At 66.6% G+C, this 114,592-nt stretch carries 100 protein-coding genes, 1 tRNA gene and 1 pseudogene (2 of these 102 only partly in view); 47 read left to right on the forward strand and 55 right to left on the reverse strand.

The window, feature by feature from the left end; genetic code table 11:
- Both ACW4E8_RS05505 and ACW4E8_RS05510 read left to right on the forward strand, forming a co-directional pair.
- Window positions 1-361, forward strand: partial view of a Bug family tripartite tricarboxylate transporter substrate binding protein gene (locus ACW4E8_RS05505; protein ID WP_456803590.1) — the final stretch only. 620 nt of this gene lie to the left of the window's left edge; 361 of the gene's 981 nt are visible here — the last part of the coding sequence; the start codon falls outside the window, past its left edge; its stop codon occupies window positions 359-361.
- A 3-nt stretch (window positions 362-364) separates the two neighbouring features.
- A complete protein-coding gene (locus ACW4E8_RS05510; protein ID WP_456803591.1) occupies window positions 365-1,819 on the forward strand; it encodes an NAD-dependent succinate-semialdehyde dehydrogenase in 1,455 nt (484 codons plus the stop codon).
- A gap of 36 nt (window positions 1,820-1,855) precedes the next feature.
- Here the strand turns inward: ACW4E8_RS05510 and ACW4E8_RS05515 are convergent, their stop codons facing one another.
- Window positions 1,856-2,485, reverse strand: a complete 630-nt coding sequence (locus ACW4E8_RS05515; RefSeq protein ID WP_456803592.1) for a TetR/AcrR family transcriptional regulator — start codon at window positions 2,483-2,485, stop codon at window positions 1,856-1,858.
- A gap of 167 nt (window positions 2,486-2,652) precedes the next feature.
- Here ACW4E8_RS05515 and ACW4E8_RS05520 point away from each other — a divergent pair, with 167 nt between their 5' ends.
- The 7 genes from ACW4E8_RS05520 to ACW4E8_RS05550 all read left to right on the forward strand — a co-directional run bounded on the left by ACW4E8_RS05520 (window position 2,653) and on the right by ACW4E8_RS05550 (window position 9,835).
- Window positions 2,653-4,233, forward strand: a complete 1,581-nt coding sequence (locus tag ACW4E8_RS05520) for a linalool dehydratase/isomerase domain-containing protein (RefSeq protein WP_456803593.1) — start codon at window positions 2,653-2,655, stop codon at window positions 4,231-4,233.
- Window positions 4,224-4,742, forward strand: coding sequence for an SCO family protein (locus ACW4E8_RS05525; protein ID WP_456803594.1), 519 nt, complete (start codon window positions 4,224-4,226; stop codon window positions 4,740-4,742). The genes ACW4E8_RS05520 and ACW4E8_RS05525 overlap by 10 nt, the downstream gene beginning before the upstream one ends.
- Before the next feature lie 92 nt (window positions 4,743-4,834).
- Complete coding sequence (locus tag ACW4E8_RS05530) at window positions 4,835-6,343, forward strand: class I adenylate-forming enzyme family protein (protein WP_456803595.1); 1,509 nt, start codon at window positions 4,835-4,837, stop codon at window positions 6,341-6,343.
- A gap of 185 nt (window positions 6,344-6,528) precedes the next feature.
- Entirely contained in the window at window positions 6,529-6,753 is a 225-nt protein-coding gene (locus ACW4E8_RS05535; protein ID WP_456803596.1) for a hypothetical protein, read from the forward strand.
- A complete protein-coding gene (locus ACW4E8_RS05540; protein WP_456803597.1) occupies window positions 6,750-8,192 on the forward strand; it encodes an aldehyde dehydrogenase family protein in 1,443 nt (480 codons plus the stop codon). Before ACW4E8_RS05535 ends, ACW4E8_RS05540 begins: the two co-directional genes overlap by 4 nt.
- 58 nt (window positions 8,193-8,250) lie before the next feature.
- Window positions 8,251-9,369, forward strand: a complete 1,119-nt coding sequence (locus ACW4E8_RS05545; RefSeq protein WP_456803598.1) for an NAD(P)-dependent alcohol dehydrogenase — start codon at window positions 8,251-8,253, stop codon at window positions 9,367-9,369.
- 19 nt (window positions 9,370-9,388) lie between these two features.
- Window positions 9,389-9,835 carry a nuclear transport factor 2 family protein gene (locus ACW4E8_RS05550; protein ID WP_456803599.1) on the forward strand — a complete coding sequence of 149 codons (447 nt, stop codon included), beginning with the start codon at window positions 9,389-9,391 and terminating at the stop codon, window positions 9,833-9,835.
- A gap of 218 nt (window positions 9,836-10,053) precedes the next feature.
- Here ACW4E8_RS05550 and ACW4E8_RS05555 read toward each other — a convergent pair whose 3' ends face one another.
- Window positions 10,054-11,085 carry an AraC-like ligand-binding domain-containing protein gene (locus ACW4E8_RS05555; protein WP_456803600.1) on the reverse strand — a complete coding sequence of 344 codons (1,032 nt, stop codon included), beginning with the start codon at window positions 11,083-11,085 and terminating at the stop codon, window positions 10,054-10,056.
- A gap of 363 nt (window positions 11,086-11,448) precedes the next feature.
- Here ACW4E8_RS05555 and ACW4E8_RS05560 point away from each other — a divergent pair, with 363 nt between their 5' ends.
- The gene (locus tag ACW4E8_RS05560; RefSeq protein WP_456803601.1) at window positions 11,449-12,459 is read left to right on the forward strand and encodes a carbon-nitrogen hydrolase family protein; all 1,011 of its coding nucleotides are present in this window, start codon (window positions 11,449-11,451) and stop codon (window positions 12,457-12,459) included.
- 64 nt (window positions 12,460-12,523) lie between these two features.
- On the opposite strand, the gene ACW4E8_RS05565 is transcribed toward ACW4E8_RS05560, so the two are convergent.
- From ACW4E8_RS05565 to ACW4E8_RS05585, 5 genes are all read right to left on the reverse strand, one after another.
- Entirely contained in the window at window positions 12,524-13,216 is a 693-nt protein-coding gene (locus tag ACW4E8_RS05565) for an IS6 family transposase (protein WP_456803602.1), read from the reverse strand.
- Between the two features lie 156 nt (window positions 13,217-13,372).
- On the reverse strand, window positions 13,373-14,401 hold the full coding sequence (locus ACW4E8_RS05570) for a tripartite tricarboxylate transporter substrate binding protein (protein ID WP_456803603.1): 1,029 nt from the start codon (window positions 14,399-14,401) through the stop codon (window positions 13,373-13,375).
- Between the two features lie 45 nt (window positions 14,402-14,446).
- Window positions 14,447-16,927, reverse strand: coding sequence for a CoA transferase (locus ACW4E8_RS05575; protein ID WP_456803604.1), 2,481 nt, complete (start codon window positions 16,925-16,927; stop codon window positions 14,447-14,449).
- A gap of 43 nt (window positions 16,928-16,970) precedes the next feature.
- Entirely contained in the window at window positions 16,971-20,288 is a 3,318-nt protein-coding gene (locus tag ACW4E8_RS05580; RefSeq protein WP_456803605.1) for a carboxyl transferase domain-containing protein, read from the reverse strand.
- Between the two features lie 65 nt (window positions 20,289-20,353).
- Entirely contained in the window at window positions 20,354-21,904 is a 1,551-nt protein-coding gene (locus ACW4E8_RS05585) for an acyl-CoA carboxylase subunit beta (protein ID WP_456803606.1), read from the reverse strand.
- A gap of 186 nt (window positions 21,905-22,090) precedes the next feature.
- Between ACW4E8_RS05585 and ACW4E8_RS05590 the strand changes: the two genes are divergently transcribed.
- Window positions 22,091-23,839, forward strand: coding sequence for a sigma-54 interaction domain-containing protein (locus ACW4E8_RS05590; RefSeq protein WP_456803607.1), 1,749 nt, complete (start codon window positions 22,091-22,093; stop codon window positions 23,837-23,839).
- An 840-nt stretch (window positions 23,840-24,679) separates the two neighbouring features.
- Here ACW4E8_RS05590 and ACW4E8_RS05595 read toward each other — a convergent pair.
- Window positions 24,680-24,931: a hypothetical protein gene (locus ACW4E8_RS05595; protein ID WP_456803608.1), complete on the reverse strand. Its 252-nt coding sequence runs from the start codon at window positions 24,929-24,931 to the stop codon at window positions 24,680-24,682.
- 446 nt (window positions 24,932-25,377) lie between these two features.
- Here ACW4E8_RS05595 and ACW4E8_RS05600 point away from each other — a divergent pair, with 446 nt between their 5' ends.
- The gene (locus ACW4E8_RS05600; RefSeq protein WP_456803781.1) at window positions 25,378-25,752 is read left to right on the forward strand and encodes a helix-turn-helix transcriptional regulator; all 375 of its coding nucleotides are present in this window, start codon (window positions 25,378-25,380) and stop codon (window positions 25,750-25,752) included.
- 79 nt (window positions 25,753-25,831) lie between these two features.
- Here ACW4E8_RS05600 and ACW4E8_RS05605 read toward each other — a convergent pair whose 3' ends face one another.
- From ACW4E8_RS05605 to guaB, 6 genes and pseudogenes are all read right to left on the reverse strand, one after another.
- A complete protein-coding gene (locus ACW4E8_RS05605) occupies window positions 25,832-26,275 on the reverse strand; it encodes a nucleotidyl transferase AbiEii/AbiGii toxin family protein (protein ID WP_456803609.1) in 444 nt (147 codons plus the stop codon).
- A 23-nt stretch (window positions 26,276-26,298) separates the two neighbouring features.
- A complete protein-coding gene (locus ACW4E8_RS05610) occupies window positions 26,299-26,514 on the reverse strand; it encodes a hypothetical protein (RefSeq protein ID WP_456803610.1) in 216 nt (71 codons plus the stop codon).
- A gap of 30 nt (window positions 26,515-26,544) precedes the next feature.
- Window positions 26,545-27,543 (reverse strand): annotated as a pseudogene (locus ACW4E8_RS05615) (tyrosine-type recombinase/integrase); the annotation flags it as partial.
- A 263-nt stretch (window positions 27,544-27,806) separates the two neighbouring features.
- The gene (gene guaA, locus ACW4E8_RS05620) at window positions 27,807-29,426 is read right to left on the reverse strand and encodes a glutamine-hydrolyzing GMP synthase (RefSeq protein WP_456803611.1); all 1,620 of its coding nucleotides are present in this window, start codon (window positions 29,424-29,426) and stop codon (window positions 27,807-27,809) included.
- Complete coding sequence (locus ACW4E8_RS05625) at window positions 29,401-30,024, reverse strand: hypothetical protein (RefSeq protein WP_456803612.1); 624 nt, start codon at window positions 30,022-30,024, stop codon at window positions 29,401-29,403. The genes guaA and ACW4E8_RS05625 overlap by 26 nt, the downstream gene beginning before the upstream one ends.
- 193 nt (window positions 30,025-30,217) lie before the next feature.
- Complete coding sequence (gene guaB / locus ACW4E8_RS05630) at window positions 30,218-31,681, reverse strand: IMP dehydrogenase (protein ID WP_456803613.1); 1,464 nt, start codon at window positions 31,679-31,681, stop codon at window positions 30,218-30,220.
- A 388-nt stretch (window positions 31,682-32,069) separates the two neighbouring features.
- Here guaB and ACW4E8_RS05635 point away from each other — a divergent pair, with 388 nt between their 5' ends.
- Window positions 32,070-33,029: a DMT family transporter gene (locus ACW4E8_RS05635; protein ID WP_456803614.1), complete on the forward strand. Its 960-nt coding sequence runs from the start codon at window positions 32,070-32,072 to the stop codon at window positions 33,027-33,029.
- 197 nt (window positions 33,030-33,226) lie between these two features.
- On the forward strand, window positions 33,227-33,748 hold the full coding sequence (locus tag ACW4E8_RS05640) for a DUF4124 domain-containing protein (RefSeq protein WP_456803615.1): 522 nt from the start codon (window positions 33,227-33,229) through the stop codon (window positions 33,746-33,748).
- Window positions 33,749-33,802: 54 nt separating this feature from the next.
- Here ACW4E8_RS05640 and ACW4E8_RS05645 read toward each other — a convergent pair whose 3' ends face one another.
- Together ACW4E8_RS05645 and ACW4E8_RS05650 are read right to left on the reverse strand one after the other, a co-directional pair.
- Window positions 33,803-34,150 (reverse strand): RnfH family protein, encoded by a 348-nt coding sequence (locus tag ACW4E8_RS05645; protein WP_456803616.1) that lies wholly within the window; start codon window positions 34,148-34,150, stop codon window positions 33,803-33,805.
- Entirely contained in the window at window positions 34,137-34,574 is a 438-nt protein-coding gene (locus tag ACW4E8_RS05650; RefSeq protein WP_456803617.1) for a type II toxin-antitoxin system RatA family toxin, read from the reverse strand. The genes ACW4E8_RS05645 and ACW4E8_RS05650 overlap by 14 nt, the downstream gene beginning before the upstream one ends.
- 178 nt (window positions 34,575-34,752) lie before the next feature.
- Between ACW4E8_RS05650 and smpB the strand changes: the two genes are divergently transcribed.
- Window positions 34,753-35,205: an SsrA-binding protein SmpB gene (smpB, locus tag ACW4E8_RS05655; protein ID WP_010809581.1), complete on the forward strand. Its 453-nt coding sequence runs from the start codon at window positions 34,753-34,755 to the stop codon at window positions 35,203-35,205.
- 40 nt (window positions 35,206-35,245) lie between these two features.
- On the opposite strand, the gene ACW4E8_RS05660 is transcribed toward smpB, so the two are convergent.
- The 3 genes from ACW4E8_RS05660 to ppsA all read right to left on the reverse strand — a co-directional run bounded on the left by ACW4E8_RS05660 (window position 35,246) and on the right by ppsA (window position 39,239).
- The gene (locus ACW4E8_RS05660; protein WP_456803618.1) at window positions 35,246-36,178 is read right to left on the reverse strand and encodes an SPFH domain-containing protein; all 933 of its coding nucleotides are present in this window, start codon (window positions 36,176-36,178) and stop codon (window positions 35,246-35,248) included.
- Between the two features lie 100 nt (window positions 36,179-36,278).
- Complete coding sequence (locus tag ACW4E8_RS05665) at window positions 36,279-36,701, reverse strand: NfeD family protein (RefSeq protein ID WP_456803619.1); 423 nt, start codon at window positions 36,699-36,701, stop codon at window positions 36,279-36,281.
- Between the two features lie 153 nt (window positions 36,702-36,854).
- A complete protein-coding gene (gene ppsA / locus ACW4E8_RS05670; protein WP_456803620.1) occupies window positions 36,855-39,239 on the reverse strand; it encodes a phosphoenolpyruvate synthase in 2,385 nt (794 codons plus the stop codon).
- A 387-nt stretch (window positions 39,240-39,626) separates the two neighbouring features.
- Between ppsA and ppsR the strand changes: the two genes are divergently transcribed.
- Window positions 39,627-40,430: a posphoenolpyruvate synthetase regulatory kinase/phosphorylase PpsR gene (ppsR, locus tag ACW4E8_RS05675; RefSeq protein WP_010809585.1), complete on the forward strand. Its 804-nt coding sequence runs from the start codon at window positions 39,627-39,629 to the stop codon at window positions 40,428-40,430.
- A 50-nt stretch (window positions 40,431-40,480) separates the two neighbouring features.
- Here ppsR and ACW4E8_RS05680 read toward each other — a convergent pair whose 3' ends face one another.
- The 16 genes from ACW4E8_RS05680 to rpsB form a co-directional block, all read right to left on the reverse strand.
- The gene (locus tag ACW4E8_RS05680) at window positions 40,481-41,263 is read right to left on the reverse strand and encodes a TrmH family RNA methyltransferase (protein WP_456803621.1); all 783 of its coding nucleotides are present in this window, start codon (window positions 41,261-41,263) and stop codon (window positions 40,481-40,483) included.
- 25 nt (window positions 41,264-41,288) lie between these two features.
- Window positions 41,289-42,005, reverse strand: coding sequence for a ribonuclease HII (gene rnhB / locus ACW4E8_RS05685; protein WP_456803622.1), 717 nt, complete (start codon window positions 42,003-42,005; stop codon window positions 41,289-41,291).
- Complete coding sequence (lpxB, locus tag ACW4E8_RS05690) at window positions 42,005-43,213, reverse strand: lipid-A-disaccharide synthase (protein ID WP_456803623.1); 1,209 nt, start codon at window positions 43,211-43,213, stop codon at window positions 42,005-42,007. Before lpxB ends, rnhB begins: the two co-directional genes overlap by 1 nt.
- Window positions 43,214-43,225: 12 nt before the next feature.
- A complete protein-coding gene (gene lpxA, locus ACW4E8_RS05695) occupies window positions 43,226-44,029 on the reverse strand; it encodes an acyl-ACP--UDP-N-acetylglucosamine O-acyltransferase (RefSeq protein WP_456803624.1) in 804 nt (267 codons plus the stop codon).
- A 134-nt stretch (window positions 44,030-44,163) separates the two neighbouring features.
- Complete coding sequence (gene fabZ / locus ACW4E8_RS05700) at window positions 44,164-44,613, reverse strand: 3-hydroxyacyl-ACP dehydratase FabZ (RefSeq protein ID WP_013956950.1); 450 nt, start codon at window positions 44,611-44,613, stop codon at window positions 44,164-44,166.
- A gap of 11 nt (window positions 44,614-44,624) precedes the next feature.
- Entirely contained in the window at window positions 44,625-45,716 is a 1,092-nt protein-coding gene (gene lpxD / locus ACW4E8_RS05705) for a UDP-3-O-(3-hydroxymyristoyl)glucosamine N-acyltransferase (RefSeq protein WP_456803625.1), read from the reverse strand.
- Between the two features lie 48 nt (window positions 45,717-45,764).
- A complete protein-coding gene (locus ACW4E8_RS05710; protein ID WP_456803626.1) occupies window positions 45,765-46,292 on the reverse strand; it encodes an OmpH family outer membrane protein in 528 nt (175 codons plus the stop codon).
- Between the two features lie 23 nt (window positions 46,293-46,315).
- On the reverse strand, window positions 46,316-48,649 hold the full coding sequence (gene bamA, locus ACW4E8_RS05715; protein ID WP_235205634.1) for an outer membrane protein assembly factor BamA: 2,334 nt from the start codon (window positions 48,647-48,649) through the stop codon (window positions 46,316-46,318).
- A 100-nt stretch (window positions 48,650-48,749) separates the two neighbouring features.
- Window positions 48,750-50,153, reverse strand: a complete 1,404-nt coding sequence (gene rseP, locus ACW4E8_RS05720) for an RIP metalloprotease RseP (RefSeq protein WP_456803627.1) — start codon at window positions 50,151-50,153, stop codon at window positions 48,750-48,752.
- A gap of 107 nt (window positions 50,154-50,260) precedes the next feature.
- Window positions 50,261-51,442 (reverse strand): 1-deoxy-D-xylulose-5-phosphate reductoisomerase, encoded by a 1,182-nt coding sequence (gene ispC, locus ACW4E8_RS05725; RefSeq protein WP_456803628.1) that lies wholly within the window; start codon window positions 51,440-51,442, stop codon window positions 50,261-50,263.
- 11 nt (window positions 51,443-51,453) lie between these two features.
- Window positions 51,454-52,275: a phosphatidate cytidylyltransferase gene (locus tag ACW4E8_RS05730; RefSeq protein ID WP_456803629.1), complete on the reverse strand. Its 822-nt coding sequence runs from the start codon at window positions 52,273-52,275 to the stop codon at window positions 51,454-51,456.
- A 36-nt stretch (window positions 52,276-52,311) separates the two neighbouring features.
- Window positions 52,312-53,082 carry an isoprenyl transferase gene (locus tag ACW4E8_RS05735; protein ID WP_456803630.1) on the reverse strand — a complete coding sequence of 257 codons (771 nt, stop codon included), beginning with the start codon at window positions 53,080-53,082 and terminating at the stop codon, window positions 52,312-52,314.
- Window positions 53,083-53,126: 44 nt separating this feature from the next.
- Window positions 53,127-53,687 (reverse strand): ribosome recycling factor, encoded by a 561-nt coding sequence (gene frr / locus ACW4E8_RS05740; RefSeq protein ID WP_035815509.1) that lies wholly within the window; start codon window positions 53,685-53,687, stop codon window positions 53,127-53,129.
- Between the two features lie 114 nt (window positions 53,688-53,801).
- The gene (pyrH, locus tag ACW4E8_RS05745) at window positions 53,802-54,512 is read right to left on the reverse strand and encodes a UMP kinase (RefSeq protein WP_456803631.1); all 711 of its coding nucleotides are present in this window, start codon (window positions 54,510-54,512) and stop codon (window positions 53,802-53,804) included.
- Between the two features lie 273 nt (window positions 54,513-54,785).
- Window positions 54,786-55,664 (reverse strand): translation elongation factor Ts, encoded by an 879-nt coding sequence (gene tsf / locus ACW4E8_RS05750; RefSeq protein WP_035815508.1) that lies wholly within the window; start codon window positions 55,662-55,664, stop codon window positions 54,786-54,788.
- A 297-nt stretch (window positions 55,665-55,961) separates the two neighbouring features.
- A complete protein-coding gene (gene rpsB, locus ACW4E8_RS05755; RefSeq protein ID WP_013956961.1) occupies window positions 55,962-56,708 on the reverse strand; it encodes a 30S ribosomal protein S2 in 747 nt (248 codons plus the stop codon).
- A gap of 336 nt (window positions 56,709-57,044) precedes the next feature.
- On the opposite strand from rpsB, the gene map reads away from it, so the two are divergent.
- The 3 genes from map to ACW4E8_RS05770 all read left to right on the forward strand — a co-directional run bounded on the left by map (window position 57,045) and on the right by ACW4E8_RS05770 (window position 62,403).
- A complete protein-coding gene (gene map, locus ACW4E8_RS05760; protein WP_456803632.1) occupies window positions 57,045-57,863 on the forward strand; it encodes a type I methionyl aminopeptidase in 819 nt (272 codons plus the stop codon).
- Window positions 57,864-57,950: 87 nt separating this feature from the next.
- The gene (locus ACW4E8_RS05765; protein ID WP_456803633.1) at window positions 57,951-60,533 is read left to right on the forward strand and encodes a [protein-PII] uridylyltransferase; all 2,583 of its coding nucleotides are present in this window, start codon (window positions 57,951-57,953) and stop codon (window positions 60,531-60,533) included.
- A gap of 22 nt (window positions 60,534-60,555) precedes the next feature.
- Complete coding sequence (locus tag ACW4E8_RS05770) at window positions 60,556-62,403, forward strand: pseudouridine synthase (protein ID WP_456803634.1); 1,848 nt, start codon at window positions 60,556-60,558, stop codon at window positions 62,401-62,403.
- A gap of 88 nt (window positions 62,404-62,491) precedes the next feature.
- On the opposite strand, the gene def is transcribed toward ACW4E8_RS05770, so the two are convergent.
- The 4 genes from def to smc are packed head-to-tail and all read right to left on the reverse strand — an operon-like array spanning window position 62,492 to window position 70,010.
- On the reverse strand, window positions 62,492-63,025 hold the full coding sequence (gene def, locus ACW4E8_RS05775; protein WP_456803635.1) for a peptide deformylase: 534 nt from the start codon (window positions 63,023-63,025) through the stop codon (window positions 62,492-62,494).
- Between the two features lie 14 nt (window positions 63,026-63,039).
- The gene (gene ligA / locus ACW4E8_RS05780; protein WP_456803636.1) at window positions 63,040-65,169 is read right to left on the reverse strand and encodes an NAD-dependent DNA ligase LigA; all 2,130 of its coding nucleotides are present in this window, start codon (window positions 65,167-65,169) and stop codon (window positions 63,040-63,042) included.
- 12 nt (window positions 65,170-65,181) lie between these two features.
- A complete protein-coding gene (locus ACW4E8_RS05785; RefSeq protein WP_456803637.1) occupies window positions 65,182-66,498 on the reverse strand; it encodes a cell division protein ZipA C-terminal FtsZ-binding domain-containing protein in 1,317 nt (438 codons plus the stop codon).
- Entirely contained in the window at window positions 66,495-70,010 is a 3,516-nt protein-coding gene (gene smc, locus ACW4E8_RS05790; RefSeq protein WP_456803638.1) for a chromosome segregation protein SMC, read from the reverse strand. Before smc ends, ACW4E8_RS05785 begins: the two co-directional genes overlap by 4 nt.
- Window positions 70,011-70,443: 433 nt before the next feature.
- Here smc and ACW4E8_RS05795 point away from each other — a divergent pair, with 433 nt between their 5' ends.
- The 11 genes from ACW4E8_RS05795 to ACW4E8_RS05845 all read left to right on the forward strand — a co-directional run bounded on the left by ACW4E8_RS05795 (window position 70,444) and on the right by ACW4E8_RS05845 (window position 81,292).
- Window positions 70,444-71,271 carry a ferritin-like domain-containing protein gene (locus tag ACW4E8_RS05795; RefSeq protein ID WP_456803639.1) on the forward strand — a complete coding sequence of 276 codons (828 nt, stop codon included), beginning with the start codon at window positions 70,444-70,446 and terminating at the stop codon, window positions 71,269-71,271.
- Between the two features lie 269 nt (window positions 71,272-71,540).
- Complete coding sequence (locus tag ACW4E8_RS05800) at window positions 71,541-72,260, forward strand: carboxypeptidase regulatory-like domain-containing protein (protein ID WP_456803640.1); 720 nt, start codon at window positions 71,541-71,543, stop codon at window positions 72,258-72,260.
- A 58-nt stretch (window positions 72,261-72,318) separates the two neighbouring features.
- Entirely contained in the window at window positions 72,319-73,446 is a 1,128-nt protein-coding gene (locus ACW4E8_RS05805; protein ID WP_456803641.1) for a metallophosphoesterase family protein, read from the forward strand.
- Window positions 73,447-73,494: 48 nt separating this feature from the next.
- A complete protein-coding gene (locus ACW4E8_RS05810) occupies window positions 73,495-73,953 on the forward strand; it encodes a hypothetical protein (RefSeq protein ID WP_456803642.1) in 459 nt (152 codons plus the stop codon).
- Window positions 73,954-73,995: 42 nt separating this feature from the next.
- On the forward strand, window positions 73,996-75,426 hold the full coding sequence (locus tag ACW4E8_RS05815; RefSeq protein WP_456803643.1) for a cbb3-type cytochrome c oxidase subunit I: 1,431 nt from the start codon (window positions 73,996-73,998) through the stop codon (window positions 75,424-75,426).
- Entirely contained in the window at window positions 75,423-77,129 is a 1,707-nt protein-coding gene (locus ACW4E8_RS05820; protein ID WP_456803644.1) for a cbb3-type cytochrome c oxidase subunit II, read from the forward strand. Before ACW4E8_RS05815 ends, ACW4E8_RS05820 begins: the two co-directional genes overlap by 4 nt.
- 17 nt (window positions 77,130-77,146) lie before the next feature.
- Complete coding sequence (gene ccoS, locus ACW4E8_RS05825; protein WP_456803645.1) at window positions 77,147-77,323, forward strand: cbb3-type cytochrome oxidase assembly protein CcoS; 177 nt, start codon at window positions 77,147-77,149, stop codon at window positions 77,321-77,323.
- Window positions 77,316-77,525, forward strand: coding sequence for a hypothetical protein (locus tag ACW4E8_RS05830; protein ID WP_456803646.1), 210 nt, complete (start codon window positions 77,316-77,318; stop codon window positions 77,523-77,525). The genes ccoS and ACW4E8_RS05830 overlap by 8 nt, the downstream gene beginning before the upstream one ends.
- A 244-nt stretch (window positions 77,526-77,769) precedes the next feature.
- Window positions 77,770-78,525: a sulfite exporter TauE/SafE family protein gene (locus ACW4E8_RS05835; protein ID WP_456803647.1), complete on the forward strand. Its 756-nt coding sequence runs from the start codon at window positions 77,770-77,772 to the stop codon at window positions 78,523-78,525.
- An 11-nt stretch (window positions 78,526-78,536) separates the two neighbouring features.
- Complete coding sequence (locus ACW4E8_RS05840; RefSeq protein WP_456803648.1) at window positions 78,537-80,708, forward strand: heavy metal translocating P-type ATPase; 2,172 nt, start codon at window positions 78,537-78,539, stop codon at window positions 80,706-80,708.
- On the forward strand, window positions 80,705-81,292 hold the full coding sequence (locus ACW4E8_RS05845) for an SCO family protein (RefSeq protein ID WP_456803649.1): 588 nt from the start codon (window positions 80,705-80,707) through the stop codon (window positions 81,290-81,292). Before ACW4E8_RS05840 ends, ACW4E8_RS05845 begins: the two co-directional genes overlap by 4 nt.
- A gap of 24 nt (window positions 81,293-81,316) precedes the next feature.
- Here the strand turns inward: ACW4E8_RS05845 and ACW4E8_RS05850 are convergent, their stop codons facing one another.
- Window positions 81,317-82,282: a DMT family transporter gene (locus ACW4E8_RS05850; RefSeq protein WP_456803650.1), complete on the reverse strand. Its 966-nt coding sequence runs from the start codon at window positions 82,280-82,282 to the stop codon at window positions 81,317-81,319.
- 194 nt (window positions 82,283-82,476) lie between these two features.
- Here ACW4E8_RS05850 and dapC point away from each other — a divergent pair, with 194 nt between their 5' ends.
- From dapC to ACW4E8_RS05885, 7 genes are all read left to right on the forward strand, one after another.
- Entirely contained in the window at window positions 82,477-83,676 is a 1,200-nt protein-coding gene (gene dapC, locus ACW4E8_RS05855; protein ID WP_114130963.1) for a succinyldiaminopimelate transaminase, read from the forward strand.
- A gap of 69 nt (window positions 83,677-83,745) precedes the next feature.
- Window positions 83,746-84,573: a 2,3,4,5-tetrahydropyridine-2,6-dicarboxylate N-succinyltransferase gene (gene dapD / locus ACW4E8_RS05860; RefSeq protein WP_013956972.1), complete on the forward strand. Its 828-nt coding sequence runs from the start codon at window positions 83,746-83,748 to the stop codon at window positions 84,571-84,573.
- A gap of 97 nt (window positions 84,574-84,670) precedes the next feature.
- Window positions 84,671-85,054, forward strand: a complete 384-nt coding sequence (locus ACW4E8_RS05865) for a hypothetical protein (protein WP_011615476.1) — start codon at window positions 84,671-84,673, stop codon at window positions 85,052-85,054.
- 22 nt (window positions 85,055-85,076) lie between these two features.
- Window positions 85,077-85,424, forward strand: coding sequence for an ArsC family reductase (locus ACW4E8_RS05870; protein WP_456803651.1), 348 nt, complete (start codon window positions 85,077-85,079; stop codon window positions 85,422-85,424).
- 19 nt (window positions 85,425-85,443) lie between these two features.
- Window positions 85,444-86,595, forward strand: coding sequence for a succinyl-diaminopimelate desuccinylase (gene dapE, locus ACW4E8_RS05875; RefSeq protein WP_456803652.1), 1,152 nt, complete (start codon window positions 85,444-85,446; stop codon window positions 86,593-86,595).
- 26 nt (window positions 86,596-86,621) lie between these two features.
- On the forward strand, window positions 86,622-87,515 hold the full coding sequence (gene prmB / locus ACW4E8_RS05880; protein ID WP_456803653.1) for a 50S ribosomal protein L3 N(5)-glutamine methyltransferase: 894 nt from the start codon (window positions 86,622-86,624) through the stop codon (window positions 87,513-87,515).
- Between the two features lie 333 nt (window positions 87,516-87,848).
- Window positions 87,849-89,111: an MFS transporter gene (locus ACW4E8_RS05885; protein WP_456803654.1), complete on the forward strand. Its 1,263-nt coding sequence runs from the start codon at window positions 87,849-87,851 to the stop codon at window positions 89,109-89,111.
- 6 nt (window positions 89,112-89,117) lie between these two features.
- Here the strand turns inward: ACW4E8_RS05885 and ACW4E8_RS05890 are convergent, their stop codons facing one another.
- Window positions 89,118-90,440, reverse strand: a complete 1,323-nt coding sequence (locus ACW4E8_RS05890; protein WP_456803655.1) for a HipA domain-containing protein — start codon at window positions 90,438-90,440, stop codon at window positions 89,118-89,120.
- The gene (locus ACW4E8_RS05895) at window positions 90,433-90,753 is read right to left on the reverse strand and encodes a helix-turn-helix domain-containing protein (protein WP_456803656.1); all 321 of its coding nucleotides are present in this window, start codon (window positions 90,751-90,753) and stop codon (window positions 90,433-90,435) included. Before ACW4E8_RS05895 ends, ACW4E8_RS05890 begins: the two co-directional genes overlap by 8 nt.
- Window positions 90,754-91,079: 326 nt before the next feature.
- Between ACW4E8_RS05895 and ACW4E8_RS05900 the strand changes: the two genes are divergently transcribed.
- The 3 genes from ACW4E8_RS05900 to ACW4E8_RS05910 all read left to right on the forward strand — a co-directional run bounded on the left by ACW4E8_RS05900 (window position 91,080) and on the right by ACW4E8_RS05910 (window position 93,864).
- Entirely contained in the window at window positions 91,080-92,087 is a 1,008-nt protein-coding gene (locus tag ACW4E8_RS05900) for a Bug family tripartite tricarboxylate transporter substrate binding protein (protein WP_456803657.1), read from the forward strand.
- Window positions 92,088-92,152: 65 nt separating this feature from the next.
- The gene (locus tag ACW4E8_RS05905; protein WP_456803658.1) at window positions 92,153-93,703 is read left to right on the forward strand and encodes a class I adenylate-forming enzyme family protein; all 1,551 of its coding nucleotides are present in this window, start codon (window positions 92,153-92,155) and stop codon (window positions 93,701-93,703) included.
- An 84-nt stretch (window positions 93,704-93,787) separates the two neighbouring features.
- Window positions 93,788-93,864, forward strand: a tRNA-Val gene (locus tag ACW4E8_RS05910).
- A gap of 64 nt (window positions 93,865-93,928) precedes the next feature.
- On the opposite strand, the gene ACW4E8_RS05915 is transcribed toward ACW4E8_RS05910, so the two are convergent.
- The 3 genes from ACW4E8_RS05915 to ACW4E8_RS05925 are packed head-to-tail and all read right to left on the reverse strand — an operon-like array spanning window position 93,929 to window position 97,112.
- The gene (locus ACW4E8_RS05915) at window positions 93,929-95,077 is read right to left on the reverse strand and encodes a CaiB/BaiF CoA transferase family protein (protein WP_456803659.1); all 1,149 of its coding nucleotides are present in this window, start codon (window positions 95,075-95,077) and stop codon (window positions 93,929-93,931) included.
- A gap of 14 nt (window positions 95,078-95,091) precedes the next feature.
- The gene (locus tag ACW4E8_RS05920; protein WP_456803660.1) at window positions 95,092-96,105 is read right to left on the reverse strand and encodes an NADPH:quinone oxidoreductase family protein; all 1,014 of its coding nucleotides are present in this window, start codon (window positions 96,103-96,105) and stop codon (window positions 95,092-95,094) included.
- Between the two features lie 11 nt (window positions 96,106-96,116).
- Window positions 96,117-97,112 (reverse strand): Bug family tripartite tricarboxylate transporter substrate binding protein, encoded by a 996-nt coding sequence (locus tag ACW4E8_RS05925; protein ID WP_456803661.1) that lies wholly within the window; start codon window positions 97,110-97,112, stop codon window positions 96,117-96,119.
- A 241-nt stretch (window positions 97,113-97,353) separates the two neighbouring features.
- Between ACW4E8_RS05925 and ACW4E8_RS05930 the strand changes: the two genes are divergently transcribed.
- The 7 genes from ACW4E8_RS05930 to ACW4E8_RS05960 all read left to right on the forward strand — a co-directional run bounded on the left by ACW4E8_RS05930 (window position 97,354) and on the right by ACW4E8_RS05960 (window position 105,542).
- Complete coding sequence (locus tag ACW4E8_RS05930; protein WP_456803662.1) at window positions 97,354-97,854, forward strand: MarR family winged helix-turn-helix transcriptional regulator; 501 nt, start codon at window positions 97,354-97,356, stop codon at window positions 97,852-97,854.
- A gap of 45 nt (window positions 97,855-97,899) precedes the next feature.
- The gene (locus ACW4E8_RS05935; RefSeq protein ID WP_456803663.1) at window positions 97,900-99,483 is read left to right on the forward strand and encodes an ABC transporter substrate-binding protein; all 1,584 of its coding nucleotides are present in this window, start codon (window positions 97,900-97,902) and stop codon (window positions 99,481-99,483) included.
- A gap of 107 nt (window positions 99,484-99,590) precedes the next feature.
- Window positions 99,591-100,532 carry an ABC transporter permease gene (locus ACW4E8_RS05940; RefSeq protein ID WP_456803664.1) on the forward strand — a complete coding sequence of 314 codons (942 nt, stop codon included), beginning with the start codon at window positions 99,591-99,593 and terminating at the stop codon, window positions 100,530-100,532.
- Between the two features lie 24 nt (window positions 100,533-100,556).
- Window positions 100,557-101,486: an ABC transporter permease gene (locus ACW4E8_RS05945; RefSeq protein WP_456803665.1), complete on the forward strand. Its 930-nt coding sequence runs from the start codon at window positions 100,557-100,559 to the stop codon at window positions 101,484-101,486.
- Complete coding sequence (locus ACW4E8_RS05950; RefSeq protein ID WP_456803666.1) at window positions 101,486-103,135, forward strand: dipeptide ABC transporter ATP-binding protein; 1,650 nt, start codon at window positions 101,486-101,488, stop codon at window positions 103,133-103,135. The genes ACW4E8_RS05945 and ACW4E8_RS05950 overlap by 1 nt, the downstream gene beginning before the upstream one ends.
- Window positions 103,136-103,184: 49 nt before the next feature.
- On the forward strand, window positions 103,185-104,570 hold the full coding sequence (locus tag ACW4E8_RS05955) for an amidase (protein WP_456803667.1): 1,386 nt from the start codon (window positions 103,185-103,187) through the stop codon (window positions 104,568-104,570).
- Window positions 104,571-104,642: 72 nt separating this feature from the next.
- Window positions 104,643-105,542, forward strand: coding sequence for a LysR family transcriptional regulator (locus ACW4E8_RS05960; RefSeq protein ID WP_456803668.1), 900 nt, complete (start codon window positions 104,643-104,645; stop codon window positions 105,540-105,542).
- Between the two features lie 12 nt (window positions 105,543-105,554).
- On the opposite strand, the gene ACW4E8_RS05965 is transcribed toward ACW4E8_RS05960, so the two are convergent.
- The 10 genes from ACW4E8_RS05965 to ACW4E8_RS06010 form a co-directional block, all read right to left on the reverse strand.
- Window positions 105,555-106,517: a phosphatidate cytidylyltransferase gene (locus ACW4E8_RS05965; RefSeq protein ID WP_013956986.1), complete on the reverse strand. Its 963-nt coding sequence runs from the start codon at window positions 106,515-106,517 to the stop codon at window positions 105,555-105,557.
- Window positions 106,514-107,152, reverse strand: a complete 639-nt coding sequence (locus ACW4E8_RS05970; protein WP_456803669.1) for a lysophospholipid acyltransferase family protein — start codon at window positions 107,150-107,152, stop codon at window positions 106,514-106,516. Before ACW4E8_RS05970 ends, ACW4E8_RS05965 begins: the two co-directional genes overlap by 4 nt.
- 6 nt (window positions 107,153-107,158) lie before the next feature.
- Window positions 107,159-107,590, reverse strand: a complete 432-nt coding sequence (locus tag ACW4E8_RS05975) for a hypothetical protein (protein WP_456803670.1) — start codon at window positions 107,588-107,590, stop codon at window positions 107,159-107,161.
- Window positions 107,580-108,971 carry a phosphatase PAP2/dual specificity phosphatase family protein gene (locus tag ACW4E8_RS05980; RefSeq protein WP_456803671.1) on the reverse strand — a complete coding sequence of 464 codons (1,392 nt, stop codon included), beginning with the start codon at window positions 108,969-108,971 and terminating at the stop codon, window positions 107,580-107,582. The genes ACW4E8_RS05975 and ACW4E8_RS05980 overlap by 11 nt, the downstream gene beginning before the upstream one ends.
- Complete coding sequence (locus ACW4E8_RS05985; protein WP_456803672.1) at window positions 108,968-110,737, reverse strand: bifunctional alpha/beta hydrolase/class I SAM-dependent methyltransferase; 1,770 nt, start codon at window positions 110,735-110,737, stop codon at window positions 108,968-108,970. The genes ACW4E8_RS05980 and ACW4E8_RS05985 overlap by 4 nt, the downstream gene beginning before the upstream one ends.
- 4 nt (window positions 110,738-110,741) lie before the next feature.
- Window positions 110,742-111,368, reverse strand: a complete 627-nt coding sequence (locus ACW4E8_RS05990) for a CDP-alcohol phosphatidyltransferase family protein (protein ID WP_013956991.1) — start codon at window positions 111,366-111,368, stop codon at window positions 110,742-110,744.
- 234 nt (window positions 111,369-111,602) lie between these two features.
- The gene (locus ACW4E8_RS05995; RefSeq protein WP_456803673.1) at window positions 111,603-112,673 is read right to left on the reverse strand and encodes a M14 family metallopeptidase; all 1,071 of its coding nucleotides are present in this window, start codon (window positions 112,671-112,673) and stop codon (window positions 111,603-111,605) included.
- Window positions 112,674-112,736: 63 nt separating this feature from the next.
- Window positions 112,737-113,501 carry a hypothetical protein gene (locus ACW4E8_RS06000; RefSeq protein ID WP_456803674.1) on the reverse strand — a complete coding sequence of 255 codons (765 nt, stop codon included), beginning with the start codon at window positions 113,499-113,501 and terminating at the stop codon, window positions 112,737-112,739.
- 79 nt (window positions 113,502-113,580) lie between these two features.
- Window positions 113,581-114,399: a M55 family metallopeptidase gene (locus ACW4E8_RS06005; RefSeq protein WP_456803675.1), complete on the reverse strand. Its 819-nt coding sequence runs from the start codon at window positions 114,397-114,399 to the stop codon at window positions 113,581-113,583.
- Window positions 114,399-114,592, reverse strand: partial view of a DmpA family aminopeptidase gene (locus ACW4E8_RS06010; RefSeq protein WP_456803676.1) — the end only. It continues 853 nt past the right edge of the window; 194 of the gene's 1,047 nt are visible here — the last part of the coding sequence; its start codon lies beyond the right edge, outside the window — the gene reads right to left on this strand; the stop codon is at window positions 114,399-114,401. Before ACW4E8_RS06010 ends, ACW4E8_RS06005 begins: the two co-directional genes overlap by 1 nt.

Genomic DNA, 114,592 nt, shown 5'->3' on the forward strand with positions numbered 1-114,592 from the left:
CTCGGCCTCAACCGCGGCCACGCGCCACCGCGACAAGTCGCTGCGCATCCTCGCGGTGACCGGACCACGCCGCATCGGCACGATGGCAGACGTGCCGACGCTGGCCGAGCTTGGCTACAAGGGCTTCGAGGCAGTGGGCTGGTATGGGCTGTTCGCGCCCGCCGGCACGCCAAAGCCGGTGGTGGAGAAAATCGTTGCCGATACCCGGGCGGTACTGCAAAGCCCCGCCATCGTGGCACGCCTGCGCGACCAGGCCATCGAGCCCACCGGCACCTCGCCCGACGATTTCACCAGGCTGCTGCGCGCCGACTACGCCAAGTGGGACGGCCTGATCAAGACCTTCAAGATTGAACTGGAATAACCAATGAACCCACTCCAACAACCCTCCCTGCTGCAGCCGCTTTGCCTGATCGGCGGCGCGTGGCAAGGCGCGGACAGCGGCGAGACTTTCGACGTGCTGGACCCGGCCAGCGGCGCCCGCCTGGCCAGCGTACCGGCGGCCGGGCGCGCGGAGACCTGTCGTGCCATCGATGCCGCCGAGCACGCCCTCGCTTCGTGGCGCAAGCAGCCGGCACAGGAGCGCGCCGCGCTGCTGCGCCGCTGGCATGACCTGATCCTGGCCAACCAGGAAGATCTCGCGCAACTGCTCACTGCTGAGCAAGGCAAGCCGCTGGACGATGCCCGCGCTGAAGTCGCCTATGCCGCGTCCTTTGTCGACTGGTTTGCCGAAGAGGCCCGGCGCGTCTATGGCGATGTAATTCCGGCGCCGTCCGGCGACCGCCGGATCCTGACGCTGAAGGAACCGGTCGGCGTATGCGGCGCGATTACGCCGTGGAACTTCCCCTACGCGATGGTCACGCGCAAGGTCGCGCCTGCGCTGGCGGCCGGCTGCACCATGGTCCTCAAGCCGGCGGAGCAGACGCCATTGTGCGCGCTGGCGCTGGGCGTACTGGCGCAGCAGGCCGGCATTCCGGATGGGGTGCTCAATATCGTCACCGGCGACCCCGTCGCCATCGGCAGGGCGCTGACCGACAGTCCGGTGGTGCACAAGATCAGCTTTACCGGTTCCACCCAGGTGGGCCGCTTGCTGATGCGCCAGTCGGCCGACACCCTGAAGAAACTGTCGCTTGAACTGGGCGGCAACGCACCGTTCATCGTCTATGACGATGCCGACCTGGATGCCGCGGTGGCCGGACTGATGATCGCCAAGTTCCGCAACGCGGGCCAGGCGTGCATCGCGGCCAACCGCATCTATGTGCAGCGCGGCGTCTACGATGACTTCGCCGCCCGGCTCACGCGCGCCGTATCCGAACTCAGGGTAGGCAATGGCGCAGAACCGGGCGTGGAAATAGGACCGCTGATCGACGATGCGGCCATCGCCAAGGTCGAAGCCCACGTGCAGGACGCCTTGCGCCATGGCGCCAGGGTACTGTGCGGCGGCAGGCGCCACGCGCATGGGGGCACCTGGTTCGAGCCTACCGTGCTCGCCGATGCCTCGACCGCGATGCGGCTGGCCACCGAAGAGACCTTCGGGCCGGTCGCACCGCTGTTTCCGTTCGATGCCGATGACGAAGCCATTACCGCAGCAAATGCCGTGGAGTACGGCCTGGGCGCCTATGTCTACAGCCGCGACATCAACCGGATCTGGCGTGCGATCGATGCACTGGAAACCGGAATGGTGGGCATCAACAGCGGGCTGATCTCGACGGCGGTCGCCCCGTTCGGAGGCGTCAAACAATCCGGCTTGGGCCGTGAGGGCTCGAAGTACGGCCTCGACGAGTACCTCGTGCTCAAATACGTTTGCCTCGGCGGACTCTAGTCTGCCGCGCAGACCGGCTCGGGAGCCGGTCTGCCTTCAGCCTGCGTCAGTAGGCAGCGGCTGATCGACAATCGCCTGCGCACGGGCGGCGTCCACACCGAGCGCCCGCAGCAGGCAGACGCAAAAGGAGCGCACATAGCCCGGCGGGCGCGATTCGCTCAGCAACGCCCGCATTGCCATCCGCACGCTACCCACGACCAGGTCGCTGGCACTGGCAAGATCGCCGAACTCGAACTGGCCCGCATGTTTGCCGGCAATCAGCTCCGGGCGGGGATAGCTGAGTAGGTCCTCGTTGATGGACTGGCCATCCACCGACAACGCATACACGAGCCAGCCCCAGGCTGGCTTCTCGAACGTGCGCTGCAACACGAGGCGCGTCTGCGCCGCAAAGCGTTCGACCGGATCTGCAATGGTGTGGCAGCGTCGCTGGATCTCGTCGAACGGATCGTGGCCGATCTCCTTCCACAGATCCGCGAGCAACTCGTCGCGAGTCTCGTAATAGTTGTAGAAGGTGCCGCGCGCCACGCCGGCAGCCTGGATGAAATCGTCGATCGTCGCCTTCTTCTCGCCCAGATCCGCCACCACCCGGGCAGCCGCCTCCAGCAGCTTCTGCCGCATCCGGGTCCTGCGCTCTTGCCCGATCTCTACCCGTCTGACGTTGTTCATGTTTGCCCATTGTCCTGTCTGGTCATCATGATACCAAATAGACTGATATTGTTCATATTGACAAATACAGTCTAATAATTCATGATGAATCCACTGCCGGCCCAAGGCCGCGGCTACATCAAAAAAGTGCACCGCCGGTGGCGCGTGCGCCCGGAATGGAGACACGTATGGACCACTCCCATGCTCAAAGGGAATCAAGGATCTCTCCGCAATGGCTCGCGTCGACGCCGCTGATGGACGATGTCCAGGCCGGGAGCCTGCGGCATATCCTGAATCTCGCCGCCCGGCTCCCGGACGACTGGTCGGGCATGCAAGGCCGCACCACCTTGCAAGAGGACTTCGGCGCACTGCGCTTCCAGCTTGCCTACATGGCCTATGCACTAGGCCTCGCCCACGTACATCGCCTTCCCGCCGCCCCGGCCGTGTTCAGGCAGCCGTTCGACAGCCTGATCGGCAAGATCCTCTCCCCCGATGTCTGGACCTACTGGCACTACGTCGGCACCGGCAACGGCCCGTTCAACAAATCGCTGGGCGAGCTGCCCGCGCAGTGGGATCCGGTGGTCAGGGACAACATCATGTACAGCGCCTATGTGCAGAGCATGGCGTTGCTCTATCACTACCTGTTCCGCGACGACAAGTACGCTGCCAAGGGTGCACTGACCTTCTCGGTCAACCCGCTGTTCTGGGGTGAAGGCGGCAAGCATTTTGTGTACGACGAGCGGTCGCTCAACGAGCACCTTTACTGGAGCATGGTCGAGCGTGGCTATCTTGGCATCGCCTGCGAGCCCAATTGCGTATTCCAGATCTGCAACCAGCCTTCGATCCTGGGCTTTCGCTTCCATGACCTCGTCTACGGAGGATCCATCGCAGAGGAAGTGACCACCGGCTACCTGCAGGCCTGGTCCCAGTTCGGCGTGCTGAACGACGCCGGCCACTTCAATATGATGGTGCAGGAGCGCGAGCGCCAGGTGATCACTCCTACCAATCTGCCCTGGACGGATTTCTGGATGGCTTCGTTGATGCATGCGTGGAACCCGGATTTCGTGCAGCAACATTACCCGCGCTTCGTCGCGCAGTGGGTAAGCGACGGCCCGGATGGCAGCGCCTGGGTCAAGCCTGCGCCGACGCTCGCCCCCGGCGCTGCGGAACGATCCACGGCGTATGACTTCGGCTGGGCTGCGGTGTGCGCTTCCGAGGTTGGCGACGAAGCCTTGCTCAAGCGCCTGCATGCCTATGCCGACGCGCGCCTGGACCCGACCTGGCAACACGGCGGGCTCTACTATCCGCGTTGCGACCAACGGCTTGACGAAGACGGCCTGTTGCGTGCGATGGATCCGCATACCGGCAATGCCTTGCTTCCCTATTCAAGGCTGAACGTACCCGGCGGCCTGCGGGCCCTCTATGAAGGGCCATGGCAGGACGAGCATTTCGCGCAGCCTGGCCTGGCAGCCATGACGCCTTCGCTCGACGTCCGTCGGGCATGGTTCGATCCGCATATCAACGCCCTGGCATTGACGCTGGGCCCCGTGCGCGACACCAAGGCCAGGCCCGAGGCGCACCTTGAGCTGGCCAACGTGTGGAACCGCGGCGCCTGGCGGTTGGAGCGGGAGCAGGACCTGCTGGCTTACGGAGATGCCGACCGGGTCCTCTGGACCAGCCCCAACGTCAGGGTGGAACGGGCACATGAGCAGATGATCGTCGAGCTTGATGTCGTCAACAGAACCACGATGGTGCTGTCATGGAACTGAAGGCCGGCCCAGGCGGGGAATTCTCGCTGATCGATCATGACGGCCAAGCCGTGACGCAGAACAGCTATCGTGGCCACTACCGCCTGGTCTTTTTCGGCTTCACGCATTGCCGCTTGGTCTGCCCGCGCAATCTGGCGCGCTTGTCCCGCATCCTGGAGGCGCTGGGCCCGCGCGCCGAGGAAATCCGCTCCCTATATGTCAGCGTGGATCCCGAGCGCGATACGCCCGAGGTCATGAAGGACTTTCTTGCCAAGAACTATCCGCGCTTCACCGGCCTGACGGGAAGCCGAGCCCAGGTCGATCACGCCAAGCAATCATTCCGCGTCTTCGCCGAGCGCAAGGCCGATCCCGACGATCCGGACGGCTATGCCGTGCCGCATACCGCCATCACTTACCTGATGGACCGGAATGGCGGCTATCTCGCGCATTTTCCGGAGAGCCTGCCAGAGCAGGAAGTACTTCAGCGGATCTCGGCGCTGCTGGATTCGGCAAGCGCCGCACACCAGTAAAGACGACCTGAAGCAAGCTGAAGCGTTTTCCGGGAAGCCACCCCCACTATCAACGCGCCAACAAATCGAGAGCGCGACGCGGAGACCCCGACGTGGAAACATCCATTGGAGACCTCATCAGGCATTCGGCAGTCAAGTATTCCGATAAGACTGCGCTAATTGTCGATGGGAGGCGTTACTCGTTCACGGAAATCGACACCCTGTCGTCAAATGTGGCTGCCCATTTGATCAGACGCGGGCTTGAGCCAGGGACAAGGGTGTCGCTCTACTCGCCCAACTGCGCCGAGTGGATCATTGCCTATTATGGGATCCTGAAAGCGGGTTGCGTCGCCAACCCCCTCAACCTGATGCTGACCGCGTCCGAGGCACTGTATGCCATCCGCGACTGCCAAGCGGCCGCTGTGTTCGGCCAGCTGGACAAGCTTGCAGCGCTACGCGAGCAGTCCGACAGCGCAGTGCCAAGCCTGATCTCGTTTCAGGGTCGGTCCGGCGGGATTGAAGGTTTCGAGGCATGGATCGCCGCCCCGTCAGAGTCGATCGATGGCGAACGCCCGGTCGTCCCCGAGGCCATCAGCACGATCGCCTACACGTCCGGGACGACGGGCAATCCCAAAGGTGCCGTACTGTCACACCGCTCGATCTTGCTGAATACCGCGATGACGGCCATGTTCCATGTCCGCACCGCGGAGGACACTGTGGTCAGTGCGCTGCCACTCTCGCACGTCTACGGGAACATCGTCATGAACAGCGCCATCGCCTATGGCATGACGCTGGTGCTCCACAGCACCTTCAAGCCCAAGGACATACTGGGCAGTATCCAGCAGCATCGCGCCACCTTATTTGAAGGCGTGCCGACGATGTATATGTACCTGCTGGACTTCCCGCATCTGGCCGACTACGACCTGTCATCGCTGACGCGCTGCACGGTCGGCGGGCAAACCATGCCGCTGGCCAAAATGGAACAGGTGGAAGCATGGTTCGGGGTTCCCCTGCTCGAGCTGTGGGGCATGACGGAACTTGGCGGCCTGGGTACCACCCACTGCCTGCACGGACCGCGTCGCTTGGGATCGATCGGTATCCCACTGCCGTTCATGCAGGCTCGCGTCGTCGGCCCCGGCTCCGCTTTGCCGCTGACGACAAACGAGGTCGGCGAGCTCGTGCTGAAAGGGCCGCTGACGATGGAGGGCTACCTGAACGCCCCCGACGCCACCGCCGAAGCCATCGATGCAGAAGGCTGGCTGCACACCGGCGACCTGGCCTATATCGACGGTGACGGGTTCATCTATATCGTCGACCGCCTCAAGGACATGATCATCACCGGCGGCTACAACATCTATCCGGCCGAGCTGGAACGGGTGCTTTGCGCCCACCCGGCGGTGGCCATGGCGGCGGTGGTAGGCGTGCCCGATCCAACCAAGGGCGAACTGGCGAAAGCGTTCGTCGTGCTGGCCCGCGGCATGTCCGTTACCCCGGACGAGATCCTCGAGTTCTGCCGCACTCGCCTGGCGAACTACAAGCTTCCGAGAATGGTGCAGTTCGTCGATGACCTGCCAAAGACCGCGTCCGGAAAGATTTTGCGCCGGCACCTGAAACGCAGTTAACGCAATTCAAAACCTATCCAGGAGGGCCAGATATGGCTTGTTGCCTGTTGGCAATGGTGGCGCTCGGTCCGGGCATCGCCTTGCTGGGCTGGCTACGGCAAATGCTTGGCGGTGCGTCGCGCGAGCCGTGCTGTCCGGCCGGAACACCCCGGCGTCGGTCTTGTGCCGCGCTTGTCGTGGCTGCCATGGCGTTGATGGTCCCGGCCGGTGCCGCGCTGGCTGACTACGCATGGGATGCCTGGCTGGCGCATCAAAGCCACTTCAGTCAAGTCGTCGGCCAGCTTGAAGCCGAGCTTCAGGCGTCGCGCTGCAAAGCTTCTCCGGTATCAGGCGAGGTGCCGACCAGAGTTTCCCACGGCAGCGTAGCGCTGCTTTCCCATCTCCCCGTCAAGGAGCAACAAGACCAATGAACCAAGCAACGACTGAACCGGGACGCGTACCGTACGCGATGACGATCGATGGCAAGCGGATCGAGTCGGCGCAAACAGGGGTCGCGATCAACCCGGCCACCGAGCAGGGGATCTGCCCCTTCCCGCTGGCATCCAGGGACGACCTCGAGGCTGCCGTCGCAGCGGCCCGCGCGGCGTTCCCAGGGTGGGCTGCCACGGCGATAGAAGACAGGCAGCGCGCGGTCACGGCGCTTGGCGACATCATCGAGCGCAATTACGAAGCGTTCGTCCAGTTGCTGTGCACGGAGCAAGGCAAGAGCCGTGCCGCAGCCGAATGGGAAATCGGCGGATCGGTTCACTGGTGTCGGGAGATTGCGAAGCAGCGCCTTGATGACGAAGCCGTGGACGTGGACAGCGATGACGCGGTGGTCACGCGCTACACGCCGATCGGCGTGGTCGCAGGGATCACGCCGTGGAATTTCCCGCTGCTGCTGGCGATCTGGAAGATCGCGCCGGCGCTGGTCGCCGGCAATACGATGGTGCTCAAGCCCTCCCCTTACACGCCGCTGTGCACGCTCTGGTTCGGTGAACTGGCGCAAGACGTGCTGCCGCCTGGGGTGCTCAATATCATCTCCGGTGGCAATGAACTGGGGCAATGGCTGACGGAACATCCGCATATCGGCAAGATCGCATTCACCGGCTCCACCGCGACGGGCAGGAAGGTGATGCAGAGCGCGGCAAGCAACCTGAAACGCCTGACGCTGGAGCTGGGTGGCAACGACGCAGCCATCGTGTTGCCGGACGTTGATCCGCGCAAGATCGCCAAAGACCTGTTCTGGGCATCGTTCGCCAACAGCGCGCAGTTCTGCGTTGCCTGCAAACGTCTCTACATCCACGAAGAGATCTACGACGAGGTCGCCGAGGCACTGGTCGCTTATGCGAAGAGCGTGAAGATGGGCGAATGGACCGGTGCCAGCGTGGAACTAGGTCCGCTGCAGAACCGCATGCAATACGACAAGGTGCGGGATCTGCTGGATGACTCGCGGGCGCAGGGACACAAGTTCCTGCTTGGTGGCGATGTGCCTGAACAGCCTGGCTATTTCATCCCCGTCACGTTGATCGACAACCCGCCTGAAGATGCACGCTGCGTCACCGAGGAAGCGTTCGGACCGGTGTTGCCACTGCTGAAATGGCGCGACCTCGACGATGTCATCGACCGGGCAAACCGCAGCCACTATGGCCTTGCCGCCTCGGTATGGTCTCGCGACACGGACATGGCGCAGCGCATCGCAGCCCGACTGGAAACGGGAACGGTATGGATCAACCAGGTCCATGTGTTCTCTCCACACGTTGCCTTTGGCGGGCACAAGCAATCGGGCCTGGGCATCGAGAACTCGCTGCATGGCCTGGCCGAGTACTCCAACCTGCAAACCATCCGCAGCAAGCCATTGGCGGCCTGATGCGGTCCGCTTCATTCGGCAAACCACGATAAGCATTGGAACCTGGGAGTCAGAGCTAATGGAGAAGACAAAACTGCGGATCGTCAAGGCCGCTGTGGTACGGGAAAAGTCAGGCCCGTTCCTGCTCGAGGAGATCCGGCTGGAAGAACCCCGAGACAACGAGGTGCTCGTCAGGATCCTTGGCACCGGCGTCTGCCACACGGACATGGTGGTGCGCGACCAGTATTTCCCGACTCCATTGCCGGCCGTGCTGGGCCACGAGGGGGCCGGTGTCGTGGAACAGGTCGGCGCTGCCGTCACCAAGGTCGCGCCCGGCGACCATGTCGTGCTGACCTACGCGAGCTGCGGCGTCTGCGCCAACTGCCAGAAGGGACTGTATGGGTACTGCCCTGACCTGTATGCCAGGAACTTTTCGGGTGCGCGCCCGGATGGTTCCTCGCCGTGCTGCTCGGCGCATGGCGGGCGCCTAAGCGGATATTTTTTCGGCCAGTCGTCGTTTGCGGAATACGCGGTGGCGACGGAGCGCAACGTGGTGAAGGTGCGCAAGGACGTGCCGATCGAGTTGATGGGGCCGCTCGGCTGCGGCATCCAGACTGGTGCCGGTGCGGTGATTAATGCGCTGAAGCCTGGTGCGGGCTCAAGCATCGCCGTGTTCGGCGCTGGTTCGGTCGGACTGGCGGCAGTCATGGCCGCACGTGTGGTCGGCTGTACCATGATCATCGCGGTGGATGTGATGCCTGCGCGACTTGCGTTGGCCGAGGAGTTGGGCGCAACGCATGTGATCAATGGCGCCGAGTGTGATGCCACCGCGCAGATCGCGGCAATCAGCGGTGGCGAAGGTGTCCAGTACTCGCTGGAGTGCACGGGAATTCCGAGCGTGGTGCGCCAGGCTGTGGACTGTCTGCGGCTGACAGGGACCTGCGGTGTCATTGGCGTTGCACCGTTAGGTACGGAAGTCGCATTGGACCTGAATACGATCCTGTTCGGCCGCACGGTGCGGGGCATTATCGAAGGGGACAGCATCCCCGACATCTTTATTCCCCAACTGATCGAGCTCTGGGTCCAGGGGCGTTTCCCGTTTGACAAGCTGCTGCGCAAATTCCCGCTGTCTGAGATCAACCAGGCGGTGCAAGCGAGCGAACGCGGTGATGTCCTGAAGGCAATCGTCACTCCCTGAACCATCCTAAGGAAACATCATGAACGTCACCGACATCGCCACCCGATGGCTTGACCAGCTCCAGCAACCCGACTCGGTTGCGTTTGCCGACCTTTTCACAGAGGATGGCCTGTATGTCGATCCTTCCTGGGGGTTGGCGCGGCAGGGGCGCGAGTTCGTCCGGCTGCATCATCGCAAATGGCACGCTGCAGTCCCCGACTTCAAAGCCGAGCTCGAGCGGGTGCTTGTCGACGGCATGACGGCAATTCTTCTCTACAAAGGGACCGGGACATTCGATGGAGAGCCGCTGGGGGCAGGCGAGAACATGATGCAGCCAACAAATCGCCCATTCAAAGCCCGCGCCGTTATCGTTCTCGACCTTGACGAAAACGGGCTCGTCAAATGCTGCACCGAATATTATGACCGGTCCATCATGCCGATGGGCGTGAAGACACCTTATGCCGACGATCCACGCGGACTGCAATAGCTATCTTCATCGGACGCTGGCGTTTTCCCATTTGACGGCATGCTGCGCAAACACTCGTTGTCTGAAATCAACGAGGCGGTGCAAGCGAGCGAACGCGGCGACGTCCTGAAAAGCAATTGTCACTCCTTAAGCTGCGCCTGCCCGGGATGTGCCGGGCAGGCATGCGGGCGTGTTGCCGCTGGCGCGTCCGCACAGGTTCGCGATTCTTGATTAGTGCTTCACTGGGGGGCCTGCATTGCCTCGCGCCTGGCCGCACGCCAGTCCCTTGGCGACATGCCGGCGCGCTCGCGAAAGACCCGGCTAAAGTGCGCAACGTCACTGAACCCCCACGAGTACGCAATATCGCTAACGCTGCGCTCCGCTTGGCGCGGATCGACCAGGTCGTGCTGGCAGCCTTCCAGGCGCCATTGCCACATCAGCTTGCCCAGCGACTGCGGTTCGTTCTGGAACAGTCTGTACAGATGCGCCGGGGAGATCGACAGGGCTTTCGCGATGCTCCCTACCGTCATTCCCGGCTCGCGCAGATGCTCGCGCAGATATGCCTTGATGCGCGCGCGGTGATAGGCCTCCAGATTTGAAGCCTTGTGCAGATTGGCCCCGGGCAAGCCACGCAACCCAGCGGCGATGATGCTGGCCAGTCCCTCCGACACACTGTCTGCGGAAGACGGATGAAGGTTGTCGAGATCGACGTGCAGGGTCTCCAGCATTACCCGCAGCAGACTTGCCGCAGCGCTCTGCCGGGGGACGGTGGTGGCCGTGAGCTGGCCGAGGCCACTTACCGAAGTTTCCAGGCAAGTCCGCTGCAGCCGCAGCACGGTGACGTCGTGATGGTCGCCGTCGAAATGCAGCTCATAGGGGCGCGTACAGTCATACACGGCAAAGTCCCCTGCCCCCAACATCGCCTGGCGGCCGTCCTGGCAGACGACGCCGTGTCCCGCGCGTTGCAGCTGGACGAGGTAGTAGTCTTCCGCTTCCTTGCGAATGCAGGCGGGCGTTCGCCACACCCGCTTTGCATTGGAGGACAGGCACGTAAATCTCAGTGGACCGACGGTGCTGAGTTCGATATTTCCAAAAAAAGGCAATTCCCCAGGAGAAGCACAGTCAAGGTGCACATAGATTGTGCAGATCATGTCGAGCCAGTATTCGAAGCGCTGACTGGCCGGCACGGCTGAGGTCGAGAGCACTTGTCGAATGCCCTCCCCTGCCCTTATTGGTGGCGAGGAGCCATGCGATGCATCGAATTGTTTCATGAGCGGAGACCTCAGCATTTCTGGCATGCCATACGTTAAGCAACTTGCACGCCTGTCTCGCGCAAGGCGTTCTTCCTCACAAAGTCAGCATGGCCCTGAGAAGCGATCAAACCTAGCATGTCGCCCGATCGACGAGCCATTCGTATCGTCCCTAACCCGGCCGAACGGCCAACGCTGCACAGCTGCCGCTGCGCACGGTATTCCGGAAAGAGATTTCCAGACAAGATTCCCGAGCGATCCAGCAAAGCGGATCCGCTGGACGATTCCTACACTGCAGTTCCGTCCCCGCCACTGCAGGTGGAGGGCAGGTCCGAAACAGGGCGTGGCGCGCGGCGCGGATAAATACACTATCAGGAGCAAGCGATGGGAATCATTCATCCCAAATACAAGGTGGCGGTGGTGCAGGCGGCGCCAGTCTGGCTGGACCTCGATGCGACGGTTGACAAGACCATTCGGTACATCGAAGAGGCGGCCGCGGCAGGCGCCAAGCTGATCGCGTTCCCGGAAACCTGGATTCCGGGTTATCCATGGCACATCTGGATGGGTGCGCCGGTATGGGGTATCGCCCGCGGTTTCGTACAGCGCTACTTCGACAATTCGCTGAGCTACGACAGTCCGCAGGCCCAACGCCTGGCCCAGGCCGCGCGTGATTGTGGCATTACCGTGGTGCTTGGCCTGTCGGAGCGCGACGGTGGCACGCTCTACATCGCCCAATGGCTGATCGGCCCGGACGGCGAAACCATTGCCCGGCGTCGCAAGCTGAAGGCGACACACGCGGAGCGCATGGTGTTCGGCGAAGGTGATGGCAGTGATCTCGCCGTTCACCAGACCGAACTTGGCCGCCTGGGTGCGCTGTGCTGCTGGGAGAACATGTTGTCCCTCAACAAATACGCGATGTATTCACAGCATGAGCAGGTTCACGTTGCCTGCTGGCCGAGCTTCTCCGCCTATGAACCGTACGCGCATGCGCTGGGCTGGGAAGTGAATAACGCGATCAGCAGGGTTTATGCCGTGGAGGGCTCGTGCTTCGTTCTCGCGCCTTGTGCCGTGATCTCGGAGGCGATGATCGACGAATTGTGCGATACACAAGACAAGCACCAATTGGTGCGCGCTGGCGGCGGGCATGCCGTGATCTACGGGCCGGACGGCAGCCCGCTGTGCGACAAACTGGCACAAGACGAAGAGGGCCTGCTGTACGCGGACATCGATCTCGGCGCCATCGGCGTGGCAAAGAATGCGATGGATCCGGTGGGCCACTATTCGCGGCCGGACGTTCACCGTCTACTGCTCAACACCAGGAAAGGCAATCGCGTAGAGCGCTTCTCGTTGCCGCTCGACAGCGAGACGCCGCATGAGGAAGCGAGCAACGCGTAACGCGAAGAATGGTTGTGTCGCAGTAAGGAGGCGTAAGCGGGTGAAGCCGGCGGTGGTCGTTGGCTTATGCGGCCAGCGAGTAGAATTGCTGGGCAGCAGACGCAGTGCTTCCATCGCTGCACTGCATCTGGCCCTTGGCAATCATGTGCATCAGTTCGATGCCGCCCAACAGGACGCTCGCGCAGCGAAAGTTCTTGAACCCCAGCATCGGTCGAGTGAGGCGCTTGATGGCTCGGTGGTCCTGCTCGACGATATTGTTCAGGTATTTGACCTGGCGGATGACGATGGGCGTCTCCCGGTCGGCGTTGATGTCGTGCAGCGCAGCCAGGTTGGCCGGGCTGCCGTCGATGGTCACTGAATCGGGTTCGCCGTTTTGCTCGACAGCCTTCTTGAGAAAGCGCTGTGCCGCCGCCTTGTCGCGCTGGGCGCGCAGCAGGAAGTCGATAGTATTGCCAGCCCTGTCCACTGCCCGATACAGATATTTCCACTGACCGCGTACCAGGATGTAGGTCTCGTCCATACGCCAGCTTTTGGCCACAGGGCGCTTGCGACGACGAAACACCTTGTGCAGCGCCGGCAGCAACTTGAGCGCCCAGCGGTGCATGGTCGAGTAATCGACCGAGATGCCACGCTCGGCCATCATTTCTTCGAGCTGACGCAGGCTCAGCGGATAAGCGACGTACCAGCGTACGCAGGTCAGCATCACCTCCAGCGGGTAGTGCAAACGCTTCAATACCTTTGCAACTTCCGGGTTCATGACTGTTGCCCACACGTGCTGAGCTCGACACCGGCCCATTTTACCGGAGGCTTACTGCGACAAAGCCCGCGCACGCTGCGCGGCCACTACGGGCTGGAACGGCCGGGCGTCTCCGCGCGCTGACGCGGCGGCGTCCCGGCCGTGACGCTTGCCCGATCAATCCAGCGTGATGCCTTCGCGCTGGATCACCGCCGTCCAACTGCCTTCTTCCTTCTCCACGCGCTTCGCGAAGTTGGCCGGATCGATCATGACGACATCGCCTTGCTGGGCCAGCGCTGTCTTCGCCTTGCCGTCGTCAAGGAGCCCTTGCGTGACCGAGTGGAGCTTCTGGACAATCTGCGGCGGCGTGCCCGCCGGCGCCAGCATCCCGATCCAGAACGTCACGTTAAAGGGCGAGATACCAAGCTCTTCGAGCGTCGGCACATCCGGCAACTGCGCCATTCGCTTCGAGGCACTGACGGCGATGGGCTTCAGTTTCCCTGCCTTGATCTGGGGCAGCGCCGTCCAGGTGTCGAAGGCAGTATCCAGTTCGCCGCTGATCACGGCCAGTTGCGCCTGCGCAGCTGACTTGTACGGGATGTGAGTGGTCTTGATCTTCGCCCTGTTGTTGAGCATGGCGAAGCTGAGATGGGCGATATTGCCTGGCCCGGCCGAGCCATAGCTGACCTTACCGGGATTCTGCGTCGCGTAGCGTACGAGATCCGGTACCGAACCGACCGCGTTCTTCTGCGACCAGTCCGGATTCGTGACGAGGATGAATGGCGCCTCAAGGACCAGGGTGACTGGCGTGAAGTCCTTCGGCGAGTAATTGCCTTTCTTGTAGATTTGAGGGTTGATAGTGATGCTGCTGGAGTTGGTGACCAGCAAGGTATACCCGTCGGGCGCTGCCCTGGCAGCCTCGGCGACACCGATCAGTCCATTTGCTCCCGCCTTGTTTTCCACGACCACGGGCTGGCCCAGGGACTTGGTCAGGCGCTCCGAAACCACGCGTGCCACGGTATCGGTGAACGACCCGGCCGGGAAGGGAACGATCATCCGGATAGGCTTGTTAGGCCACCCAGCATTCTGCGCCGCGGCCGGCGCGGCCATTGTCGCGGCCAGGACAGCCGTCGCGGCTGCCACCATGCCGAATTTGCTGCCTTTTGCGCGTGCCTGGCAGTGCAGCATCCATGTCGGTTTGCTCATGTCGTCTCCGTATCGTCGTAATGGTGTTCTGAATCCTTGCCGGGCCTATGGCATTTCCTTCGCGTGTTTTGGCTTCGCCACCGTGCCAGTGATGCCCTGTCGCTCCAGGTTTGCGATCTGGTCCGGGCTCAGTCCAAGCATGCGGGTCAACACTGCCTCAGTGTGTTCGCCCAGGGTCGGCGCGACGTTTCGGATGGGCGCGGGATGTGGTCCGGTCCGAAACCAGGCAGTGCTCGCCGTGTACGTGCCGATGTGGGAGCGCTCGACTTCACGCCAGAATCCCCGCGCGTGCAGATGGGTGTCCTGCAGCACCTGCGACATGGGTCGGACCACGCCGGCGCCGATCCCAGCCTGTTGCAGCAGCCGCATCGCCTCTTCAGGATCCCGGGCCAGGCACCAGGACCTGATCGTCTCGTCGATCCTCTCCTCCTCGGCGCGCCGCCCCGATGCCTGCGCCAGCTGCGGATCGGCCGCGAGGTCTTCCCTGCCGATCGCTCGGCACAGGGCGGGCCAATGCGCATCGGTAACCGAAAGCACGATCCACGCATCATCGCCTGCACAGCGGAAGCAGCCATGTGGGAAGTGCATCGGATGCCGATTGCCCTGCCGCGGCGAAACGGCACCGGTGATGGATTGCTCCAGGATGAACGGCGCGGCCATTGGCAACATGGCCTCCACCTGTGACAGGTTGATGTGCCGCCCCTGGCCCGTCGCTTTCTGGGCAAACAGCGCCAGCAGCATCGCCGCGGCTGCATTCAAGCCGCCGATCGGGTCGCCGTAGGCGTACGACGTCATGGCCGGCGGGCCATCGGGGTGCCCCGTATACAGCGGCAGCCCGCTGGCTTGCTCGAGCGTGCCGCCGTAGGCGCGGGTATTGCTCCACGCATTGCCGAGCCCAAATGCCGGCATCGACAGCATGACCACCCGTTCGTTTCTGGCGCGCAGTGCCTCGTAGTCCAGGCCCAGCTTTGGCAAGACCTCTGCAGAATAGTTTTCGATGACCGCGTCCGCGCCCTCGACCAACTGCAGCAGCAACTGCTTGCCTTCGGGGTGCGTCAGGTCCAGGGTGATGCCCAGCTTGTTGCGGTTCATCAGGTTGAAATTCGAATTCTTCTCATACAGCCTTTCCCGATAGAACGCTTCCGTGAAATTCGCGCCGCGCCACCAGTCCGGATAGCCGGTACTTTCGACCTTGATGATTTCCGCTCCGAAATCGGCCAGCGTCCTGGCCGCAAGTGGTCCCGCCCAGCCCATTGTCAGGTCGACGACGCGAATGCCTTGCAAGGGCAAGCGCTCTTCAGGCGTTCGCCTGAGCTTCAGACGGGGGCGATGTTCCAGTCCGGAGGTCCGATAGTGCAGATCGTGCATCCCCTTTGCCGGCGCAGCCCCGCCCGGCAGCGGTCCCGCCGCATCTAGCCGTAGCGGCACGACGGGGCCTTCGAAGGAAACGCCGCCCGCGACGACCGGGACGAAGGCACCGCGCTGGCGATGCACTTCCTGGCCAAGCAATGTCTCCATGGTCGGCACGATGACAGCCGGATGCTTCTTGTCGCCCAGGATCTCGAACCACTGCTGGGCCGTGCGCGTAAGGAACGCAGGAATGAGCAACGCGTCGATCTCGTCCGCGCGGCTCATCCGCTCCTGGCCATTCGCGTAGTGAGGATCGCTGCCAAGCTCGGGACGTCCGATGGCCTCGCACAAGCCCTTCCACTGTGGCAGCGTGTGCGTAAAGATGCCGATCCACCCATCGGCAGTCCGATAAATGCCGGCCGGATGCGTGCCGCAGAACCGGTTGACGCCAAGACGCCGGAGCGGATGGCGCTTGTCCTGCACCATGCCAGCCTCCATCTCGACAACGCTGAAGACCGACTCGTGGGCACTCAGCACATAGCGGCGGCTGCCCTGGGCGCTTCCGATCAGCGCTGCAACGGCGGCCGAGAATGCGCTCAGCCCGACCACGATCGCCGACTGCACGTCGTGCGGCATGTGTGGCGGACCGTCTGCCGGGCCACTCGCGTGCACGGCGCCGGCAAGGCCGCGGCACACCGCCTCGGCGCCAGCGTAATGGCTGTACGGCCCGCTCTCGCCGAACCAGGTGAGGGCCACCTCGATCGGCTCGTGCGCGTGCGTTTCATCGGCCGCACCCTGCCAGATCGGCGTACCGAGAATGCCCGGGCCTTCGGTCAGTGCGCGGGCATCCAGCACGATGTCGCACGTCCGCGCGAGCTGAGCCAGCCACGCGCCGTCATCGGCGTTCCCGTCATCTGCGGTGACGCTGCGCTTGTTCGTGTTCAGCCAGGCAAAGAGCGCGCTTTCCGGCTGCGCGCCTCCCGCGGCACCCGCGGCGCTGAGCATGGGCGGCATCTGCCGCCATGCGTCGCCAGCCGGGTTTTCCACCTTGATGACCTCGGCGCCGAAATCGGAAAACAGCTTGCCCGCGTACGCCAGCGACGGCCCGCTGCCGACCTCGAGCACGCGCAACCCGCCCAGCGCCAGTTGCGCCGGGTCAATACCATGCTTGATCATGGAAACCTCTTGGCTCTGTGTATGGACTCGTCAGGTACTGCGATTACCACGCATCGATGAATCCGCGGCGCTCCCTGCGGCGGCGCACGTCTGCGGACGCGATGCCCTGTGCGATCCATTTCCGTGTCTGAGCGGGGTCGATCACGGCGTCGATCTCAACGGCAGCCGCCGTGTTGATCGCGTGGCCGCGCTCATAGGACTGGGCGACCAGCCTTTCGAACAGCGCCTTGCGCTCGGGGCCATCCGGAACGGCCTCAAGCTCCTTTTTGAAGCCCAGCCTGACTGCGCCTTCCAAGCCCATCGGGCCGAACTCACCGGTCGGCCAGGATACGGTGAAGCTTGCCGAGCGGAAGCCACCGCCCGCCATGGCCATGGCGCCAAGGCCGTAGCCCTTGCGCAGCGTCACCGCCAGCAAGGCGACACGCAGCTTGGCCGCCGTCAGGAACATGCGCGACACGTGCCGCACCTGTGCGCGAGCCTCGACGTCTGGCCCCACCATGAACCCTGGGGTGTCGATCAGCGAGATGATCGGCAGCCCGTGCGCATCGCACAACTGCATGAAGCGGGACGCCTTGTCCGCGGCATCCGTATCGATGGCACCCCCAAGGTGATACGGGTTATTGGCCATGATGCCGACGGGCTGCCCTTCGACGCGGGCCAATGCGGTGTGAATGCCCGCGCCGAAGCCGCTGCGCAGCATCAGCACGCTGCCGACGTCGGCGATACCCTCGACGGCCTTGCGGGTGTCGTACACACGCAACCGGTTCTCGGGAACGACATGGCGCAGCGGCAATGCGTCCGGCGCGCTCCAGTGCGCCACACGCCCCTGAAACATGGACAGATAGTGCCTGGCTGCCTGCACGGCTTCCGCCTCGTTGTCGACCAGGACATCGACCACGCCATTGGCAGACTGCACCGATGCCGGCCCGACTTCTTCGGGGCTGAAGATGCCAAGGCCACCCCCTTCGATCATGGCCGGTCCCGCCATGCCGATGTTGGCCGATTTGTCGGCAATGATGACGTCGCAACAGCCGAGGAAGGCCGCGTTGCCGGCAAAGCAGCGCCCCGAGACAATGCCTACCACCGGCACGTTGCCGCTCAGCTCGGCAAACGCGGCGAACGACGGCTGGTATAGCCCGGACACCGAAGGGAAGTCGACGTCGCCGGGCCGCCCGCCACCGCCTTCCGCAAACAGCACCAGGGGCAGCTCGTCGCGCAGCGCGACCTCCACGATGCGGTCGGTCTTGATATGGTTGCGCTTGCCCTGCGTTCCGGCCAGCACCGTGGCATCGTAGGCCATCACCGTGCTACGTGCCCGCTCTTTGCCTACCAGTTCACCATTGATATTGCCGATGCCGGTGATCAGGCCGTCCGCAGGGGTGTTGACAATGAGGTCCTGCTGGCTGCGGCGCGACGCCTGTGCGGCCAGCGCCAGCGCGCCGTACTCGACGAAGGTATCCGGATCGCACAGGTCGGCGACGTTTTCGCGCGCCGTGCGCTGCCCGCGCGAGCGGCGCCTTGCAACGGCATCGGGGCGCGCGGCGTCATCCAGGTAGGCATGCCGGTCTAGCACGCGCTGCAGGTCCGCGCGGATCGCATTGGGATTGACCTGCTGGGCGGCAGCCACGGAGATGCCATCGGCCTCCAGCTGCTCCAGCACGATCAGGATCTGGTTTTCGGATGCCAGCGCGCCCGGCTCCAGCCTCAGGTCGACCACGCGGCCGCCACATTCCGCAGCGATGGCGTGTTCCATCTTCATGGCATCGAGCACCGCGACCGTCTGCCCCGGCTTGACGATATCGTCCAGGCGGACGGCAATCTCTACCAGCCGGCCGGTCAGCGGCGCGCGGATCGCCACCAGCCCTTCGCCGATTTCCTCTTCGGGGTCAGGCTGGCGCGGCGTGAGCGCCTGCGATGGACGGGCCGCGCCGCCCAGCAGTGCCTCCTGCGCACGTCCGGCTTGCGCAATGGCCTCCGCCGATGTGGTCAGCTCCTGCACGATCGCTTCGAAGTGCCGGGTATGTACGTCCTGGGAGAGGAAGTCGTCGCGCTGCACGAGCGCGCGCAGCAGGTTCAGGTTGGTCGGCACGCCGGCGATGCGGAATTCCGCCAGGCTGCGCTGCAGGCGCCGCACTGCGGCATCGAACTTGGGTGTTGCGCTGCTGACGATCAGCTTCGCCAGCAAGGTGTCGAAATTGGGCGACGGTTCATAGCCGGTGTAGCCGTGCGAATCGACGCGGACGTCGGGGCCCGAGGGCGGGTCGAAGCGCTCAAGGCGGCCTTGTGCCGGACGTGCAAGGCCTTGTGCGTCGGTCATCTCCGCGTTGATGCGCACCTGGATGGCGTATCCCCTGGGTTGGGGCGGCGCAGCGGGATCCAGGCCGAGATCGGCGAGGGTCCGCCCCGCGGCAAGCCCGATCTGCAGCGCGACGAGATCGACGCCTGTGACCTGCTCGGTGATGGTGTGCTCGACCTGCAAGCGGGGATTGGCCTCGATGAAGACAAAGTCCTTCTGCTCGCCGGCTTCGGTTTCCTCGACCAGGAACTCGAAGGTGCCCAGGCTCTCGTAGTTGACGCGGCGCGCCAGCCTGAGCGCCGCCTTGATGATCTGCTCGCGCAGCTGGGGCTTGAGCACCGGGCTGGGCGCGATTTCCACCAGCTTCTGGAAGCGCCGCTGCAAGGTGCAGTCGCGCTCGCCGAGGGCAATGACATGGGCCCCGTCACCGGCTACCTGCACTTCGATATGGCGCGCCCGGCCAACCAGCCGCTCGGCGTACAGCGCATCGATGCCAAACGCCGAACTCGCCTCGGACCTGCAGCGCGCATAGGCTTCCGCCAGGTCCTCGCGACGCCGGACCACGCGCATGCCGCGGCCGCCGCCGCCGCCGACAGCCTTGATCACTACGCCGGCGCCGCCTTGCTTGTCGAAGAAGCTGGTGATTTCGTCGAGCGACGCGCCGCCACGTGTCGCCGGCATGACCGCAACATCGCTGTCGGCCGCCAGCTCAAGCGCTCGCCCCTTGTCGCCGAACAGCGCAAGGTGCTCGACGGTAGGGCCGATAAAGCGGATGCCGGCGTCATGACAGGCCTGGGCAAAATCAGCGCGTTCGCTGAGGAAGCCATAGCCGGGATGGATCGCATCGCAACCGGATGCTTTCGCCGCGGCAATGATGCCTGCAATGTCGATGTACGCAGCCGGGCCGGCGCCGTCGAGGGCAACTGCCTCATCGGCCAGGATCCGGTGCAATGCGCCCACGTCGTCTTGCGAGTAGACCGCGACGGTCCCGATATCGAGATCGCGTGCGGCGCGCAGGACGCGCAGCGCAATCTCCCCTCGATTGGCAATCAACAGCTTCTTCAATGCAGTCTCCTCGATTCTATTTCGATGTCAGTGCCGGGCACGCACGCGCTGGATCAGCGGCCCGCTCAAGGCCGGACGCCAAACCGGCTGATGCCGGCTTCGCGCAGCGGTGCCGCCAGGTTGGCGAATTCGCACAGCAGCGTGCGGGTATCTCGCGGGTCGATGATGTCTTCGATGACAAAAGCTTCAGCGCTGCGGAACGGTGAAGTCAGGCTGCGCACGCGCTGCTCGATCTCGGCACGCTTCTGCACCGGATCGTCGGCCCCTTCGATCTCGGCCTTGTAGGCGACGTCGAGGCCGCCTTCGATCGGCAATGCCCCCCAGTTGGCGGATGGCCAGGCATAGCGGAAGTTGAACCGCCCCATGTGCTGGTGGCCGGCTGCCGATACGCCGTAGGCACGGCGCAGGATGACCGAGCACCACGGCACCGTGGCCTGGTAGAGCGCCGCCAGCGCGCGCACGCCGTAGCGCATGATCCCTGCCTTCTCGGCCTCCAGGCCGACCTGGAACCCAGGCGTGTCGACCAGGTTGATCACGGGCAGGTGGAAGGTCTGGGCCATATCGACGAAGCGCGTGAATTTCTCGGCGCTGGCACTGTCCCAGCTGCCGCCATGGAAGGACGGATCGCTGGCGATTACCGCCACCGGCCAGCCATCCAGGCGGGCCAATGCGGTGACGATGGCGCATCCCCAGTGCATGCCGATCTCGAAGAAGGAATCGGCATCCACCAGCGCCTGCACGATGGGCCGGATCTTGTAGTCGGCACGGCTATCCCGTGGAATCGCCGACAGCAGCCATTCGTCGCGGCGTGCCGGGTCGTCGTTGGGCTCGAGCCGCGGCGGCAGTTCAAAAACGGAAGCCGGCAGATAGGACAAGAATTGGCGCGCGCGCGCAAAGGCCTCTTGCTCGGTGCCGACCTCATCGTCCACCACGCCGTTGCGGGTGTGGATCTGACTGCCGCCAAGCTCGTTCTTGCTCAGTTCCTCGCCGACGCGGGCCACCACCGATGGCGGGCCCTCGTTGAACAGTTGCGAGGTTTCCTTGACCATCACCGAATAGTGGCTGGCGGCCACGCGTGCCGCCCCCATGCCCGCCACGGATCCCAATGCCAGTGACACCACCGGCACCACGGACATGTTCTCCACCACGTGTTGCCAGACCTTCATGGTGGGGATCAGGGTATGGCCCTTGATCTCGATATTGCGCACCGAACCGCCGCCGCCGGTGCCGTCGACCAGCCGGATCATCGGCAGCCGCAGGTCGTGCGCCATCTTTTCGGCGTGGATCAGCTTGTCGCCCACTGCGCCTTCATTGGCGCCGCCGCGCACGGTGAAGTCGTCCCCCACCAGAACAGCCGGCCGCCCGCCGACCTGTGCGCGGCCCATCACCAGGTTCGACGGAAGCAGGTCCACCAGCCGCCCGTTGCTGTCATAGCGGCCGCTGCCGCTCAGTCCTCCTACCTCGTGAAACGAACCGGGGTCGGCAATCGCATCGATGCGCTCGCGCACCGTTAGCTTGCCGGCCGCCTTGTGGCGTTCCACCTTGCCTTCGCCGCCCATCCGGGCGGCAAGCCGCCGTCGGTAGGCAAGTTCGTCGATTTCGGGCTGCCAGCTCACTGTCCTGTCTCCTGTGTCTTCGGCGGTGCATGTGCCGACAACACTCCGCAGGAGGCGTGCCAGCCGCAAAACCCGCCCTTAGTTATTGATTTCATTGAACAATTCCCTCCCTGTCGCTATGATGTCCTCAATAACTACATAAACGTGTCCGCACCAGCGGCACGTACGGAGACACCGGTGTCCTCAATGACGACACAACAGGACCGCTTGGAGAGGACAGCGTTGGGCGTCCTGGTTTGTTCGCGCACTGGCGCCCGGCTGGCGGCGATCGGGGTCTGTGCCGACCCCGCCGTTGCCGACGCGGCGTTCGCTGCATGTGCGCGCGCCGCGGATCCGAGCCCCGGTCGCAAGCTGTTCCCCGTCGAGCTCGGTGCGCAGCGATACATCGGCGCGTGCCTGGAGGACAGCGAGCATCAGCTGATCCTTGTGCACCGCGCCGACACACAGGCCGTCCTGCTCGACTTCCTCGGCACGGTGCCTTTCGCCGGCGCGATCCTCGACTACTTCCTGAACGACCCTTATCAGGCCATCACCGTGGTCGACAAGGATGGACGGGTGCGCTTCATCAGCCCTGTGCACGAGAAATTCCTTGGCCTGGAGACCGGTGCCGGCATCGGCCGACCGGCAGCGGACGTCATCCCGAACTCGCGGCTGCCGCAGGTGGTGGCCAGCGGGAAGGCCGAGATCGGGCAGTTGCAACAGCTGGACGGCGCCACGCGCGTGGTCAACCGCATGCCGATCCGCCAGGGTGGCAAAGTGGTCGGCGCCATCGGCCAGGTCATGTTCAAGGGGCCGGAAGCCCTTGGGCGCATGCACAAGGAGCTGGTTGAATTGCGCTCGGAAGTGGCGCGTTACCAGCGTGAGTTCGACGGCCTGCGCGAGCGGCAATCGACGTTCGGCCTGATCGGCGAAAGCGCGCCGATGCAGCGCCTGCGCCGGGAAATCCAGACCGTGGCGCGCCTTGACGTGCCGGTGCTGATCCTGGGCGAAAGCGGCACCGGCAAAGAACTGGTGGCCCGCGCCATCCACGGTGCCGGACACGCGCAGGTAAGCGGACGACCGCTGGTCAGCCTCAACCTCGCTGCCCTGCCCGCCACGCTGGTCGAGTCGGAACTGTTCGGCCATGCGCCCGGCGCCTTCACCGGTAGCCAGCGCCAAGGGCAGGCGGGCAAGCTCGAACTGGCAGCCGGCGGCACGGTCTTCCTCGACGAGGTCGCCGACATCCCGTTGGAGATGCAGGTCAAGCTGCTCCGCGTGCTGGAGGACCACATGGTCGAGCGCCTTGGCAGCCGCCGTGCGCAGCGCGTCGACTTCCGCCTGGTCTCGGCAACCAATCGCGACATGCCCGAGTTGATCGACGCCGGGCGTTTCCGCCTCGACTTGTACTACCGCCTCAGCGGGGTGGTGCTGCGCATCCCTGCCTTGCGCCAGCGGCGCGAGGACATCCCTGCGCTGCTGCAGCATTTCGTCGACGCCTTCTGCGCGCGCAACGCCATGCCAGCGCCAGGCATCGACCACGAGGTGGCGCGCTACCTGGCCGGGCAGCCATGGCCCGGCAATGTGCGCCAGCTGCGCCAGCGCATCGAGGAAGCGCTAGTCTTCTGCGATGGCCGTACGCTGCGCGTGGCGGACTTTGCACGGGGCGAATCCGCGCGCGGGCTATCGAGCCTGGAAAGCCAGGCCCCAGTGCATGCGCCGGAACAATCGTATCCGCACGAGATCTCCGCAGCGGACGACCTGCCATCTTCCTCTGCCGCACCCCAACCATCGGGCGAGCCCGCCGCGGGCATGAAAGAACTTGCCTATGCCGCGGTGATGGACGCCGTCGCGCGCCATGGCGGCAACAAGAAACGCGCGGCCGAGCAACTGCGGATTTCCCGCTCGCACCTGTACAAGATCCTGGAACGCGGGCCGCACGCATCGCGATCGAAATAAGCGCGGCACCTGCATATCGGTATGACTGTCGGCTACGTCGCTGACGACCTCGCTCAGCCGCTGCGCCAGGGGCGCATCCTCGAGCTGCGTCAGACCCAGGCTGTGGTCCAGGACACCACCAGCGGCGGCCACTGATCCTGCCCTACGCCGCCGTGCTCGCCGAGCCCACTATCGCTGCGCAGCAACCACCGCACGCTTCACCGCCAGCACCACCCCGTGGCGCAGCGTACGGACTTCCTGGTCGGCGATACCGTCAGCTTCACCGACCAGCACCTGCGCGAACTCATCGGCACCTGAGGTGTTCTGTCTAGAGCGGACACGTCTGGTTCATGGCGCGGCGGCGTGAGCGGCGTTGTTGTTGCAGATCGCTATTTCCGCTAATGGCGGTCACTATTTCCCCTACTGTGGGAATCTGAACACTGTTACCCACCTTTGCGCTGTCGCTTGCCAATCGCGCGAAGCACAGCGGTGAGGTTGAGGGAAGTGCGTAGCGTGAATGCCGGCAGCGTATTGAGTCTATGGCCGGGGACTTCGCAAACAGGCGTATGCGGATCTAGCCAGTCCCGGCATTGCCCTGCAGGCGCAGCCCGCTGTCAGCCACGTGCAAGTCAAAGCTGATGCATTGGCTACGTTCCGGGCATTCTCGGATGCATGGCGTGCACAATTTGGCGAACTCGTGTACCAGAACACGCTGTCGGACCTGTCCTCGCCGTGAACTACCGACAACGAACTCCCGCCTTGACGCGATAAGCTGCCAGCAAAGCGTGCACCGGCCGACCACCAGCACGCCGCACATCCGTGCGGCATCGCGGGGCCGTGGACGCCACGGTCCACCACAGTCTATTGCTTCGATCGCTCGATCAGCCGCACGCAGGCATGGATGGTGGCCAGATAGTAGTAGAAGGCCCAGCTCAGCCAAATGGAAGCGTCATAGTCTGTCTTTTGCTCCTTGTTATGGTGCCGGATGCCAAAATTGTTCGCGAGATTGAAGAGATCGGCTTCGTCCTTGGAAAGCAGGACGGCCTTCGCCTCGCCCCGCAGGAATTCAAGTACGTCGGCCAGGTCCCGAACCGCATCTCTTCGCTCGGACAAGGCCCTGCGCCGGTACTTTAGCTTTGCGGCTTCGACCCTTTCACGAATGTTGCTCGCGTCGGCATGCGGCAGTTCCGCGGCGAGGATTGGGCGAACTCGTCAAAATAACCCTTCAGAACCGCGCGCCAAGGACAGCAGTACAGCGAACAACGGTCACTCGTAGCACGAGATACGAACGACCGCGAAGTCGCGAGCGGCCGTCCCCTCCGCAAGCGGAAGGAATCGCTTCTCAGGCAAGCCGGCCGTTCGAAATGATGCAATTGAATGGATGCGGCACGCCGATAGCTGTCCAGGGCCGAGGAACGGCTAGCCGATTTGGACGGGCACACCTGTGGAGGTGTCAGGGATCAAAGGTGTCTTACGCCCAGAGTCGCCGCAGCAGGTTGTATCGATCGCCCGCGATAGCCACCATGGCAAGCAACAACCATTGCCATGGACCTGCGACGATGCGCAATCACTCCGAACAAGCCTCGCCCGCCCTACCACCCCATCTGCCTTGCCCGAGAACCGAGGGCTATGCCGGCGTGCCCCAATTTCTGACGAAGGCTCCCCTCCCCTTTCGACGCACCATCCGTCGCCATGAGTTGCACCAGATCGTGCCCTTGGCCGACACCACGATCTATGAGTTGGAACAGCGCGGCGAATTCCCGCGCCGCTTCCGGCTTACTGTCCGCTGCGTCGTCTGGGATCTGGACGAGGTCGAAGCCTGGATCGAGGCACGCAAACAGGCCTCGCGCGCCAATGGCGAGGATAAGGCTTCCGGCCCGGACGTCCGGCAGCGGAAAAGCCGCCCCGTCCGAGCCGCCAGCGCCGCACGCTGACCCTCATCTCTTCCTCAGCCTGCTCGCCCCGCGATCCGCGCGAGCGCCTGCTCCAACTGCAAGCGATCGGCCTGCCGCTTCACCTCCGAACGTATTGTGCAGCTTGCGCCGTACGCCCGGCAGGTCCAGAGCATGATGCTGGTCGATCAACCCGAAGTCCGGCTGCTCGGCCTCTACCGAACGCAGGAACAACTGGGGGAGGTTCGTCCAGCCAGGCCGCGACCCGTTCCAGCAAACGTGCGCGGCTCTGCAGCAGTTGCTCGACGCTCACCGGCTCGGACGTCATTCCGCGGAAGTGCGTGTTGAACGTCGCCTCGAAGTCTGCAGGCTCCCTGGGTGCCAGCATCTCCCAAGCCGGCTTGGGACTGCAGGTCAGGTAGACGAGGAAGGTCCGCCACAGCGTCCCGTCCGCCCTCTCGTCCTCGAGCAGCAGGCTGACATCGAACAGGTCGCGAGGATGCTGGCGCGACAACGCAGCAGCCAGCTTGCCTGCATAGAGGTCGGCAAAGTCGAGCACCTGCACGGAAGCGAATCCGAACGCCTCCTCTACTTTGGGCCTGACCACCCCATCTCCCGTACCGGATGGACGGTGCCACGCATCACCGGTGTGGTCTCGATCTGCACGCGCGCCCGGCCACGGCTGACCACCAGGCATGTCGCCAGGCGCCCGCCCTCGCCCGCTGACAACTGCACCTGTAGTTGCCACGGCCGCGCGCGCAGCACGTGGGCCAGTTGCGCTAGTGCCCCATCGATCAGCGGCATGCCCGGATATGAGGGCCATAGGAACCACCCTCACAGCGCCGCGCTCAGCACCGGCACCGACACGTTCTCGGGCATCAGCGTCGGCGCGTGCGTCCGTCCATCGATCCAGGCATCGACCATGTCGGCCCACTCCTGCAGCATGTGGCGCCGCTGGTCTGCGTACTCGGCCTTGTTGTAGACCGAGCGCGAGGAACGGCCCTCCTCGTGCGCCAGGCACTTCTCGATCCAGTCGCGGTTGAAGCCGACCTCATTCAGCAGCGTCGAGCCGGTACGGCGCAGGTCGTGGACGGTGAACGGCTCCAGCGCCAGGCCTGCGGCCTTTGCGCGCTCGGCCACAACGTGCGTGACCCGGTTCAAAGTCGCCTTCGACATGCAGCGGTCGGCGTCGTAGCGCGACGGCAAGACGAACTTGGAGCCGGCTGCGCAGGTGTGTAGTGCCACGAAGATGTCGAGCGCCTGGCGCGATAGATAGACGACATGCGGGTTGCGCCCCTTCATCCGCTGCTTCGGAATCGTCCAGGTCGCGTTCTCGAAATCGACCTCGTTCCAGGTCGCCTCGATCAGCTCACTCTTGCGCACCAACGTCAGTAGGATCAGACGCAGCGCCAGCCGGATCGTCGGATAGGTGGCCACGGACTCCACCTGCCTCGCCATCAGCCGGATCTCCAGCGGCGACAGGGCACGATCCTTCGGCACGAAGGTCGCAATAGAGGCCGCACCCACGTCGTCAGCCGGGTTGTCCACCTTCTCGCCGTGCAGGATGGCGAAGGCATAGACCTGTTTCACGATGTCGCGGATGTGCACCGCGGTGGCGGGTGCACCACGCGCCTTCACCTTGTTGCACAAGGCACGCAGGTCGTCGGCGGTGATTTCGTTGAGCAGCCGGTTCTGGAAGGCCGGCAGGATGTCCCGATCGACGATGCTCTTGCGCATCGCCCGTGTGCTGTCTGCCATCCGGGCGTCGGCGAGCCACCGGGCAGTCATGTCGCCGAAGCTCTTGGCGGCCGTCAGCCGGCGCTTCTCGCGCTGCTAGTCAGGAGACCTGCTGATGCCCGAAAAGCCGCAGAAACTCAGCTTACCGAGGAGATTTTATTACCGTCAAAGACCGATTTGGTCTGGATAGTAAACGGGAGGACCTTAATCCGGCCTCTGGGTTCTACCGCCACTTCTACCGCCAACTTGCTCCGCTGGCCGGCGATAGTTACCGATAGCTACCATGACGTATCTCTTTGTAAATCAACACGTTACAGCAGCATTTCGATAGTGGCCGATAGTCCCCGAAGAACCCGATTTCACTCCCACTCAATCGTCGCCGGCGGTTTCCCCGACACGTCATACACAACCCGGTTCAGGCCACGTACTTCGTTAATGATCCGGTTCGAGCAACGGCCCAGCAGCGCATACGGCAGGTGTGCCCAGTGCGCGGTCATGAAGTCGGTAGTCTGCACGGCGCGCAGCGCGACGACGTAGTCGTAGGTGCGGCCGTCGCCCATCACGCCCACGGACTTGACCGGCAGGAACACGGCGAAAGCCTGGCTGGTCAGGTCATACCAGCTCTTGCCGACCTGGTCCGGCTCGCACAGCCCCGCGGCGGCGTCCTGTTCGCTGGCGATGGTCTTGCGCAGTTCTTCGATGAAGATGGCATCGGCGCGGCGCAGCAGGTCGGCGTATTCACGCTTGACTTCGCCCAGGATGCGCACGCCCAGGCCCGGGCCCGGGAACGGGTGGCGGTAGACCATTTCCGGCGGCAGGCCAAGTTCCACGCCCAGCTCGCGCACTTCGTCTTTGAACAGGTCGCGCAGCGGCTCGAGCAGCTTCAGGCCCAGCGTTTCCGGCAGGCCACCGACGTTGTGGTGGCTCTTGATGGTGGTGGCCTTCTTGGTCTTGGTGCCGCCCGATTCCACCACGTCCGGGTAGATCGTGCCCTGCGCCAGCCACTTGGCGTTAGACAGCTTCTTGGCCTCGGCCTGGAACACTTCGACAAACTCGCGGCCGATGATCTTGCGCTTCTGCTCGGGATCGGTCACGCCGGCGAGGTGGCCGAGGAATTGTTCCGAGGCATCGATATGCACGACCTTGGCGTGCAAGCGGCCGGCAAACATCTCCATCACCATCTTGCCCTCGTCCTGGCGCAGCAGGCCGTGGTCGACGAAGACGCAGGTGAGCTGGTCGCCGATGGCGCGGTGGATCAGCGCCGCGGCCACGGACGAATCAACGCCGCCCGACAGGCCCAGGATCACTTCCTCATCGCCTACTTGCTCGCGGATCTTGGCGACGGCTTCCTCGATGTGGTCGCGCATGACCCAGTCAGGCTTGCAGCCGGCGATGCCGAGCACGAAGCGCTCCAGCATCTGGCGGCCCTTGACGGTATGCGTGACCTCGGGGTGGAACTGCACGGCGTAGTAGTGGCGCGCCTCGTCGGCCATGCCGGCGATCGGGCAGCTCGGCGTGGAGGCCATCAGCTTGAAGCCCGGCGGCAGGCCGGTGACCTTGTCGCCGTGGCTCATCCAGACCTTGAGCATGCCGTGGCCTTCCGGCGTGCGGAAATCCTCGATGTCCTTGAGCAGCTCGGTATGGCCGTGGGCACGCATCTCGGCATAGCCGAATTCGCGCTGGTCGCTCCACTCCACCTTGCCGCCCAGCTGCACGGCCATGGTCTGCATGCCGTAGCAGATGCCCAGCACCGGCACGCCCAGGTCCCACACGGCCTGCGGCGCGCGCAGCTGTTGGTCCTCATAGGTGCTGGCGTGGCTGCCCGACAGGATGATGGCCTTGGGGGCGTACTCGCGCACGAACGCGTCGGAGACGTCGTTCGGGTGGATCTCGCAGTAGACGTGCGCCTCGCGGACGCGGCGGGCGATCAGCTGCGTGACCTGCGAGCCGAAATCAAGAATGAGGATTTTGTCGTGCATGATGGGCCGATGGCGTGTCTTCCGGGATGGGCTCGGTCACGACTTCCGTGCCGGGGCCATAGCCCGGCGGCGGCGTGATGACCGGCTCGCGCCGGTATTCTGGGGTATTCGTTTGGCGCGCCGCGGGGGCGACGCCGGATTCCTTGCGGACTTCCTTCTTGTGTTCCTGTTCCTGCAGTGCGCGCTCGGCCTTCAGCTGCCTTTCGTGGTTGCGCACACGCCTGGAAGCGGGAATTTGCACCAGCGCAAAAAACGCCAGCACCACTGCCATCACCGGCAGCCAGATCTTGCCCGCGCCTACCAGAGGCAGTTCCATGAACACCATCCAGGCAATGATCAGCACTGCGCTGGCCAGGTTCACATAGCCGGCCGTGCGCGCCACTGGCACCGTCAGCTGGCCGTTGAACGTTGCCTGCCACAGCAGCACGGCCAGGCCGACCAGCGCCACGCCCAGCAGCTGCCCGAACAGGGCGGGTTGCGGCTGCGGCAACTGCAGCGCCGCATACAGCGTGGTGAACGGGGACAGCAACAGCAGGATGCCCAGCAGCAAATCCACCAGGGCATCAAAAAACAGCACGGCTCGCAGCAATACCTTCATTGGCGCTCCTCGTCATGGGCCCGGCCGATGGTGCGGCCGGCTGGTGTGGCCCACATTCAGGCAACACCGGCTTGGCGAGCGGCCGGGCCGGATGGCATTCCGGTCAGGCGAAGGCGCCGCCCGCGGCAATGCGCCCTCGCCCCGACGATCTTGCGGCCGCGCACCGCCGCGAGGCGACGGGCGCAGCCGCGCGTCAGTCGATATGGTAGTTCGGCGCTTCCTTGGTGATCTGCACGTCGTGCACGTGCGATTCACGCATGCCGGCTGCCGTGATCTGGACGAACTGGGCGCTCTCGTGCCAGTCGGCAATCGACTTGCTGCCGCAATAGCCCATCGAGGACCGTACGCCACCGGTCAGCTGGTGGATGATCGCCATCACCGAGCCCTTGTACGGCACGCGCCCTTCAATACCTTCCGGCACCAGCTTGTCGACGTTGGCGGTGTTGTCTTCCTGGAAGTAGCGGTCTGCCGCGCCATCCTTCATCGCACCCACCGAACCCATGCCGCGGTAGCTCTTGAACGAACGGCCCTGGAACAGGAACGTTTCGCCCGGCGCTTCCTCGGTACCCGAGAACATGCCGCCCATCATCACGGTGTGGGCGCCGGCCGCCAGGGCCTTGGCCACATCGCCGGAGTAGCGCACGCCGCCGTCAGCGATCAGCGGCACGCCGGTGCCCTTGAGGGCCTCGGCCACGTTGGAAACCGCCGTGATCTGGGGCACGCCCACGCCGGCAACGATACGGGTGGTACAGATCGAGCCCGGGCCGATGCCGACCTTGACGCCGTCGGCGCCATGCTCGACCAGCGCACGCGCGGCATCGCCGGTGGCGATATTGCCGCCAACCACCTGCACCTGCGGGAAGTTCTGCTTGACCCAGCGGACGCGGTCCAGCACCCCCTGGCTGTGACCGTGCGCCGTATCCACCACAATCACATCGACGCCGGCCTTGACCAGCAGTTCGACGCGCTCGTCGTTGTCCGGGCCCACGCCGACCGCGGCGCCTACGCGCAGCTGGCCGTGGTCGTCCTTGCTGGCCAGCGGATTGTCCACTGCCTTCTGGATGTCCTTCACCGTGATCAGGCCGCGCAGCTCGAAGGCCTGGTTGACCACCAGCACGCGCTCAAGGCGGTGGCGGTTCATCAGGCGCTTGGCTTCTTCCAGCGTCGCGCCTTCGGCCACGGTCACCAGCTTTTCGCGGGGCGTCATCTTGGCGCGCACCGGGGCGTCGAGCTCTTCCTCGAAGCGCAGGTCGCGGTTGGTGATGATGCCGACCACGGCCTTGCCTTCCAGCACCGGGAAGCCGGAAATGCCGTGTTGCTGCGACAGCGCGATCACATCGCGGACCTTCATTTCCGGCGAAATGGTGATCGGATCACGCAGCACGCCCGATTCATAGCGCTTCACGCGCGCAACTTCGCGGGCCTGGTCGGCGGGCTTCAGGTTCTTGTGGACGATGCCGATACCGCCGGCCTGCGCCATGGAAATCGCCAGGCGGGCTTCCGTCACTGTGTCCATCGCCGCGGATACGAGCGGGATGTTCAGTTCAATGGAGCGGGTCAGGCTGGTGCGGAGGGAGACATCCCGGGGAAGGACGGCCGAATAGGCCGGGACGAGCAGCACATCATCGAATGTGAGTGCTTTCTGGACAAGACGCATAGCAAATCCTCTAGGCGCAAAACCGAATTATACAGGAATGCGCGCTTTGCTGATGCACTGCAATGGGCTTCAGAACCCGTTCCACAATGAAGAAGGGGCGCGAAGGCTGCTGCCGGGCCGCAGGGCTAGGCGTGGCCGACGCGGCGTGGTCATTCCACGCAATCCAGCCGCAACAACGCCATGCGGCCCGGCAGCAGCCTTCCCTTCGGGTTCAAGCCAGGCGCGGCGCATGCGTTGTTACGGGCCTTGACCTTGGAATCACCAAGGCCGGCGGCCCGCGCCTAGCCTGCGCCGCGCCTGGCTTGAACGCGCTCCCTTCTTCATTGTGGAACGGGTTCTCCAAGCGGTCTGCTATGCTCGTCGTCCTTTTAATCGGGCGAAGCGAAGTATGGGAATCGGCGTATTGTGCGGGCTGCTGGCAGGCGCCTTCTGGGGCATGGTCTTTATCGCCCCCAAGCTGCTGCCCGTGTTCTCGCCGTGGGAGCTGGCCATCGGCCGCTACCTGGCCTACGGGCTGGTCGCCTTCGTGGCCGCGCTGCCGCTGATGACGCGCATCGCGCGCAAGCTGACCCGGGCCGACTGCGTGGCGCTGCTGCGCCAGGCCTTCACCGGCAACCTGCTCTACTACGTGCTGCTGGCCTTCGGCGTGCAGCTCGCCGGGGTGGGTCCCACCTCCCTGATTATCGGCATCCTGCCGATCTCGGTCACCATCATGGGCCGGCGCGACCAAGGCGCCGTGCCGCTGTCGCGGCTGATGTGGCCGCTGCTGGTGGTGGCCGCCGGCATCGCCTGCATCAATATCGACCTGTTCGGGGGCGGCCAGAGCGCCCACGCGGCGGCAGCCGGTGCGGCAGTCCGGCCGGTCTGGCAGAAGCTGGCCGGGGTTTGCTGCGCGGCCGGCGCGCTGGTCTGCTGGACGCTCTACGCGGTCGATAACGCACGCTACCTGCAGCGCAACCCGCACTACAGCGGCAATGAATGGTCGGCGCTGTACGGGTTGTCGACCGGCGCGGTGTCGGCGGTGCTGGCCGTGATCGGCTGGCTGCTGGCGGGCGACACGCTGACCGCGGGCGACAGCGGCCGTGACTGGCAGTGGTTCTGGATGGTCAATGCCGCGGTGGCGCTGGGCGCGTCGCTGATCGGCAACAACCTGTGGAATATTGCCAGCCGGCGGCTGCCGCTGACACTGTCGGGCCAGATGATCGTGTTCGAGACACTGTTCGCGCTGGCCTACGGCTTTGTCTTCGACCACCGCTGGCCGCGGCCGCTGGAAATCGCCGCCATTGTGTTGCTGATGGTCGGCGTGGCCTGGTCGGTGCGCTTGCACGCCACCGGCAAGTCTGCGTAGACTAGCGAACGATGGCGCGGGGGTCACACGCGCCACGAACAACAGCTTTACCAGGGTCAAACCGGCGCTACGCACCTGATACCAGGCGGGCGCCAAGCCATCGCCGCGGCTGTCCTGCCGCGGCATCGCCATGCGCGCAGCCGGCGGCCCAGCACGATTCCAACCGTTACTTCCGAGTCACTTTAAGACGCCTCGCCATGAAACGATCGTCCGCGCTGTGCCTGCTTGCCGCCGCCACTCTCGCCGTTCCCGTCCAGGCCCTTGCCTACTGGCAATGGCGCGACGCCAACGGCCGCATGGTCTATAGCGACGTGCCGCCGTCGGCTGCAGCAGCCAGGGTGCTGCGCGCCCCGGGCCGCTTTGCCGGCGAGTTCCAGCCGGTGGAAGCCGCCAATGCCACGGCGCCCGCCCCTGCTGCCCCGGCTCCGGCCAAAGCCTCGGCCAAGCCCGCCGCGGCCCCGGCGCCGACGGCCGAAGAAGCCTTCCAGAAACGCCGCGAGGCCAGCCTGAAAGCCGCCACCGAAGAGGCCCGCAAGGAAAGCGAGGCGGCCGAGCGCGAGGCCCGCTGCGCCCAGCTGCGCAACTACGCCAACGGCCTGCAGCAAGGCATGCGCGCCGCGGTGGCGGGTCCGGACGGCTCGCTGCAGCACCTGAACAGCGACCAGCGCCAGGTCGAGATGCTCAAGACCAACGCCAGCCTCGAGAAGAACTGCAGCTGAAGTCAAAGAAAAACGGGGCGCATCGGCCCCGTTTGCATGCCTGGCAAGCTCGGCTCAACTGCTGCCGCGCAACCACTTCTGGCCTTCGCGCGTGCCGCCGGCGCGCTGCTTCTGCACCCGCTTGCGGCGTGCCTGCTTGGGATCGGCGGTCAAAGGCCGGTAAACCTCCACGCGATCGCCTTCGCGCACCACCGTCTCCGGCGTCTTGAGCTTGCCGAAGATGCCCACCCGCATGGTCGACGGGTCCACCTCCGGACAGGCCTGCTGCAGCCCAGAGCCGACAATGGCCGCGGCAATCGTGGTGCCGGCAGGCACGTCGATCTCCTTCAGGAAGACGGTATCGGGCCGCGCATAGCAGACCGCGATATGCACCGTCCCCGCTCCGGCGTCAGTTGGCGTCATAGACCACCTCGGCCCGCTTGACGAAGGCGTCGACAAAGGTATTGGCAATCATGCTGAAGACCGGGCCGATGATTTTTTCCAGAAACAGGCTGGAAAACTCATAGTGCAGATGGAATTCGATCTTGCAGGCGTCTTCGCGCAGTGGCGTAAAGCGCCACGCGCCGTTGAAGGTCTTGAACGGCCCGTCGGCAAAGGTCATGTCGATGCGCGTGGGGCGTTCCTGCGTATTGCGGGTGTGGAAGAACTGCTGGATCCCTTTGAAGTGGATATGGATCTTGGCGTCGAGCATGGTATCGGTCTGCTCGAACACCTCCACGCCACCGCACCATGGAAGGAACTTGGGATAGTCCTCCACGCGCGTGACCAGGTCGTACATCTGCGCGGCGGAGTGGCCGAGCAGTACGGATTTATGGACGTCTGCCATGTATGGGGAAATCTGGCTTGCGGCCATGCCGCACGCTATGCGCGGCAGGCATGCGCCTGTGCCGGGGCTGGTTTGCTAGAATTCGGATTTTAGCCGACACGCGCGCCCCGCGGCATCCTGTCATGTGGCGCTGCAGCGAAACGGCTGAATTCCACCCTACCGCACCCCACCCGCACGCATGACCATTGCAGATAACAAAAAGGCCTTCTTCGATTACTTCATCGAGGAGCGCTATGAGGCCGGGATCGTGCTGGAAGGCTGGGAGGTCAAGGCAATCCGCGCCGGGCGGGTGCAGATCAAGGAGGGCTACGTGGTCGTGCGCGACGCCGAGATGTTCCTGATCGGCGCCCATATCAGCCCGCTGCAAAGCGCCTCCACCCACGTCAATCCCGACCCGGTGCGCACCCGCAAACTGCTGCTCAAGGCCGACGAGATCAAGAAGCTGATCGGCAAGGTCGAGCAGCGCGGCTACACGCTGGTCCCGCTGAACCTGCACTACACGCGCGGCCGCGTCAAATGCGAGATCGGCCTGGCCAAGGGCAAGAAGCAGTTCGACAAGCGCGAGACCGAGAAACAGCGCGACTGGCAGCGCGAGAAGGCCCGCATCATGAAGGGCGACGCCAAGGACTGAGCCCCGGCGCCGCGCTGCCGCGGCGTGTCCGTCAGTCCCTTCAGGCAGCCTTCTGCTGCCCCTTCACGATCTGCAGGGCGGACGCGATCATGCTGCTCATCTCGCCCATATTGCCCGGCACGATCAGCGTATTGCCCTGCTTGGCCAGGTTGCCGAACGCGGCCACGTATTCCTCGGCCACCTTCAGGTTGACCGCGTCCATGCCACCTTCGGTGCGGATCGCACTGCCGACCTTCTGGATCGCCTGCGCATTGGCTTCGGCCACCGCCAGGATCGCGCTCGCCTCGCCCTGCGCCCTGTTGATGGCGGCCTGCCGCTCGCCCTCTGACTTCTGGATCGCCGCCTCGCGCGCGCCCGTGGCCAGGTTGATCTGCTCCTGGCGCTTGCCCTCCGACGCGGCGATCAGCGCGCGCTTTTCGCGCTCGGCGGTGATCTGCGCCTGCATCGCGTGCAGGATCTCCTTGGGCGGGGTCAGGTCCTTGATCTCGTAGCGCAGCACCTTGACGCCCCAGTTGGCGGCAGCCTCATCCAGCGCGTTGACCACGCTGTGGTTGATGAACTCGCGCTCCTCGAAGGTCTTGTCGAGCTCCAGCTTGCCGATCACCGAGCGCAGCGTGGTCTGCGACAGCTGCGTGATCGCCACCACGAAATTGCTCGATCCATACGATGCCTTCATCGGGTCCGTGACCTGGAAGTACAGCACGCCATCGACCTGCAGCTGCGTGTTGTCCTTGGTGATGCAGACCTGGCTGGGTACGTCCAGCGGGATTTCCTTGAGCACGTGCTTGTAGGCGACGCGGTCGACGAACGGCACCACGATCGACAGCCCCGGCGTCAGCGTCGCATGGTAGCGGCCCAGGCGCTCGAGCACCCAGGCATGCTGCTGCGGCACGATCTTGATGCCCTTGGCAACCAGCACGATGACGGCAATGAGGATGATCAGCGGCAGCAAACCAAGCTGAAATGCGAGCATGTAACGACCCTCCAGACAGAAGACAGCAGTACGGAGCCGCCAGGCGGCGGCAGGCGGATCGCAGCGCAACAATTGCCGCGCTGCGCAATAAGACAGGGCTTCAGCGGGGAGACACGACCAGGGTGCTGCCGCGCACCGCGACGATGCGGTAGCGGCCTGGCGCGGCGGCACAATCGGGCGCCAGCTCCACGGTCCAGTCAGCGCCGCGGTACGGCACGCGGGCGCGCCCGTTGGCGTCCCAGCCGGGCACGTCGAGCTCCTGGCCGATATCGATATTGACGTTGGGATCGGCAGCGGCGTTGCCGCGCCGCAGCTTGCCAAAGCGGGTGCGGCGCAGGCCGGCGATCAGCACCGCCGCGACCAGCGCCGCCACCAGCGTCTGCGCGGCCGGCGACAATCCCAGCAGGGCCCCCACTCCGCCGGCGGCCAGCCCCATCGCCACCATCAGCAGGTAGAAGGTGCCGGTGTTCAGCTCGATGATCACCAGCGCGACCGCTGCCACGAACCAGATGTAGTACGCCATCCAAGCTCCCGTTCGTCCGGATACTTCCCGAAAAAGTAAAAACCCCGCAGCGCCTTTCAGCGTCTGCGGGGCAGTTGCAACACCTGACGCAGGGCCGGTGCTTCCGCCGGCTGCCCGAAGGCGCCGACGATCGTTATTGTGACGTCAAATGCTTCAGGAAGCCAGCTTTTGCCAGGTCTCGACCACCGAGTCCGGATTCAGCGAGATCGACTTGATGCCTTCCTTGGTCAGCCACTCGGCAAAGTCCGGATGGTCCGAAGGGCCCTGGCCGCAGATGCCGACGTACTTGTTCAGGCGGATGCACGCCTCGATGGCGCGCGACAGCATGAACTTCACTGCCGGATCGCGCTCGTCGAAGTCCTTGGCCAGCAGCTCCATGCCCGAGTCGCGGTCCAGGCCCAGCGTGAGCTGGGTCAGGTCGTTCGAGCCGATCGAGAAGCCGTCGAAGTACTGCAGGAACTCTTCGGCCAGGATCGCATTGGACGGCACTTCGCACATCATGATGATGCGCAGGCCGTTCTCGCCGCGCTTCAGGCCGTGCTTGGCCAGCAGCTCGATGACCTTGGCAGCCTGGCCGAGCGTACGCACGAACGGCACCATGATCTCGACGTTGGTCAGGCCCATTTCATCGCGCACGCGCTTCATGGCCTTGCATTCCATCTCGAACGCTTCGGCGAAGTCGTCGGCGATGTAGCGCGAGGCGCCGCGGAAGCCCAGCATCGGGTTTTCCTCGTCCGGCTCATAGCGCGAACCGCCGATCAGCTTCTTGTACTCGTTGGACTTGAAGTCCGACAGGCGCACGATCACGGGCTTCGGGTAGAAGGCCGCGCCGATGGTGGCGATGCCCTCGGCCAGCTTGTCGACGTAGAACGCGCGCGGGCTGGCGTGGCCGCGGGCCACGCTTTCCACGGCCTTCTTCAGGTCGGCATCGACTTGCGGGTAGTCGAGGATGGCCTTCGGGTGGACGCCGATATTGTTGTTGATGATGAATTCCAGGCGGGCCAGGCCGACGCCGCAGTTCGGGATCTGCGCGAAGTCGAAGGCCAGCTGCGGGTTGCCCACGTTCATCATCAGCTTGACGTCGATTTCCGGCATGTCGCCACGCTGGACTTCGGTCACTTCGGTTTCCAGCAGGCCGTCGTAGATACGGCCTTCGTCGCCTTCGGCGCACGACACGGTCACCAGCGTGCCGTCCTTGAGCACGTCGGTGGCGTCGCCGCAGCCGACCACGGCCGGCACGCCCAGTTCACGCGCGATGATGGCCGCGTGGCAGGTACGGCCGCCACGGTTGGTGACGATGGCCGAGGCACGCTTCATCACCGGCTCCCAGTTGGGGTCGGTCATGTCGGCCACCAGCACGTCGCCGGGCTGCACGCGTTCCATCTCGGACGGGTCGTTGATCACGCGCACCGGGCCGGTGCCGATCTTCTGGCCGATGGCGCGGCCGCTGGTCAGCACCGGGGCGGTGCCCTTGAGCTTGAAGCGCAGCTCGGCCTTGCCGGCGGACTGGCTCTTCACCGTTTCCGGGCGCGCCTGCAGGATGTAGATCTTGCCGTCCTTGCCGTCCTTGCCCCACTCGATGTCCATCGGGCGGCCATAGTGCTTCTCGATGATCATCGCGTACCTGGCCAGCTCGGTCACGTCGTCGTCGGAAATCGAGTAGCGGTTGCGCAGTTCGGCGGGCACGTCGACGGTCTTGACGCGGCCGGCTTCGCCCGGCTTGGTGAATTCCATCTTGATCAGCTTGGAGCCGATCGAGCGGCGGATGATCGGGTACTGGCCGGCTTGCAGCGTCGGCTTGAAGACGTAGAACTCGTCCGGGTTGACCGCGCCCTGCACCACCGTTTCGCCCAGGCCGTAGCTGGAGGTGATGAAGACCACGTCGGGGAAGCCGGATTCGGTGTCGATGGTGAACATCACGCCCGAAGAGGCCAGGTCCGAACGCACCATGCGCTGGATGCCTGCCGACAGCGCCACCACGTCATGGGCAAAGCCCTTGTGTACGCGGTAGGAAATGGCACGGTCGTTGTACAGCGAGGCGAACACGTGCTTGATCTTGTCGAGCACGTCGTCGATGCCGCTGACGTTCAGGTAGGACTCTTGCTGGCCGGCGAACGAGGCGTCGGGCAGGTCTTCGGCGGTGGCCGACGAGCGCACGGCGAACGAGGCCTCGGCGCCTTCGCGCTCGGCCACGCGGGCGTAGGACTCGCGGATTTCCTGTTCCAGCCGCGCCTGGAACGGCGCGGCGGCGACCCAGCCGCGGATCTCGGCACCGGCCTCGGCCAGCGCCTTGACGTCGTCGACGTTCAGGGTCTTCAGGCGCTGGGAAATGCGCTCGGTCAGGTTGTTGTGGGCAAGGAAGTCGCGGAAGGCGAGCGCGGTGGTGGCAAAGCCGCCGGGAACCCGGACGCCGGCTTCCGCCAGCTGGGAGATCATCTCGCCCAGCGACGAATTCTTGCCGCCGACGATTTCCACGTCAGCCATGCGCAACTGCTCGAACGGCAGCACATAGGCGCCGTTATCTGCCTGGTTAGTCATGAGAGCCTCAAAACAAAGTAGAAAACTTGTCGCGCATGTCCGGTATGTTCTTGGAGTTCTGTTCCCGGAATGATCGCTTGGCTAAGCAACCCCGAACTGGCGCTGCGGACCTGGCGCTACGGCTCTCATCGCGTAGCGCACATTGTCGACAATTCCGGGCGCGGATTGTTGCACCGGCGGGCACCCTGCGGAATTGCTTAGCGAAAAGATCGCCGCTATTCTACCGTGCTGCGCCGCACTTTTCTGCGGAAGATTGAATCTATTTATTGCGCAATCCCCATGTCCCTGCCAGAAGCGCCTGGAACGGCAATGTCCGCGCCCCAGCCTGGAACGCAGCCTGAATCGCCCTCCGTCCCCCAGGCCGGCGAGCGCCCTGCGGTCCGCACCGTGTTCATCGTCTCGGATGGCACCGGCATCACTGCGGAGACCTTCAGCCACTCCATCCTGGCCCAGTTCGAGATGCGCTTCCGCAAGGTGCGCATGCCCTTCGTCGATACCCCGGAAAAGGCACATATCGCCGTCGGCAAGATCAATGAGGCATTCCACAACGAAGGCGTGCCGCCCATTGTCTTCACCACGCTGGTCAACCAGGAAGCGAACAAGGCACTGCGCCGCGCCAAGGCGATGATCCTGGACATGTTCCAGACCTTCATCGAACCACTTGAGAAAGAACTGGGCCTGAAGTCCACCCATGCCATCGGCCGCTTCCACCAGAATGCGGACACCGAGGCCTACAAGAACCGGATCGAGGCGATCAACTTCTCGCTGGCGCATGATGACGGCCAGTCACACAAGAACCTGGAAGAAGCCGATGTGATCCTGGTGGGCGTGTCGCGCAGCGGCAAGACCCCGACCAGCCTCTACCTGGCCATGCAATACGGGCTGAAGGCGGCCAATTACCCGCTGATCCCCGACGATTTCGAGCGCGGCAGGCTGCCGTCGGCGTTGTATGCGTTCAAGCCGAAGATCTTCGGCCTGTCGATCGATCCGCAGCGCCTGACCGAGATCCGCAACGAGCGCCGCCCCGGCAGCAAGTATGCAGCACTGGAAAACTGCCGTTATGAGGTCAATGAGGCCGAGGCCATGATGCGGCGCGAAGGGATCAAATGGCTGTCGTCGACGCACAAATCCATTGAGGAAATTGCGACCACGATCCTGCAAGAGATCAAGGTCGATCGCGACAACTACTAAGCAAAAAGCGGCCGTTCAGGCCGCTTTCTTCTTGCGCTGCCTGCGCAGCCTCAGGCGGCGCGCCGCTGGCGCACTGCCTCGAACAGGCAGATGGCGGTCGCCGCCGCCACATTCAGCGATTCCAGCCCGCCCGGTTGCGGGATGCCCACCTTGCGCGTGACGTGCGCCATCCAGGCGTCGCTGACCCCTGCCCCCTCATTGCCGACCACCCAGGCCACCGGCCCGCGCAGATCGGTATCGAATACCGCGGCATCGGCGTGCGACGAAGTCGCCAGCAGCGGCACCGCGAGGCGCGGCGCCAGCGACTCAAGCGTGCAGTGCTCGACGATATTCAGGTGAAAGTTGGCACCCATGCCAGCACGCAGCGTCTTGACCGACCAGGCAAAGGCACAGCCGGTGGCAAGGAAGGCATGCTGGATGCCGGCGGCGGCGGCGCTGCGCAGGATTGACCCGACATTGCCGGCATCCTGCACCCCGTCCAGGATGATGCAGTCTTGTTCGATTCGCGCCGGCAGGTGGCCGACCGGCGTCTCGATCACCAGCATCAGGTCGATGCCATTGACCACGCCGCTGATCTGCGTGAACAGTGCATCGGCCAGCACAACCACGCGCTCGACCTCGATCAGCGCCAGCACTGGCGCCACCTCGGCGTGGTCATAGTGGCGCTCTGACACCAGGCAGGTGACGGGCTGGCCGCGTGCTGCGACGTAGGCTTGCGCCAGGTGCACGCCGTCCAGCAGCGACTGGCCGGCCTTGCGGCGCTGGTGGGTAGAACCGGCGAGCGCCTTCAGATGCTTGAACAGCGCGTTGTCGCGCGAGGTGACGTGCTTCACGATGCGGAGATGGTCTGGGTGCCCTTCACTGCACGGCCGTGACGGATAGCGTCGCGACAGGCTGGGTGACTTCAGCGGTGGCGGGCATGGCGGTGAACATGGGCAGGCGGGCCAGCGCCTCGCGCACCGGCGCAAACGAACGGCGGTGGTGCGGCGAGGCGCCGAACTCCGCCAGCGCGGCCAGGTGCTGCGGCGTGGGATAGCCCGAATGCGCGTCGAAGCCGTACTGCGGGTAGGTCTCGTGCAGCACCAGCAGCTCGCGGTCGCGCGCCACCTTGGCCAGGATCGAAGCGGCCGAGATCGCCTTGACCAGCGCATCGCCCTTGACGATGGCCTCCACCGGGAACGGCACCTGCGGGCAGCGGTTGCCGTCGACCTGCACCAGGTCCGGTGTCAGGCCGCTGGCGGCCAGCCCCTGCACCGCGCGCTGCATCGCCAGCATGCTGGCGTGCAGGATGTTCAGCGTGTCGATCTCTTCGACCGTGGCAAAGGCGATATGCCAGCCCAGCGCGCGCTCGCAGATCTTCTCGAAGAGCTGCTCGCGCTTGGCGGCGGTCAGGATCTTGGAGTCCGCCAGGCCAGGGATCGGCCGGGCCGGATCCAGCACCACGGCGGCGGCATACACCGGCCCCGCCAGCGGGCCCCTGCCCGCCTCATCGACCCCGCACAGGCGCTGCACGGCGGTCGCGGCCGGCGCCAGGTCCAGGCCCATCTGCGGCGAGGCGGCATTGCGGCGCGCCATCAGACGGTCCCCCGGCTGTGCATCAGGTCCACTACCACATCGGCGGCCAGTTGCGCGGTATTGCACTTGAGCGTCTCGTGCATGCGGGTGAAATGATCGTACAGGAAAGCCGTGTTGCCCTCGTCGTTGAGCTGCAGCAGGGTCTCGCGGGCCAGCGCCTCGGGCGTGGCATCGTCCTGCAGCAGTTCAGGCACGACAAAGCGCCCTGACAGGATATTAGGCAATCCCACGTAGGGCAGGTAACCCTGGCGCTTCATGATCTGCGCGGTCAGCCAGGGCACCTTGTACGAGATCACCATGGGCTTCTTGTACAGCGCCGCTTCCAGCGTGGCGGTGCCGCTGGCCAGCAGCACCACGTCGGCCGCTTCCATCGCCTGGTGCGACTTGCCGTCGACGATGGTCAGGCGCAGTTCGGGATACTGCGCGTGCAGCGCTTCGATAATGGCGCGCAGCGGCGCGCTCGCCGCCGGCAGCACGAACGCCAGGTTCGGGTCCATGCGCTGCATTTGCGCCATCGCCGCAAAGAAGGTGGCGCCAAGGTTGCGCACCTCGGACTGGCGGCTGCCCGGCAGCACCGCCACCACCCGGTGCCCGGCGGGCAGGCCGAGCTCGGCGCGCGCACCGGCGACGTCAGGCACCATCGGGATCACATCGGCCAGCGGATGGCCCACGTAGGTCGCGGGAATGCCAGCCTTGGCGTAGATCTCCGGCTCGAACGGGAACAGGCACAGGATGTGGTCCACCGCGCGCGCGATGGTGCGGATGCGCCCGCCGCGCCAGGCCCAGATCGACGGGCTGACAAAATGCACCACCGGGATGCCGGCACGGCGCAGCGGCACTTCCAGGCCGAAATTGAAGTCCGGGGCGTCAACCCCGATAAAGCACTGCGGCGGATTGGCCAGCAGCCAGTCGCGCACCGCGCGCCGCGTGGCCAGGATCTCGCGCAGCGAGCCCAGGACCTCGACATAGCCGTTGACCGACAGTGTCTCCATCGGCCAGCGCGAGGTGAAGCCCTGCGCCATCATGCGCTGGCCGCCGATGCCGGCGTACTCGACCGTATCGCCCAGGCGGGACTGCAGCCCGCCCATCATCAACGATGCCAGCAGGTCGCCTGAGGCCTCGCCGGCCACCATGGCGATGGTGCCGCGCTTGTCCGCGGCGCTACCGTTGCCCGTGGGCAAGCCACCCCGAATTGCGGCGTCGACCATTGCGGTCCGGCCTCAGCGTACGATGCCGCGCTGGGTGGCGGCAAGGAAGTCGACAAACGCTTGCAGCGGCGCCGCCGTGCCTGCATCAGCCTGGCCCAGCAAGGCCACGATCTCGTTGCGCGCCTCGTCGAAGCTGAGGTCGGACTTGTAAAGCAGCTTGTAGGCCTGCCGCAGCGCGGCGATCTGGCCGGCGTCGAAGCCACGGCGGCGCAGCCCTTCGACGTTGACGCCGTGCGGCGTGGCCTTGTTGCCGCTCTTGTCGCTGGCGGCGATCACGAACGGCGGCACGTCCTGCACCAGCGCCGAGGCGCCGCCCAGCATCGCATGGGCGCCGATGCGCACGTACTGGTGCACGCCGCTCATGCCGCCCAGGATCGCCCAGTCGCCCACTTCAACGTGGCCGGCGATCTGCGCGTTGCTGGAAAACACGGTGTGGTTGCCGACCGTGCAGTCATGCGCGATATGCACGTAGGCCATGATCCAGTTGTCGTTGCCGAGGCTGGTCAGCCCGCGGTCCTGCACCGTGCCGGTGTGGATCGTGGTGAATTCGCGGATGGTGTTGCGGTCGCCGATCTCGAGCCGGGTCGGCTCGTTGCGGTACTTCATGTCCTGCGGCACGCCGCCGACCGATGCGTAAGGGCCGATCGTGTTGCCCTCGCCGATCGTGGTGTAACCCTCGACCGTCGTATGCGAGCCGACCCGGGTGCCGCTGCCGATCCGCACGTTGGGGCCGACAATGGAGAACGGGCCGACGCTTACGTCGGATGCCAGTTCTGCCTTCGGGTCGACCAGCGCGGTGGGGTGGATTTGCGTCATACGTCCTGTCCTGTGGTGTGTCTGGTGAAGGATGGGCCAATGCGCGGGGCAAAGGTTCCCGTCCGGGCCGCTTGCCCCCGTTGCACGGGGGCACGGCAGTCAGCCGGCGGCGGTGCCACCGGCCGCGGGCGGCCTCACTCGGCCTGCTTCACGGTGCACATCAGCTCTGCCTCGCAGGCCACCTTGTCGTCCACCGTGGCGAACGCCTTGAACTTCCAGATGCCGCGGATATAGCGTTCGACCGTCACGTTCATGTGCAGCTGATCGCCCGGGTACACCACCTGCTTGAAGCGGGCCCCGTCGATGCCGACAAAGTAGTACAGCGCGTCTTCCTTGCGCTCCATGTCGGCGCCGAAGGTCAGCAGGCCGGCCGACTGCGCCAGCGCTTCCAGGATCATCACGCCAGGCATCACCGGATGGCCCGGGAAATGGCCCTGGAAGAACGGCTCGTTCATGGTGACGTTCTTCAGCGTCTTGATGCGCTTCTGCGGATCGAACTCCAGCACGCGGTCGACCAGCAGCATCGGATATCGATGCGGCAGCAGCTTGAGGATCTTGCGAATGTCGATGTCGGCTGCGGTCATGATGATTTCTCTTAGTCTTGTGAGGGTTGGGACCCGGCGGCCTGGCCGCGCAGGCGGCGTTCCAGCGCCACCACCCGTTCGCGCAGCCTGGTCAGGCCGCGCACGATGGCTGCGTTGCGTTCCCACTCGCCGTGCGGCAGGAACGGGAAGACGCTGGTGAAATGCCCCCCGGGCTTGGTAATGGATTTGGTGATCGAGGTGCCGCCCGACACCGTGGTGCGGTCGGCAATATTCAGGTGGCCGGAAAAATTGGCCGCCCCGCCGATCACGCAGAAGCGCCCGATGCGCGTGCTGCCCGATACCGCGGCGCAGCCTGCGATGACCGTATGGGCCCCGACACGCACGTTATGCGCGATCTGGACCTGGTTGTCGATCTTGCAGCCGTCCTCGATCACGGTGTCGGCCATGGCGCCGCGGTCGATTGCCGTATTGGCACCGACTTCCACGTCATTGCCCAGCACCGCGCGTCCCGTTTGCGGGATCTTTACGTATTCCACGCCGGTTGCGCTGATGTCCGGCGCAAAGCCAAAGCCGTCCGCGCCGATCACCACGCCGCTGTGCAGGATGGCGCGGGCGCCGAGCACGCAATGGTGGTAGACCGAAACATTGGCATAGAGCAGCGAATCGTCGCCGATCTCTGCCTGCGCGCCGACATAGCCGTTGGCCAGGATGCGCACCCGCTCTCCCAGGCGCGCGCCGCGCTCGATGACCACGTTGGGGCCGATGTAGCACGAAGGCGGCACCACCGCGTCAGGCGCCACGGTCGCGCGCGGATCGATGCCGGTGCGGGTATCGGTGTTGGCCGCGCGCTCGAAACGCTGCGCCACGCGGGCAAAGCATACGTAGGGATTGCGCGCCACCAGCCAGTTGCGGTCGTCCGCCCTGCCCTCGGCGCGAACGCGCTCGAGGTCGGCTGCCGAGACAATCACGGCGCCGGCCTGCGAATCCAGCGCCTGCTGCAGGTAGAGCGGATTGGACAGGAACGAGAGCTCGCCCGGTCCGGCCTGGTCCAGGGGAGCCAGGCCGACGATCGCCAGGTCGGGGTCACCCACAACCTGCGCGCCGTTCTCGGTGGCGAGCTGACCCAGTGTGGGTGTCTGCATGGCGGTACTTCCTGAAGAAAAAAACGGGAACGAAGGAACAGCGGCGGCTTACTTGCTGCCGGCGTTCAGCGCCTTCATCACTTCGTCAGTGATATCGATGCGCGGGTTCACGTACACCGCTTCCTGCACGATCAGGTCGTACTTGCGCTGTTCGGCCAGCTGGCGGATCACGCGGTTGGCGCGCTCGAGCACCTGCGCCAGTTCTTCATTGCGGCGCTGGTTCAGGTCCTCGCGGAACTCGCGCTGCTTGCGCTGGAACTCGCGGTCAAGGTCGGCCACTTCGCGCTGGCGGCGCTGGCGGTCCGAGTCGGCCAGCACGGCCGTGTCCTTGTCGAGCTTGTCGGCCATGCCCTTGATCTTCTGGGCCATGTCCTGCAGCTCGCGGTCGCGCTTGGAGAATTCCTGCTCCAGTTTGACCTGGGCAGCCTTGGCCGGCTGCGAGTCGCGCAGGATGCGTTCGGAGTTCACGGCGGCAATACGCGCCTCCTGGGCCGAGGCCGGCACCGCGGCGCAGATGGCCGCCGTGGCGAGCGCGGCGGCGCCCAGGGATTTGACCAGTTTGGATGTTGTAATCATTTGAAACAGATCCTCTATCAGAATCAGAATGCCGTGCCGATCTGGAACTGGAAGCGCTGGACCTTGTCATTGGTGTCGCGATTGAGCGGGAAGCCCATGCTGATCTTCAGCGGGCCAATCGGCGACAACCATGACATGCCAAAGCCGGTCGAGTACTTCAGCTCGCTGAAGCTCAGCGGCTGACCTTCCTGGTAGACATTACCGAAGTCAAAGAACGTGAACAGGCGCAGCGTGCGGTCCACGCCCGAGCCCGGCAGCGGGAAGATGAACTCGACGTTGCCGATCATCTTGGAGGCACCGCCCACCGGGTTGCCATTCTGGTCCTTCGGGCCGAGCGTGCTGGTCTGGTAGCCGCGCACCGAGCCGATACCACCGGCGTAGAAGTACTTGAACACCGGGAACGGCGTGTTGCCGTAGCCGTGGCCGTAAGCGACTTCGCCGTTCAGTGCCAGCGTGAAGGACTTCGAGATCGGATAGAAGTACTGCTGCTGCACGCTGGCGCGGTAGTACTGCGTATCGCCGCCCGGCAGCCCGACTTCCAGGTTGGCCTGGGTGTACGGGCCCTTGGTCGGCACCAGCGCGCTGTCGCGGCGGTCACGTGCCCAGCCGATGGTGAACGGGAAGTTGTTGATGCCGTCGCCGGAGCTCTTGCCGATCTTGTTCAGCCAGTCGGTGTACTGGGCCGGCGTATTGACCGAGGTATAGACCTGGGTCCGTTCGTAGCCGATGCCGAAGAACACCGTATCGACTTCCGAGAACGGCACGCCGAACTTGAAGCCACCGCCGGCGGACACGATCTTGTAGTCCTGGTCGCCGGTGTAGTACAGCGGGCGCGAAGTACGGTAGTAAATGTCGGTCGAGCGGCTGATGCCGTCCACCGTGAAATACGGGTCGTACTGCGTCAGCGCGATGGTACGGAACGACTTGGCCGTGTTCACGTCCAGGCCCAGGCTGGTGCCGGAGCCGAACACGTTGTCCTGGCGCAGGCCGGCCTGCAGCACCAGCTTGTCGGTGGACGAGAAGCCCACACCCAGGCTGATCTGGCCGGTCGGCTTTTCAGTCACGTTGACGTTCACATCGACCTGGTCGGGCGCGCCCGGCACGTCTTCGGTGGTGATGTTGGTGTCGGTGAAGTAGCCGGTACGGTTGATACGGGCTTGCGACTGCGTGAGCTTCTCGCTGTCGAACCACGAGCTTTCCATCTGGCGCATCTCGCGGCGCACCACTTCGTCGCGGGTCTTGCTGTTGCCCACCACGTTGACGCGGCGCACGTAGACGCGGCGGCCCGGGTCGACCATCAGGGTCAGCGCGACTTCACGCTTTTCCTTGTCGATCTGCGGTTGCGGGTTGATGGTGGTGAACGCGTAGCCGTAGGTGCCCAGCAGGTCGGTGATGGCCTTGGTGCTCTGCGTCAGCTTCTCGGACGAGAAAATATCGCCCTTCTTCAGCTGCAGCAGTTTTTCCATTTCCTCCTGCTTTCCGAGCAGCTCGCCCGCCAGGCGCACATCGGACACCTTGTACTGGTCGCCTTCCTTGATGTTCAGCGTCAGGAAGATGTCCTTCTTGTCCGGCGTGATCGACACCTGGGTCGACTCGATCGCGAACTCCAGGTAGCCGCGGTTCAGGTAGAAAGAGCGCAGCGCTTCCAGGTCGGCGGTCAGCTTCTGCTTGGAATACAGGTCGTTCTTGGTGTACCAGGACAGCCAGTTCGGCGTGGACAGCTGCATCTCGTCGCGCAGCGTGCCTTCCTTGAAAGCCTTGTTGCCGACGATATTGATCTGGCGGATCTTGGCGACCGGGCCTTCATCCACGTTGAACACGACCGAGACGCGGTTGCGGTCCACCGGCGTGATCGTGGTCTGCACGTCGGCGGCATAGTAGCCGCGCGCGACGTACTGGCGCTTGAGCTCCTGCTCGGCCTTGTCGATCAGTGCCTTGTCGTAGTAACGGGCTTCGGCCACGCCAACGGCACGCAGCGAACGGCGCAGCGTGTCCTTGTCGAATTCCTTGATGCCGACGAATTCGAGCTGCGAGATCGCCGGCCGCTCTTCGACCTGGACCACCAGCACGCCTTCCTCGGCGCGGATCTGCACGTCCTTGAAGAAGCCGGTATTGTAGAGGGCACGGATGGCGTCGGCGCCCTTGTCATCGGTGAAGGTTTCACCGACGCGCACCGGCAGGTAGCCAAACACGGTACCCGGCTCTACGCGTTGCAGTCCCTCAACGCGGATGTCCCTGACGACGAACGGATCGGCAGCCCAGCCCGCCGGGCTCCAGGCTGCAATAACGGCACTCGCCAGCAAGCCCAGCGAAATGCGCTTATGTCTGATCAATGTTGATCCCCTCTTTGATTCCATCCAGGATTGCGCTCCGATGCCTTATTGGACTGCGCCTGGCAAATGGCGTCCCTGGCGACGGTGCCCGACGACACCACCGCCCCCTTGCCGACACACGTTTCTAGCCGTTCGCCAGAAACATTCGGCTGACGTCATTGAACAAAGCGAGCGAAGTCAGGAGCAAGATGCAGGCGATGCCAACCTTCTGCAGCATTGCCTGCCAGTGGTCTGGGACGGGCCGGCCAGTCAAAAATTCCACGCAATAATACAGCAAATGCCCCCCGTCCAGAACCGGAATAGGTAACAAATTCAGTACACCGAGGCTGACACTGACCAGCGCCAGGAAGCTGATAAACGCCTGCAGGCCGAGGTTTGCGGCACGCCCCGCGTAGTCCGCCACGGTCAGCGGACCGCTCAGGTTCTGCAGCGAAGCCTGCCCCACCAGCATCTTGCCCAGCAGCTTGAGCGAGAGCGCGCTGGTGTCCCAGACCTGGCCGGCCGCGCGCGCCAGCGCCTCGTCCGGCCGGTAGCGCACGGTTTCCATCTGCACCGCCTGGCTGAGCGCCGCGCCGAGCTTGCCCGCCGGCGCCGGGGTGGCGCCGCTCGCGTCTTTGGCGCCATCGCGCGCCACGGCGGTGTCGAGCGTCACCGGCACGTCCAGGCGCTTGCCGTCGCGCTCGATGCCCAGTGTCACGGTCTGGCCGGGCTGGCTGCGCACCGCCTTGATCAGTGCGCTGGCCTGCGTGAGCGGGCTGCCCTGCCAGGCAACGATGCGGTCGTCCTGTTTCAGTCCGGCGCGCTCGGCGGCCGAGTCCGGCAGCACCTCGGTAATCGTCACCGGCCCGCCTTTCAGGTTCAGGCCCAGCGTGGCCAGCGGATCCTGTTCGGGATTGCTGCCGGTATTGGGCAGACGCGGCAGCGTTACGTCGCGCTCTGCCCCGTCGGTGCCGCGCACGCGCAGCACGGCGCGCGCATCGCCAAAGCCCTCGGCGAATACGGCCATGCGCAGGTCATTCCAGGAGCGCACCGCTTCGGTATCGCCATTGGCGGTCAGCGACAGCACCCGGTCGCCTTCGCGCACGCCGGCCTGCGCCGCCATGGTGCCGGCCGCGGGCGCGGCCACCACCGGCACGGGCTCGCGCATGCCGCCGGCAAAGAGCGCGAAATACAGCACGATTGCCAGCGCAAAATTGGCCAGCGGGCCAGCCGCCACGATCACGAAGCGCTTGCCGACCGGCTGGCGGTTGAAAGCCCGCGGCAGGTCGGCCGGGTCGATCGGCGTGTCGCGCTCGGGGTCGACCTCGCGCTCGTCCAGCATCTTGACGTAGCCGCCCAGCGGGATGGCCGCCACCGTCCATTCAGTCCGGTCGCGGCTCTTCGAAATCCAGCGCAGCAAGGGCCGCCCGAAGCCGATCGAGAAACGCAGCACCTTCACGCCGCAGGCGCGCGCGGCGAGGTAGTGCCCCATTTCGTGCACATAGATCAGCACGCACAGGGCAACGATGAAAGCGAGTACGGTTTGCATGGAGTCGGGACGTCGGTAACGATGGCTGGACTGGCGCGCCGGACCCCAGGGGGTCCAGTGCCGCCGCAGCCGCTATTGTCGCAGATGCGGCAAGCCGCCCCGCCGGATCAGCGGTTTGCAGCCAGGGCGGCCACGCCCGCGCGTGCCGCCTCGCGCGCCAGCGCGTCGGCTGACAGCACCGCTTCGAGCGTATCGGCAGGCCCCTTAGGTGCCGCTTCAAGCACCTGGCGGACGATGCCGGCAATGTCCGTGAAGCGCACTTTACCACCCAGGAATGCCTCGACCGCCACCTCGTTGGCCGCATTGAGAGCCGCCGGCGCCACACCGCCAGCGCGCAGTGCATCGAAGGCCAGGCCCAGGCACGGGAAGCGCACCAGGTCCGGCTTCTCGAAGTGCAAGCCTCCGGCCACCGTCAGGTCGAGCGGCGTCACGCCCGCATCGATCCGTTCCGGATACGCCAGGCCATAGGCGATCGGCGTGCGCATGTCCGGGTTGCCCAGCTGCGCCAGCACCGAGCCATCGGTGTAGGCCACCATCGAATGCACGATGCTCTGCGGATGGATCAGTACCTCGATGCGCTCGGCGGGGGCGCCGAACAGCCAGTGCGCCTCGATGACTTCGAGGCCCTTGTTCATCATGGTGGCGGAGTCGACCGAGATCTTGCGGCCCATGACCCAGTTGGGATGGGCGCAGGCCTGGTCGGGAGAGATATCGTGCAGCGTGGCCGGGTCGCGCGTGCGGAACGGCCCGCCCGACGCGGTCAGCAGCACCTTGGCCACGCCCCGGCCGTAGCGCGGATCGTCGGCCGGCAGGCACTGGAAGATGGCATTGTGCTCGCTGTCGATCGGCAGCAGCGTGGCGCCGTGCTCGCGCACCGCATCCATGAAGATGCGCCCGGACATCACCAGCGCTTCCTTGTTGGCCAGCAGCACGCGCTTGCCGGCACGTGCTGCCGCCAGCGTCGGGCGCAGGCCTGCGGCGCCGACGATGGCGGCCATCACCGCATCGGTCAGCGCATCGGCGGCCACGGATTCCAGCGCGGCTTCGCCGTGGCTGACCTCGGTCTTCACGCCGGCATCGCGCAGCAGTGTTTCCAGTTCGCGCGCTGCCTCAGCGGTCCCCACCACGGCGTGGGCCGGGCGGAATTCAATGCACTGGTCAGCCAGCTTGCGCACCTGCCGGTGGGCGGTCAGCGCATGCACCGCATAGCGGTCGGCATGGCGCCTGATGACGTCGAGCGTGCTTTCGCCAATGGAGCCGGTGGCGCCCAGGATGGTAATGCGATGCATAGCAGGCGGCTTCAGAGAAAAATCAGCATCAGGGCCGCCAGCGGGAACACTGGCAGCAAGGCGTCGATGCGGTCCAGCACGCCGCCATGGCCGGGCAGCAGCCGGCTGCTGTCCTTCTTGCCGACCTGGCGCTTGAGCAGCGACTCGAACAGGTCGCCGACCACGCTCGCCGCGACCAGCAGCGTGGTCAGAACCGCCACATAGGCCAGGCCGCCACGATCGCCCATCGCGGAGAACCACGTCGGTGCAAACGCATGGGTGGCGGCGAGCGCCAGGCCGATCACCAGCGCCAGCAGCCAGCCGCCAATGGCGCCTTCCCAGGACTTGCCCGGGCTGATGCCAGGCGCCAGCTTGCGCCGGCCGATGGCCTTGCCGGTGAAATATGCGCCGATATCGGCCGCCCACACCAGCACGGCCGCGGTCAGCAGCACGCCAATACCGGCGCCGCGCAGGATCATGGTGGCATGGGCGAACGCGGGCAGCATCACCAGCCCCAGCAGCACGCCCAGGGCGGTAAACGACGGCGTCGCGGTACGCACGCCGCGCGCCAGCAGCACCACTGCGACGCCCCAGCAGACTACCGCGGCTTCCAGCAGCCAGGTGGTGGCGTGGCGCAGCGGCAGGTCATGCCAGGCAATGGCCGCGATCAGGCACGCCAGCGCATAGACATAGGGCCACGGCCCGCGCAGCCCGATCAGGCGGCCGAATTCCCAGCCGGCCAGCAGCACGATCACGGCCACCAGCCCGGCCAGTGCCGCGGGCGGCGCCAGGAACAGGATTGGCAGGATCAGCAGCAACAGGCACAGGGCGGTGATGACGCGGGTGAGGAGCATGCGCTGCAGTCCCGTGAGAGGTTGGAGTAGCCAGGGTCAGGCCGTACCCGATAGTCCCGGGGCGACCAGCTGTGCGCTGGTGCGGCCGAAACGGCGTTCGCGCTGGCGGTACGAGGCGAAGGCCTTGTCCAGTTCGGCGGCGTCGAAATCCGGCCAGAAAACGTCGGTGAAATACAGCTCGGAATACGCCAGCTGCCACAGCAGGAAGTTGCTGATGCGCTGTTCGCCGCCGGTGCGGATGAAGAGGTCCGGCTCCGGCGCATAGGCCATCGCCAGGTGCGGCGCCAGCATCGATTCGTCGATCGAGGCCGGGTCGAGCATGGGCGAGCGCGCCAGCATCTTGCGCATGGCCTGAAGCAGGTCCCAGCGGCCGCCGTAGTTGGCGGCGATGGTCACGGTCAGGCCGGTGTTGCCGGCCGTGCGCGCCTCGGCATCGCGGATCATCTGCTGGATGCGGGGGCTGAAGCGGTCCAGGTCGCCCACCACCCGCAGCCGGATGTTGTTGGCGTGCATCTTCACCACTTCGCGCCGCAGGGCCATCATGAACAGCCGCATCAGGAACGAGACCTCGTCCGGCGGGCGCCGCCAGTTCTCGGAACTGAAGGCGAACAGCGTCAGGAACTGCACGCCGCGGGCGGCGCTGGCTTCCACCACCGCGCGCACCGCGTCCAGCCCCCGGGTGTGCCCGGCAACGCGCGGCAGGTGCCGCTGGGTCGCCCAGCGGCCGTTGCCGTCCATGATGATGGCAACGTGGCGGGGGACGTAGGAGGTGTCGGGTACGTCGAGCGTTGAACTGATGTGCTGCATGATGGCAGACGGTCGTTGACTGCCCCGGCCATGCCGGGACGGGGTCAGACCGTCATGATCTCCTTCTCTTTCTCGGCGACCATCTTGTCGATCTCGGCCACGTACTTGTCGGTCAGCTTCTGCACTTCGTCCTGGCCGCGGCGCTCGTCGTCCTCGGAGATGGTCTTGTCCTTGACCAGCTTCTTGAACTGCTCGTTGGCATCGCGGCGCAGGTTGCGCACTGCAATCTTGGCGCCCTCGGCCTCGCCCTTGACGACCTTGGTCAGCTCCTTGCGGCGCTCTTCGGTCAGTGCGGGCATCGGCACGCGGATCACTTCACCCATGGTGGCCGGGTTCAGGCCCAGGTCGCAGTCGCGGATGGCCTTCTCGACCGCGCCCACCATCTTCTTTTCCCAGGGCTGCACCGTGATGGTACGCGCATCGGCCAGGCCGATTGCCGCGACCTGGCTGATGGGGACCATCGAGCCGTAGTAGTCCACCTGAACGTGGTCGAGCAGGCCGGTGTGGGCACGGCCGGTGCGGATCTTCGCCAGATCGGCCTTGAAGGCTTCGATCGACTTCTGCATTTTTTGCTCGACGCTCTTCTTTGTGTCGGCGACGCTCATTTTTACCTCCGGAAATCAGCCAACCATGATCCCCCTGGCGGGGATCGAAAATGAATCATTCTACTCTTTGCCCGGCCGGATACCAGCGTTGCAGCGCGGCATCCGCCGCCGGACTCACACGTGCACCAGGGTACCCTCGTCCTCGCCCAGGATCACCCGCTTGAGCGCGCCCGGCTTGACGATCGAGAACACCTTGATCGGCAGCTTCTGGTCACGGCACAGCGCAAAGGCGGTGGCGTCCATCACCTGCAGGTTGCGGGAGATGGCCTCGTCGAAGGTGATGGTGGTGTAGCGCGTGGCGCTGGGATCCTTCTTCGGGTCGGCGGTGTACACGCCGTCCACCTTGGTGGCCTTGAGCACAATCTCCGCCCCGATCTCGGCGCCGCGCAGCGCGGCGGCGGTGTCGGTGGTGAAGAACGGGTTGCCGGTGCCGGCGGCGAAGATCACCACCTTGCCCTCTTCCAGCTGGCGGATCGCGCGCGGGCGGATATAGGGCTCGACCACCTGGTCCATGCGCAGCGCCGACTGCACGCGGCCTTCAATATTGGCGTGGCGCATCGCGTCCTGCAGCGCCAGTGCGTTCATCATGGTGGCCAGCATGCCCATGTAGTCGGCGGTGGCGCGGTCCATGCCGGCGGCGCCGCCCGCGACGCCGCGGAAGATGTTGCCGCCGCCGATGACCACCGCGACCTGCACGCCGAGCTTCACGATCTCGGCAATGTCGTTCACCATCGCCTCGATGGTGGAGCGGTTGATGCCGAAGGCATCTTCGCCCATCAGGGCTTCACCGGACAGTTTCAGAAGGACGCGCTTGTAGGCTGGCATGTTCACCCTCGGACAGGAGCAAATCGCTCGGTTGAGACGATTTTGAGACATATGTTTTTGGCACCGGCGGCGCGGATCGTCGCGCCGCCGGCGGAAGAAAGCCGGTTTTCGGGGTGACCCGGGCCTGCCGGACCACCACGGAAACTGGCTGCTGCAGTGCAACGCGGCCTGCGCCGCGCGCGACTACTTATGCAGAGGGGCACCTTACGGCGCCCCTGCGGCATTATAGGCGCCCGGACCGGCCCGAACGGGCAGTCCGCGGCGCCCCGGACATCAGCCCTTCTGGGCAGCGGCCACCTGGGCGGCCACTTCAGCGGCGAAGTCGTCCTGCTTCTTCTCGATGCCTTCGCCCACCACGAACAGGGTGAAGCCCTTCACGGTCGTGTTGGCGGCCTTCAGCATCTGCTCAACCGTCTGCTTGTCGTTCTTCACGAACGGCTGGTTGAACAGCGAGACTTCCTTCAGGTACTTCTGCACCGAACCCTCGACCATCTTGGCGACGATTTCGGCCGGCTTGCCCGACTCGGCAGCCTTCTGCTCGGCAATGCTGCGCTCCTTGGCGATCAGGTCGGCGGGGACCTGCTCGGCGGACAGCGACACCGGCTTCATGGCGGCCACGTGCATGGCCACGTCCTTGGCGGCGGCTTCGTCGCCATCGAACTCGACCATCACGCCGATGCGGGTGCCGTGCAGGTACGAAACCAGCTTGCCGCCGTTGGCGTAGCGGGCAAAGCGGCGAACCGTCAGGTTCTCGCCGATCTTGCCGATCAGGGCCGTGCGGGTGGCTTCAACGCTCACGCCGTCGATTTCCAGCGCCGACAGGGCGGCCACGTCGGCCGGGTTCTGCTTGGCGATCAGTTCGGCAACCTTGGCCGAGAAAGCCAGGAAGTCGTCATTCTTGGAGACGAAATCGGTCTCGCAGTTCAGTTCGACCAGCACGCCGGTGGTGCCGTCGATGAACGATGCGACCACGCCTTCAGCGGTCACGCGCGACGCAGCCTTGCTGGCCTTGTTGCCCAGCTTGACGCGCAGCAGCTCTTCGGCCTTGTCCAGGTCGCCGTCGGCCTCGGTCAGGGCCTTCTTGCATTCCATCATCGGCGCGTCGGTCTTCGCGCGCAGTTCTGCAACCATGCTTGCGGTAATTGCCGCCATTTGTCACTCCTTGAATGGTTCACGCCGGCTGCCGGCAGTCGCCTGCGGCACCCGGTCGGTGGGTCTACAGCACACCCGCGGCAAATACTGCCTGCGGCGGATGACAACAATTCAAATTCAAAAAAAGGGGGCGCCAGATGTGCCCCCTTTTCTATTGCCCTTCTTGCCCGGCTGCCGGCGTACCCCGGCTTTCGCCTTGCGCGCAGCCCGTGGTGACGGGCGGCAAGCGTTGCTTGTCTGTCGTGCGGTGACGATGCGCGCTAGCGGCTTCCTTTCCGGCAATCAGGCGGCGGGCAATCAGCCTTCCTGCACTTCGACGAATTCGTCGTCGCCACCGCGCGCGGCCTCGACCACTTCCTGCACGGCGTTGGCACGGCCTTCCAGGATCGCGTCGGCCACGCCGCGCACGTACAGGGCCACGGCCTTGCTCGAGTCGTCGTTGCCCGGGATCACGTAGTCGATGCCTTCCGGCGAGTGGTTGGTATCAACCACGCCGATCACCGGCACGCCCAGCTTGTTGGCTTCGGTCACGGCAATCTTGTGGTAGCCGACGTCGACCACGAAGATCGCGTCAGGCACGCCGCCCATGTCCTTGATGCCGCCGATCGACTTTTCCAGCTTCAGCATCTCGCGCTCGAACATCAGCGCTTCCTTCTTGCTCATGGTGTCCAGCGCGCCGGCTTCCTTGGCGGCTTCCATGTCCTTCAGGCGCTTGATCGAGATCTTGACCGTCTTGAAGTTGGTCAGCATGCCGCCGAGCCAGCGGGCGTCGACGTAGGGCATGCCGGCACGGCCAGCTTCTTCAGCCAGGATTTCGCGCGACTGGCGCTTGGTGCCCACGAAAAGGATGGTGCCGCGATTGGCTGCCAGCTGACGCACGTACTTCATTGCGTCCTGGAACATCGGCAACGTCTTTTCGAGGTTGATGATGTGGATCTTGTTGCGATGGCCGAAGATGAAGGGGGCCATCTTCGGGTTCCAGAAGCGGGTCTGGTGGCCAAAGTGGCAACCGGCTTCCAGCATTTCGCGCATGGTAACGGACATGTAAATCTCCAAAGGGTTAGGTCTGAAGCCCGCCCCGACATTCCTGAAAAGGAACACCCCGGATAGGCGGGCCTGCGATTTCAAACAACAGCAGGAATATCTCCTGCAAAATACCGACCTGGCGGACGCAATGCTGCACCGCAACCAAGTCAGCCCGCTATTGTAGCAACAAAAGTGCGGCCCGCTCAAGCCGCCCGATGCCCTGGCGCCCTGCGGACTCAGCCCAGGACAGCGGCACACGGGCTGCGATCTGGCCCCGATGGTGCGATAATCCTACATTGACCTTTCGATTTCGGCGCGGCCAGTGGCCTCGCCATCACTTTTTGGCGACGCAGTATGAGCATTCACCTGAACACCGCCGAAGACATCGCCCAGATGCGCGTCGCTTGCCGCCTTGGGTCCGAGGTCCTCGACTACATCACGCCCTTCGTCCAGCCAGGTGTCACCACCGGCGAAATCGACCGCCTGTGCCACGCCTACATGCGTGAAGTGCAAGGCACTGTGTCGGCGTGCCTGAACTATGCTCCCCCCGGCTATCCGCCCTTCCCCGGCGCGATCTGCACCTCGGTCAACGACGTGATCTGCCATGGCATTCCGGGCGACCGGGTGCTCAAGAGCGGCGATGCCATCAACCTGGACATCACCGTCATCACCAAGGAAGGCTACTACGGCGACAACAGCCGCATGTTCATCGTCGGCGAGGGCTCGATCCTGGCCAAGCGCCTGGCGCAGGTGACCTATGAATGCATGTGGAAGGGTATCGCGCAGGTTCGCCACGGCGCCCGCCTGGGCGACATCGGCCACGCCATCCAGGTACACGCCGAAGCCGCCGGCTACAGCGTGGTGCGCGAGTACTGCGGCCACGGCATCGGCAAGAACTTCCACGAAGACCCGCAGATCCTGCACTACGGCCGCCCGGGCACCGGCGCCGAGATCAAGGCCGGCATGATCTTCACCATTGAGCCGATGATCAACGCCGGCAAGCGCGATATCCGCACCATGCCCGACCAGTGGACGGTCAAGACCCGCGACCGCAGCCTGTCGGCGCAGTGGGAGCACACCGTGCTGGTCACGGAAACCGGCTACGAGGTCCTCACGGTATCGGCCGGGAGCCCGGCACCGCCGGCCTTTATCACCGATTCCGTCGCGGCCTGAGGCCGCACTGAAGCCAGGGGCGCCTGACCGGGCGCCTTTCTTTTTCCAGCCGTGCCCACCAACCCGCTCCTCGAGCCCGCCATCTCCATGGACACCACGCCGGAACTGCTGCTTGCCGCGCGCGTGCGCGACCAGCTCAAAGCCGACAAGCAGGCGCTGTTTGCCGACTTCAACGCCAGCGCCAACGTCGGCACGCTGATCACGCGGCTGCGCCGCGCCGTCGACGCCGCGCTGGTGGAAGCCTGGCGCGGCCTGGAGATGCCCGCGGGCGCGGCACTGGTGGCGGTGGGCGGCTACGGCCGCGGCGAGCTGCTGCCGTACTCCGACGTCGACGTGCTGCTGCTGCTGCCCGCCGAGCCCGACCATGACACCACCGGGCGCCTGGAGCGTTTTATCGGCCTGTGCTGGGACCTTGGGCTGGAGATCGGCTCTTCGGTGCGCACCGTGGACGATTGCATCCGCGAGTCGCGCCAGGACGTCACCATCCAGACCTCGCTACTGGAAGCGCGGCTGCTGACCGGCAGCCGCAAGCTGTTCGAGTCGATGCGTACGCGCTACCTCGCCGACCTGGACCCGGCCGCGTTCTTCCAGGCCAAGCTGCTGGAAATGCGCCAGCGCCACGCCAAATACCAGGACACGCCCTACGCGCTCGAGCCCAACTGCAAGGAAAGCCCGGGCGGCCTGCGCGACCTGCAGGTGATCCTGTGGATGACCAAGGCGGCGGGCCTGGGCGACAGCTGGAAAGAACTGTTCGAGCGCGGCCTGCTGACGCAGCGCGAAGCGCAGGAGCTGGCGCGCAACGAGCGCCTGCTCAAGACCATCCGCGCGCGCCTGCACCTGGTGGCTGGCCGGCGCCAGGACGTGCTGGTATTCGACCTGCAGACCGCGCTGGCGGAGTCCTTCGGCTATCGCCAGACCACCAACAAGCGCGCCAGCGAACAACTGATGCGCCGCTACTACTGGGCGGCCAAGGCGGTCACGCAGCTCAACAGCGTGCTGCTGCTGAACATCGAGGCGATGCTGTTCCCGAGCGAGTCTCAGGTGACGCGCGTGCTCAACGAGCGCTTTGTCGAGCGCCAGGGCATGCTGGAGATCACCAGCGACGACGTCTATGAACGCGACCCGCACGCGATCCTGGAAACTTTCCTGCTGTACCAGCGCACGCCCGGCGTGAAGGGCCTGTCGCCGCGCACGCTGCGCGGGCTGTACAACGCGCGCACCGTGATGAACGCGGGCTGGCGCAACGATCCGGAAAACCGCCGCCTGTTCCTGGCCATCATGCAGGAGCCGCAGGGCATCACCCATGCGCTGCGCCTGATGAACCAGACCAGCGTGCTGGGCCGCTACCTGATCAACTTCCGGCGCATCGTCGGCCAGATGCAGCACGACCTGTTCCACGTCTACACCGTGGACCAGCACATCCTGATGGTGGTGCGCAACATGCGCCGCTTCGCCATCGTCGAGCACACCCACGAGTTCCCGTTCTGCAGCCAGCTGATGGCCAGCTTCGACAAGCCGTGGGTGCTGTCGGTGGCAGCGCTGTTCCACGACATCGCCAAGGGCCGCGGCGGCGACCACTCAAAGCTTGGCACCGTGGATGCGCGCCGCTTCTGCAAGCAGCACGGCATTGCGCGCGAAGACGCCGACCTGATCTGCTGGCTGGTCGAGCACCACCTGACCATGAGCCACGTGGCGCAGAAGCAGGACCTGACCGATCCCGACGTGATCCACGCCTTTGCCCGCGTGGTCGGCAGCGAACGCTACCTGACCGCGCTCTACCTGCTGACCGTGGCCGACATCCGCGGCACCAGCCCCAAGGTATGGAACGCGTGGAAGGGCAAGCTGCTGGAAGACCTGTACCACATCACGCTGCGCGTGCTGGGCGGCGCGCGCGTGGATTCGCATTCGCTGTGGTCGCAGCGCAAGGAGGACACCATCTCCGAGCTGCGCCTGAAGGCCTTCGACCCGGCGCTGGGCAAGTCCCTGTGGGCGCAGCTCGACGTGGCCTTCTTCCTGCGCCACGATTCGCACGATATCGCCTGGCTCACGCGCCACCTGTACAACAAGGTGGACAGCCCCACGCCGGTGGTCAAGGCACGCGTCTCCCCCGCCGGCGAAGGCCTGCAGGTGGCGGTCTACGTCAAGGACCAGCCCGACCTGTTCGCGCGCATCTGCGGCTACTTCGAGCGCAAGGCGTTCTCGATCCAGGACGCCAAGATCCACACCACGCGCCACGGCTACGCGCTGGACACGTTCCAGGTCACCGACCCCGGCATGGCCGGCGACGGCGGCAGCTACCGCGACATCATCGCGCTGGTCGAGCACGAACTGTGCGAGCGGCTGCGCCTGCAAGGCGCACTGCCCGACCCCACGCAGGGGCGGCTGTCGCGCCAATCGCGCAGCTTCCCGATCAAGCCGCGCGTGGACCTGCGCCCGGACGAGCGCGGCCAGTATTACCTGCTGTCGCTGTCCGCCAACGACCGCACCGGCCTGCTGTACGCCATCGCCCGCGTACTGGCACGGCATCGCGTATCCGTCCACACGGCACGCATCAACACCCTGGGCGAACGCGTCGAAGACGTGTTCCTGGTCGACGGCAGCCGCCTGGCTGCCGACAACCGATTGCAGATTCAGCTTGAACAGGACTTGCTCGCCGCCCTCGCCATCTGAGGCGGGCGGGCAGCATCAACATATGACCGACAGCAATTCGCCGAAGCGCAAGACGCTAGGCATCAAGGCCGCCAGCGACACCGGCACGGCCGCGCGCAAGACCGGCACCCGCCCCGTGCGCGTGTCCGACCTGAACCGCAAGCGCGTGCAAGCCGTCTCCGAAGGCATCAAGCGCGCCCAGCAGCGCGCCGGCGGCAAGACCGGCGGCCGTCCGGCCCAGGGCGAACCGCAGGCCGGCGCAGCCCAACCGCGCAAGCCCCGCGCGCCGCGTCCCGCTGACGGCGAACGCCAGGCACGCCCGCGCCGCCCGGAAGGTGGCGAGGCGCGTCCGCGCCGCTTCGGCGATGACGAAAGCCGTCCCCGCCGTTATGGCGACGACCGGGGTGAGGCACGCCCGCGGCGCTTCGAAGGCGGCGAGTCGCGCCCGCCGCGCCGCTTCGGCGACGACGACAATCGCCCGCGTCGCACTGGCGATGATCGCGGCGAGGCACGCCCGCGCCGTTTCGAGGGCGGCGAAGCGCGCCCGCCGCGCCGCTTCGGCGACGACGACAACCGCCCGCGCCGTACTGGCGACGATCGCGGCGAGGCACGTCCGCGCCGGTTCGAGGGCGGCGAAGCGCGCCCGCCGCGCCGCTTCGGCGACGACGACAACCGTCCGCGCCGCACGGGCGACGATCGCGGCGAGGCACGTCCGCGCCGGTTCGAGGGCGGTGATTCGCGTCCGCCGCGCCGTGCTGGCGAGGACAACAACCGTCCCCGCCGTTTCGAAGGCGCCGAATCGCGTCCACGCCGCGTTGGCGATGACGAGAACCGCCCCCGCCGCTTCGAAGGCACCGACTCGCGCCCGCGCCGCTATGGCGATGACGAGAACCGTCCCCGCCGCTTCGAAGGCGCCGACTCGCGTCCGCGCCGTTATGGCGATGACGACCAGCGCCCGCGCCCCGCGCCGTCGGGCGAGCGCCGCCGTGAAGGCACCGCTCCGGCACGCCGCTTCAGCGACGCCGCCGACCGCATCCGCACCGCCGGGCCGGCACGCCAGCAGGCACCGGCCGCGCGCCAGGAAAAGCCCGCGCCCGCCCGCGCCGAGTCCAGCCACGACGACGGCCTGGTGCGCCTGTCCAAGCGCATGTCCGAACTGGGCCTGTGCTCGCGCCGCGAAGCCGACGAATGGATCCCGCACGGCTGGGTGCTGGTCGACGGCAAGCCCGTGACCGAACTGGGCAGCCGCATCCGCCCCGACGCCGAGATCGAGATCATGCAGGAAGCGCGCTCCGAACAAGGCGAGCGCGTCACGGTGCTGCTGAACAAGCCGGTGGGCTACGTCTCAGGCCAGGCCGAAGACGGCTACGAGCCGGCCGCGGTGCTGTTCGCCCCCGAGAACCAGTGGGAAGGCGACCCCACGCGCAAGCGCTTTGCCCCGTGGCAACGCAAGAGCCTGGCACCCGCCGGCCGACTGGATATCGACTCAACCGGGCTGCTGGTGCTGACGCAGGACGGCCGCGTTGCACGCGCGCTGATCGGCGAGGATTCGACCGTCGAGAAGGAATACCTGGTGCGCGTGGTATGGCATTCACCGCAGGGCGTGGTCGAGCGCAATATCAGTGCAGAATTCCCGGCCGATGATCTCGAGCTGCTGCGTCACGGGCTGTCGCTGGATGGCGTGCCCCTCAAGCCGGCCAAGGTGAGCTGGCAGAACGAGGAGCAGCTGCGTTTCGTGCTGCGCGAGGGCCGCAAGCGCCAGATCCGTCGTATGTGCGAACAGGTTGGACTGCAGGTGGTCGGCCTCAAGCGCGTGCGCATGGGACGCGTGGTGCTGGGGGATCTGCCGCCAGGCAAGTGGCGGTTCCTGGGGCAGTTTGAGAAGTTCTGATTCCGGAATTTGCCGACACAAAAAAACCGGTCCCCAGGACCGGTTTTTTTGCGCCTTGCGCGGGTTCGATACCGCGCCGCACAGCTCGTCAATCGTCGCTATTCGGCGGCAAATCCGGAAACAACACCTCCGTAAACCCAAACTGCCTGAAGTCCTTGATTCGCATCGGATACAGGATGCCCTGCAGGTGGTCGCATTCATGCTGCACCACACGCGCATGGAAGCCCTCAGCCACGCGCTCGATGCGGTTGCCCATCAGGTCGTGGCCGCTGTATTTTATCCGCAGGTGGCGCGGCACCACGCCGCGCAGGCCGGGGACTGACAGGCAGCCTTCCCAGCCGTCTTCCATCTCGTCGGACTCCATTTCCAGCACCGGGTTGATCAGCACCGTCTTGGGCACGGTGGGCGCGTCCGGGTAGCGCGGGTTGCGGTCGAAGCCGAAGATCACCACCTGCAGGTCCACGCCGATCTGCGGCGCGGCCAGGCCAGCGCCGTTGGCGTGGTCCATGGTGTCGAACATGTCTTCGATCAGCGTGCGCAGCTCCGGCGTATTGAAGCGCTCCACCAGCCGCGCCACCTGCAGCAGGCGCGGATCGCCCATCTTGAGAATCTCGCGGATCATGGTTGTTTCCCCGGTTATTCCTGTGCCGGCGCGGCGCCGGCCTCTGCCAGCAGCGCCAGCATGCCGGCCTCGTCCAGTACCGGCACGCCCAGCGCCTCGGCCTTGTCGAGCTTGCTGCCTGCCTCGGCGCCCGCGACCACGTAGTCGGTCTTCTTCGATACCGAACCCGCCACCTTGGCGCCGGCGGCTTCCAGCAGTTCCTTGGCGTCCTCGCGCGACATGGTGGGCAGCGTGCCGGTCAGCACGAAGGTCTTGCCCGACAGCGGCGCCGGGGCCTTGGCCACCGGCTCGCTTTCCGTCCAGTGTACGCCTGCGGCGCGCAGCTGTTCGATGACCTCGACGTTGTGCGGCTCGGCAAAGAAGTGCGCGATCGACTGCGCCACCACCGGGCCGACGTCGTTCACTTCCAGCAGCGCGGCTTCGTCGGCTGCCATCAGCCCATCCAGCTTGCCGAAATGCTTGGCCAGGTCCTTGGCGGTGGCTTCGCCCACATGGCGGATGCCCAGCGCGAAGATAAAGCGGTTCATGGTGGTCTCGCGCGACGTGTCGATCGCCGCCACCAGGTTGGCCGCCGACTTGTCGGCCATGCGCTCCAGCGCGGCCAGCTTGGCCACGCCCAGCTTGAACAGATCTGCCGGCGTGCGCACGATGCCCTGGTCGACCAGCTGCTCGACCAGCTTGTCGCCCAGGCCTTCGATATCCATGGCGCGCCGCTGCGCGAAATGCAGCAGCGACTGCTTGCGCTGCGCGGCGCAGATCAGACCGCCGGTGCAGCGGGCGATGGCTTCGTCCTCGAGCTTCTCGATATGCGAGCCGCACACCGGGCAGGCGGTCGGCATCACGAAGGCGCGCGCGTCGGCGGGGCGGCGCTCGGTCACCACGCCGACCACTTCCGGGATCACGTCGCCGGCGCGGCGCACGATCACGGTGTCGCCGATATGCACGTCCTTGCGGCGGATCTCGTCCTCGTTGTGCAGCGTGGCATTGGTCACGGTCACGCCGCCGACGAAGACGGGCTTGAGCCGCGCCACCGGAGTGATCGCGCCGGTGCGGCCGACCTGCACTTCGATGTCTTCGACGATGGTGGTCATTTCCTGCGCCGGGAACTTGTGCGCCAGCGCAAAGCGCGGCGCGCGCGAGACAAAGCCCAGGCGCTCCTGCTCGGCCAGTGCGTTGACCTTGTAGACCACACCGTCGATGTCATACGGCAGCGCGTCGCGGCGCTGGCCGATATCGCGGTAGAAATCCAGCAGGCCCTGCGCGCCTTTCACCACCGCGCGGTCCTTGCACACCGGCAGGCCCAGCGCGGCAAAGCCGTCGAGCATGGCACTGTGGGTGGGCGGACGGTCCACGCCCTGCAGCTCGCCCAGGCCGTAGGCGAAGAACGACAACGGCCGCTTGGCGGTGATGCGCGGATCGAGCTGGCGCAGGCTGCCCGCGGCGGCGTTGCGCGGGTTGACGAAGGTCTTCTCGCCGGCCTCGGCCTGGCGCTCGTTGAGCTTGTCGAAGTCGCGGCGGAACATGAACACCTCGCCGCGCACTTCCAGCACCGCGGGCGCCTGGCCGTGCAGCTTCAGCGGGATCGCCTTGATGGTGCGCACGTTGACGGTGACGTCCTCGCCGGTCTCGCCGTCGCCGCGGGTGGCGGCCTGCACCAGGCGGCCATCCTCATAGCGCAGCGACATGGCCAGGCCGTCGAATTTCAGCTCGCAGGCGTACTCGACCGCGTCGGCAGCGCCGAACAGGTCCTGCTCGCCGGCGGCGGGCGCGGTGCGGCCCAGGCCCTGCGCGCAGCGGCGGTCGAAGTTCAGCACGTCTTCATCCGCGAAACCGTTGTTGAGCGACAGCATCGGCACGCGGTGGCGCACCGAGTCGAAGGCCGACAACGGCTCGCCGCCCACGCGCTGGGTGGGCGAGTCCGGTGTCTGCAGTTCGGGATGCTCAAGCTCCAGCGCCTGCAGCTCGCTGAACAGCGCGTCGTACTCGGCGTCGGGAATGGTGGGCGCGTCCAGCACGTAGTACTGGTAGTTATGGCGATCCAGCTCGTCGCGCAGCCAGGCCACGCGCTTGGCGGCAGCTTCGGGCGGCAAGGCGCCGGCGGGCGCGGAGGCATCTGCCTGCGCGCCGCGGTGTGTTGCGGTCATGACAGGCTCCGGCTAGATGCTGAACAGGCGCAGCGCCACCAACGACCCGGCCGGCATGCCGCGCGCTTCCAGCTTGTTGTACAGCGTTTCAAGCTGGCTGAAGATCGCGACGAACGAGGCCTCGGTCAGCGGCCGCATATTGTCGTCGACCAGCTGCGCGCCCATGCGCTGGGCCAGCGTGTGGCCGTACTCGCACACGGTCCTGAACGGCTTGGCGGCCTGGTCGGCCACCGGCACGTCGAGCAGCAGCGTGATCTGGCGGCCGGCCTTGACGGTCAGGTCGTCGCGCAGGAAGTTGGTGTCGCCGAACTGCAGCGTGAACAGCGGACGCTGCACGCCCTCGGCGTTGGCCTGGTAGCGGATAAAGCGGGTGCCGTCGCGCGACAGCACCAGCCCGTCCTGCGTGGCCACGTTCTGCACGTACGCCGCCGACCACGGCGCGCCATCCGAGATCACATTGACGCCCAGCTGCACGTCGCAGCCGGCGGCAAAGCCATCCAGCTCGCGCGCATTGGCGACGGTCTCGCTCATGTCCGGCAGGTCGGCCGAGGCATCGAGCGACTCGGCCAGCGACTCCACCGCGGTGATGAATTCCGAGAATTCCAGCGCGTTGAGCGGGCCGCCGCGGTTGGCCAGCTGCACGCCGACCTGCAGGTCTTCGTACTGGTGGCCGGCGGTGACCGGCTCCCAGGCATTGGCTTCGGTGCGCAGGCCCTCGATATGGACCTGCTTGGTGCCGGCGCGGCGCAGCCGGCCGGTCAGCGGCAGGATGCGGTCACCGGAGGCCTTGCGCTCCAGGTGCAGGGGCACGATGCAGTCGATCAGCGGATCGATCAAGGCTGGCGTAGGCTGGCCATCGGGCACGGCGGCCACCGGAGCCGGGGCCGGGGCCGGAGCCGGCGCGGGAACCGGGGCCGGAGTGGCCTCGGCTTCGGCCTCGTCCTCGGCATGCGTCGCGGTGGCCGCCACGGCCACTTCCTCGGCGACGACTTCGTCGGCGTCCGCGGTGCTTGCGGCGGCGGCTGCGGCCGCAGCCGCGTGGTTGTTGTCCGTCACCACCGCGGCACTGGCCGTGGCCGGCGCCGGGGATAGCGTCGGCTCACGCCGCGGTGCCTGCTCGGCAGCGGCTTCGTGCAGGCGCGCGGCGGTTTCCGGCGCGGTGCCCTGCCCGACCACCGGCTCGCGCATCGGCGGCAGGTCGTCTTCGGGGCTGAGCTCGCGCGGGCGGCGCGCCTTGCGGATCTGCCACTGGTTGTAGCCAAACACCAGTACCACGAAAACCAGGCCCGCGACGATCAGCGCGGTCTGCAGGTCCATGTTCAGTTTCATGCTGCCTCCGCCATCGAAACCGCCGCGTCCATATCCACGGCCACGATACGCGAAACGCCCTGCTCCTGCATGGTCACGCCAATGAGTTGATGAGCCATTTCCATGGCAATCTTGTTATGTGAGATGAAAACGAATTGGGTCTTGTTCGACATGCGCGCCACCATATTGGCGTAGCGCTCGGTGTTGGCGTCGTCCAGCGGCGCGTCGACCTCGTCCAGCAGGCAGAACGGCGCCGGGTTGAGCTGGAACATGGCAAACACCAGCGCAATTGCGGTCAGCGCCTTCTCGCCGCCCGACAGCAGGTGGATGGTCGAGTTCTTCTTGCCCGGGGGCTGCGCCATCACCTGCACGCCGGCGTCGAGGATCTCCTCGCCGGTCATGATCAGTCGCGCCTGGCCGCCGCCGAACAGCGACGGGAACAGCTCGCCGAAATGATGGTTGACCTGGTCGAAGGTGCCCTGCAGCAGCGCGCGGGTTTCCTGGTCGATCTTGGCGATCGCGTCTTCCAGCGTGTTGATGGCGTCGTTCAGGTCGGCCGACTGCGCATCGAGGAAGGTCTTGCGCTCGCGCGCCGCCGCCAGCTCGTCGAGCGCGGCCATATTGACCGGGCCGAGCGCGTTGATGGCGTTGTTGAGGCGCGTGACTTCGCCCTGCAGGTACGACGGCTTCAGGTCGCCGGTCAGCTTGTCGGCCAGCGCGGCCTCGTCCACCTCGGCCGTGGTCAGCTGCTCGCTGAACTGCTCCTGGTTCAGGCGCGTGGCCTGTTCCTTGAGCTGCAGTTCAGTGATGCGGTCGCGCAGCGGCTGCAGGCTGCGCTCGGCGGCCAGGCGCTGCTCGTCGTGCTGGCGCAGCTGTGCCGACAGTGCATCGAGTTCGGTGCGCGCGATGGTGAGCTTCTCTTCCTTTTCGGCGCGCCGCTCCAGCGCTTCCTGCAGCCCGGTGTGCGCGGTCTGCTCGTTGATGGTTTCCAGCTCGGCGCGGGCGTTTTCCAGCGACTCGGCGATACGTTCGGCCTGGTCTGCCGCCACCTGGATATTGCGGCGCAGCTCGTCGATGCGGCTGGCCAGGTTGCGCTCGGCAAAGAGCGCTTCCTGTGCGGCGCGCTCGAAGTCGCGCAGCTGGTGGCGCGCGCCGGACAGCTTGCTGTCCAGCGCCTCGAAGGCCATCTGCTGGTCTTCATGCGTGGCCTGCATCTCTGCCAGCGCAGCGTCGTGCTGCTCGAAGCTGGCCTCGGATTCAGCGCGGATGGCGCGCTGTTCTTCGATCTGTGCGTGGATCTCGTCCAGTTCCTCGCGGATCTGGCCGCTGCGGGCGGAATAGCGCTCCATCGCCTGCGACAGCTTGAGCACATCCATCTGCAACGCGTGCACGCGGCGGGTAGCCTGCTCGGCGCGCGCGCGGGCATCGCCCAGCCCCTGGCTGGCCTGGGTGTAGGCCGCTTCGGCACGCACCGCCTGGGTTTTGGCTTCGTCAGACAGCAGCAGCTGCGCGCGCGCCTGCTTCTGCAGGTTTTCGATTTCCTGCTCGCGCGCCAGCATGCCGGCCTGCTCGGAATCAGCGGCGTAGATCTGGATGGCGTTGCGGCCCACCACATGGCCCTCGGCCACGACAAACGACGCGCCGTCCGGCAGCGTGTTGCGCGCGGCCAGCGCCTGCGCCATGTCGGTGGCGACGTAGATATCGGCCAGCCAGTCCTGCATCACGGCGCGGATGCCCGGCTCGGTGATCTGCACCAGCGACATCAGCGGGCGCAGGCCGGCAGGCGTTTCCAGCGGACGGGCCGCGGCCGGCGGCGAGTAGAACGCCAGCTTGGCCGGCGGCGCGTCGGACAGGAAGGCCTTGACCCAGTCCAGGTTCGACACTTCCAGCGCGGCCAGCTTCTCGCGCAGCACGGATTCGAGCGCGTTTTCCCAGCCCGGCTCGATATGGACCTTCTTCCACAGGCGCGGCAGCTCGGCCAGCTCATGCTTGGCCAGCCACGGCTGCACCTTGCCGTCGGTCTGCACGTTCTCCTGCAGCTGGCGCAGCGCGGAAAGGCGCGCTTCCAGCGTGGCGATGGCGGAGGCTTCGCTGTGCACGCGCGCCTGCGCGGCGCGGCGCGCTTCATCCAGGCGCGGCACGCTCTCTTCGGCGTCGGCCAGCACGGCCTGGGCTTCCTCGACCAGCGCTTCCTGCTCGGCCAGCTCGGCGCGGGCCTGCTCCAGGCGGGTTTCGTCGGGACGGTCCAGGCCCTTCTCTTCCGCCGACAGGCGTTCGCGGCGCTGTTCCAGTTGCTGCAGCATCTGGTCGGCGCTGCGCTGCTGCGCGGCTTCGAGCTTCAGGGCCTGCTCAGCTTGCATGATGCCGGCGCGCTGCTCGTTGAGCAGTTGCTGCGCGTCGCGCCATTGCGCTTCCAGCGTCGGCAGTTCGTCGCTCTTGTGGGCGACGGCTTCCTGCGCCTCGACCGTGCGGCCTTCGGCCACGGCCAGGTTCTCTTCGGCCTGCGCCAGCTCGTCGGTGGCCTGTTCGGCCTTGCCCTGCCACTGCTCACGCTGCCCGGTCAGCGCGGCGATCTGGGCCTGCACGCGGTTGCGCGATTCCACCACGTAGCGGATCTCGGCTTCCAGCTTGCTGACTTCGGCATTGGCCTCATACAGCGCGCCCTGCGCGGCGTGCATGCCATCGGACGCCGCGTAGTGCGCGGCGCGCATGGTTTCGAGCTCGGCTTCGACATGGCGAAGCTGCGCGGTCTGCGCTTCCAGGTCGATCTGGGCCTGCTCGATGGCGCGCTGGTGGCGTTCCTGCTCTTGCTGGGCCTCGCGCTTGCGCAGCAGCCACAGCAGGTGCTGCTTCTCTTCGCCATCTGCGTGCAGCGTCTTGAAGCGCTGCGCCACCTCGGCCTGGCCTTCCAGTTTTTCGAGGTTGCTGCCGAGTTCGCGCAGGATGTCTTCAACGCGGGTCAGGTTCTCGCGCGTGTCGGACAGGCGGTTTTCGGTCTCGCGGCGGCGTTCCTTGTACTTGGACACGCCCGCGGCCTCTTCCAGGAAGATGCGCATGTCATCGGGCTTGGCCTCGATGATGCGCGAGATCATGCCCTGCCCGATGATGGCGTAGGCGCGCGGGCCCAGGCCCGTGCCCAGGAAGATGTCCTGGATGTCGCGCCGGCGCACCGGCTGGTTGTTGATGTAGTAGGACGAGGTGCCGTCGCGGGTCAGCACGCGCTTGACCGCGACTTCGGCGTACTGGCTCCACTGGCCGGCAGCGCGGCCCTCGGCATTGTCGAACACCAGTTCGACACTCGCCCGGCCGGCCTGCTTGCGAGCGGTGGAGCCGTTGAAGATGACGTCCTGCATGGATTCGCCACGCAGCTCTGACGCACGTGACTCACCCAGCACCCAGCGCACCGCATCGATGATGTTCGATTTGCCGCAGCCGTTGGGACCTACGATGCCGACCAGTTGGCCGGGCACTTGAAAATTGGTGGGATCGACAAATGACTTGAAGCCCGCCAGCTTGATCGAGGATAGTCGCACGGTTTCTCGTGTGGTATCGGCCACTCCGGTATGGGAACCGGGGTCGGCCTGGTATCGGGGCTATTGCACTGTTCAGAAAGCCGGGCTGCGCGGGAGCCGGCGCGGCGTGACGCCAGCACCTCAAAATACCCCTCGGGCCCGAGAATTGGGGCTAATCATACCATCGCAGATGCCTTCGCCGGCCCGTTTGGCAGTCGCCCCGGCGTCATATCCCATGGCCGATTTCCCTTGCTATTCCGCCCCTTACAAGCGTTTCCGCAAGCACTTTGGCAGGCGCCGCGGGCGCTGTCAGCCATCGTTGCCGGCCAATCGTCGGGAAACTAACTAGGGTAAATGCTAGTCTCTGATCTGTCGGCGTGACCTCGGATGCCCTCCGGGTCGCGCACCCATGAACGCGCCCCTCGCAGCCTTTGGCGAATCAGGAGGACAGAGCATGAGTGAACCGTCAGCGGCCGCCCGGCCGTGGTCTGTCAGCGACATCAACTACCAGGCGATCGACGTGGAACGCATACGCGGCGACCGCGACCTCTTCTACCTGCTGGTGTCAGCCTCGTTCATCGAGAGCGGATCCGACACCTATGCAGGCAACCTTGCCACCTATTACGCCCGTGTGCCCGACGCGGCCGACTGGCTTGCCGAGCACTGGGAAGCCGAGGAACTGCAGCACGGGCTGGCGCTGCGGCGCTATGTCGAGCATGTCTGGCCGGAATTCGACTGGGAGCGCGGCTATGCGCGCTTCTTCGACGAGTACAGCAAGACCTGCTCGATCGACCACTTCGAGCCAACCGAGGCTTTGGAAATGGCGGCCCGCTGCGTGGTGGAAACCGGCACCGCCGCCTATTACCGCGCGCTGGAACAGGCCAGCGACGAACCGGTGCTGCGCGACCTGACGCGGCGCATCTCCAACGACGAGGTGCGGCACTACAAGCACTTTTATCAGTTCTTCAACCGCTTCGTGGAAGCCGAGCGGCTGGGCAAGCTGCGTGTGTTCGGCGCCCTGGCGCGCCGGCTGCTGGAGATCAAGAACGAGGATGCCGCCATCGCCCTGCGCAATGTGCTGCGCATGGAACGCGGCGTCGAAGAGATCCCCGACCAGGAAGTGAGGGCGCTGAACTCCCGCGTCAGCGCCGTGATCCGCAAGAACCTGCCGATCGAAATGACAGTGAAGATGCTGCTGCGCCCGCTACACCTGCACCGCGGCGTGGAGCGGGCGGTGCGCAAGCCGCTGGTGGCGGTGGTATCGCGGGTGATGCTGCACTGACCGGTCGCCCCGCAGTCACGAGCCCAGCGCAGGCACGGTAGTACACATCGTCGACCGGATGCCGGCTGGCTGCGTCCGCGGCATCATGTGCTCGTGCACCAAATGTCAGTTGCGCTTTGCATTGAGCAGCGTGCGTACTATGCTTCAGCGAAAACCAATAGCAAGCAGCTGCGTCTTGAATGTTCGTGGTGTCATTTGCACCATGTGGCTGCCGGGGCAATACGGAAGGGAGAGAGCGCGGCGCACTGCGCTCGGAGGCGGGAAACATCATGTGTTCCTTTCTTCGCAAGGCTTGCTGCCTGCAACTGGCAGTGCTCGGCCTGCTCAGCGTTTCTGCCTTTGCCTATGAAGTCGCCCCGGTCAGCGGCGGCGGCAAGATCGAGGGCAAGGTCACCTTCCAGGGCACCGTCCCAATCCGCAAGATCATCCCCACCAAGGACCGCGAAGTCTGCGGCGGCCCGCGCGATGAACCACAGATCCGAGTGGGCGCCGGCAAGGGCGTTCAGGATGCCGTCGTGTACCTGAAGGAAGTGCCGAAAGGCAAGGCCTGGGGCGCGGCCGACAAGGTTCCCGTGCTAGACCAGGAACACTGCATCTTCAAGCCCGCCATACAGGTGATCCGTCCCGGCAAGCTTGAAGTCACCAGCTCCGATCCGATACTGCACAACACCCACGGTTTCTACGGGCAGCGCACGGCGTTCAACCTGGCGCTGCCGGAGAAAGGGGTCAAGATCACGCGCGAACTGCCGCGGCCCGGACTGGTCCGGGTCGAGTGCGACGCGCACGGCTGGATGCTTGCCCACATCTATGTCGCCGACAGCCCGTACTACGCGCTGACCGGCGACGACGGCAGCTTCCGCATCGATGACATTCCACCCGGAAATTACACACTGGTTGCCACGCAGTACTACACCGGCGACACCGAGACGCCAGTCACGGTAAGCGGCGGCCAGACCGCGAAACTCTCGATCGAACTCAAGAAGAAATAGAACGTTCAGTTTCGCCGCTGCACTTTCATCACACCCCCCGGGGGCGGAGGACCGCCAGATGAACTCATTTGAACTCGAACGACGCGAGCTGCACCGGACCCTGACCGGCCCGGGCGATCGCCCCGAAGGCGCAGCCGTATGGACGCGCCGCACCTTCCTGCACCAGGCGCTGCTCAAAGGCGTTGCGGGCGCCGCCGCATGCGGCTTCTTCCCGCTCCTCAACACCCTCGACGTGGCCTATGGGCAGACCGGCCAGAGCTTCCGCTTCGCCTGGGTCTCCGACACGCACCTCTACCCCAGGGAACTCAACGCCCGCTTCGTGGACAAGACGGTTCGCGCCTTCAAGGAAGTGCAGGCGATGAACCCGCCAGCCGACTTCATGATCTTCGGCGGCGACCTGGCGCAGCTGGGCGACCCCGTCGAACTGCAACTTGGCGCCGAACTGCTGAAGGAAGTGAAGATCCGCAAGGTCTTCATCCCGGGCGAACACGACTGGTACCTCGACATGGGGTCGACCTGGAACAAGACCTTCGGCAACACGCCCTGGACCTTCGACCACAAAGGCGTGCGCGTGATCGGCCTGAACACGGTCACCGGCGCACCGGACTTCTGGACCGCACGCAAGATGACGCCGAAAGAGCGCATGGGACATATGGCCACGCTCGACGGCACGCTGGGCGGCGCCTGGTCGGTGATCGGCGAAAAGCAATTGCGATGGCTCAACAGCACGCTGTCGAACTGGCCGAAGAGCAGCCCGGTCATCCTGTTCACCCATACGCCGCTGTACGAGTACTACCCGCCGTGGAACTTCTGGATCCGCGACTGGCGCGAGGCGCATGAAATCCTCAGGCCCTACGCCAACGTCACCAACGTCCACGGCCATACGCACCAGGTGCTCTACAACGAGATCGGCAAGGTGCGCTCGATCGGCATGCTGGCCACATCCTGGCCATGGCCCTATGCGCCGGAAGGCGTGCCGCTGCTGACCAAGCCGATGATTCGCGCCGATCCGGGCGATCACTTCGACGGCGTGGGCTGGAGCACGCTGACCATGACCCCGCAAGGACGAGTGGAGAACGAGTACAAGATGTGGCGCAAGACGGTCTTCGCCGATCAGCCGGCGGATTCCGGCACTGAGGACAACCGCAACCAGATCCTCAGCCCGCGCGTCGCCGACCGGATCTAGGCCGGCCAGCACCCCTCATCCGGCGCAGCAATGCGTGAGGAGGACATGATGAAAAAAGACAAATGGCATGCCCGGGCCCTGACGGCGGGCCTGGCCGTGTTGCTGCTGCTCGGCTACGACAGCAACCAGCCGATGGCACACAAGGAACCTCACACGGCGGACCAGTTGAAAGCGTTTGAAGACGTTTTCATGGAACAGGTGAAGCTCGGCGACCAGCTGTTCCACGGCGATCCCGATGCGCAGAAGCAGATGAACGTCAAGCTCTCGAATACCGGTGTGGCCTGCGCCATGTGCCACCCGTATGCGTCCGACACCCACCCGCATGAGTTCCCCAAGTTCCAGGAGCAGATGAATGAGTTCGCCACGCTGCGCGACATGATCAACTGGTGCATCGAGAAGCCGAACGAGGGCGAGAAGATCGACCCGAACGGGCCGGCGATGAAGGCACTGGAGGCTTACACCTACTATTCGAACCGCAACTCCAAGCTTGACCCCGGCCGGCACTGAACCGCGGCGCAGGCGACAACAACAAGAAGGGAGGACGGCAGTATGGCCGAGACCCGCGGCGTAGCAGACGCGTCGGACCCGTTTCCCGATCTGGACGCGCTGGTCGACCGCGGGCTTGTCCTCAAGTGGCTGTACTGGGGGCTGTTCTGGCTGATGTTTACGCCCAGCATCGGCGTAACCATCTCCAGCCTGTTCAACTACCCCGACTATCTGGGGACCTCGCAGTACCTGACCTTCGGCCGCTTGCGGCCGATGCATGTCAACGGGGTGATCTTCGGCGCCTTCTCCACGCTGTTCATCGGCCTGTGCCACTACTTGCTGCCGCGCCTGTGCGGCGTGCCGGTCTGGAAAGGCCAGTGGGGACACTGGCTGGTGTGGGTGTGGAACCTGGGCCTGGTCGCCGGCATGGCCTCGCTGATGCTTGGCTACAACCAGGGCCTGGAAGCCGGCGAATTCCCAATTGCGATCGACGCCGTCATCTTCTTCGTGGTGACGGTCACCACCGTGCAGTTCCTGATGACGATCGCGCACCGGCGCGAGCCGCAGCTCTACGTGGCGGTGTGGTACCTGATCGGCGCCTTTGTCTGGACCGTGATGAACCTGGTGCTGGGCAGCTTTATCCTGCCCTACACCATCACCGGCATCAACAGCGCCGCCTTCCACGGCCTGTTCATCCACTACATCGTGGGGCTGTGGATCACGCCTGCCGGCTACGTGCTGATCTACTACTTCCTGCCGGCAAGCGTACAGAACCCGGTCTACAGCCACAAACTGTCGCTGGTGGGCTTCTGGTCGCTGGCGCTCTTCTACCCATTCGTCGGCATTCACCACTACCTGTACAGCCCCATCGCCGACTGGGCCGAGACGCTGGCGATCATCACCTCGATGCTGCTGATCGTGCCGGTCTGGACGGTATTGCAGAATTTCTTCGGCACCATGATGGGCCGCTGGCATACGTTCACCCAGAACCTGACCGCCAAGTTCCTGATCATGGGCTCGCTGATGTACCTGGTGGGGTGCTTCCAGGGCTCGACCGAAGCCCTGCGCTCGATCCAGCAGCCGACGCACTTCAGCGACTTCGTCATCTCGCATTCGCACCTGACGGTCTTCGGCACCTTCGTGGTGTGGGCCATCGGCGGCACGGTCTATGTGATACCCAGGCTGGTGGCGCGGCCACTGTGGTCGCCGCGGCTCGGCAACTGGTCGTTCTGGCTGATCACCTTCGGCATCAGCCTGATGGGGCTGGACCTGACCATGGCCGGCCTGCAGCAGGGCTACATGCTGATGGCGGGCGTGGAATGGGTGGACTCGCTGGTGGCCATCCGGCCCTACTGGCTGGTACGCACGACGGCCGGCATCTCGATGGACGTCGGCATGTCGCTGCTGGTCTACAACCTGATGCGCACCGTGCTGTCGGCCGAGCCCGCCACGGCACCAGGCGCCACGGGCGCCGTGCGCGGAGCATCCACGTGACCCCGCGCCGCCCCGATGGCCGCTACGGCCTGCGTTTCTATGCACTGATCGCGGGGTTCGGCTGCATCTCGCTGGCCGCCTTCGTGCAGGGCGTGCTGCCGATGCTGGAGCCGCAATCGCGCACCGACAAGGTCACCCAGGTGGTGCGCACAGACCTGGGCGAACTCAAGTGGATGGAAGCGCGTGCCACTGACTACACGCCGCTGCAGCTGCGGGGCCGCGAAGTCTATACGCGCGAAGGCTGCTGGTACTGCCACTCGCAGTTCGTGCGCCCGGTCACCGGCGAGACCCGGCGCTGGGGCCCGGTCGCCCAGGCCGGCGAGTATGCCTTCGACCTGCCGCACCTGTTCTCGACGCGGCGCATCGGCCCGGATCTCTCGCGCGTCGGCCTGAAGTACAGCGATGCCTGGCACCTGGCGCATTTCTGGGATCCGCGCATGTTGTCGCCCGACTCGATCATGCCGCGCTTCTCCGCGCTGTTTTCCGAGCCGCACACCGCAAGGCTGGTGACCGACCAGCAGGGCCGCCGCACCATCGAGAACACGCCTGAGACCCGGCAGCTGTTCGACTTCGGCAGCAGCCAGACCATCACGCTGACGCCCAACCAGGCCGGCCTGCTCTACGTCCCGGAGCGCGGGAAGTACCCCGTGATCCTGACCCCCAACAAGGAATTCGACGGCGAGACCGTGATCCTGATCGCCGACACGGAAGACCTGCGCGCACTGGTGGCCTACCTGCAGAAGCTCGGCACCAACCGCGGCAAGTGGCGCGACCGCTTCGAACCGCAGCAGATGGAGGCCTCGCAGACGAGCGTCCCGCGTTCGGAGGAATGGATCGCGCACGGCAAGAACGTGTATGAGCGGCGCTGCCTTGGCTGCCATGGCGTCAAGGGCGACGGCAACGGGCCGGCCGCCGCGTTCATGCAGAAGGACCGCCCACGCAACTTCACGCTGGGCGTATTCAAGTTCCGGCTCACGCCGTCGGGCTCCATGCCGGATGACGGCGACCTGCTGCGCACCATCACGCGCGGCGTGCGCGGCACGGCGATGCCGAGCTGGCACGAACTGCCGGAAAAAGACCGGCTGGCGGTGATCCAGTACATCAAGTACGAGCTTGCGGCCGACCGCAGCAAACCGGACAAGCCTTACTACTATTTCCTCGAAGAACCACCGCTCGCACCGATCTTCATCGGCGTGCCGCCCAAGCCCTCGGCGGAACTCATCCAGCGCGGCAAGCAGGCCTGGGACCGCGCCAAATGCTGGGAGTGCCACGGGCGCAGCGGCAAGGGTGACGGCGAGAAGGCAGCCGGACTCAAGGACGATTTCGGTTTTCCGATCCCGCCGGCCAACCTGACCACCGGGCAGTTCAAGTCCGGGGCATCGGTGAAGGACATCTTCCGCACCATGAGCACGGGGCTGTCCGGCACGCCGATGCCGTCGTTCAGCGACACGGTATCCGAGGACGACCGCTGGGCGCTGGCCTACTTCGTCCTGTCCCTGTCGGCCTACACCGATCCGCTGACCGGCCAGCCGCTGCCGATTCCGCCCGGGCAGAAAGCCGCGCTGAACGACCCCGGCCTGCGCGCTGAGGAATCGCGGCAGGCCTATCGCCCCGCAGAGGCCGACCAGCCCGGCAAGCCAAGCACCTATGCCGGCGAGGCATGGGCCAGGCGGCACGGTTTTGCCTTTGCCGACGAGCGCTAGCCAGAGAGGGATCCATCATGGCCGAACTCACCTTCCTGCAATTCGTGGTGGCCTTCTTCATGAGCCTGGGCGCGGTCTGTGTGTTCATCTGGGCCGTGCTTTCGGGCCTGTTCGAAGACGTCGAGGCCATCAAGTACAAGGCCTACCGGGCCGAAGTCAGGGATGACGAAACGGAGGCATCCGGCCATGAGTGATGAACGCGACAGCCCATCCGCCGGGCAGGAAGAACCGCATCACCAGCAGACCGAAGACTACGGCGGCGGCCATATCCAGGCGCGGCATGGCCGCATCAACGCGTGGCTGCTGGTGGTCTACCTGGTGTTGTTCGTCTGGGCGCTGTACTACGGCTACGCCTATTGGGGCGGGCTCGGGCCAGGGCTGGACCTGACGCGCTGACCCGACAGTCCGCTACACCGACCGGAGCTCATCATGGTACCGAGACTGCTGCTGGCGCTGGCCCTGCTGAACCTGGCCTTCCTGTTCGGCGAACTTGCACTGAACGTGCTCGGCGTGCGCCTGTTATAAGCGGAGTCCGTCATGACCCTTGCCGAATCGATCGCCTTCTGGATCTTCATCATCATGACGGTTGGGTTCTTTGCCTGGGTGGCCTACCTGGCAGCGCGCAAGTAGCGGAGACGTCATGAGCGATCTGTGGCTGGTTTTCCTGGCAGGCGCCGCCGGCAGCATGCACTGCGCCGGCATGTGCGGTGGCTTTGCCTGTGGCCTGGGCCCCGCGCCCGGCGGACGCCTTGCCTCCTTGTTGCGACACCTGAGCTACAACCTGGGACGCATCGGCAGCTATGCCTTCCTTGGCACGCTGGCCGGCTATCTCGGCATGCTGCTGGTCGGCCATGCGGGTGAAGGCAGCGCGGCCAGCATGGTGCAGCGCGGACTGGCCATCCTGTCCGGGCTGCTGATGCTGCTGATCGGGCTGAACCTGGCCGGGCTCCTCGGCCGTGGCGGCCATGCACTGGGCGGTGCGGGCGCGCAGTGGCTGGCGCAATCGCTGCACGCCTTGCTGCGCCAGCCCGGACCGGGCGCGCCGCTGGCATTTGGCGTGCTGAACGGCTTCCTCCCCTGCCCCCTGGTCTATGCCTTCGCTGCGCAGGCGGCAGCCAGCGGCACCGCGCTGAGCGGCCTGCAGATCATGGTCGCGTTCGGGCTCGGCACCTTGCCCACCATGCTGGCGATGGGCGGCCTCGGACTCTGGTGGCGCGCGCGGCATCGGCCTGCGGGCATCCCGGTGCGGCCGGTCGTGGCCAGCTTTCTGCCTGCGCCGTCGCCACGCCTGGGCTGGCGCATGCAGGGCGTGCGCGCCGCCGGCGCGTTCATCGTCCTGCTCGGACTGATCACGCTCGCGCGCGGCGTGGTGCCGATGAGCGCCCACCTGCATTAGCCAGGCCTCCTATGTCCACCGAAACCACGCACACCTGCAGTCATTGCCAGTTGCCGGTCGGACGCCTGGGCCAGCAGCGCGAGCTCGACGGCGACACGCGCTGGTTCTGCTGCTATGGCTGCTGCCTGGCCTATCAGGTACACCATGGAGAGCACGAGGAACCGCAGGCTGCCGCCGCGCTGATCCGGCTCGGCGTCGGCGGGTTTCTCGCGATGAACGTCATGTTGTTCAGCTGGCTGCTCTACGCCGATGCGTTTACCGGCGACGAAGCGTGGCTGCGTGGCCCGGTTCACTGGTTGCTGTGGGCGCTGGCGACGCCGCTGGTGCTGCTGCTCGGGCGGCCATTTGCCGAAGGCGCATGGCAGGCGATGCGGCAGGGACGGCTGTCGACCGACACCCTGGTCTGCATCGGCGTGCTCGCCGCCTACTGCTATTCGGGCTGGCAGGTGCTGCGCGGCTCCGGCCTGGTCTATTTCGACACCGCCGCCATGGTGCTGCTGCTGTTTACGCTGGGCCGCCTGCTTGAGGCGCAGGTGCGCGTACGCACCGCGCGCCGCCTCGCACCGATGCTGGCGGCTGAACGCGCAGAGGCGCGCGTGGTCGATGGCGGCACCGAAGACTGGCGCGCCGTCGTCGACATCCGGCCGGCCGAACTGGTGCGGATACTTCCCGGCGAACGCGTGCCAGTCGACGGCATCGTCGTGGATGGCCGCTCGGAGTGCGACGAAGCCGTCCTGACCGGGCAAAGCGAGCCCCAGTTCAAGCCGCCGGGCGCGCTGGTGCACGCCGGCAGCATCAACGGCAGCCGCCCGCTGCTGGTCCGGACCACGGTGGCCGGCTCGCAGACCCGGTGGCAGCAGATCGGCCGGCAGGTGCGTGAAGCGCTGGCGCGCAAATCGCTGGCGGGCGACACCGTCGACCGCATCATTGCCGTGTTCATTCCCGGCGTGCTGGCGCTGGCCGCGGCCAGCGCGTGGTTCTGGGGCAGCCGGGCAGGCGCTCCGGCGCAGGCGGCCGACGCCGCCATGCTGGCCGGACTGGCCGTGCTGGTGGTGGCGTGCCCGTGCTCGCTGGGCTTGGCAGCGCCACTCACGCATGCGTTGGCGATCGGACTGGCGGCGCAACGCGGCATCCTCGTGCGCGGCGGCGACGTGCTGGAAAGGCTGGCACGGATCAAGGGCATTGCCTTCGACAAGACCGGCACGCTGACGGCGGACACGCTGCACCCCGTCGGCATGCAGACCGAAGGCGCCAGCCACGCGGAAGTCCTGCGCGTGGCGGCAGCGCTGGCCCAGGCTTCGGACCATCCGGCAGCGCGCTCGATTGCCGCCATGGCACGCGCTGCGGCGTCGCCTCCCTCAGCCTCCAACGAAGTCGAGGCCAATGCCGGAGAGGGTCTGTCCGGTCGCTTCGATGACATGGATTGCGCGCTGGGATCGCCCGCCTTTCTCGGCACGCTCGGGTGGCACGTGCCACCCGCACTGCTCGCTACGGCGCCACTGGGCTGCACGCTGGTACTGGTCGGCTGGGGGGGCCAGGCGCACGGACTGATCGCGCTGCGCACGTTGCCGATGCCGCATGTTGGCGACGTGATCGCCGAGATGCAGCGCCAGGGCCTGCGCACGCTGCTGCTGAGCGGCGACAATCCGCACGCAGTGGCGGCAATGGCCGGCGCATTGAATATTGACGCGTGGCAGGCCAGGCTGCTGCCGCAGGACAAGGTGCTTGCACTGCGCGACTGGGCCGCCGGCACAGGGCTGGTCGCCATGGTCGGCGATGGGCTCAACGACGGCCCGGTGCTGGCGGCTGCCTCAGTCGGCATCGCCGTGGGCAATGCCTCCGACCTGGCCCGCGAAAGCGCGGACGTCGTGCTGCCGCGCTCGGGCCTGGCCAGCCTCCCGTGGCTGCTGCAGCAATCGCGCCAGGTGCGCCGTACGGTCCGGGCCAACCTGGCCTGGGCCTTCGGCTATAACGCCATCGCGCTAGCACTGGCTGCCAGTGGGCTGCTGCAACCGGTGCTCGCGGCCGTGCTGATGGGTGGTTCCAGCGTGCTCGTGGCGATGCGTTCGTGGCGCGCCAGCGCGGCAGCCGACGCGAATGCAGGCATGCCGGACGACAGCACAGGCGCCGCAACGCGGACTCGCCCTGCGGCCTTGCACTCCAGTCAGGGAGTCTCACCATGAAACGATGGCCCGCCTGGCTTGCCGCCGGCCTCTTCGCCGTCTCGCTGCCGGGCCTTGCCCCGGCTACGCACAACGAGACGCAGCACACCGACCTGTCGTCGCGCGGCTGGCCGGTGGGCGATTTCAGCCTTACCGATCAGAACGGCCGCGCATTTACCCAGGCGCAGCTGCAAGGCCGCTGGACCCTCGTGCTGTTGGGCGACACCCATTGCGGAGAGCCATGCGGCGCGGCGCTGACGGCCCTGACGGGGATGTACCAGCGCATCAGCACCACGCAGAAGCTTGCCACCACGCAGGTGCTGTTCGTCTCGCTGGATCCGCAGCGCGATACGCCGGACGCACTGCGACGCTACCTTTCCCCGTACGACGCCCGCTTCATGGGTGCCACCGGCAGCCCGCAGACGCTGGCGCGAATGATCGACGATCTCGGCGCCAGACCGGGCGTGCCACCCGCCCCCAACGCAGCCTATCCCGGCTCGCTGATCCTGGTCGGGCCGGATGCCACGGTGCGCGGGCAGTTCCTGCCGCCGTTCGACGTGCCGCTGCTGACCGCCGCCTATCTGAAAGCACGCGTGCGCAAGTGACCCGAACGCCGCACACGGGAAAGCCTAGGCGGCCAGTTCGGCGTCAGGCACTGTCGAAGCACGCGCCGGCCTGCTCCGGTGCACCAGGCCCGACAAGGCCCCAGCCGCCACGATGCACAGCCCGCCGGCCGCTTCCTTCCAGCTCAGCACCTCGGTCGCCAGCCACCACGCCGATACCGCCGCGATCACGATTTCGAACAGCATCAGCAGCGAGACGCGGTTGGCCGGCAGCCGCTGCAGCCCGTATTGCACCACCGAGTTGCTGACCACCAGCACCGCCGCCAGGCCCAGCACCAGCATGCCCACGCTGACCTGCGCGCCCTGGACGATGGTCACCGACGGGCCATCGAGCAGCAGTGCGGCCGGCACGCCGACCACCGTGCAGCCCAGGTAGACCACCACCGTGCGCACGCGTGCGTCCATGTCCGGGAAGCGCTGGCCGGCGCGGCGCGACAGCACATTGTTGACGGCAAAGCCCATGCCGCCGATCAGACCCGACCATTCCGCGGCAGAGCCTGGCAGCGGCACGCCGACCTCGGGCGTCCACAGCATCAGCCCGGCGCCGAACAGGGCCAGCGCCACCAGCGACAGCCCTGCCGCCGACAGCCGCTCGCCCAGGAACAGCCGGGCAAACAGCGCGGTCCAGACCGGGGTCAGGTAGAACAGCAACAACACGCGCATCACATGGCCGTTGACACTGCCCCAGACGAAGCCGGCGTTGGTCACGCCCGCCGCCAGCCCGATGGCGACAAACAGCCAGTGCGGGCGCAGGCCGGCCAGGTGCCGGCGGAAGACCAGCAGCGACAGCACGGCCGCGACCGAGCTGACCAGCGCCGCGGCGTGCATGCCGCCCAGGCCCCAGCCCGCCAGCACGCGGTACGGGAACCAGGCGATGCCCCAGACCGAGGCGCCGATCAGGATGGAAAGCGATGCCTTGACCGCATGGCGGTCGGCCGGTGCATGCTGCGCCGCAACAGTATTTGTGCTCATAAAGGGAATCCGTGCGAGGCGAGCCGGGCCGCCGGCCGGTGACAGGCAGGCAGCGTCCGGACGGCGCCGGCGGCATCACCAGGGCGTGATGCCCGCCATCCGTGCTCGTGGCCGGCCGCGCGGGCCGGGCCGGCGCACGGAAACCCGCGCCGTTCCTCTATAATGCGTCGTTTTAACCGGCCCCGACTGACACTGTGAATCCGCGCCTCGACCTGCTCCAGCCCTACCCGTTCGAGAAACTGCGGGTGCTCTTTGCGCAGGTAAAGCCTGCCGACAAGCCAGCCATCAGCTTTGGCATCGGTGAACCCAAGCATCCGACGCCTGAATTCATCAAGCAAGCGCTGGCAGAGTCGCTCGCGGGGCTGGCGAATTATCCCACAACGGCAGGTTCCGATGCACTACGGCAGTGCATTGCCAGCTGGCTGGAACGCCGCTACGGCCTGCCCAAGGTCAACGCCGCCACCGAAGTGCTGCCGGTGACCGGCTCGCGCGAGGCGCTGTTCGCCTTTGCCCAGACTGTGGTCGACGGCACCCGCCCGGGCGCGCTGGTGCTGTGCCCCAACCCGTTCTACCAGATCTACGAAGGCGCGGCGCTGCTGGCCGGCGCCACCCCGGTATTCGCCAACAGCGACCCGGCGCGCAACTTCGCCCCGGCCTTCGACCGCATCGCCGACGATGTCTGGCAGAAGGTGCAACTGCTGTTCGTGTGCACGCCCGGCAACCCGACCGGCGCGGTGCTGTCGCTGGAAGACTGGAAGCAGCTGTTTGCGCTGTCGGACCGCTACGGCTTTGTGATCGCCTCAGACGAGTGCTACTCCGAGATCTATTTCGACGAGGGCCGCGCCCCGCTGGGTGCGCTGGAAGCCGCGCACAAGCTGGGCCGAGGCTTTGACCGGCTGGTGATGTTCTCCAGCCTGTCCAAGCGCTCCAACGTGCCGGGACTGCGCTCAGGCTTCGTGGCCGGAGATGCCGCGCTGCTGAAGAAATTCCTGCTATACCGTACCTACCACGGCGGCGCCATGAACCCCGCGGTGCAGAGCGCCAGCATCGCCGCCTGGAACGATGAATCGCATGTGCGCGAAAACCGCGCCGCTTACGTGCGCAAGTTCAGCGAAGTCACGCCGATGCTGGCCGAGGTGCTGGACGTGGCGCTGCCCGATGCCGGCTTCTACCTGTGGGCCGATGTCTCGCGCACCGGCCTCACCGATACCGAATTCGCCGCGCGCCTGCTGGCCGAGCAGAATGTGACCGTGCTGCCCGGCAGCTACCTGGCGCGCGAAGCCGACGGCATCAACCCCGGCGCCAACCGCGTGCGCATGGCCCTGGTGGCCACGCCCGAGGAATGCCTGGAAGGTGCGCGCCGGATCGTTGAATTCTGCCGCGCGCTCGGCTGAGCACCAACCCATGACCGTGGCGCAGCCTGACCGCTGCGCCTTTATCCGATAACCACTGAAGAAACGCATATGACGCAAGCTCTGCAAGCCCTGATCGACCAGGCCTGGGAAGACCGCACCAGCCTGTCGCCCAAGTCCGCCCCCAACGACATCCGCGAGGCCGTCGCCAACGTCATCAGCCAGCTGGATTCCGGCGCGCTGCGCGTGGCCGAGAAGCAAGGCAAGGACTGGATCGTCAACCAGTGGGTCAAGAAGGCCGTGCTGCTGTCGTTCCGCCTGGAAGACAACGCGCCGATGAGCGCCGGCGGCTTTGCCCAGTTCTACGACAAGGTGCCGACTAAGTTCGCCAACTGGAGCGCCGACGACTTTGCCAAGGCCGGCTTCCGCGTGGTGCCGCCGGCCGTGGCCCGCCGCGGTTCGTTTATCGCGAAGAATGCCGTGCTGATGCCGTCGTACGTCAATATCGGCGCCTACGTCGATGAAGGCACCATGGTCGATACCTGGGCCACCGTCGGTTCGTGCGCGCAGATCGGCAAGAACGTCCACCTGTCGGGCGGCGTGGGCATCGGCGGCGTGCTGGAGCCGCTGCAGGCCAACCCGGTCATCATCGAAGACAACTGCTTCATCGGCGCGCGCTCGGAAGTGGTTGAAGGCGTGATCGTGGAAGAGAACTCGGTGATCTCGATGGGCGTGTACCTGGGCCAGTCGACCAAGATCTATGATCGCGAAACCGGCGAGATCCACTATGGCCGCGTGCCGGCGGGCTCGGTGGTGGTGGCGGGCAACCTGCCGTCCAAGGATGGCAAGTACAGCCTGTACTGCGCCGTGATCGTGAAGAAGGTCGACGCGCAGACCCGCGCCAAGACCAGCCTGAACGACCTGCTGCGCGGCGACTGAGCGCGCCTGGCGCAGCCCGCAACGGCTGCGCCGCCCCGCCCCGGGGCCCGGCCCCGGGGCAGTATTTCCGTTGTCACCCCGCCTGGCCAGGCTGAACATGCCTTCCCTCCGCAAGCGACTCATGGCCCTGGATCCCACCACCGTCAGTACCGTGCTCTCCCTGCTGCCCACCATTCTCGAGCAGGCCAACAAGACCATCGAGAAACTGAAGAAGAACAAGCGCAAGGATGGAACGCCGGAAGGCGCAGTGGCCGACACGCGCGATCCCGCGGCCCGCATTGCCGAGCTGGAAGCCGCTGCCGTGCAGCAGGCCGAAGCCGTCAAGCTGCTGGCCGAGCAACATGCCATCACCATCGATGCGCTGCGCAAGGAAGCCGCCCGGCTGGACCGCCGCCTGCGCCTGATGACCGCGGTGGCCATGGGCGGCGTGGCGCTGGGCCTGGGCGGCCTGGTGATCGCGCTGAACCTGCTGTTCCGCTGAATCCAATCCATCAAGACTAGCCATGACCGTCCTGCTCTACGGCATTCCCAACTGCGATACCGTCAAGAAAGCCCGCACCTGGCTGGATGCCAACGGCGTGGCATACAACTTCCACGACTTCAAGAAGCAAGGCGTGGATGAAGCCATGCTGCGCGGCTGGCTCAGGCACGTGCCGCTGGCGACGCTGCTCAACCGCAAGGGCACCACCTGGCGCGCGCTGTCGGACGCCGACAAGGCTCGCGCCGAGCAGGAAGCCGGTGCGATCGCGCTGATGCAGCAAAGCCCGTCGCTGATCAAGCGCCCGGTGCTGGCCCACGATGGCAAGGTGATGGTCGGTTTCTCCGCCGACCAGTACGCCGGCCAGTTCTGATTTCCATTTCCGTAGTCCGATGACCGCCACCCTCGCCCTCACCGAAGACCTGATCCGCCGCCGCTCCGTCACGCCCGCCGACGAAGGCTGCCAGGCCGTCCTGGAAACCCGCCTGAAGGCGCTCGGCTTTGACTGCGAAGCGCTCGTCAGCGGCCCCGATGATTTCCGCGTGACCAACCTGTGGGCGGTCAAGCGCGGCACGCAGGGCAAGGACGGCAAGCTGCTGGTCTTTGCCGGCCATACCGACGTGGTGCCGACCGGCCCGCTGGAGCAATGGCATTCGGACCCGTTTGCGCCGACGCACCGCGACGGCAAGCTGTACGGCCGCGGCGCCGCCGACATGAAGACCTCGATCGCCGGCTTCGTGGTGGCGGTGGAAGAGTTCGTCAAGGCGCACCCTGCGCATGCCGGCTCGATCGCCTTCCTGATCACCAGCGACGAGGAAGGCCCGGCGCACGACGGCACCATCAAGGTGGTCGAGGCCCTGTCTGCGCGCGGCGAGCGCCTGGACTACTGCGTGATCGGCGAGCCGACCTCGGTCGACACGCTCGGCGACATGGTCAAGAACGGCCGCCGCGGCTCGCTGTCGGGCAAGCTCACGGTCAACGGCATTCAGTGCCATATCGCCTACCCGCACCTGGGCCGCAACCCGATCCATGAAGCCGCGCCGGCGCTGGCCGAGCTGGCCGCCGAAGTCTGGGACCAGGGCAATGCGTACTTCCCGCCGACCAGCTGGCAGATGTCGAACATCCACGGCGGCACCGGCGCCACCAACGTGATCCCGGGCCACGTCACCATCGACTTCAACTTCCGCTTCTCGACCGCCAGCACGCCTGAAGGCCTGAAGGCGCGCGTGCATGCGATCCTGGACCGCCACCAGCTGGAATACGCGCTGGACTGGACCCTGGGCGGCGAGCCCTTCCTGACCCCGCGCGGCGAGCTGTCCGACGCACTGTCGTCGGCGATCGAGGCCGAGACCGGCGTCAAGACCGAGCTGTCGACCACCGGCGGCACTTCGGACGGGCGCTTTATCGCCAGGATCTGCCCGCAGGTGATCGAGTTCGGCCCGCCCAACGCCAGCATCCACAAGATCGACGAGCACGTTGAAGTGCGCTTCATCGAGCCGCTGAAGAACGTTTACCGCGGCGTGCTGGAACGTCTCGTCGCCTGATTTTTTTCGCCGAAAGACACCCATACATGGCAACGCCCTCTCCCCTGCGCACCGTGCGCGACCTGCTGCGTCTCGCAGTCTCGCGCTTTACCGCCGCGCGCCTGTCCTTCGGCCACGGCAGCGCCAATGCCTATGACGAAGCCGCCTACCTGGTGCTGCATACGCTGAACCTGCCGCTCGACACGCTCGATCCCTTCCTGGACGCACGCCTGCTGCCCGAGGAAGTCGATGCCGTGCTCAAGGTCATCGACCGCCGCGTCAATGAGCGCGTGCCGGCCGCCTACATCACGCACGAGGCCTTCATGCACGGCCTGCGCTTCTACGTCGATTCACGCGTGATCGTGCCGCGCAGCTTTATCGGCGAACTGCTGCAGGACGGGCTGGAGCCCTGGGTCGGCGAGACCGACAGCATCGGCCCGGTGCTGGAGCTGTGCACCGGTTCCGGCTGCCTGCCGATCGTGGCCGCGCACGTCTGGCCGAACGCGAAGATCGACACCGTCGACATCTCGCCCGACGCGCTCGCCGTGGCACGCCGCAACGTGGCCGACTACAAGATGGACGAGCGCATCCGGCTGTATGAAGGCGACCTGTACGCGCCGCTGCCGCATGGCGCCACCTACGACGTGATCCTGACCAATCCGCCCTACGTCAACGAAGGCTCGATGCAGGCGCTGCCGCCGGAATACCTGGCGGAGCCGCGCATCGCCCTGGCCGGCGGCGACGACGGCATGGACGTGGTGCGGCGGATCATCGCCGGCGCCAAGGCGCACCTGAATCCGGGCGGCGTGCTGGTGGTGGAGATCGGCAACGAGCACGCCAACGTGGAAGCCGCGTTCCCTGAACTGGAAATCGTCTGGCTGCCGGTCAGTGCGGGGGACGAGCAGGTGTTTTTGCTGACGTATGACGCGCTGCCGGGGTAATCCGTTGGCAGATTCATAGTTGGGATGTCGGTCTGCCAGTGCCTGCCCTCACCCCCTGCCCCTCTCCCGCAAGCGGGAGAGGGGAGCAAACCGGCGGCACGCCGACGTGGCTGGCTGAACTACTGATTCGCGTTGACCGATTGGGTGCTCCCTCTCCCGCTTGCGGGAGAGGGCTGGGGTGAGGGCCAGCGCATCAACGAAGTGCTGCGCAAACTGGGCGAACACCGGCCATCCCCCGGCCATGAATACCGCGCCCGCTCTACACTCGCTGCAGATACCCCCCAACCACAGCGCCTTCGCCCCGCAGCCAGTGCGGCGGCAAACCCTGAAGCCGTGACCCCCAGCAACACCCGCCTCCCCGCATCGCCCGACGCCCTGCCCGCCCATGCCCCGGCAGCGCACGCCGCGCGCGGTATCGCCCTGCTGACGTTCGCCTTTGCGCTCAGCCAGTTCTTCCGCTCCTGCCTGGCGGTGATGGCGCCCGAGCTGCAGCATGATTTCGGGCTGTCGCCGGCGGGCTTTGGCGCGCTGTCTTCGTCGTTCTTCCTGGCCTTTGCCGTGGCGCAGATCCCGGTGGGCATTGCCTTCGACCGCTACGGCGTGGGCCGGCCCACCGCGCTGCTACTGGCAGTGGGCGCCGTGTCGTCGATCCTGTTCGTGCTGGCGCCCAACGGCGCGGCGGCCACGCTGGCGCAGGTGGGGCTGGGGCTGGCGTGCGCGCCGGTCTTCATGGGCCTGCTGCATTTCGCCTCCGAGCAGCTGTCTGAGCGCGACTACACCCGCGTGGTCAGCCGCTCCAATGCCATGGGCATGATCGGCGCGCTGTGTGCCACGGCGCCGCTGGGCTGGGCCATCTCGCTGATCGGCTGGCGCCCGTCGATGGCGGTATCGGCCCTGGGCATGGTCGCGGCCTGCTATGGCGTGTGGCGCTTCGTGCGCGACCAGGGCCATGCCGAGGCCCGCAGCGCGTCGTGGCCGGCGATGCTGTCGGAAAGCCTGCAACTGCTGAAGCTGGCGCCGCTGTGGACGCTGATTCCGCTGTGCGTGGCGATGGCCGCCGGCACCGCCTTCCGCAATGCCTGGAGCGGCCCCTACCTGGCCGACGTGTTCGGGCTGGGCTCGGCGCCGCGCGGGGTGGCGCTGGCGCTGCTGAGCCTGGCCGGCTTCCTGACCGCCTTCCTGCTACCGGTGCTGGTCCGGCGCAACACGCTCAAGACCACCATCGCCGGCTGGTCGTGCTTTGCCATGTCGGGCTCGTTCCTGCTGGCGCTATGGCCGGACAGCGGCATCGGCTACGGCGTGGCGATGATGGCGCTGCTGTCGACCATCGGCATGCTGCACCCGCTGGTGATGGCGCAGGGCCGCGGACTGATCCCGCCGTCGCGGCGCGGGCGCGGGCTGGGCCTGCTCAACACCTTTGTGTTCCTGGGGTCGGCGCTGACGTCATGGGCCTACGGGCTGATCGCCAATGCCGGCCATGTGCGCGGCTGGCCGCTGCCCTCCACCTATGCGGCGATCTTCCTGTCCGCGGGCCTGCTGATTGCCGCCGCACTGGTGCCCTACTTCTTCAGCCAGCCGCATCCCACCAAACATTAGTCAGACTCAGGCCACGGAAAGCGCCCGCACCATGTCGGCGATAACGGTAAAGCGGATCACGCGCAGGCAGGCCAGTTCGCCGGCAAACCCGCCGGTGAGCGCCGGGCGCTCCCGCGCCATGGCCGCGTTCTGTTGCTCGGCCTGCTCATAGAGCGCATGCGCGGCCGGCCCGATGCCGCGCAGCATGGCGTCCAGCCGCCGCTCGGCGGTCACGCCGGTCAGGCCCAGCGCGCGCCCTGCCTCCAGCACCAGCGCGCGCGAGAAATCGCTGTAGAACTCCACCCCCAGCACCGGCCAGGCAAAGCGGTGCGCCTGCGGCCAGCCGGTCTTGTCATAGGTGCGAGTGGCGTAAGCCGCCTCGCTGAGCAGGTCGTAGAACGGCGCCAGCGCAATGCCGGCATCGGACACCAGGAAGCTCAGGTTCTTCAGGTGCGCGTCCGAATTGCCCACCAGGATGTTGAACACCAGCCAGTCGAACAGCCGTGCCCGCGCCACCGCTGGCGCGCGGCACAGCGTTGCCAGTTGCGCCAGCCGCTCGACGCTGCCCTGGTCGTACTTGAAGGTGCGCGGCAGGTTCAGCAGCTGGCAGGCATCGATCGCATGCAGCCGCTGCCACTGCCCTTGCTGCGTGAGGAGGCGATCGAAACGGTCGATCAGGTAGACCGGCGACGGCACGTAGCGCCGGTGCACCGGCGGCACATCCAGCTTCAGCCGCGCGGCCAGCGACATCACAAACCACTCGTTGATGACCGAATGCGGATAGATCTCCTGCATCTGGTGGGTCGGCTTCAGGATATGCGTGGACGGCGTATCCGCGCCGGGCTCGAACAGCGCGCCGTCCTGCAGCACCACCGCCAGCTTGTGCTGGGCGCCGGCCAGCGACATGCGCTTGACCGCGCCATGCGTAAGCGGCACGCTAGGCAGGCTGTGGATGCGGGCGTCGAGCGCGGCGTCGCTCAAGGGGCGCAGGGCCGGCGCGGTGGCCGGCTCGCGGCCGGGCGGCAGCAGCGTCAGCGAGCCCGCCGATTCCGCTCCATAGTGGGCCAGCAGGGCAAAGGCATCGGCCTCGTTGCGGATGCTGGCATCGCGTGCCAGCAGCGCACGCTGGCCGTCCTCGGGCAGCAGGTTGTCGAAGTACCACTGCACCGGCCGCAGCGTGCTGCCATCGTCCAGCGCGCCCGACTGCAGCGGCAGCGCCGGGCTCAGTGCGAAGGCGTGCAGGTTGCCAAGCCACGCCGCGTCATAGCGAAACGACCAGGCATCGCTGGCCTCATGCAGCTCGCCCACCGGCGCTCCGTTGATGCTGGCGACCAGTACGCGCTCAGCCATGCTGGTCGCCTCCCCTGGCGGTGGCACGCCGGTTGCGGCTGCGCGCCTGGCGCTGCCTGAGCTTGGCGAGTTCGGCCGCTACCAGCGGGGCCGCCGCCTCCGGCATGTCGACCACCACGCGCAGGCCAAGCCCTTCCAGCACCTGGAACAGCTTGCCCCACTGGATGCCTTCGGCCCCGTTCTCTACGCGCACCATGAAGTTCTCGCTGACGCCGATGGCGCCTGCGGCATCGTCCTGCCGCAGGCCTTGCGCCTTGCGGGCAGCGCGCACGAAGGCGCCGATATCGCCGGGTTCGGTGAGGGTCACTGACACAAAAATCTCCTTGATTGCAAAGACTTTAGTGTTTCCGAAGGGGAAAATCAAGAAATCTCCCTGATTGCAAAGATTCCAGGCTCTGAACTCGACCCATCGCCAAAATCTCCTCATTCGCAAAGATTATTGCTGTAGCCGGCCGCCGGACACAACCATTCGCGCCGGTGCCGCCGTACCGCTTCGCCTGCAAAAAGCCAGACTTATCGATTTAAGAATTCCGCTGGCGGGCTTACACCTTTACCGTTTGTGACACCAACATCCCAGCCCGACCTGGCGACAAGGGACAACGGCTGCGCCCGCGGCCGGCACAACGAGGAGACAACCTGATGGCATCCCTGATCGCATCCCTGCGCCCCGCCTGGGGCCGCCGCGCATGTTTGGCCGGCATGCTGGCCACGGCCACCGCAATCGCCTTGCCGTCCGGCGCCAGCGCCGAGACCTGGCCATCGCGCCCGATCCAGCTGCTGATCCCCTACCCGCCGGGCGGTAGCGCCGACCTGCTGGCGCGCCCGGTCGCCGCCAGGCTGCAGGAGCGCCTGGGCCAGCCCGTGGTGCTGGACTACCGTCCCGGCGCCGGCGGCACCATCGCGAGCCAGGCGCTGGCGCGGGCCAAGCCCGACGGCTACACCCTGATCATGGTGCTGGCCGCCCATGCCATCAATGCCAGCCTGTACCCGAAGCTGCCCTATGACACGCGCAAGGACTTCGCGCCGGTCTCGCTGGTAGCCAACCTGCCGATGATCCTGGCCGGGAGCCCTTCGCTGCAGGCCACCAACGTGAAGGAGCTGATTGCCGAGGCCAAGGCCGCGCCCGGCAAGCTGACCTTCGCCTCGGCCGGCAACGGCAATACCGGCCACCTGGCGGGCGAATTGTTCGATTCCGTCGCGGGCATCAAGATGACCCACGTTCCGTACAAGGGCAGCGCACAGGTGGTGACGGCAATGCTGTCGGGCGAGGTCCAGCTGACCTTCGACAGCATCTCCACCACCCTGCCGCACGTAAAGAGCGGCAAGCTGCGCGCACTGGCGGTAACCGGCAGCCAGCGCGCCGCGGTCGCGCCCGAGGTGCCGACGCTGGCCGAGGCCGGCGTGCCGGGCATCAGCATCACCGGCTGGTACGCGGTGCTGGCACCGGCCGGCACGCCGCAGCCCGTGATCGACCGGCTCAGCACCGAGATTGCCACGGTGCTGCGCCAGCCCGAACTGAAGGCCACGCTGGCCGCCAACGGCTATGAGCCGGTGGGCTCGACGCCCGCCGCGCTGCGCACCCATATCGACGCCGAGATCAACCGCTGGAGCAAGGTGGTGAAGGACTCCGGCGCACAGATCCAGTAAGTCTGCTTCGATCCATCATCGCTCTTCGGGTGCGCCGCGCTGGCACCCGCATCCCCTTGCCGAACATGACCCAACCGACCCCACTTCAACGCCCCTTCACCACCATGTCCGTGCTCGTGCGCGAGCACGCCACGCAGCGCCCCGCGCAGCGCGCCCTGATGCATGGCGAGCGCGTGCTCGACTATGCCGGTCTCGATGCCGCCATGGACCGCATCGCCGCGGCGCTGGCCCGCGACGGCGTGCGCCCCGGCGAGGCCATCGCCATCTGCGCGTCGTCCTCGATCGAATACGCCGCGGTGTACCTGGGCGCGGTGCGCGCCGGCGTGGTCGTGGCGCCGCTGGCGCCGTCATCCACGCCGGACAGCCTGGCCGGCATGGTTGCCGACGCGGGCGCGCGCATCCTGTTCGCGGATGCCAGCGTGGCCGACGTGCTGCAGCCCGTGCGCGACCAGCTGGCCGCCACGCCCATCGTCACGCTGGACGGCAGCGACGCAGGCCAGCCGTACCAGGCCTGGCTGGCACCCGCCGGCACGCCGGTGACCGAGCCCGGGATCCGCCCGGAGATGCCGCTCAACATCATCTATTCCTCCGGCACCACCGGCACCCCCAAGGGCATCGTGCAGTCGCACGGCATGCGCTGGGCCCATGTGTCGCGCGGCGCCGCCACCGGCTACGGCACGCATGCCATCACGCTGCTGTCGACGCCGCTGTATTCCAACACCACGCTGGCCAGTTTCTTCCCGACCATCGGCCTGGGCGGCACGGCGATCCTGATGAACAAGTTCGATGCGGGCCAGTACCTGGCGCTGGCGCAGCGCCATCGCGCCACGCACACCATGCTGGTGCCGGTGCAGTACCAGCGGCTGCTGGCGCATCCGGAGTTCGACCGCCATGACCTGTCGTCCTTCCAGCAGAAGTTCTGCACCAGCGCGCCGTTCAGCCCCGCCCTGAAGGCCGAAGTACTGCGGCGCTGGCCGGGCGCGCTGACCGAGCTGTACGGCATGACCGAAGGCGGCGGCGGCTGCCTGCTGTTCGCCGACCAGTCCCCCGACAAGCTGCATACCGTGGGGCGCCCCGCCACCGGTGCCGACGTGCGCATCATCGACGACGAGGGCCGCGAGCTGCCGCCCGGCAGCACCGGCGAAGTGGTCGGCCGCTCGGCGGCGATGATGAACGGCTACCACAACCAGCCCGACAAGACGGCCGAGACCGAATGGCACGACGCGCAGGGCCAGCGCTTTATCCGCACCGGCGATATCGGCCGCTTCGATGAAGACGGCTTCCTGGTGCTGCTGGACCGCAAGAAGGACATGATCATCTCCGGCGGCTTCAACATCTACCCGAGCGATCTCGAGGCGGTGGTGCGCGAACACCCGGCGGTGGCCGACGTGTCGGTGGTGGGCGTGCCGTCGGAGCGCTGGGGCGAGACCCCGGTGGCCTTCGTCGCGCTGCGCGCCGGCGGCGGCGCCACGGCGCAGGACGTGCTGGCCTGGGCCAACGAGCACCTGGGCAAGACCCAGCGGCTGGCCGCGATCCATGAGGTGGAGAGCCTGCCGCGCAGCGCCATCGGCAAGGTGCTCAAGCGCGAACTGCGCGACCGCATCACCGCCGCCTGACGCGCCGCGCACGGCACAAGCGCAAAAAGTTCGCGGGGGTGCTTGCGCAATCGAAAAGGCGTCTCTATAATTCGCGCCTTCGCTAGGCTCGTAGCTCAGCTGGTTAGAGCACCACCTTGACATGGTGGGGGTCGTTGGTTCGAGTCCAATCGAGCCTACCAACGCACAACGGAACACGGACGGTACGCATTGCGCACCGTCCGTTTTTCTTTTCCGGTGCCGGTTTCAGGTGCCGATGCCGAACTCCGCCAGCACCGCTTCGGTATGCTGGCCCAGCGCCGGCGCGTTCCCTGCCGGCCGTTCCGATCCTGCCATGCCTGGCAGGTTGGCCCACGGCACTTCGCCGATCCCTGCCAGCGGCAGTCGGCCGAACACGCCCGCCTGCGCGCATTGCGCGCTCTCCAGCAGGTCCCGCGCATGGCCCACGCGCGCGAACAGCACATCGTGCCCGGTCAGCAGCGCTTCCCAGTGCGCCAGCGGCTGTGCGGCAATGGCCTGCGCCACGCGCCGGCCCAGCTCCGCCGCGCGCGGCAAACGGCCGGCGCTGGTGTGCAGCGTCGTATCGGCCAGCCAGTCGTCGAAACCCAGCAGCGTTGCCAGCCGTACAAACATGGCGTCGTTGAGCATGCTGAGGTACAGCCGGCCATCGGCCGCATCGAACAGCCCGGTGGGCGCATTGGCCACGGCCAGCTCCGCATCGGGGAACATGGCGTCATCCACCATCAGGTAGGACTGCAGCGCGGCACTGGTCTCCAGCAGCGACAGCCGCACGTGCCGGCCGCGGCCATTGCGCGCGGCCTTGTACAGCGCTGCCGACGCATGCTGGGCCGCATAGAGCCCGGTGGTCAGGTCGACCATGTAGAAGGCGATGCGGCGCGGCTGGCCGGCGGTGTCGCGGTTCAGGTGCATCAGGCCGCTGAAGGCCTGCATGGTGGTGTCCACCGCCGGCATGTTCGCCATCGGGCCGGCATGGCCGTAGCCCGAGATCGAGACATAGACCAGCGCCGGGTTGCGCGCGGCTAGTGCCTCGTAGCCAACGCCCATGCGCTCGGCCACGCCGGGGCGGAAGTTCTGGATCACCACGTCAGCCTGCTGCGCCAGCCTGGCGATGGCGGCCCGGCCGCTGTCGCTGCGCGCGTCCAGCAGCACGCTCTCCTTGCCCGCGTTGCAGGCGACCGCAATCGCGGTCTGGCCGGCGCGGATGCGGCCCATCTGCCGCGACCAGTCGCCGCCCGGCGGCTCCACCTTGATCACGCGCGCGCCCTGCTGGCGCAGGATCAGGCCGCAGTACGGGCCGGCGATGCCCTGGCTCAGGTCGAGCACGGTCAGGCCGTCGAACATGGCATCGTCCGTTGCGGCTTGTGCATGGTGCATGTCGTTCTCTCCGTTCAGATATCCAGCATGACCTTGCCGATGGCGCGGCGCGACATCGTGGTGTCGACGGCGTTGAGCCAATCGCTCAGCGGGAAGTGCTGCAGCACGGGCGGCGCCAGCTTGCCGCTGGCTGCCGCCTGCATGATCTCGGCCACCATCGCCTGCACCGGCTGCGCAAAGCGCCGGCGCTCGTCGGTCAGGCCCCAGCCGATGTAGTAGCCGTAGTTGAAGCCGATCAGGGTCAGGTTCTTCACCAGCAGCAGGTTGGCCGGCACCTCCGGGATGCGCCCGCTGGCATAGCCGATTGACAGCAGCCGCGCGCCCGGCGCCGCGCAGCGCAGCGAGGCGTCGAAGAGATCGCCGCCGACCGGATCGAACACCACGTCGGCACCGCCCGCGGGGCACAGCGCCTTGACCGCTGCCGCCAGCGTGGCCGCGTCGGACGGCAGCGCATGCGCGGCGCCGTTGCGCAGCGCCGCCTCGCGCTTGGCCTCGGTGCTGGCGGTGGCGATCACGCGCGCGCCCATCAACCGGCCCACCTGCACCGCGGCCGTGCCCAGCGCGCCGCTGGCGCCATGGACCAGCATGGTTTCTCCCGGCTGCAGCGCGGCCCGCCAGGCCAGCGCGGCCCAGACCGTGCCATAGGTGATGGGCAGCGCGGCCGCCTGCGCCAGCTCCAGCCCGTCAGGCACCGGATAGACCGTGTCGGCCGTGGCCACCGCTTCCTCGGCAAGGCCGCCCCAGTCCAGCGCCGCGGCCACGCGCTGGCCCGGGTGCAGACCGGTGACATCAGGCGCCACCTCGATGATCTCGCCCGCGACCTCGGTGCCGGGGGTGAACGGCAGCGGCGGCTTGCGCTGGTACTTGCCGGACACAAACAGGCTCAGCGCAAAGCCCACGCCGGCATGCCGCACGCGGATGCGCACCTGGCCGGGTGCCAGCGGCTGGCGCGGGATGCGTTGCAGTGCCAGCTCGCTCCAGTGGCACCAGCGGGAGCAGACCAGCCCCAGGTAATCGGTCTCTTGCATCGGGACTCCTGTCATTCGAGCGTGATGCCGACATCGCTGATGATGCGGCTCCATTTGTCCCGGTCGTTCTTCATCACCGTGGCGAAGGCTTCCGATGTGCTGCCGATCGGCACCAGGTTCAGGTCCTGCATCTTCTTCGCGATCTCCGGCAGGCGCACGATGCGCGCGACCTCGCGCGACAAGGCATCCACCCGTGCCTTGGGCACGCCGGCGGGGAACAGCAGGCCCATCCATGCGTCGGGCTCGAAGCCTTTGTAGCCGGCCTCCCGGAAGGTCGGCACCTTGGGCAGCAGCGCCGAGCGCTCCGCGCCGGCAATCGCCACCGGCACCAGCTTGCCGCCCTGCAGCAGCGGCATGGCCGTGCCCACGGCAATAAAGCCCAGCTTTACATGGCCGGCCGCCAGGTCGGTGGCCAGCGGCGCGCCGCCCTTGTAGGCGACGTGCTCCATCTGCAGCCCGGCATCGCGCTTGAGCAACTCACCCAGGATATGGCCGGTCGTGCCCGCGCCATACGACCCATACGGATACTTGCCGGGATTGGCCTTGAGCAGCGCCACCACCTCCGGCAGCGTGCGCGCCGGGAAATCCGGCGACACCGCCAGGATGGTGGACGAGATCGCCACCTCGCTGACCGGCGTGAAGTCCGCGATCGGGTCATAGCCGATACCCCGGTACAGCGACGGGTTCTGCACGTGCGCGGTGAAGGTCAACAGCGCGGTGTAACCGTCCTTTGCCGCGCGGGCGACGTACTTGGTACCCGTGGTGGTGCCCGCGCCCGGCTTGTTGTCGACGATGACTGGCTGCCCCCAGCTCCTGGTCAGCTCCTGCCCGATCAGCCGCGCCACGGCATCGTTCACATTGCCCGCCACCGACGGCACCACGATGGTCAGCGGGCGCGACGGATAGGGCTCGGCAGAGGCGGGATCGGCGGCGCAGACTGCCGCCGGGATGGCCGCCAGCAGCATGGCGGCCGCGGCTGCGCGCAGCCGTGCGGAACGGTGTTGCATCGGTGTGTCTCCTGTCCTGGCTCCCTTCTGTGGCGCCCGCGGGAGTGCGGTGCGCGAGGGATGCCAACGCAGTCTAGGCCAGCACCCCGCCCGGCGTGATTCCCGCGCGGCGCGGGCCAAGTCCTGCCAGGCATGGCGCAGCGCCGCATTGCCCTACCCCGGGAAATCCCTCATGGCCCAGCCCCCGCCCCGGTCACTATTATTTGTTGAAACTTTCAACTATCGAATTTTTCATCTATTCATGCCACGCGCTCTCCGGCTCAAGTCCGACTACATCAACATCCTGCTCGACATGGCCGCCGAGCGCACGCGCGAGCGCGGCTCGCGCGTGTACGAAGAGAAATTCGGGGTCTCGTTGCGGGACATCCGCTTGCTGCGGATGATCGGATCGGCGCCCGGCATCACCATGGGCCAGCTGGTGCAGCAGTCTGCGATCGAGAAGACGCTGGCGTCCAAGCTGGTCGGCGCGCTGGTCAAGCGCGACCTGGTGCAGCGCGAGATCAGCACGGAAGACGCGCGCCAGGTGTGCCTGTTCCTGACCGAGGCCGGCGTCGACCTGGTGCGGCGCGCCGAGCCGCTCGGCATCGAGCTGGAAGCGGGTTTCCTGCACTGCCTGACGCCGGCCGAGATCGACGCGCTGCGCGCCACGCTGATCAAGCTGATCGAAGCCGAGGCGGCCTCGCGCGAGTCCTTCGAGCGGTATCTCCAGAAGCTGCGCGAGCGCGGCACTGCCACGCCCTGACCGGCGCCCTTTGTCACCCCACCCTGCCCCCGAGAGATGATGATCATGATGTCTGCAATCCCGCTTCGCCGTGCCGGTGCCGTCGCGTTGTGCGCCCTGGCATGCATGTCCGCCGGCAGCGCCATCGCCGAGACCGTGCTGCGCACCGTGCCGTCGTCCGACCTGAAGATCCTGGACCCGGTCTGGACCACCGCGAACATCACGCGCAACCATGGCCTCATGATCTACGACACCCTGTTCGGCATGGACGAGAAGGGCGTGATCCGGCCGCAGATGGTGGACAAGACCACCACCAGCGCCGACCACAAGACCTGGACCTTCACGCTGCGGCCAGGGCTTAAGTTCCATGACGGCACCCCGGTCACCGCGCAGGACGTGATCGCCTCGCTGGCGCGCTGGGGCAAGCGCGACGTGCTGGGCCAGCGCATGTATGACGCCATGGCCAGCATCACCGCCGAGGGCCCGGCCACGGTGCGCATGACTTTCCGCCAGCCCTTCGGCGCGGTGCTGGATGCGCTGGGCAAGCCCAGCCCGCTGGTGCCGTTCATCATGCCGAAACGGGTCGCCGAAACGCCTGCCGACAAGCAGATCGACGACCTGACCGGCTCCGGCCCCTTCACGCTGAAGAAAGAGGACTTCCGGCCTGGCGACCGCGTGGTCTACCGCCGCAATCCCGACTATGTGCCGCGCAAGGATGCGCCGTCCGGCCTGGCAGGCGGCAAGACCGTGCATGTCGACCGCGTCGAATGGGTCTTCCTGCGCGATCCGCAAACCCAGGTCAATGCGCTGCTCAACGCAGAGGTGGATATCGTCGAGACCGTGCCCGCATCGCACTACCCACAACTGCGCACCGACAAGCGGGTGCAGATGCTCGACATCATGCCTGCGGGCCCCTTCACCGTGATCTTCAACCACAAGGTGCCGCCGTTCAACGACGCCAGGGTACGCAAGGCGGCGATGCTGGCGATCAACCAGGAAGCCATGCTGCGCGCGCAGGCCACCTATCGCGATTTCTACAAGCCATGCGCCTCGATCTACCTGTGCGGCTCGCCCTATGCCAGCGACCAGACCGGCTTCTTCACCGGCAAGCCGCAGTTCGAGCAGGCGCGCACGCTGCTCAAGGAGTCCGGCTATGACGGCAAGCCAGTGGTGATCATGCTGCCGGGCGATGCCCCCGCGCTGAGCCGCCTGCCGGTGGTCTACGGCCAGCTGCTCAAGCAGGTGGGCTTCAATGTCGACGTGCAGGCCACCGACTGGAGCACCCTGATCACGCGCCGCACCAAGAAGGAACCGCCCGAGAAAGGCGGCTGGAATGCCTACATCACCTTCTGGGGCGGCGTCGACGCCAGCAGCCCCATCACCTACAGCCCACTGACCGGCAACGGCGACCGCGGCTACTTCGGCTGGCCGGAAGACGCCGAGCTGGAAACCCTCAAGACCCGCTTCATCGAAACCGCGGACGCCGCGCAGCGCAAGGACATTGCCACCAAGATCCAGCTGCGCGCCATCGAAAGCGGCATTCTGGCGCCCGTCGGCGAAGGCAAGGCGCCCACCGTGGTGCGCAGCGGCGCCATCAGCGGCCTGCTGCCGGCACCGGCAGTGCTGTACTGGAACGTGCGCAAGCAATAGCCCACCGCAGCGCCCGCGGTCCCGCCCTCGCGCGGGATCGCCACCAGCGGTCCCGGCTGCCGTGTCGCCAGCCTGCGGACCTCCCTTTCCCCCAACGAGGTAGTGCCATGATGAATTTCCTGGTCCGCCGCAGCCTGGCCACCGTGCCAGTGCTGGCGGTGGTGGCTGTCATCGTCTTCCTGCTGCTGCGGCTCACGCCCGGCGACCCGGCCGCGGCCATTGCCGGCGATGCCGCCAGCGTGGAAGACATCGCCCGCATCCGCACCCAGCTCGGGCTGGATGAAGCGCTGCCGCGCCAGTTCATCGGCTGGCTCGGCCATGTGCTGGGAGGCGACCTGGGCTATTCCTTCTTCTACAAGATGCCGGTGACCACGCTGATCGCACAGCGGCTGGAGCCTACGCTCTCGGTGGCGGCGCTGACCATCTTGCTGACCGTGCTGACGGCGGTGCCGCTGGGCACGCTGGCGGCCTACCGGCGCGGCCGCTGGCTCGACCGCCTGGTGATGGGCGGCTCCGTGCTGGGCTTCTCGGTGCCGATCTTCGTGGCCGGCTACCTGATGATCTGGGTGTTCTCGCTGCACCTGGGCTGGCTGCCGTCGCAGGGCTACAGCCGCCTGGCCGACGGAATCTGGCCGTGGCTGCGCAACCTGGCCCTGCCCTGCGTCACGCTGTCGGTGATGTCGTGCGCGCTGGTGGCGCGCGTGACCCGCGCCGCCGTGTCCGAAGCGCTGACCGAGGACTTCGTGCAGACCGCGCGCGCCAAGGGCATTTCAGAGTGGCGCATGCTGACGCGCCATGCGCTGGCCAATGCCGCGGTGCCGATCGCCACCGTGATCGGGCTGAGCGTGGCCGGCCTGATCGGCGGCGTGGTCGTGACCGAGAGCATCTACGCCATTCCCGGTGTCGGCCAGCTGACAGTGGATGCCGTGCTCTCGCGCGACTACCCGCTAATCCAGGGCATCACGCTGTTCTTCTCGGTCTCGTACGTGGTCATCAACCTGCTGGTGGACGCGAGCTATCTGCTGCTCGATCCCCGCATTCGCTACTGAGCTCGCCTACGGAAACCCGGCCCCATGACCTCACTCACCACCACCATCGAATCCGCCCCGCCCGGCACCGGCGCCCGTCCCTCGCGGCTGCGCGCGGTGCTGGCCAACGGTGCCGTGCGCGCCGGCGGCGCCATCCTCGGCCTGATGCTGTTCCTTGCCGTGGCCGCGCCCTGGCTCTACACCATCGATCCCAACACCATGGACCCCGCCAGCAGCCAGCTGGCGCCCTTTACGCGCGCCGAGATCGTGACGCTGGCCGGCGATGCCTTCGAACGCCTGTTCCCGCTGGGCACCGACAGCCTGGGCCGCGACATCTGGAGCCGCACGCTGTACGGCGCGCGGGTCTCGCTGGCGGTCGGGGTGTCGGTGGCGCTGGCCTCGGTGCTGCTGGGGCTGGTGGTCGGGCTGGTATCCGGCTATGTGCGCTGGCTGGACGGCTTCATCATGCGCGTGATGGACGGCATGATGGCCATTCCCGGCATCCTCTTCGCCATCGTGCTGGTGGCGGCCTGGCGGCCCAGCCTGCTGACGGTGATCGTGGCCATGACGGTGCCCGACACGCCGCGCGTGGCGCGCCTGGTCAGGTCGGTGGTGCTGTCGGTGCGTGAAGAGCCTTATGTCGAGGCCGCCATCGCGCTCGATACGCCGACCTGGAAACTGATGCTGCGCCACATCCTGCCGAACACCATCGCGCCGCTGCTGGTGCAGGGCACCTTTATCTGCGCCGGCGCAATGCTGGTGGAAGCGGTGATGTCGTTCCTCGGCATCGGCCTGCCCACCGACATCCCCACCTGGGGAAACATCATGGCCGAGGGGCGCGCCCATTTCACCTCGCATCCGCACAGCGTGCTGCTGCCCGGCGCCTTCCTGGCGATAACGGTGCTGGCCGTCAACATGCTCGGCGATGGCCTGCGCGACACCCTCGACCCCAAGTTCAGCAAGCGGAGCGCCTGATGATGCCAAAGAACACGACCGCAGCCGCGGACTCGGCCACGCCCTGCCTGCGCGTGCGCGACCTGCGCATCGACCTGCCGCCCGGCGCCGACCGGCCGCATGCGGTCCAGGGGGTTTCCTTCGACGTCATGCCCGGCGAAGTGGTCTGCCTGCTGGGCGAATCGGGCTCAGGCAAGTCCGTGGTCGCGCGCGCGGTGATGGGCTTGCTGCCCGAAAGCTTGAATGTCTCCGGTGGCAGCATTGCGCTGGCCGGCGAAGACCTGCTGGCGGCCTCTGCCGCGCGCCGGCGCGAACTGCGCGGCACCGGCGTGGCCATGGTGTTCCAGGAACCCATGACCGCGCTGAACCCGGTCATGCGCTGCGGCCGGCAAGTCGAGGAAATGCTGGCGCAGCACACCAGCCTGGGCGTCGCGCAGCGGCGCGAGCGCGTGCTGTCGATCTTTGCGCGCGTGCGGCTGCCGGATCCCGAGCGGATCTATGACGCCTATCCGCACCAGCTGTCCGGCGGGCAGCGCCAGCGCATCGTCATCGCCATGGCGCTGATCCTGCGCCCGGCCCTGCTGGTCTGTGATGAGCCCACCACCGCGCTGGACGTGACCACGCAGGCCGAGATCCTGGCACTGGTACGCGAACTGCAGCACGAGAACCAGACCGCCGTGCTGTTCATCACGCACGACTTCGGCGTGGTCGCCGACATTGCCGACCAGGTGGTGGTGCTGCAGCTTGGCCGCCAGGTGGAAAGCGGGCCGAAAGACCGGGTCTTGCGCCAGCCCGAGGCGGACTACACCCGCATGCTGCTCAATGCCGTGCCGGGACTGGAGCCCGCGCAGCGCCCGTCGGTGGCGCAGCGGCCGTTGCTGCTCGATGCCAGCGGCATCGGCAAGACCTATGTCTCGGGCGCCTGGCCGGGCCGGCGCCGCGTGGTCGAGGCGGCCAGCGATGTGTCATTGCAGGTGCGTGCGGGCGAGACCGTCGGCATCGTGGGCGAGTCCGGCTCGGGCAAGTCCACGGTGGCGCGCTGCATCGCGCGGCTGATCGAACCGTCCGCGGGCAATATCCAGGTCCTGCCCGAAGCGGCGCAGCAGCTGCCGCGCCGCGCGCAGCTGTCCGCGTTCCGGCGCATGGTGCAGGTGGTCTTCCAGGACCCCAACCGCTCGCTCAATCCGCGCCGCACCGTGGGCCAGTCCATCGTCGAAGGCGCGGTCAATTTCGGCGCGACGCCCGCGCAGGCATGGCAACGCGCCGAGTCGCTGATGGAGCTGGTGCGGCTGCGGCCCGACGCGCTGCACCGCTACCCCAGCGAGTTCTCCGGTGGCCAGCGCCAGCGCATCTGCATCGCCCGCGCGCTGGCGTGCGAGCCGCGCGTGCTGATCGCCGATGAAGCGGTGTCGGCACTGGACGTCTCGGTGCAGGCGCAGATCCTGAAGCTGCTGGCCGATATCCAGCAGCGGCTTGCCATCGGCATCCTCTTCATCACCCACGACCTGCGCGTGGCCAGCCAGGTGTGCGACCGCCTGATCGTCATGCACAAGGGCCGCGTGGTCGAGCACGGCGCCACGCGCGACGTCGTGCTGTCGCCGCGCCAGGACTACACCCGCGCGCTGCTGGCCGCCGCGCCGGGACGCCATTACCCGTTCGGTGTGCAGTAACGCCGGCCATGCAGATTCCCAATCGCCAGCCAACCCCTCGGACAAAATCATGAAAACTCCGCTCTACGCACTCAGCGCCGCCGACCTGCTCAGGAACTACCGCCAGCGCGAACTCTCCCCGGTCGAAGTCATGCAATCGGTGCTGGACCGCATCGAACACTGGGAGCCCGGCATCCGTGCGATGTACGTGGTGCATGCCGAGCAAGCGCTGGCCGCCGCGCGCAGCGCCGAGGCGCGCTGGCTGGCCGGCACCCCGAACGGCCCGCTCGACGGCGTGCCGGTGACGCTGAAGGAGAACATCGCCACGCGCGGCACGCCGGTGCCGCTCGGCAGCGCCGCCACCGTGCTGGCGCCGGCACCGGCCGATGCGCCGGCCGCAGCGCGCCTGCTCGAGGCCGGTGCGATCGTGGTCGGCAAGACCACCATGCCGGATTTCGGCTTCCTGGGCGCGGCGCCGTCCAGCTTCCATCCGCTCACGCGCAATCCGTGGAACCTGGACCGCAACACCGGCGGCTCCAGTTCCGGCGCCGGCGCCGCGGCCGCGGCGGGCTACGGCCCGATCCACCTGGGCACGGATATTGGCGGCTCGGTGCGTATTCCCGCCAGCTTCTGCGGCGTGTTCGGCCTGAAGCCCAGCCATGGCCGCGTGCCGGTTCATCCGCCAGCCGCCGCGCGCGTGGTCGGCCCGCTGACGCGCACCGTGGCCGACGCCGCGCTGGCGATGCAGGCCATCTCGCGCCCCGATGCCCGCGACTACATGAGCCTGCCGCCGCAGGACATCGCCTGGCAGCAGCTTGAGCGCGATATCCGCGGGCTGCGCATCGGCCTGTGGCTGGAACCGACCGGCGACTGGCAGGTCGATGCTGAAGTCCGCGCGGCGGTGCTGGCGGCAGCGCGCCTGTTCGAGCAAGGCGGTGCCGTGGTCGAACCCGTGCGCGACTGGACCACCATGGACATGCGCATCGGCATGGCGCACTTCTTCACCATGCGCTGCCGGGTCGACCTGGCCGGGATGCCGCCGGAGCGCGCCAGCCTGACGGCCGGCTATATCCGCAAGGCCGCCGAGTTTGCCGGCACGCTCACGCCGGAGCAGACCTTCCAGGCCTTCACGCGCATGCAGCAGCTGCGCGAGGCCACCGTGGCCGCGACCCAGCCCTATGACTTCGTGATCTCGCCGGTGTCACCGGTGCTGCCCTTCGCCGCCGATGCCATCAACAGCGGCGGCGACTTGCCGCTCAAGGATTCGCACTTCACAGCGGTGTTCAACCACTCCGAACAGCCCGCGGCATCGATCCCCTGCGGCATGTCGCGCCACGGCCTGCCCATCGGCCTGCAGATCTCCGGCCGGCGCTTTGACGACCTGGGCGTGCTGCAGCTGGCGCACTGGTTCGAGCGCGCCTCGGAACACCAGCGGCAATGGCCTGAGCCGCAGTAAGACCTGCGTGACCGGCGCGGGGGGGTGCGGCGCTACAATGGCCCGCACCCACTCCAGCGCCGTCACGCCCCCATGCGATTCGAGGATCTTGAAGCCTTCCTGGTTGTCATCGAGCAAGGCAACCTGCACCGCGCCGCCGACACCCTCGGCATGACCCAGTCCGGCCTGTCCAAGACGCTGGCGCGGCTGGAAGGCGAAGCCGGCATGCCCTTGTTCGAGCGCACCCCGCGCGGGCTGGTGCCGACCAGCGTGGGCCGCACCCTGGTCGCCCATGCGCGCCGGATCTCGCTGGCCGCGGGCGACATGCGCAACGAACTGGCCGAGCAGCGCGCGGCGCGCGCGGGCACGGTGCGCCTGGGCGCCATCCCCTACCTGCTGCCGTCGCTGCTGTCGCCGCTGCTGGCCCGCTTCTTCCTGAGCCGGCCGCTGGCCACGTTCTCGATCGAAACCCACCTGAGCGCGCGCCTGATGGCGATGCTGCAGAACGGCGAGGCCGACCTGATCCTGGGCGCGCGCCCGGCCAGCCTGCCGCCGGATATCGCCTGGCTGCCGCTCGGACCGCTGACCATGCAGATCGTGTCCCGCACCGGCCATCCGCGCCGCGAGGGCTTCCGCACGCTGGCCGACCTGAGCGGCGAGCGCTGGGTGGTGCCGGCCAGCTCGCTCTACCTGCGCCAGTGGCTGGAGGAACGGTTTACCTCGGTCGGGCTGCCGCCGCCGCGCGTGGCGGTGGAAAGCACGGCGTCGCCGGTGGCCTTCGGCGAGCTGCTGCGGCACTCGGACCTGCTTGGCATCATGCCGCCGCGCATGCTGCGCCAGGCCGAGGGCCAGGGGCTGGCCGCGATCGAGGCGCCCGGCATGTCGTGGCAGCATGAACTGGCCGTGCTGTGGCGCGCCGATGGCTACCTGTCGCCGATCTGCCAGGACTTCCGCGATGCGGTGGTGACGTGGTGCGAGGAGATGGAGTTGTAAAGCCGCGGGGACTCAGGGCACCCACCAGTAGCGGGTGATATGGAAGAACACCGGCGCGGCGAACACCACTGAGTCCAGCCGGTCCAGCATGCCGCCGTGGCCCTGGATCATATGGCCCCAGTCCTTGATGCCGCGGTCGCGCTTGATCGCCGACATCACCAGCCCGCCCAGGAAGCCCATCAGCGCAATCACCAGCGCAATCGCGCCGGCCTGCCACGGCGAGAACGGCGTGATCCACCACAGCGCCGCGCCCAGCGCGGTGGCACTGGCCACGCCGCCGACAAACCCCTCGACGGTCTTGGACGGCGACAGCAGCGGCGCGATCTTGTGCTTGCCGCACAGCTTGCCCCACACATACTGCAGCACGTCGCTGCCCTGCACCACGATCACCAGGAAGGCGATCAGCAGCAGGTTGCGGCCTTCGAAGCCCGGGATCGGCAGCGTCAGCAGCGCCGGCACATGCGAGATGCAGAACACGCAGACCATCACCGCCCACTGCACCCCGGCGCAGCGCTCCAGGAAGCGCGTGGTCTCGGACGACAGCGCCGCCAGGATCGGCAGGATCAGGAAGGCATAGACCGGGATCAGGATCGAGAACATGCCGTACCAGCCGATATAGACCAGCACGTACTGCAGCGGCAGGAACACGAAGAAGGCGGCGACGATGGCGTGATGGTCGCCGCGCCGCGTGGTGATGATGGTGACGAACTCGCGCAGCGCGAAGAACGACAGCAGGTAGAACAGCACGATCACCGCGGTGCGCCCCAGCGCAAAGGCCGCGCCCATGATGCCGATCATCCACCACCAGGCCCAGACGCGCTGCGCCAGGTTGTCGATCACCGCATGCTGGCCGCCGCCCGCCACCCGCCAGCGCAGCAGCGCGGTCACGGTGGAGGCCAGCAGCAGCACGCCGAACAGGCCGCCGAACAGCAGCCAGGTCTCGGGGCTCCAGTGCAAAGTGGGCATGGCGGTCATTCCAGCTCCGGGGCAAGCGCGAGCAGGCCGTCGCGGCAGCGGGCAAGGAAGGCTTCCTTGCTGTCCTCAGCGGCCAGCAGCACCGGCTGGCCAAAGGTCACGGTGCACAGCAGCGGCACCGGCACGATTTCGCCCTTGGGCATCACGCGGTTGAGGTTGTCGATCCACACCGGCACGAACTCCACCTCGGGGCAGGCCCGCGCCAGGTGGTAGATGCCGCTCTTGAACGGCAGCAGGCGCGCGTCGGTGGTATTGCGCGTGCCTTCGGGAAACAGGATCAGCGAGTCGCCGGATTCCAGCGCGCCGCGCATCAGCGCCACCGGGTCGCTTCCCGGGTCACTTCGCGGGTCGCTGCGGGTGCGGTCGATCAGCAGCGCGTGGAATACGTCGCGGCCGATAAAGCGCCGCAGCGGCGAGCGCTCCCAGTAGTCGGCACCGGCCACCGGGCGCGTGACCGTGCGCAGGTCGGGCGGCAGGCAGCCCCAGATCAGCACGAAGTCGCCGTGGCTGCTGTGGTTGGCAAAGTAGACGCGCTGCACCGCGGCGGGGATGCAGCCCTGCCAGTTGGCGCGCATGCCGGTCAGCAGCCGGGCGAAGACGATGATGGCGCGCGCGGTCGTGCGGGCAAGCCACATGGTTGGTTACCTCAGGATCAGGGTCAGCAAGGCCAGCGCCAGCTGGCACACAGTCAGCGCGGCGCTGGCGCGCACCAGCCGCAGCGCGCCGCGGGCGCGGTCCGGCAACGGACGGCCGGCGCGTTGCGCTGGCATCCAGCCCAGTTCGAGCAGCGCGGCGTCCAATCCGGCCAGGTCGGGCTGGCCTTGCTGCACGGTCGCGAGCGCATCGAACAGCCGGCGGTCGATGGCAACGCGCAGCAGCAGCCAGAGCTGGGGCAGCGCCAGCAGCAGCGACGCGGCCGCCAGCACGCGCGGGATCGGCGTGGCCACCCCCAGCCATGCCGTGGCTACGGCGAAAGCCAGCCCGGCCCCGCCGATCCAGACGGCGCCCGACAGCGCGCCGGTGACGGCGTGCGCGATCCAGGCATCAGTGCGTTGCGTGAACTCAGCGTCCATCATCGGACTCCGGCATGGCAGGACGATCCAGGCAGCGCTGCAGCGCATCCGCATGTTCGCGTCCGAGCACCACCGCCGGGCGATGCTGGCGCAGCGCCGCCAGCGCAGCGCCGGCGTCGCGCAGTCCCTGCCGGCGCGCCAGCCATGCGGCGGCAACCAGCGCGCTGCGCGAATAGCCGAGCGCGCAGCTAACCAGCACGCGGCGGCCCTGCCGGTGCCAGGCGTCGAGTTGAGCCACTGCCTGGTCCAACTGCTCCGGCGTCGGCACGGTCAGGTCCAGCACCGGCACGCAACGATACGCAAGCGCCGGGTCGCTGGCTGCGCGCGGCAGCTCAGCCGTCAGGTCGAGTACTGCGTCCGCCCCGATCGCGCGCAGTTCGGCGCGGGTCGGGAAGCGGCCAACCCAGATGCGGTCTGCGATGGCACTGGGCTGCGGCGCGCGCCGCGTCCACCAGCGCGAATTGAGGAAGGCGCCCAGCAGGTAAGGCGCCAGCACCCAGCGCGCGCCCGGCGCCATCATCCCATCGCCGTCCTTCTGGAACCACGCCGGCGCGGCCAGCGCGTAGATCCGGGCGACGCAGGCCAGCGCCAGCGCGGCCCACAGCAGCAGGAACGCCAGCGTCACCGACGCGCCCAGCGCCAGCACCGCGCACAGCAACGCCACCAGCGCGCCCACGGTGTAGCGGCGTGACAGCTGGCGCGTGCGCGCATCCGGCGCGCCGGCCGCGGCCGCGGGCAGTTGCATCGGGAACAGGTAAACGCACAGCCAGCCCACCAGCGCGCCGGTGGGCACATCGATCAGGTGGTGCTGCCAGGTGGTCAGCACCGAGACCCCGATCAGCGCAAACCAGCCGTGCAGCAGCCAGCGCCAGCCGCCGCGCAGGTGGGCCGCAAAGGCGACCCACAGGATCACCAGCAGGCTGATATGCAGCGACGGCGCCTGGTTGAACGGCAGGTCGAAGCCGCCCAGCAGCGTGAACAGCTGGCCCGGCAGGCCGTCGGCCTCGGGCCGGGCAAAGCTGAAGCGCAGCGGGAAGGCGATAAAGCATGCCACCGACACCAGCTGCGCCAGCACCAGCCGCTTGACGTGCGTGAGCAGCGCCGCGCGCGTGCGCCACAGGAAGAAGGAAATGCCGTACAGCAGGTCGATCGACCAGTACGGCAGGATGGTCCACGGCAGGAACGGAATCCCCCGCTCCCATTCGAAATAGACCGCCGGCACGTTGGCGCGCTGGCTCGCCAGCCAGTTGGCAAAGCCGTAGCTGGAGAAGAAGAACGCGCCGGCCAGCGCCAGCAGCAGGCAGGCCAGCCCCCAGGGCCGCTGCCCCGCCGGCTGGTCCGGACGCGCCCCGGCGCCAACCTCCGTCGGCACCGTGCTCATGCGCCGCGCCTGCGCGCCAGGCTGACGGTGAAGATGCCCCACGGGTCGATGCGCTGGGTCACCTTGTCGAAGCCCGCGGCCCGCACCAGTTCGTCCATCTCGGCCTGCGAGCGGCGGCGCATCACCCAGGCGGCGCCGGCGCGGTGGCTGGTGAGCGCGCGCGCAATGAATTCCAGCTGCGGATGCCAGGGCTGGCCGGTGTAGACCAGGTAGCCGCCGGGCGGCACCGCGCGCGCCAGGCCATCGAGCGAGCGCCGCACCATCGCGTTGTCGGGGAACAGTTCGTACAGGCCGGAAACCACCGCCAGTGTCGGCGCCGGTACCAGCGCCGCCAGGCTGTCGCCGTCGAAGGCATCGCCCTGCTCGAAGCGGGCCACGTCCGCCAGGCCCTTGGCGGCGATCAGGGCGCGGCCCTGCTCGACGTTCAGCGGGCTGTAGTCGCGCAACAGGATCGACTCGACCGCGCCCGCGCCGCCATCCAGCGCGCCCAGGGCCTCAAGCACATAGCGCCCGTGCCCGGCGGCGATGTCGACGATCCGCACCGGCATGCCGGCCGCCCGCAGCCGCCGCACGGCCTCGGCGATCAGGGCCTCGGCGTGGACCTTGCGCTGGCGGATGCCGCGCCAGCCGATCGCGTCAAGGTACTGCTGGTCGGCCAGCCGGCCCAGCTTGCCGCGGCCCGAGGGGGCGTTGCGGTAAACGTAGTCGAGCGTCGAGCCCGAGTCGAAGCCGGTCTCATGGCCCAGCCGCACCCCGTCCGACAGCATCCCGCCCAGCTTCAGGTTGGCCCGCGCCGCGCGCCAGTACCAGGCGGCCAGCCCGGCCGGCGCCGACGCCAGCCGGTCGGATTCCTCGCGGAACGGGCCGATCTGGTCGGCATCGAGCAGCGAGCGCGGCGCCGACGGCGTGTCGAATTCGCGCAGGATAAAGCGGCGCGCGGCATCGACCGCCAGCTTGCGGTCGCGCTCGCCGAGCGTGTCGTGATAGAAGCCGTCCAGCACGATGCGCTCCTTGGTGCGCGAACCCAGGCGCTCATAGAAGCGGTCCTGCGGCCCGCGATGCACGACCCAGTCGGCGCCGGAGATCAGCAGCTGCGTCGGCACCGTGATCGCCGCGGCATCGGCCACGATGCGCTCCGCGGTCTCGTACAGGTCCAGCAGGATATTGACCGCGATCGGGCGCGTGATCAGCGGATCGCTGTCGTAGCTGGCGATCCGCTCTGGATCGTGCGTCAGGAATTTGGCCTTGACGTAGCTGTTGACGAAGAACTTGCCGCGCAGGCGCTGCATCAGCTTCAGCCCCGGCCGCGCAAAGGGCACGTAGAGCTTGACCTTGAACGCCGGCGAGGCCAGCACCAGCGCACGGATCGGCGGCGCGTAGTCGTGCACCCAGGTGGAGGCCAGCACCGCGCCCACGCTCTGCGCGATCACCGCAGTGCGTTCCAGCAGGATGCCGTGGACCTCGGCGATATGGGTGGTGAAGGTCTGGATATCGCGCACCGAGTCCGCCAGGCTGGGGCTGTAGCCGCGTTCACCGGGCGAACGGCCGTGTCCGCGCGCATCCCAGGCAAAGATCTCGTAGCCGGGCAGGTTCAGTTCGTCGGCCAGGTGGGCGACCCGGCCGGAATGCTCATGGCCGCGATGGAACAACACCACGGCGCCGCGCGCCGGGCCCTCAACGGCTGGCCAGTGCCGATAGAACAGCGTCTGGCGGTCGTGGGTCTCGAATTGCCGCTCTTGCGGCTGGCGGGTCGACGCTTGGTCCATCTCGCTACTCCACAGTGCGGGACTGGGCCTCGGCGACACCGCGGCGCACCCGGTTGGCAATCGTGAACAGCGACAGCAGCGACAGCACCAGCCACAGCCAGCTGGCGGCCGCGCCAAAGCCCAGGCCAACACCGGCCCACAGCGCGATCGCGCCGACCGCGAAGGCGCGGTCGCTCTTGCCCAGCGGGCCGTCGTAGCGCCGGCTGGCCCCGGCCAGCGGGCCGATCAGCCCGGCCGCCTCGACGATCACCGCCAGCAGCGCGAAGGTGCCGACCTGGCCCAGGCTGAAGCCCGGCAGCGCGGCCAGCGGCAGGATCAGCGCCAGGTCCGAGGCAATGTCGCCAAGCTCGTTCAGGTAGGCACCCAGCACGCTCTGCTGGCCGTGCTCGCGCGCCAGCATGCCGTCGACGGCGTTGAGCGCCATGCGCAGGAACAACCACAGGGGAAACAGCAGGAACAGCGCCGGGGACTCGGCCACCAGCATGCCCAGCGTGGCCAGCACGCCCACCGCCAGGGAGCCGGCCGCGGCGGCCAGCGTCACCTGGTTGGCAGTCACGCCGCGCTGCGCCAGGTCTTGCACCATGGGGCGCAACCAGGCCTGGAACCTGGGCTTCAGTTCATAGAGGGTCATCGCACCGGCCTCCCTGCCGAGCTGATGCCGGAAGCGACGCCGTGCGCCAGGCCGCGGCGACGCGCAGGATCATGCGCCCCGGCCTGCCCCGACCTCTTCCGTCTTGTTCTTGGTTATTTTCTGACTGCGGCCCGGCTGCTGCACGTGCCGGCCAAGGCATGGCGGCAGTGCCTGGCTCAGCACTCTACCGCCAACGTCGAGACATTACCAGAAGGCGCTTGCTGCCAGAGCCGGCTAGGCTGAGGCAATAGTGTCCCGCACTGCGTCGGTCACCTGCGCCACCACGCCCTCGCGCCAGTCGTCGGCGTCGCCATAGAAGGCACGCCACATCGCCTGGCGGACCAGCGCGCGCTGGTTTTCGTCGGCTTCCGGGTGCTGGTGCAGCCAGTGGTCGCCGCGCAGCGCCTCCAGCACCTCGCCCACCGGCAGCGTGCCGAACTCAAGCGCGATGCCGGCATAGTCCGTCGTGGGCAGGGTCTGCAGCACCGCGTGCCAGGCCAGCCCGGTGAGGTTGGCCGAGGTCGACGAGCCATCGTAGATCGAGGTCACCCGCCCGCCCCAGATCGCGCGCGTGCGCGTGAGCGATTGCGGCGTGTCCGGGCCCATGTGGATAGGCTCGCCATAGCCCCAGGGGCCCAGCCCGGTATGGACGTCGATCCAGCGCAGCGCCTCGCGCCCGGCGCCGAAGCGCGCCAGGATGCGGCACAGCGTGTAGTTGCTCCAGGTGGCCTTGTCGCCGCCGTAGAACATGCCGCCCGGGTCCTGGTACTGGCCGCGGCTGACCGCGGCCTGGTACCACGGCATGCCGCGCTCGGCCACGGCCTTCATCAACTGCGCCTGGTCGGTGTCGGACGGCGGCCATTGCGCCGGCACCAGCAGCGGCGCGATCTCGGCATAGGCCTCGTTGTGCGGCAGCGGCTGCGTGAAGTCCATGAAATTGCGGTTCAGGTCGACGTTGTCCTCGTTGACCCGGCGCAGGTGGGAAAAACCATAGGGATTGATCGCATGCACCAGCAGCAGGCTGGTGTCGGCGGCGGCGCAATCGGCAAGCAGCGCGGCGTCGTGCAGCATCGTCACCTGCGCGCCGGAGCCGGCAAAGCCCTCGGCGCCGTGCGTGCCCGAGGTCACCATCAGGCAGCGGCGGGCCTCGGCCGGGCCGGCCAGCGCCACGTCGATCGCCAGGTCCTCGCCGGCACTGCCGCGCTTGGTGGGATGCGGGAACTGCGCCAGCGCGGCCCCGGCCGTGCGCGCGGCGTCAAGGAACTTCTGGCGGGCTTCGGCGTAGCTGCGAGAAAAATGGCTCATGGCGTGACCGGCGGATGCGATGCAGGCATTAGACGCCAAATCCGCAGGTCTTGCCACCCGCCGCTAGAACACCGATCCGGATGCATACCCGGGCGATGCCGGCGCGGGGTCCGTCCCTGGCCCCCAGATGCCAGGCGAGGTGAACGCCTGCGGATGCATCTCGATCCCGGCCGCGGCCAGCTGGCCGGCGGTCAGCACCAGGTGACGGGCCAGCCAGTCGTGCAGGCTGCGCAGGAAGCGGATGTTGTCGACGCTGTTGGACCCCGCGATCAGCCATTCCAGCTTGACATGCGCGGTATAGACGTCCAGCAGGTTGGTGGCGCGCAGCCGCGGCGGGGTGGACGGGCTGCGCTCGATCGCCAGGATGCGGCGCACGTGCGCCATGCCGATGTCGCCGGTGCGCTGGTACTGCTCGTAGACGCCCTCAAGCGCCGGGAAGCGCACTGTCGGCTGCACGCGCGGCACTGCGGCCACCTTCTCCATGCGCAGCACCAGGTAGCGGAGCGCGGCGGCGCGCTCGGCGGCCTGCGCCTGGGCGGGATCGCGGCGGCGGGCCGGGGGCGCCAGCTCGGGCAAGGCCGTGCGCGGCACCACATCGCGCTCGGTGTAGTCCGGCACCAGCAGCAGCAGGCCCGGATGCGGCACCGCGGCACGCGCGCAGTCGTCGCCAAAGGGATACTCGTGCCCCGCGGCATCGCGCAGGATATAAGCCTGCCCGGCCGGAAAGCCATGGTGGCGGCGGCTCGCGCCCCGCGCATGGCAGCGCGTGGCGGGGTCGACGAAGTCCTTGCGTACGGGGATCCAGCCCCCGTCGTGTGCCTGGGTCATGCGATGCGGGTCATCCCTGTATTGCTAGACCCGCCATTGTCGCCGATCTGCGCGATCGCGCCGGCGAATCTGCCCTGCCCTACTTCAGCATGAACGACATCGCCGACAGGCAGTTCAGCATGCGCACCGCGGCCTGGACCGAATCGGCCTGGAAGGACAGCGTCACGCCGTCGCGGCGCTCCAGCGTCGGCCACTGGCAGAAGAGGTCTGCGTGCGCGGGCGTCAGGGTCTGCAGGGTGCAAGTCACCGGCGCGGCGATGCGCAGGCATTGCGCCTGCGCGCGTTCGCGCACCGCGGTTGCCGCCGCCGCGGCAATGGCCTCGCGCGCCGCCGCCGGCGACAGCGAGGTGCCGCTGCCGAAGCCGCCCGCGGACTTGGTCTCGACATAGCGCACCCACGGCATCAGCGCATGGGTTTCCTGCACGAAGACATCGTCGCCGCTGGCCATCAGCACCGGCGCGCCGAACTCGCCCGCCAGCGCGGCGTACAGCCCCGCCTCGCCCAGTTCCTTGCCGTTGAGCCAGACCCGCGCAAAGGCGCCGCTGTTGATGGTGTGCGCCAGCACGCCGCGGCTCTGGGCGCGGCCGTGGTAGCCGATCATCAGCACGCCGTCGACACCGGCCTCGACGCCGGCCATCATGCCAAGGTAGCGCGGCTTGCCCAGTACCACCCGCGCGCGCGGATCGAGCTGGTCCGGCAGCAGGTTGCGGAAGCCGCCGTGCGAATCGTTGACCAGTACTTCGGTCGCGCCGCCGGCAAAAGCGCCTTCGACCGCAGCATTGGCTTCGCCGGTCATCCAGGCCCGGGCGCGTTCGTATTCGCCGTTGCCGGGGCGCGTCTGTTCGGCGTGGAAGACGCCAGCTACGCCTTCGATATCAGTGGAAACAAGGATCTTCATCAGGCGGTTCGGCCCAGTTCGGGCATCACGTCCAGCAGTGCGCGCCGGCCGTGGCCGTCGCGGCCCTGCACCGGTGCGGCATGCCACAGGGCATGCAGGATGGCTTGCTCGACGCTGTCGGCCGCGGCGCGGAACAGCGGGTCGAGTCGGGTTTCATGCAGCATGGCGACGGCCGGCATCGGCCGGGCAGCGT

It is taken from the genome of Cupriavidus sp. CP313 (assembly GCF_054072015.1).

Bases quoted from the DNA above. Each gene is read 5' to 3' on its own strand.
- ACW4E8_RS05510 (WP_456803591.1), top strand. From the start codon at position 365: ATGAACCCACTCCAACAACCCTCCCTGCTGCAGCCGCTTTGCCTGATC.
- ACW4E8_RS05515 (WP_456803592.1), bottom strand. From the start codon at position 2,485: ATGAACAACGTCAGACGGGTAGAGATCGGGCAAGAGCGCAGGACCCGG.
- ACW4E8_RS05520 (WP_456803593.1), top strand. From the start codon at position 2,653: ATGGACCACTCCCATGCTCAAAGGGAATCAAGGATCTCTCCGCAATGG.
- ACW4E8_RS05525 (WP_456803594.1), top strand. From the start codon at position 4,224: ATGGAACTGAAGGCCGGCCCAGGCGGGGAATTCTCGCTGATCGATCAT.
- ACW4E8_RS05535 (WP_456803596.1), top strand. From the start codon at position 6,529: ATGGCGTTGATGGTCCCGGCCGGTGCCGCGCTGGCTGACTACGCATGG.
- ACW4E8_RS05540 (WP_456803597.1), top strand. From the start codon at position 6,750: ATGAACCAAGCAACGACTGAACCGGGACGCGTACCGTACGCGATGACG.
- ACW4E8_RS05545 (WP_456803598.1), top strand. From the start codon at position 8,251: ATGGAGAAGACAAAACTGCGGATCGTCAAGGCCGCTGTGGTACGGGAA.
- ACW4E8_RS05550 (WP_456803599.1), top strand. From the start codon at position 9,389: ATGAACGTCACCGACATCGCCACCCGATGGCTTGACCAGCTCCAGCAA.
- ACW4E8_RS05555 (WP_456803600.1), bottom strand. From the start codon at position 11,085: ATGAAACAATTCGATGCATCGCATGGCTCCTCGCCACCAATAAGGGCA.
- ACW4E8_RS05560 (WP_456803601.1), top strand. From the start codon at position 11,449: ATGGGAATCATTCATCCCAAATACAAGGTGGCGGTGGTGCAGGCGGCG.
- ACW4E8_RS05565 (WP_456803602.1), bottom strand. From the start codon at position 13,216: ATGAACCCGGAAGTTGCAAAGGTATTGAAGCGTTTGCACTACCCGCTG.
- ACW4E8_RS05570 (WP_456803603.1), bottom strand. From the start codon at position 14,401: ATGAGCAAACCGACATGGATGCTGCACTGCCAGGCACGCGCAAAAGGC.
- ACW4E8_RS05575 (WP_456803604.1), bottom strand. From the start codon at position 16,927: ATGATCAAGCATGGTATTGACCCGGCGCAACTGGCGCTGGGCGGGTTG.
- ACW4E8_RS05590 (WP_456803607.1), top strand. From the start codon at position 22,091: ATGACGACACAACAGGACCGCTTGGAGAGGACAGCGTTGGGCGTCCTG.
- ACW4E8_RS05600 (WP_456803781.1), top strand. From the start codon at position 25,378: ATGCGCAATCACTCCGAACAAGCCTCGCCCGCCCTACCACCCCATCTG.
- ACW4E8_RS05610 (WP_456803610.1), bottom strand. From the start codon at position 26,514: ATGCCGCTGATCGATGGGGCACTAGCGCAACTGGCCCACGTGCTGCGC.
- guaA (WP_456803611.1), bottom strand. From the start codon at position 29,426: ATGCACGACAAAATCCTCATTCTTGATTTCGGCTCGCAGGTCACGCAG.
- ACW4E8_RS05625 (WP_456803612.1), bottom strand. From the start codon at position 30,024: ATGAAGGTATTGCTGCGAGCCGTGCTGTTTTTTGATGCCCTGGTGGAT.
- guaB (WP_456803613.1), bottom strand. From the start codon at position 31,681: ATGCGTCTTGTCCAGAAAGCACTCACATTCGATGATGTGCTGCTCGTC.
- ACW4E8_RS05635 (WP_456803614.1), top strand. From the start codon at position 32,070: ATGGGAATCGGCGTATTGTGCGGGCTGCTGGCAGGCGCCTTCTGGGGC.
- ACW4E8_RS05640 (WP_456803615.1), top strand. From the start codon at position 33,227: ATGAAACGATCGTCCGCGCTGTGCCTGCTTGCCGCCGCCACTCTCGCC.
- ACW4E8_RS05645 (WP_456803616.1), bottom strand. From the start codon at position 34,150: ATGACGCCAACTGACGCCGGAGCGGGGACGGTGCATATCGCGGTCTGC.
- ACW4E8_RS05650 (WP_456803617.1), bottom strand. From the start codon at position 34,574: ATGGCAGACGTCCATAAATCCGTACTGCTCGGCCACTCCGCCGCGCAG.
- smpB (WP_010809581.1), top strand. From the start codon at position 34,753: ATGACCATTGCAGATAACAAAAAGGCCTTCTTCGATTACTTCATCGAG.
- ACW4E8_RS05660 (WP_456803618.1), bottom strand. From the start codon at position 36,178: ATGCTCGCATTTCAGCTTGGTTTGCTGCCGCTGATCATCCTCATTGCC.
- ACW4E8_RS05665 (WP_456803619.1), bottom strand. From the start codon at position 36,701: ATGGCGTACTACATCTGGTTCGTGGCAGCGGTCGCGCTGGTGATCATC.
- ppsA (WP_456803620.1), bottom strand. From the start codon at position 39,239: ATGACTAACCAGGCAGATAACGGCGCCTATGTGCTGCCGTTCGAGCAG.
- rnhB (WP_456803622.1), bottom strand. From the start codon at position 42,005: ATGGCGCGCCGCAATGCCGCCTCGCCGCAGATGGGCCTGGACCTGGCG.
- lpxB (WP_456803623.1), bottom strand. From the start codon at position 43,213: ATGGTCGACGCCGCAATTCGGGGTGGCTTGCCCACGGGCAACGGTAGC.
- lpxA (WP_456803624.1), bottom strand. From the start codon at position 44,029: ATGACGCAAATCCACCCCACCGCGCTGGTCGACCCGAAGGCAGAACTG.
- fabZ (WP_013956950.1), bottom strand. From the start codon at position 44,613: ATGACCGCAGCCGACATCGACATTCGCAAGATCCTCAAGCTGCTGCCG.
- lpxD (WP_456803625.1), bottom strand. From the start codon at position 45,716: ATGCAGACACCCACACTGGGTCAGCTCGCCACCGAGAACGGCGCGCAG.
- ACW4E8_RS05710 (WP_456803626.1), bottom strand. From the start codon at position 46,292: ATGATTACAACATCCAAACTGGTCAAATCCCTGGGCGCCGCCGCGCTC.
- bamA (WP_235205634.1), bottom strand. From the start codon at position 48,649: ATGGAATCAAAGAGGGGATCAACATTGATCAGACATAAGCGCATTTCG.
- rseP (WP_456803627.1), bottom strand. From the start codon at position 50,153: ATGCAAACCGTACTCGCTTTCATCGTTGCCCTGTGCGTGCTGATCTAT.
- ispC (WP_456803628.1), bottom strand. From the start codon at position 51,442: ATGCATCGCATTACCATCCTGGGCGCCACCGGCTCCATTGGCGAAAGC.
- ACW4E8_RS05730 (WP_456803629.1), bottom strand. From the start codon at position 52,275: ATGCTCCTCACCCGCGTCATCACCGCCCTGTGCCTGTTGCTGCTGATC.
- ACW4E8_RS05735 (WP_456803630.1), bottom strand. From the start codon at position 53,082: ATGCAGCACATCAGTTCAACGCTCGACGTACCCGACACCTCCTACGTC.
- frr (WP_035815509.1), bottom strand. From the start codon at position 53,687: ATGAGCGTCGCCGACACAAAGAAGAGCGTCGAGCAAAAAATGCAGAAG.
- pyrH (WP_456803631.1), bottom strand. From the start codon at position 54,512: ATGCCAGCCTACAAGCGCGTCCTTCTGAAACTGTCCGGTGAAGCCCTG.
- tsf (WP_035815508.1), bottom strand. From the start codon at position 55,664: ATGGCGGCAATTACCGCAAGCATGGTTGCAGAACTGCGCGCGAAGACC.
- rpsB (WP_013956961.1), bottom strand. From the start codon at position 56,708: ATGTCCGTTACCATGCGCGAAATGCTGGAAGCCGGTTGCCACTTTGGC.
- map (WP_456803632.1), top strand. From the start codon at position 57,045: ATGAGCATTCACCTGAACACCGCCGAAGACATCGCCCAGATGCGCGTC.
- ACW4E8_RS05765 (WP_456803633.1), top strand. From the start codon at position 57,951: ATGGACACCACGCCGGAACTGCTGCTTGCCGCGCGCGTGCGCGACCAG.
- ACW4E8_RS05770 (WP_456803634.1), top strand. From the start codon at position 60,556: ATGACCGACAGCAATTCGCCGAAGCGCAAGACGCTAGGCATCAAGGCC.
- def (WP_456803635.1), bottom strand. From the start codon at position 63,025: ATGATCCGCGAGATTCTCAAGATGGGCGATCCGCGCCTGCTGCAGGTG.
- ligA (WP_456803636.1), bottom strand. From the start codon at position 65,169: ATGACCGCAACACACCGCGGCGCGCAGGCAGATGCCTCCGCGCCCGCC.
- ACW4E8_RS05785 (WP_456803637.1), bottom strand. From the start codon at position 66,498: ATGAAACTGAACATGGACCTGCAGACCGCGCTGATCGTCGCGGGCCTG.
- ACW4E8_RS05795 (WP_456803639.1), top strand. From the start codon at position 70,444: ATGAGTGAACCGTCAGCGGCCGCCCGGCCGTGGTCTGTCAGCGACATC.
- ACW4E8_RS05800 (WP_456803640.1), top strand. From the start codon at position 71,541: ATGTGTTCCTTTCTTCGCAAGGCTTGCTGCCTGCAACTGGCAGTGCTC.
- ACW4E8_RS05805 (WP_456803641.1), top strand. From the start codon at position 72,319: ATGAACTCATTTGAACTCGAACGACGCGAGCTGCACCGGACCCTGACC.
- ACW4E8_RS05810 (WP_456803642.1), top strand. From the start codon at position 73,495: ATGAAAAAAGACAAATGGCATGCCCGGGCCCTGACGGCGGGCCTGGCC.
- ACW4E8_RS05815 (WP_456803643.1), top strand. From the start codon at position 73,996: ATGGCCGAGACCCGCGGCGTAGCAGACGCGTCGGACCCGTTTCCCGAT.
- ccoS (WP_456803645.1), top strand. From the start codon at position 77,147: ATGGCCGAACTCACCTTCCTGCAATTCGTGGTGGCCTTCTTCATGAGC.
- ACW4E8_RS05830 (WP_456803646.1), top strand. From the start codon at position 77,316: ATGAGTGATGAACGCGACAGCCCATCCGCCGGGCAGGAAGAACCGCAT.
- ACW4E8_RS05835 (WP_456803647.1), top strand. From the start codon at position 77,770: ATGAGCGATCTGTGGCTGGTTTTCCTGGCAGGCGCCGCCGGCAGCATG.
- ACW4E8_RS05840 (WP_456803648.1), top strand. From the start codon at position 78,537: ATGTCCACCGAAACCACGCACACCTGCAGTCATTGCCAGTTGCCGGTC.
- ACW4E8_RS05845 (WP_456803649.1), top strand. From the start codon at position 80,705: ATGAAACGATGGCCCGCCTGGCTTGCCGCCGGCCTCTTCGCCGTCTCG.
- ACW4E8_RS05850 (WP_456803650.1), bottom strand. From the start codon at position 82,282: ATGAGCACAAATACTGTTGCGGCGCAGCATGCACCGGCCGACCGCCAT.
- dapD (WP_013956972.1), top strand. From the start codon at position 83,746: ATGACGCAAGCTCTGCAAGCCCTGATCGACCAGGCCTGGGAAGACCGC.
- ACW4E8_RS05865 (WP_011615476.1), top strand. From the start codon at position 84,671: ATGCCTTCCCTCCGCAAGCGACTCATGGCCCTGGATCCCACCACCGTC.
- ACW4E8_RS05870 (WP_456803651.1), top strand. From the start codon at position 85,077: ATGACCGTCCTGCTCTACGGCATTCCCAACTGCGATACCGTCAAGAAA.
- dapE (WP_456803652.1), top strand. From the start codon at position 85,444: ATGACCGCCACCCTCGCCCTCACCGAAGACCTGATCCGCCGCCGCTCC.
- prmB (WP_456803653.1), top strand. From the start codon at position 86,622: ATGGCAACGCCCTCTCCCCTGCGCACCGTGCGCGACCTGCTGCGTCTC.
- ACW4E8_RS05890 (WP_456803655.1), bottom strand. From the start codon at position 90,440: ATGGCTGAGCGCGTACTGGTCGCCAGCATCAACGGAGCGCCGGTGGGC.
- ACW4E8_RS05900 (WP_456803657.1), top strand. From the start codon at position 91,080: ATGGCATCCCTGATCGCATCCCTGCGCCCCGCCTGGGGCCGCCGCGCA.
- ACW4E8_RS05905 (WP_456803658.1), top strand. From the start codon at position 92,153: ATGACCCAACCGACCCCACTTCAACGCCCCTTCACCACCATGTCCGTG.
- ACW4E8_RS05915 (WP_456803659.1), bottom strand. From the start codon at position 95,077: ATGCACCATGCACAAGCCGCAACGGACGATGCCATGTTCGACGGCCTG.
- ACW4E8_RS05920 (WP_456803660.1), bottom strand. From the start codon at position 96,105: ATGCAAGAGACCGATTACCTGGGGCTGGTCTGCTCCCGCTGGTGCCAC.
- ACW4E8_RS05925 (WP_456803661.1), bottom strand. From the start codon at position 97,112: ATGCAACACCGTTCCGCACGGCTGCGCGCAGCCGCGGCCGCCATGCTG.
- ACW4E8_RS05930 (WP_456803662.1), top strand. From the start codon at position 97,354: ATGCCACGCGCTCTCCGGCTCAAGTCCGACTACATCAACATCCTGCTC.
- ACW4E8_RS05935 (WP_456803663.1), top strand. From the start codon at position 97,900: ATGATGTCTGCAATCCCGCTTCGCCGTGCCGGTGCCGTCGCGTTGTGC.
- ACW4E8_RS05940 (WP_456803664.1), top strand. From the start codon at position 99,591: ATGATGAATTTCCTGGTCCGCCGCAGCCTGGCCACCGTGCCAGTGCTG.
- ACW4E8_RS05945 (WP_456803665.1), top strand. From the start codon at position 100,557: ATGACCTCACTCACCACCACCATCGAATCCGCCCCGCCCGGCACCGGC.
- ACW4E8_RS05950 (WP_456803666.1), top strand. From the start codon at position 101,486: ATGATGCCAAAGAACACGACCGCAGCCGCGGACTCGGCCACGCCCTGC.
- ACW4E8_RS05955 (WP_456803667.1), top strand. From the start codon at position 103,185: ATGAAAACTCCGCTCTACGCACTCAGCGCCGCCGACCTGCTCAGGAAC.
- ACW4E8_RS05960 (WP_456803668.1), top strand. From the start codon at position 104,643: ATGCGATTCGAGGATCTTGAAGCCTTCCTGGTTGTCATCGAGCAAGGC.
- ACW4E8_RS05965 (WP_013956986.1), bottom strand. From the start codon at position 106,517: ATGACCGCCATGCCCACTTTGCACTGGAGCCCCGAGACCTGGCTGCTG.
- ACW4E8_RS05970 (WP_456803669.1), bottom strand. From the start codon at position 107,152: ATGTGGCTTGCCCGCACGACCGCGCGCGCCATCATCGTCTTCGCCCGG.
- ACW4E8_RS05975 (WP_456803670.1), bottom strand. From the start codon at position 107,590: ATGGACGCTGAGTTCACGCAACGCACTGATGCCTGGATCGCGCACGCC.
- ACW4E8_RS05980 (WP_456803671.1), bottom strand. From the start codon at position 108,971: ATGAGCACGGTGCCGACGGAGGTTGGCGCCGGGGCGCGTCCGGACCAG.
- ACW4E8_RS05985 (WP_456803672.1), bottom strand. From the start codon at position 110,737: ATGGACCAAGCGTCGACCCGCCAGCCGCAAGAGCGGCAATTCGAGACC.
- ACW4E8_RS05990 (WP_013956991.1), bottom strand. From the start codon at position 111,368: ATGACCCTCTATGAACTGAAGCCCAGGTTCCAGGCCTGGTTGCGCCCC.
- ACW4E8_RS05995 (WP_456803673.1), bottom strand. From the start codon at position 112,673: ATGAGCCATTTTTCTCGCAGCTACGCCGAAGCCCGCCAGAAGTTCCTT.
- ACW4E8_RS06000 (WP_456803674.1), bottom strand. From the start codon at position 113,501: ATGACCCAGGCACACGACGGGGGCTGGATCCCCGTACGCAAGGACTTC.
- ACW4E8_RS06005 (WP_456803675.1), bottom strand. From the start codon at position 114,399: ATGAAGATCCTTGTTTCCACTGATATCGAAGGCGTAGCTGGCGTCTTC.